Origin of the sequence: Tanticharoenia sakaeratensis NBRC 103193 (assembly GCF_000963885.1) — a bacterium.
GTDB classification, from domain to species: Bacteria; Pseudomonadota; Alphaproteobacteria; order Acetobacterales; family Acetobacteraceae; genus Tanticharoenia; species Tanticharoenia sakaeratensis.
This window is the reverse complement of record NZ_BALE01000048.1, coordinates 57,672-170,068: the sequence shown is the minus strand read 5'-3', so window position 1 is coordinate 170,068 and position 112,397 is coordinate 57,672. Positions and strand designations below refer to the sequence as shown.

At 64.6% G+C, this 112,397-nt stretch carries 115 protein-coding genes and 3 tRNA genes (2 of these 118 cut by a window edge); 64 read left to right on the top strand and 54 right to left on the bottom strand.

The annotated features are described in order from the left end of the window. Window positions 1-654 carry the final stretch of a DNA mismatch repair endonuclease MutL gene (gene mutL, locus B8446_RS14345; protein WP_048850734.1) on the top strand. Its footprint begins 1,155 nt before the window's first position, so 654 of the gene's 1,809 nt are visible here — the last part of the coding sequence; the start codon falls outside the window, past its left edge; it ends in the stop codon at window positions 652-654. 434 nt (window positions 655-1,088) lie between these two features. On the opposite strand, the gene B8446_RS14340 is transcribed toward mutL, so the two are convergent. Next, window positions 1,089-1,544, bottom strand: a complete 456-nt coding sequence (locus tag B8446_RS14340; protein ID WP_241767801.1) for a MarR family winged helix-turn-helix transcriptional regulator — start codon at window positions 1,542-1,544, stop codon at window positions 1,089-1,091. 76 nt (window positions 1,545-1,620) lie between these two features. On the opposite strand from B8446_RS14340, the gene B8446_RS14335 reads away from it, so the two are divergent. Next, entirely contained in the window at window positions 1,621-2,562 is a 942-nt protein-coding gene (locus tag B8446_RS14335) for a quinone oxidoreductase family protein (protein ID WP_048850730.1), read from the top strand. A 284-nt stretch (window positions 2,563-2,846) separates the two neighbouring features. On the opposite strand, the gene cysK is transcribed toward B8446_RS14335, so the two are convergent. Further along, the gene (gene cysK, locus B8446_RS14330; protein WP_048850727.1) at window positions 2,847-3,848 is read right to left on the bottom strand and encodes a cysteine synthase A; all 1,002 of its coding nucleotides are present in this window, start codon (window positions 3,846-3,848) and stop codon (window positions 2,847-2,849) included. A 153-nt stretch (window positions 3,849-4,001) separates the two neighbouring features. On the opposite strand from cysK, the gene B8446_RS14325 reads away from it, so the two are divergent. Beyond that, on the top strand, window positions 4,002-4,451 hold the full coding sequence (locus tag B8446_RS14325) for an RrF2 family transcriptional regulator (protein ID WP_048850725.1): 450 nt from the start codon (window positions 4,002-4,004) through the stop codon (window positions 4,449-4,451). A 40-nt stretch (window positions 4,452-4,491) separates the two neighbouring features. Here the strand turns inward: B8446_RS14325 and B8446_RS14320 are convergent, their stop codons facing one another. Further along, the gene (locus tag B8446_RS14320; protein WP_048850863.1) at window positions 4,492-5,073 is read right to left on the bottom strand and encodes a hypothetical protein; all 582 of its coding nucleotides are present in this window, start codon (window positions 5,071-5,073) and stop codon (window positions 4,492-4,494) included. A gap of 322 nt (window positions 5,074-5,395) precedes the next feature. On the opposite strand from B8446_RS14320, the gene B8446_RS14315 reads away from it, so the two are divergent. The 3 genes from B8446_RS14315 to B8446_RS14305 all read left to right on the top strand — a co-directional run bounded on the left by B8446_RS14315 (window position 5,396) and on the right by B8446_RS14305 (window position 8,939). Further along, window positions 5,396-5,935, top strand: coding sequence for a hypothetical protein (locus B8446_RS14315; RefSeq protein ID WP_048850723.1), 540 nt, complete (start codon window positions 5,396-5,398; stop codon window positions 5,933-5,935). A 62-nt stretch (window positions 5,936-5,997) separates the two neighbouring features. Then, window positions 5,998-8,046 (top strand): DNA gyrase/topoisomerase IV subunit B, encoded by a 2,049-nt coding sequence (locus B8446_RS14310; RefSeq protein ID WP_048850721.1) that lies wholly within the window; start codon window positions 5,998-6,000, stop codon window positions 8,044-8,046. Further along, the gene (locus B8446_RS14305; protein ID WP_241767800.1) at window positions 8,046-8,939 is read left to right on the top strand and encodes an EamA family transporter; all 894 of its coding nucleotides are present in this window, start codon (window positions 8,046-8,048) and stop codon (window positions 8,937-8,939) included. The genes B8446_RS14310 and B8446_RS14305 overlap by 1 nt, the downstream gene beginning before the upstream one ends. A gap of 406 nt (window positions 8,940-9,345) precedes the next feature. On the opposite strand, the gene B8446_RS14300 is transcribed toward B8446_RS14305, so the two are convergent. Continuing rightward, a complete protein-coding gene (locus B8446_RS14300) occupies window positions 9,346-10,488 on the bottom strand; it encodes an OmpA family protein (protein WP_048850861.1) in 1,143 nt (380 codons plus the stop codon). 290 nt (window positions 10,489-10,778) lie between these two features. Between B8446_RS14300 and B8446_RS16345 the strand changes: the two genes are divergently transcribed. Together B8446_RS16345 and B8446_RS14290 are read left to right on the top strand one after the other, a co-directional pair. Next, on the top strand, window positions 10,779-10,946 hold the full coding sequence (locus B8446_RS16345) for a hypothetical protein (RefSeq protein WP_158507602.1): 168 nt from the start codon (window positions 10,779-10,781) through the stop codon (window positions 10,944-10,946). A 341-nt stretch (window positions 10,947-11,287) separates the two neighbouring features. Next, on the top strand, window positions 11,288-13,219 hold the full coding sequence (locus B8446_RS14290; RefSeq protein WP_048850719.1) for a methyl-accepting chemotaxis protein: 1,932 nt from the start codon (window positions 11,288-11,290) through the stop codon (window positions 13,217-13,219). Between the two features lie 121 nt (window positions 13,220-13,340). On the opposite strand, the gene B8446_RS14285 is transcribed toward B8446_RS14290, so the two are convergent. The 3 genes from B8446_RS14285 to B8446_RS14275 form a co-directional block, all read right to left on the bottom strand. Beyond that, window positions 13,341-15,785 (bottom strand): membrane-bound PQQ-dependent dehydrogenase, glucose/quinate/shikimate family, encoded by a 2,445-nt coding sequence (locus B8446_RS14285; RefSeq protein ID WP_048850717.1) that lies wholly within the window; start codon window positions 15,783-15,785, stop codon window positions 13,341-13,343. A 543-nt stretch (window positions 15,786-16,328) separates the two neighbouring features. Then, on the bottom strand, window positions 16,329-17,177 hold the full coding sequence (gene mazG, locus B8446_RS14280; RefSeq protein ID WP_048850716.1) for a nucleoside triphosphate pyrophosphohydrolase: 849 nt from the start codon (window positions 17,175-17,177) through the stop codon (window positions 16,329-16,331). Between the two features lie 14 nt (window positions 17,178-17,191). Further along, window positions 17,192-18,559 (bottom strand): amino acid permease, encoded by a 1,368-nt coding sequence (locus B8446_RS14275; protein ID WP_048850859.1) that lies wholly within the window; start codon window positions 18,557-18,559, stop codon window positions 17,192-17,194. A 1,112-nt stretch (window positions 18,560-19,671) separates the two neighbouring features. On the opposite strand from B8446_RS14275, the gene B8446_RS14265 reads away from it, so the two are divergent. From B8446_RS14265 to B8446_RS14225, 9 genes are all read left to right on the top strand, one after another. Continuing rightward, window positions 19,672-20,766, top strand: coding sequence for an AI-2E family transporter (locus B8446_RS14265; protein ID WP_048850712.1), 1,095 nt, complete (start codon window positions 19,672-19,674; stop codon window positions 20,764-20,766). Window positions 20,767-21,111: 345 nt separating this feature from the next. Continuing rightward, window positions 21,112-22,029 (top strand): N-acetyl-gamma-glutamyl-phosphate reductase, encoded by a 918-nt coding sequence (gene argC, locus B8446_RS14260; protein WP_048850857.1) that lies wholly within the window; start codon window positions 21,112-21,114, stop codon window positions 22,027-22,029. Further along, a complete protein-coding gene (locus tag B8446_RS14255) occupies window positions 22,026-23,219 on the top strand; it encodes an MFS transporter (RefSeq protein WP_048850710.1) in 1,194 nt (397 codons plus the stop codon). Before argC ends, B8446_RS14255 begins: the two co-directional genes overlap by 4 nt. A 45-nt stretch (window positions 23,220-23,264) precedes the next feature. Then, a tRNA-Leu gene (locus B8446_RS14250) sits at window positions 23,265-23,348 on the top strand. An 84-nt stretch (window positions 23,349-23,432) separates the two neighbouring features. After that, window positions 23,433-24,632 carry a phosphoserine transaminase gene (locus tag B8446_RS14245; protein WP_048850708.1) on the top strand — a complete coding sequence of 400 codons (1,200 nt, stop codon included), beginning with the start codon at window positions 23,433-23,435 and terminating at the stop codon, window positions 24,630-24,632. Continuing rightward, on the top strand, window positions 24,629-25,816 hold the full coding sequence (locus B8446_RS14240) for an ATP phosphoribosyltransferase regulatory subunit (protein ID WP_048850706.1): 1,188 nt from the start codon (window positions 24,629-24,631) through the stop codon (window positions 25,814-25,816). Before B8446_RS14245 ends, B8446_RS14240 begins: the two co-directional genes overlap by 4 nt. A 36-nt stretch (window positions 25,817-25,852) precedes the next feature. Then, window positions 25,853-27,142 (top strand): adenylosuccinate synthase, encoded by a 1,290-nt coding sequence (locus B8446_RS14235; protein WP_048850704.1) that lies wholly within the window; start codon window positions 25,853-25,855, stop codon window positions 27,140-27,142. 291 nt (window positions 27,143-27,433) lie between these two features. Beyond that, window positions 27,434-29,419 (top strand): hypothetical protein, encoded by a 1,986-nt coding sequence (locus tag B8446_RS14230; RefSeq protein ID WP_048850702.1) that lies wholly within the window; start codon window positions 27,434-27,436, stop codon window positions 29,417-29,419. After that, window positions 29,416-29,886: a hypothetical protein gene (locus B8446_RS14225; protein ID WP_048850700.1), complete on the top strand. Its 471-nt coding sequence runs from the start codon at window positions 29,416-29,418 to the stop codon at window positions 29,884-29,886. The genes B8446_RS14230 and B8446_RS14225 overlap by 4 nt, the downstream gene beginning before the upstream one ends. A 41-nt stretch (window positions 29,887-29,927) precedes the next feature. Here the strand turns inward: B8446_RS14225 and rpoH are convergent, their stop codons facing one another. Further along, complete coding sequence (gene rpoH / locus B8446_RS14220; protein WP_048850698.1) at window positions 29,928-30,818, bottom strand: RNA polymerase sigma factor RpoH; 891 nt, start codon at window positions 30,816-30,818, stop codon at window positions 29,928-29,930. Between the two features lie 232 nt (window positions 30,819-31,050). Then, a complete protein-coding gene (locus B8446_RS14215; RefSeq protein ID WP_084712373.1) occupies window positions 31,051-32,082 on the bottom strand; it encodes an RluA family pseudouridine synthase in 1,032 nt (343 codons plus the stop codon). 48 nt (window positions 32,083-32,130) lie between these two features. Here B8446_RS14215 and B8446_RS14210 point away from each other — a divergent pair, with 48 nt between their 5' ends. Next, window positions 32,131-32,502, top strand: coding sequence for a hypothetical protein (locus B8446_RS14210; RefSeq protein ID WP_048850697.1), 372 nt, complete (start codon window positions 32,131-32,133; stop codon window positions 32,500-32,502). Between the two features lie 40 nt (window positions 32,503-32,542). Beyond that, entirely contained in the window at window positions 32,543-33,034 is a 492-nt protein-coding gene (locus B8446_RS14205) for a TspO/MBR family protein (protein WP_048850695.1), read from the top strand. Here B8446_RS14205 and B8446_RS14200 read toward each other — a convergent pair. Next, window positions 33,015-33,320 (bottom strand): ArsR/SmtB family transcription factor, encoded by a 306-nt coding sequence (locus B8446_RS14200; protein ID WP_048850694.1) that lies wholly within the window; start codon window positions 33,318-33,320, stop codon window positions 33,015-33,017. The genes B8446_RS14205 and B8446_RS14200 overlap by 20 nt on opposite strands. Window positions 33,321-33,466: 146 nt before the next feature. Here B8446_RS14200 and B8446_RS14195 point away from each other — a divergent pair, with 146 nt between their 5' ends. The 3 genes from B8446_RS14195 to B8446_RS14185 all read left to right on the top strand — a co-directional run bounded on the left by B8446_RS14195 (window position 33,467) and on the right by B8446_RS14185 (window position 36,273). Beyond that, window positions 33,467-34,540, top strand: a complete 1,074-nt coding sequence (locus B8446_RS14195; protein ID WP_048850693.1) for an alkene reductase — start codon at window positions 33,467-33,469, stop codon at window positions 34,538-34,540. Between the two features lie 118 nt (window positions 34,541-34,658). Then, window positions 34,659-35,507, top strand: coding sequence for an ABC transporter permease (locus B8446_RS14190; RefSeq protein WP_048850691.1), 849 nt, complete (start codon window positions 34,659-34,661; stop codon window positions 35,505-35,507). Between the two features lie 4 nt (window positions 35,508-35,511). Then, complete coding sequence (locus B8446_RS14185; protein ID WP_048850689.1) at window positions 35,512-36,273, top strand: ABC transporter ATP-binding protein; 762 nt, start codon at window positions 35,512-35,514, stop codon at window positions 36,271-36,273. On the opposite strand, the gene B8446_RS14180 is transcribed toward B8446_RS14185, so the two are convergent. The 4 genes from B8446_RS14180 to B8446_RS14165 form a co-directional block, all read right to left on the bottom strand. Then, a complete protein-coding gene (locus tag B8446_RS14180; RefSeq protein WP_048850687.1) occupies window positions 36,270-36,500 on the bottom strand; it encodes a helix-turn-helix transcriptional regulator in 231 nt (76 codons plus the stop codon). The genes B8446_RS14185 and B8446_RS14180 overlap by 4 nt on opposite strands. Further along, the gene (locus B8446_RS14175) at window positions 36,497-36,877 is read right to left on the bottom strand and encodes a hypothetical protein (RefSeq protein ID WP_048850685.1); all 381 of its coding nucleotides are present in this window, start codon (window positions 36,875-36,877) and stop codon (window positions 36,497-36,499) included. Before B8446_RS14175 ends, B8446_RS14180 begins: the two co-directional genes overlap by 4 nt. A gap of 171 nt (window positions 36,878-37,048) precedes the next feature. Beyond that, a tRNA-Asp gene (locus B8446_RS14170) sits at window positions 37,049-37,125 on the bottom strand. A gap of 121 nt (window positions 37,126-37,246) precedes the next feature. Beyond that, a complete protein-coding gene (locus tag B8446_RS14165; RefSeq protein WP_048850683.1) occupies window positions 37,247-37,969 on the bottom strand; it encodes a TetR/AcrR family transcriptional regulator in 723 nt (240 codons plus the stop codon). A gap of 310 nt (window positions 37,970-38,279) precedes the next feature. Here B8446_RS14165 and B8446_RS14160 point away from each other — a divergent pair, with 310 nt between their 5' ends. After that, complete coding sequence (locus B8446_RS14160) at window positions 38,280-39,230, top strand: MIP/aquaporin family protein (protein ID WP_241767799.1); 951 nt, start codon at window positions 38,280-38,282, stop codon at window positions 39,228-39,230. A gap of 3 nt (window positions 39,231-39,233) precedes the next feature. On the opposite strand, the gene B8446_RS14155 is transcribed toward B8446_RS14160, so the two are convergent. Further along, window positions 39,234-40,157, bottom strand: coding sequence for a sugar phosphate isomerase/epimerase family protein (locus tag B8446_RS14155; RefSeq protein ID WP_048850681.1), 924 nt, complete (start codon window positions 40,155-40,157; stop codon window positions 39,234-39,236). Then, a complete protein-coding gene (locus B8446_RS14150) occupies window positions 40,157-41,818 on the bottom strand; it encodes a GMC oxidoreductase (protein ID WP_241767798.1) in 1,662 nt (553 codons plus the stop codon). Before B8446_RS14150 ends, B8446_RS14155 begins: the two co-directional genes overlap by 1 nt. Before the next feature lie 143 nt (window positions 41,819-41,961). Here B8446_RS14150 and B8446_RS14145 point away from each other — a divergent pair, with 143 nt between their 5' ends. The 3 genes from B8446_RS14145 to B8446_RS14135 all read left to right on the top strand — a co-directional run bounded on the left by B8446_RS14145 (window position 41,962) and on the right by B8446_RS14135 (window position 46,507). Further along, entirely contained in the window at window positions 41,962-43,005 is a 1,044-nt protein-coding gene (locus B8446_RS14145) for a LacI family DNA-binding transcriptional regulator (RefSeq protein ID WP_048850679.1), read from the top strand. A 389-nt stretch (window positions 43,006-43,394) separates the two neighbouring features. Then, window positions 43,395-45,434: a TonB-dependent receptor gene (locus tag B8446_RS14140; RefSeq protein ID WP_048850677.1), complete on the top strand. Its 2,040-nt coding sequence runs from the start codon at window positions 43,395-43,397 to the stop codon at window positions 45,432-45,434. Further along, window positions 45,434-46,507 carry a nucleoside hydrolase gene (locus tag B8446_RS14135; RefSeq protein WP_053053896.1) on the top strand — a complete coding sequence of 358 codons (1,074 nt, stop codon included), beginning with the start codon at window positions 45,434-45,436 and terminating at the stop codon, window positions 46,505-46,507. The genes B8446_RS14140 and B8446_RS14135 overlap by 1 nt, the downstream gene beginning before the upstream one ends. On the opposite strand, the gene B8446_RS14130 is transcribed toward B8446_RS14135, so the two are convergent. From B8446_RS14130 to B8446_RS14120, 3 genes are all read right to left on the bottom strand, one after another. Beyond that, window positions 46,468-47,847: an MFS transporter gene (locus B8446_RS14130; RefSeq protein ID WP_084712358.1), complete on the bottom strand. Its 1,380-nt coding sequence runs from the start codon at window positions 47,845-47,847 to the stop codon at window positions 46,468-46,470. The genes B8446_RS14135 and B8446_RS14130 overlap by 40 nt on opposite strands. An 83-nt stretch (window positions 47,848-47,930) precedes the next feature. Further along, complete coding sequence (locus tag B8446_RS14125; RefSeq protein ID WP_048850674.1) at window positions 47,931-48,836, bottom strand: bifunctional 5,10-methylenetetrahydrofolate dehydrogenase/5,10-methenyltetrahydrofolate cyclohydrolase; 906 nt, start codon at window positions 48,834-48,836, stop codon at window positions 47,931-47,933. A 16-nt stretch (window positions 48,837-48,852) separates the two neighbouring features. Then, on the bottom strand, window positions 48,853-49,647 hold the full coding sequence (locus B8446_RS14120) for an IclR family transcriptional regulator (protein WP_048850672.1): 795 nt from the start codon (window positions 49,645-49,647) through the stop codon (window positions 48,853-48,855). Window positions 49,648-49,702: 55 nt separating this feature from the next. Between B8446_RS14120 and B8446_RS14115 the strand changes: the two genes are divergently transcribed. From B8446_RS14115 to B8446_RS14095, 5 genes are all read left to right on the top strand, one after another. After that, window positions 49,703-50,326 carry an NAD(P)H-dependent oxidoreductase gene (locus B8446_RS14115; protein WP_241767797.1) on the top strand — a complete coding sequence of 208 codons (624 nt, stop codon included), beginning with the start codon at window positions 49,703-49,705 and terminating at the stop codon, window positions 50,324-50,326. Between the two features lie 24 nt (window positions 50,327-50,350). Beyond that, window positions 50,351-51,205, top strand: coding sequence for a bifunctional 5,10-methylenetetrahydrofolate dehydrogenase/5,10-methenyltetrahydrofolate cyclohydrolase (locus tag B8446_RS14110; RefSeq protein WP_048850671.1), 855 nt, complete (start codon window positions 50,351-50,353; stop codon window positions 51,203-51,205). Beyond that, window positions 51,202-52,134, top strand: a complete 933-nt coding sequence (locus B8446_RS14105; protein WP_199484127.1) for a methylenetetrahydrofolate reductase — start codon at window positions 51,202-51,204, stop codon at window positions 52,132-52,134. Before B8446_RS14110 ends, B8446_RS14105 begins: the two co-directional genes overlap by 4 nt. Window positions 52,135-52,138: 4 nt before the next feature. Beyond that, entirely contained in the window at window positions 52,139-53,452 is a 1,314-nt protein-coding gene (locus B8446_RS14100) for an alpha/beta hydrolase (protein WP_048850669.1), read from the top strand. Between the two features lie 66 nt (window positions 53,453-53,518). Further along, complete coding sequence (locus B8446_RS14095; protein ID WP_048850667.1) at window positions 53,519-54,721, top strand: MFS transporter; 1,203 nt, start codon at window positions 53,519-53,521, stop codon at window positions 54,719-54,721. A 313-nt stretch (window positions 54,722-55,034) separates the two neighbouring features. On the opposite strand, the gene B8446_RS14090 is transcribed toward B8446_RS14095, so the two are convergent. Further along, the gene (locus B8446_RS14090; protein ID WP_148506023.1) at window positions 55,035-56,381 is read right to left on the bottom strand and encodes an amidase; all 1,347 of its coding nucleotides are present in this window, start codon (window positions 56,379-56,381) and stop codon (window positions 55,035-55,037) included. Between the two features lie 113 nt (window positions 56,382-56,494). Between B8446_RS14090 and ggt the strand changes: the two genes are divergently transcribed. Both ggt and B8446_RS14080 read left to right on the top strand, forming a co-directional pair. Next, window positions 56,495-58,087 (top strand): gamma-glutamyltransferase, encoded by a 1,593-nt coding sequence (gene ggt, locus B8446_RS14085; RefSeq protein ID WP_199484126.1) that lies wholly within the window; start codon window positions 56,495-56,497, stop codon window positions 58,085-58,087. Continuing rightward, a complete protein-coding gene (locus tag B8446_RS14080; protein WP_241767796.1) occupies window positions 58,087-59,085 on the top strand; it encodes a 2-hydroxyacid dehydrogenase in 999 nt (332 codons plus the stop codon). The genes ggt and B8446_RS14080 overlap by 1 nt, the downstream gene beginning before the upstream one ends. 66 nt (window positions 59,086-59,151) lie before the next feature. Here the strand turns inward: B8446_RS14080 and B8446_RS14075 are convergent, their stop codons facing one another. The 4 genes from B8446_RS14075 to B8446_RS14055 all read right to left on the bottom strand — a co-directional run bounded on the left by B8446_RS14075 (window position 59,152) and on the right by B8446_RS14055 (window position 64,157). After that, the gene (locus tag B8446_RS14075; protein WP_048850662.1) at window positions 59,152-59,610 is read right to left on the bottom strand and encodes a DUF4126 family protein; all 459 of its coding nucleotides are present in this window, start codon (window positions 59,608-59,610) and stop codon (window positions 59,152-59,154) included. 590 nt (window positions 59,611-60,200) lie between these two features. Further along, entirely contained in the window at window positions 60,201-60,704 is a 504-nt protein-coding gene (locus tag B8446_RS14065) for a YciE/YciF ferroxidase family protein (protein ID WP_048850660.1), read from the bottom strand. Between the two features lie 772 nt (window positions 60,705-61,476). Beyond that, window positions 61,477-63,012, bottom strand: a complete 1,536-nt coding sequence (locus B8446_RS14060) for a GMC family oxidoreductase (RefSeq protein ID WP_048850658.1) — start codon at window positions 63,010-63,012, stop codon at window positions 61,477-61,479. Continuing rightward, a complete protein-coding gene (locus B8446_RS14055) occupies window positions 63,009-64,157 on the bottom strand; it encodes a gluconate 2-dehydrogenase subunit 3 family protein (RefSeq protein WP_048850656.1) in 1,149 nt (382 codons plus the stop codon). Before B8446_RS14055 ends, B8446_RS14060 begins: the two co-directional genes overlap by 4 nt. A gap of 179 nt (window positions 64,158-64,336) precedes the next feature. Here B8446_RS14055 and B8446_RS14050 point away from each other — a divergent pair, with 179 nt between their 5' ends. Beyond that, complete coding sequence (locus tag B8446_RS14050) at window positions 64,337-65,314, top strand: hypothetical protein (protein ID WP_048850654.1); 978 nt, start codon at window positions 64,337-64,339, stop codon at window positions 65,312-65,314. Window positions 65,315-65,352: 38 nt separating this feature from the next. Here the strand turns inward: B8446_RS14050 and B8446_RS14045 are convergent, their stop codons facing one another. Beyond that, window positions 65,353-66,255 (bottom strand): SPFH domain-containing protein, encoded by a 903-nt coding sequence (locus B8446_RS14045; protein ID WP_084712357.1) that lies wholly within the window; start codon window positions 66,253-66,255, stop codon window positions 65,353-65,355. 433 nt (window positions 66,256-66,688) lie between these two features. On the opposite strand from B8446_RS14045, the gene hisG reads away from it, so the two are divergent. The 7 genes from hisG (at window position 66,689) to B8446_RS14010 (ending at window position 71,145) form a co-directional block, all read left to right on the top strand. Further along, on the top strand, window positions 66,689-67,447 hold the full coding sequence (gene hisG, locus B8446_RS14040; protein ID WP_084712356.1) for an ATP phosphoribosyltransferase: 759 nt from the start codon (window positions 66,689-66,691) through the stop codon (window positions 67,445-67,447). Then, window positions 67,444-68,751 (top strand): histidinol dehydrogenase, encoded by a 1,308-nt coding sequence (hisD, locus tag B8446_RS14035; protein ID WP_048850652.1) that lies wholly within the window; start codon window positions 67,444-67,446, stop codon window positions 68,749-68,751. Before hisG ends, hisD begins: the two co-directional genes overlap by 4 nt. A gap of 182 nt (window positions 68,752-68,933) precedes the next feature. After that, window positions 68,934-69,152, top strand: coding sequence for a translation initiation factor IF-1 (gene infA / locus B8446_RS14030; RefSeq protein WP_023979930.1), 219 nt, complete (start codon window positions 68,934-68,936; stop codon window positions 69,150-69,152). Window positions 69,153-69,165: 13 nt separating this feature from the next. Continuing rightward, window positions 69,166-69,765, top strand: a complete 600-nt coding sequence (locus B8446_RS14025) for a Maf family protein (RefSeq protein WP_241767795.1) — start codon at window positions 69,166-69,168, stop codon at window positions 69,763-69,765. Then, window positions 69,765-70,841 (top strand): ribonuclease E/G, encoded by a 1,077-nt coding sequence (locus tag B8446_RS14020; RefSeq protein ID WP_048850647.1) that lies wholly within the window; start codon window positions 69,765-69,767, stop codon window positions 70,839-70,841. The genes B8446_RS14025 and B8446_RS14020 overlap by 1 nt, the downstream gene beginning before the upstream one ends. After that, the gene (locus B8446_RS14015; RefSeq protein ID WP_048850646.1) at window positions 70,838-71,041 is read left to right on the top strand and encodes a DNA gyrase inhibitor YacG; all 204 of its coding nucleotides are present in this window, start codon (window positions 70,838-70,840) and stop codon (window positions 71,039-71,041) included. The genes B8446_RS14020 and B8446_RS14015 overlap by 4 nt, the downstream gene beginning before the upstream one ends. Before the next feature lie 28 nt (window positions 71,042-71,069). Continuing rightward, window positions 71,070-71,145, top strand: a tRNA-Phe gene (locus B8446_RS14010). A gap of 188 nt (window positions 71,146-71,333) precedes the next feature. Here the strand turns inward: B8446_RS14010 and B8446_RS16135 are convergent. From B8446_RS16135 to B8446_RS13965, 10 genes are all read right to left on the bottom strand, one after another. Further along, entirely contained in the window at window positions 71,334-71,600 is a 267-nt protein-coding gene (locus B8446_RS16135; RefSeq protein WP_148506022.1) for a hypothetical protein, read from the bottom strand. Continuing rightward, window positions 71,597-72,487, bottom strand: coding sequence for a hypothetical protein (locus tag B8446_RS14005; protein WP_148506021.1), 891 nt, complete (start codon window positions 72,485-72,487; stop codon window positions 71,597-71,599). The genes B8446_RS16135 and B8446_RS14005 overlap by 4 nt, the downstream gene beginning before the upstream one ends. A gap of 38 nt (window positions 72,488-72,525) precedes the next feature. Beyond that, window positions 72,526-72,927 carry a hypothetical protein gene (locus B8446_RS14000; protein WP_148506020.1) on the bottom strand — a complete coding sequence of 134 codons (402 nt, stop codon included), beginning with the start codon at window positions 72,925-72,927 and terminating at the stop codon, window positions 72,526-72,528. Next, window positions 72,924-73,667 carry a hypothetical protein gene (locus B8446_RS13995; RefSeq protein WP_048850639.1) on the bottom strand — a complete coding sequence of 248 codons (744 nt, stop codon included), beginning with the start codon at window positions 73,665-73,667 and terminating at the stop codon, window positions 72,924-72,926. Before B8446_RS13995 ends, B8446_RS14000 begins: the two co-directional genes overlap by 4 nt. A gap of 15 nt (window positions 73,668-73,682) precedes the next feature. Next, on the bottom strand, window positions 73,683-74,456 hold the full coding sequence (locus B8446_RS13990) for a terminase large subunit domain-containing protein (RefSeq protein WP_048850638.1): 774 nt from the start codon (window positions 74,454-74,456) through the stop codon (window positions 73,683-73,685). Beyond that, window positions 74,449-74,946, bottom strand: a complete 498-nt coding sequence (locus B8446_RS13985) for a hypothetical protein (protein ID WP_148506019.1) — start codon at window positions 74,944-74,946, stop codon at window positions 74,449-74,451. Before B8446_RS13985 ends, B8446_RS13990 begins: the two co-directional genes overlap by 8 nt. A 70-nt stretch (window positions 74,947-75,016) precedes the next feature. After that, the gene (locus tag B8446_RS13980; RefSeq protein ID WP_048850633.1) at window positions 75,017-75,514 is read right to left on the bottom strand and encodes a hypothetical protein; all 498 of its coding nucleotides are present in this window, start codon (window positions 75,512-75,514) and stop codon (window positions 75,017-75,019) included. Beyond that, a complete protein-coding gene (locus B8446_RS13975; RefSeq protein WP_048850631.1) occupies window positions 75,511-75,795 on the bottom strand; it encodes a hypothetical protein in 285 nt (94 codons plus the stop codon). Before B8446_RS13975 ends, B8446_RS13980 begins: the two co-directional genes overlap by 4 nt. Further along, window positions 75,792-76,013: a helix-turn-helix transcriptional regulator gene (locus B8446_RS13970; RefSeq protein ID WP_048850628.1), complete on the bottom strand. Its 222-nt coding sequence runs from the start codon at window positions 76,011-76,013 to the stop codon at window positions 75,792-75,794. Before B8446_RS13970 ends, B8446_RS13975 begins: the two co-directional genes overlap by 4 nt. Before the next feature lie 138 nt (window positions 76,014-76,151). Then, entirely contained in the window at window positions 76,152-76,709 is a 558-nt protein-coding gene (locus B8446_RS13965) for a recombinase family protein (protein WP_048850626.1), read from the bottom strand. Between the two features lie 665 nt (window positions 76,710-77,374). On the opposite strand from B8446_RS13965, the gene B8446_RS13960 reads away from it, so the two are divergent. Then, entirely contained in the window at window positions 77,375-77,962 is a 588-nt protein-coding gene (locus B8446_RS13960) for a hypothetical protein (RefSeq protein WP_148506018.1), read from the top strand. A gap of 23 nt (window positions 77,963-77,985) precedes the next feature. Here the strand turns inward: B8446_RS13960 and B8446_RS13955 are convergent, their stop codons facing one another. The 12 genes from B8446_RS13955 to B8446_RS13900 form a co-directional block, all read right to left on the bottom strand. Then, on the bottom strand, window positions 77,986-80,061 hold the full coding sequence (locus B8446_RS13955) for a VapE domain-containing protein (protein WP_199484125.1): 2,076 nt from the start codon (window positions 80,059-80,061) through the stop codon (window positions 77,986-77,988). Next, window positions 80,058-80,315, bottom strand: a complete 258-nt coding sequence (locus B8446_RS13950; protein ID WP_048850621.1) for a hypothetical protein — start codon at window positions 80,313-80,315, stop codon at window positions 80,058-80,060. The genes B8446_RS13955 and B8446_RS13950 overlap by 4 nt, the downstream gene beginning before the upstream one ends. Continuing rightward, a complete protein-coding gene (locus tag B8446_RS13945; protein WP_048850619.1) occupies window positions 80,312-80,533 on the bottom strand; it encodes a hypothetical protein in 222 nt (73 codons plus the stop codon). Before B8446_RS13945 ends, B8446_RS13950 begins: the two co-directional genes overlap by 4 nt. Beyond that, entirely contained in the window at window positions 80,530-80,964 is a 435-nt protein-coding gene (locus tag B8446_RS13940) for a hypothetical protein (protein WP_048850617.1), read from the bottom strand. Before B8446_RS13940 ends, B8446_RS13945 begins: the two co-directional genes overlap by 4 nt. Then, on the bottom strand, window positions 80,961-81,173 hold the full coding sequence (locus B8446_RS13935) for a DNA-binding protein (protein WP_148506017.1): 213 nt from the start codon (window positions 81,171-81,173) through the stop codon (window positions 80,961-80,963). Before B8446_RS13935 ends, B8446_RS13940 begins: the two co-directional genes overlap by 4 nt. A gap of 177 nt (window positions 81,174-81,350) precedes the next feature. After that, on the bottom strand, window positions 81,351-81,605 hold the full coding sequence (locus B8446_RS13930) for a helix-turn-helix transcriptional regulator (RefSeq protein WP_148506016.1): 255 nt from the start codon (window positions 81,603-81,605) through the stop codon (window positions 81,351-81,353). A 67-nt stretch (window positions 81,606-81,672) separates the two neighbouring features. After that, window positions 81,673-82,386, bottom strand: a complete 714-nt coding sequence (locus tag B8446_RS13925) for a hypothetical protein (RefSeq protein ID WP_048850612.1) — start codon at window positions 82,384-82,386, stop codon at window positions 81,673-81,675. Window positions 82,387-82,467: 81 nt separating this feature from the next. Next, window positions 82,468-82,656, bottom strand: coding sequence for a hypothetical protein (locus tag B8446_RS13920; RefSeq protein ID WP_048850610.1), 189 nt, complete (start codon window positions 82,654-82,656; stop codon window positions 82,468-82,470). Further along, window positions 82,653-82,820: a hypothetical protein gene (locus B8446_RS16340; RefSeq protein ID WP_158507601.1), complete on the bottom strand. Its 168-nt coding sequence runs from the start codon at window positions 82,818-82,820 to the stop codon at window positions 82,653-82,655. Before B8446_RS16340 ends, B8446_RS13920 begins: the two co-directional genes overlap by 4 nt. Beyond that, window positions 82,817-83,029, bottom strand: coding sequence for a hypothetical protein (locus B8446_RS13915; protein WP_148506015.1), 213 nt, complete (start codon window positions 83,027-83,029; stop codon window positions 82,817-82,819). Before B8446_RS13915 ends, B8446_RS16340 begins: the two co-directional genes overlap by 4 nt. Beyond that, the gene (locus tag B8446_RS13910; protein WP_048850607.1) at window positions 83,026-83,271 is read right to left on the bottom strand and encodes a hypothetical protein; all 246 of its coding nucleotides are present in this window, start codon (window positions 83,269-83,271) and stop codon (window positions 83,026-83,028) included. The genes B8446_RS13915 and B8446_RS13910 overlap by 4 nt, the downstream gene beginning before the upstream one ends. 307 nt (window positions 83,272-83,578) lie before the next feature. Continuing rightward, window positions 83,579-83,776 carry a hypothetical protein gene (locus B8446_RS13900; protein ID WP_048850603.1) on the bottom strand — a complete coding sequence of 66 codons (198 nt, stop codon included), beginning with the start codon at window positions 83,774-83,776 and terminating at the stop codon, window positions 83,579-83,581. Between the two features lie 130 nt (window positions 83,777-83,906). Here B8446_RS13900 and B8446_RS13895 point away from each other — a divergent pair, with 130 nt between their 5' ends. After that, window positions 83,907-84,155 (top strand): helix-turn-helix domain-containing protein, encoded by a 249-nt coding sequence (locus tag B8446_RS13895; protein ID WP_048850602.1) that lies wholly within the window; start codon window positions 83,907-83,909, stop codon window positions 84,153-84,155. Between the two features lie 82 nt (window positions 84,156-84,237). Beyond that, window positions 84,238-84,840, top strand: coding sequence for a hypothetical protein (locus B8446_RS16130; RefSeq protein ID WP_148506014.1), 603 nt, complete (start codon window positions 84,238-84,240; stop codon window positions 84,838-84,840). Between the two features lie 10 nt (window positions 84,841-84,850). On the opposite strand, the gene B8446_RS13890 is transcribed toward B8446_RS16130, so the two are convergent. The 3 genes from B8446_RS13890 to B8446_RS13880 form a co-directional block, all read right to left on the bottom strand. Next, complete coding sequence (locus B8446_RS13890) at window positions 84,851-86,047, bottom strand: tyrosine-type recombinase/integrase (protein ID WP_048850600.1); 1,197 nt, start codon at window positions 86,045-86,047, stop codon at window positions 84,851-84,853. 466 nt (window positions 86,048-86,513) lie between these two features. Beyond that, window positions 86,514-86,684, bottom strand: coding sequence for a hypothetical protein (locus tag B8446_RS16335; RefSeq protein WP_158507600.1), 171 nt, complete (start codon window positions 86,682-86,684; stop codon window positions 86,514-86,516). 161 nt (window positions 86,685-86,845) lie between these two features. After that, window positions 86,846-87,172, bottom strand: a complete 327-nt coding sequence (locus B8446_RS13880) for a YnfA family protein (RefSeq protein ID WP_048850838.1) — start codon at window positions 87,170-87,172, stop codon at window positions 86,846-86,848. A gap of 222 nt (window positions 87,173-87,394) precedes the next feature. Between B8446_RS13880 and B8446_RS13875 the strand changes: the two genes are divergently transcribed. The 5 genes from B8446_RS13875 to B8446_RS16330 all read left to right on the top strand — a co-directional run bounded on the left by B8446_RS13875 (window position 87,395) and on the right by B8446_RS16330 (window position 89,593). Beyond that, window positions 87,395-87,658, top strand: coding sequence for a DksA/TraR family C4-type zinc finger protein (locus B8446_RS13875; RefSeq protein WP_084712355.1), 264 nt, complete (start codon window positions 87,395-87,397; stop codon window positions 87,656-87,658). A 61-nt stretch (window positions 87,659-87,719) separates the two neighbouring features. Then, window positions 87,720-87,902, top strand: a complete 183-nt coding sequence (locus B8446_RS13870; RefSeq protein WP_048850595.1) for a hypothetical protein — start codon at window positions 87,720-87,722, stop codon at window positions 87,900-87,902. 255 nt (window positions 87,903-88,157) lie between these two features. Then, entirely contained in the window at window positions 88,158-88,400 is a 243-nt protein-coding gene (locus B8446_RS13865; protein ID WP_148506013.1) for a hypothetical protein, read from the top strand. Between the two features lie 616 nt (window positions 88,401-89,016). Next, window positions 89,017-89,307 (top strand): hypothetical protein, encoded by a 291-nt coding sequence (locus B8446_RS13860; RefSeq protein WP_148506012.1) that lies wholly within the window; start codon window positions 89,017-89,019, stop codon window positions 89,305-89,307. 109 nt (window positions 89,308-89,416) lie between these two features. Then, on the top strand, window positions 89,417-89,593 hold the full coding sequence (locus tag B8446_RS16330) for a hypothetical protein (RefSeq protein ID WP_158507599.1): 177 nt from the start codon (window positions 89,417-89,419) through the stop codon (window positions 89,591-89,593). Between the two features lie 160 nt (window positions 89,594-89,753). On the opposite strand, the gene B8446_RS13850 is transcribed toward B8446_RS16330, so the two are convergent. After that, window positions 89,754-93,554, bottom strand: coding sequence for a glycoside hydrolase family 99-like domain-containing protein (locus B8446_RS13850; RefSeq protein ID WP_048850588.1), 3,801 nt, complete (start codon window positions 93,552-93,554; stop codon window positions 89,754-89,756). A 323-nt stretch (window positions 93,555-93,877) separates the two neighbouring features. Between B8446_RS13850 and metX the strand changes: the two genes are divergently transcribed. Both metX and metW read left to right on the top strand, forming a co-directional pair. After that, complete coding sequence (metX, locus tag B8446_RS13845) at window positions 93,878-95,017, top strand: homoserine O-acetyltransferase MetX (RefSeq protein ID WP_048850587.1); 1,140 nt, start codon at window positions 93,878-93,880, stop codon at window positions 95,015-95,017. A gap of 3 nt (window positions 95,018-95,020) precedes the next feature. Then, window positions 95,021-95,620: a methionine biosynthesis protein MetW gene (metW, locus tag B8446_RS13840; protein ID WP_048850585.1), complete on the top strand. Its 600-nt coding sequence runs from the start codon at window positions 95,021-95,023 to the stop codon at window positions 95,618-95,620. Window positions 95,621-95,727: 107 nt separating this feature from the next. Here the strand turns inward: metW and nhaA are convergent, their stop codons facing one another. Together nhaA and B8446_RS13830 are read right to left on the bottom strand one after the other, a co-directional pair. After that, window positions 95,728-96,918: a Na+/H+ antiporter NhaA gene (gene nhaA, locus B8446_RS13835; protein ID WP_048850583.1), complete on the bottom strand. Its 1,191-nt coding sequence runs from the start codon at window positions 96,916-96,918 to the stop codon at window positions 95,728-95,730. A 244-nt stretch (window positions 96,919-97,162) separates the two neighbouring features. Beyond that, window positions 97,163-98,035 (bottom strand): diacylglycerol/lipid kinase family protein, encoded by an 873-nt coding sequence (locus B8446_RS13830; protein WP_048850836.1) that lies wholly within the window; start codon window positions 98,033-98,035, stop codon window positions 97,163-97,165. Window positions 98,036-98,219: 184 nt separating this feature from the next. Between B8446_RS13830 and B8446_RS13825 the strand changes: the two genes are divergently transcribed. The 4 genes from B8446_RS13825 to B8446_RS13810 all read left to right on the top strand — a co-directional run bounded on the left by B8446_RS13825 (window position 98,220) and on the right by B8446_RS13810 (window position 102,718). Then, window positions 98,220-99,140 (top strand): UDP-2,3-diacylglucosamine diphosphatase, encoded by a 921-nt coding sequence (locus tag B8446_RS13825; protein ID WP_084712354.1) that lies wholly within the window; start codon window positions 98,220-98,222, stop codon window positions 99,138-99,140. 6 nt (window positions 99,141-99,146) lie between these two features. Further along, window positions 99,147-100,172, top strand: coding sequence for a glycosyltransferase family 4 protein (locus B8446_RS13820; protein ID WP_084712353.1), 1,026 nt, complete (start codon window positions 99,147-99,149; stop codon window positions 100,170-100,172). 154 nt (window positions 100,173-100,326) lie between these two features. After that, window positions 100,327-100,932 carry a nitroreductase family protein gene (locus tag B8446_RS13815; protein WP_048850581.1) on the top strand — a complete coding sequence of 202 codons (606 nt, stop codon included), beginning with the start codon at window positions 100,327-100,329 and terminating at the stop codon, window positions 100,930-100,932. A gap of 478 nt (window positions 100,933-101,410) precedes the next feature. After that, window positions 101,411-102,718 carry a DEAD/DEAH box helicase gene (locus B8446_RS13810; RefSeq protein WP_048850579.1) on the top strand — a complete coding sequence of 436 codons (1,308 nt, stop codon included), beginning with the start codon at window positions 101,411-101,413 and terminating at the stop codon, window positions 102,716-102,718. A gap of 220 nt (window positions 102,719-102,938) precedes the next feature. On the opposite strand, the gene B8446_RS13805 is transcribed toward B8446_RS13810, so the two are convergent. Further along, complete coding sequence (locus tag B8446_RS13805) at window positions 102,939-103,871, bottom strand: glycosyltransferase family 2 protein (RefSeq protein WP_148506011.1); 933 nt, start codon at window positions 103,869-103,871, stop codon at window positions 102,939-102,941. Window positions 103,872-103,943: 72 nt separating this feature from the next. On the opposite strand from B8446_RS13805, the gene B8446_RS13800 reads away from it, so the two are divergent. From B8446_RS13800 to B8446_RS13760, 9 genes are all read left to right on the top strand, one after another. After that, complete coding sequence (locus B8446_RS13800) at window positions 103,944-104,702, top strand: AIM24 family protein (RefSeq protein ID WP_048850577.1); 759 nt, start codon at window positions 103,944-103,946, stop codon at window positions 104,700-104,702. A 181-nt stretch (window positions 104,703-104,883) separates the two neighbouring features. Beyond that, window positions 104,884-106,317 (top strand): sugar porter family MFS transporter, encoded by a 1,434-nt coding sequence (locus B8446_RS13795; protein ID WP_048850575.1) that lies wholly within the window; start codon window positions 104,884-104,886, stop codon window positions 106,315-106,317. Window positions 106,318-106,380: 63 nt separating this feature from the next. Then, complete coding sequence (locus B8446_RS13790) at window positions 106,381-107,016, top strand: SIS domain-containing protein (protein ID WP_048850573.1); 636 nt, start codon at window positions 106,381-106,383, stop codon at window positions 107,014-107,016. Next, window positions 107,013-108,347, top strand: a complete 1,335-nt coding sequence (gluP, locus tag B8446_RS13785) for a glucose/galactose MFS transporter (protein ID WP_373277151.1) — start codon at window positions 107,013-107,015, stop codon at window positions 108,345-108,347. Before B8446_RS13790 ends, gluP begins: the two co-directional genes overlap by 4 nt. Before the next feature lie 130 nt (window positions 108,348-108,477). Then, window positions 108,478-109,053, top strand: coding sequence for a hydrolase (locus B8446_RS13780; RefSeq protein WP_048850568.1), 576 nt, complete (start codon window positions 108,478-108,480; stop codon window positions 109,051-109,053). Between the two features lie 134 nt (window positions 109,054-109,187). After that, window positions 109,188-109,787: a TetR/AcrR family transcriptional regulator gene (locus B8446_RS13775; protein WP_048850566.1), complete on the top strand. Its 600-nt coding sequence runs from the start codon at window positions 109,188-109,190 to the stop codon at window positions 109,785-109,787. 140 nt (window positions 109,788-109,927) lie between these two features. Continuing rightward, entirely contained in the window at window positions 109,928-110,821 is an 894-nt protein-coding gene (locus B8446_RS13770; protein ID WP_048850828.1) for an ion channel, read from the top strand. A 125-nt stretch (window positions 110,822-110,946) separates the two neighbouring features. Further along, the gene (locus B8446_RS13765; RefSeq protein WP_048850564.1) at window positions 110,947-111,861 is read left to right on the top strand and encodes an SMP-30/gluconolactonase/LRE family protein; all 915 of its coding nucleotides are present in this window, start codon (window positions 110,947-110,949) and stop codon (window positions 111,859-111,861) included. 224 nt (window positions 111,862-112,085) lie between these two features. After that, window positions 112,086-112,397: the start of an MFS transporter gene (locus B8446_RS13760; protein WP_084712352.1), read on the top strand. It continues 852 nt past the right edge of the window; the window shows 312 of its 1,164 coding nt (coding positions 1-312); the start codon lies at window positions 112,086-112,088; its stop codon lies beyond the right edge, outside the window.

Here is a 112,397-nt window from a genome sequence, read left to right as displayed (position 1 = left end):
ACGCATGAGGCCGCCGCACCGGCTGCTCCGGTTGCGGATGCACCTGCACCGTCCGCCCATCCGCTCGGCGCGCCAGTGGCGCAGGTGCTTGATACCTATCTGATCGCGGTCGCGGCTGACGGCGATCTCGTACTCGTGGACCAGCATGCGGCGCACGAGCGCCTGACGCACGAGAAGCTGCGAGCCGAACATCTGTCCGGTCAGATCCGGGCCCAGCGCCTGCTGTTGCCCGAAGTCGTCGAACTGGGGCGCGCCGCCGACACCATCCTGGCGCAGGCGCCCCTGCTGGCACAGCTCGGCGTCGAGATCGAGGCATTCGGCGGCGGTGCCATCCTGGTGCGCACACTGCCTGCGCTGCTGCGCGACGGCAACGCAGGGGCCCTTCTGCGCGACCTGGCTGACGAATTGTCGGCCGATCCCGATCTCGGTGCGGATCAGGCGGCAAGCCTCGAGCGCCGCCTCGATGCCGCCATCGCCCGCATGGCCTGCCACGGCAGCATCCGCGCGGGACGACGGCTCAACGTCGAGGAAATGTCGGCCCTGCTGCGCCAGATGGAACAGACGCCCCGCGCCAATACCTGTTCCCACGGTCGCCCGACGTGGCTGAAACTCAGCCGGACCGAACTGGAACGCCTGTTTGGACGGAGCACGTAGGCCGCGTACGCATGGCGCCGGGGTTTCCGGCATCATTTCGTGGCGCGCAAATCGCACCTGCAACCGTGACTCCGGTGCCGCTCGTCGCCGACTGAAGGACATGACTTCAGCATGCGTCTGTTTCGCGGCAGGAATCGGCCTTTGGTGCCAAGACGTGTTCCGGGGCTCGTGAACATCCTGGCTATTGCACAGGGCATGTACGCTCGGCCTTCGACAGAAGTGCCCCAGGCAATAGTCCCCAGACGGACCGGATCACGATTCTGGAACCGCAGCCTGCACCTTTCAGCCAATGTGGTGATGGCTGTCTTGACCGCGAGAACAGACTGTCTCCTTCGGAACCGGATGCTGACAGTCTGTCATCGGGCGACCTCGCGCTTCGTCGCATGCCCACGGCCTGCCTGATGGAATGCTTTCCATGCCGTCAGTCGGGAGCTTCACGGCGCGGCAAGAGCGTCAGCGAAGCGGCGTAGTGATTTCGCAAGGTTGGCGATTTCGTCCTCGGACCATCCCGACAGAGCGCGACGGGCAAGCCGCTCGCGTGCGTCGTCTATCAGCCGGGCCATCGCATGACCCCGCACTGTCGCGCGGAGCTCCCGCTGACGACGATCCGACGGACTCGGCTGCCGTTCGACCAGACCAAGTTGCACAAGTTTGGCGATCTGACGGCTGACGGTGCTGTGGTCGCGTCCCACGCGCCCGGAGAGTTCAACCACGCCAATCGGCCCCAATCGCTCCGTCAGGACCAGGAGCGGAAACAGGGCCCGATCAAGCTTTATTCCGGCTTCCCGGATGAGCAGCTCATCTCGATCGGGGCGGTTGATGACGGCCACGATATCAAGGACGGCATCGTGAAGCTGCCTGAGCATTTCCCTGCTCGGTGTATTATGCACGGATATTGACCTCCGGCTAAACGAAGCTTATCGTGTGCATTATACACGGAAACCGTGAAATCGGAAGGTCGGGAATATGAAGGCAGCCATTGTTCAGCAACCCGGCTCCATGCCGGTCTATGGCGATTTTGCGGAACCGGTCGCGCATGCGGGCGAGGTCGCGGTACAGGTGACAGCGTCCGCGCTGAGCCAGCTCGCCCGTGGCCGCGCCTCCGGAACTCACTACAGCGCGAAGAACAACTTTCCATTTGTTGCCGGCGTCGATGGCGTCGGTCGGCTGGATGACGGAACGCGGGTCTACTTTCTTTTGCCCCGCTCGCCGTTTGGCGCCATGGCTGATCGCACGGTGGTTTCCAACGGGCATTGGTTGCCGTTACCCGACAGTCTTGATGACGTGGCGGCTGCGGTCATCGCCAATCCGGGTATGTCGTCCTGGGCGGCGCTCACCGAACGGGCCAGACTGGTCAAAGGTGAGACAGTTCTCATCAACGGCGCGACAGGTGCGGCGGGAAAGTTGGCGGTCCGGATCGCGCGGCATCTGGGCGCGGCCCGAGTGATCGCGACGGGCCGCAACGCGACGGTACTTCGCACCATCGGTGCGGACCTGGTGGTGCCGCTTGGCGAAGACGAGGAGGCGTTCGAGGCGGCTCTGCGTGAGCACTTCGGCAGCGGAATTGACGTCGTGCTCGATTATCTGTGGGGCGCCAGCGCACGCTCGATCCTTATCGCGGGCGCGAAAGCCTCCCCTGCGGGCATTCCGGTACGCTTCGTCCAGATCGGCGCGGCAGCAGGGGGCGAGATCGCATTGCCTGCTGCAGTGTTGCGCTCGTCTGCCATCAAGATCATGGGGAGCGGCCTGGGCAGCGTCGGCCTGCAAAGCCTCATCACCGCCATAGACGGCGTTTTCCAGGCCGCTGCTAAAGCGAAACTCACGCTGGATTACCATGCCGTCCCGCTCGCCGAAGTCGCGGCTACCTGGGGCGATCAGGGGCAGCGCATCGTTTACCTGCCGAACTGACAAACATCCGGAAAAGGAAACGCTTATGAACGTCGTGGACCACGCCGACCGGCCAGACCGGCCGGCACAGACTGACTGAGGCGGCCGTACCTGTCCGGTGATCGTTCGGAACGCCCCGAAAATCGCGAACGAGATTGGCGAGCGCGTCGATTTTGTTGGAGGCTCCGCCCGATCCCTGAAAAATGTCGGCAAGGTGCTGTGTGGACTTCACGCGCCTTGGCTACCGAACAATCCACCGGATCATCCTGCCGGAAAGCGTCTCGTATTGTCCTGTCCGGCTGCGCTCAGGCGAGCCCGTTGAACAGACTGGTGGACAGATAACGTTCGGCGAAGGACGGCACGATCGCCACGATCGTCTTGCCTTCATGCTCCGGCTGGGCCGCCAGCGTCAGTGCCGCATGCAGCGCCGCACCGGAGGAAATCCCGATCGGAATTCCTTCAACGCGCGCGCAGCGGCGGGATGCCGCAATCGCCTCCCGCTCGGATACGGCCAGCACGCCGGCCAGCGCCGATCGGTCCAGCGTCGCAGGACAGAATCCCGGCCCGATTCCCTGAATTCCGTGCGGTCCCGGCTCATCGCCGTTCAGGATCGCGCTTTCCAGCGGCTCGACGCCCCAGACCGCGAAACCTTCCTTGCGCGGACATAGGCGGTGCGCAATGCCGCTGGCGGTGCCGCCCGTGCCGAGCCCTGCGACCACAAGATCGACAGCCCCGGCCGTATCGGTCCAGATTTCCTCGGCCGTCGTCTCGGCATGGATCAGAGGGTTGGACGGATTGTCGAACTGCGCCGGCATCCAGGCGTCGGGCAGGCTGTCGAGCAGATCCTGCGCCCGCCGGATCGCGCCGGCCATGCCGAGCTTCGCAGGCGTCAGTTCGATCTGCACATCCATCAGGCGCAGCATCTTGCGACGCTCGATCGAGGCATTCTCGGGCATCGTCACGACGAGGCGATAGCCCAGTGCCGCCGCTGCGAAAGCCAGCGCGATGCCGGTATTGCCGGAGGTCGGCTCCACGAGAACCGTCCGGCCCCGCGTGATCCGGCCCTCGTCCTCGGCTCGCGCCAGCATCGCGACGCCGATCCGGTCCTTCACCGAGCCGAGCGGATTGAAGAATTCGAGCTTCAGCAGGACGGTCGCCCTGATGTCGTCCAGCATGGTCAGTCGGGGCAGGGCAACCAGCGGCGTGCCGCCGACCGTCTCGACGATCGACCGATAGACCCGGCCGCGCGGCGCCGCGAGATCGATCGCATGCGGCACGGCAAGGGTCGCCGTACCGGCGTCAGGCATGGTCTTTGTCGCGCCTCTGGGGCGCTTGGGGGATCTGCTCATCTGCCTCGGCCTGGGTGAAAACTGCGCTTAGCGGGAAAAACACGAAACCTGTGCGTGGATCAAGTCGTCCCGCGCTGATATACTGTGGTCATGACGAAGGAAATTCGCCCCATGCTGATCCGCCGGGACCGCGCGATGGTCGCGGTCGTGATCATGCTCGACATCGCATTTCATGCCGGTCGCGTCGGCACGGTCAGTGCCGCCGATATCGCCGAACGCGCGGGCCTCGCCCGGCGCGGCATCGAACCGCTCCTTCAGGCCCTGTCACGCTCGTCACTGCTGGAGAGCGTGCGTGGACCACGCGGCGGCTATCGGCTCGGTCGTCCGCGGCGTGACATCACGCTCGCCGACATCGTGACGATTGCGACGGCCGACGATGTGTCGGGAGATGAAGGGCCCTCGGGCGGCCTGTTCGCGAAAGTGGTCGAGCCGACCTGGAACAGGCTGGACGGCGAATTGCGCACGCAGCTCGAGGCCATCTCGCTCGACGACCTCGTGCGCGATGCCGAGGCCCGCGGCCTCCGGCGCCCGCTGTCCGAGCCGATCTCGTTCTCGATCTGACCGCAGCGTCCCGCTACAAGGCGGGACGCTGCGGCGCGGTTCAATGCGCTGCGGTCGTGTGACGGCGCCGCGTGCGCGACTTCGTCGTGCTCTTGGCCGAGCTCTTCGCTGCAGGCGCCGGTGCGGCGACTGCCGAAGGGGGCGGCAGGACGACACCCGTCGCATCGACCGTCGCTGCAACATGCAGGCGCAGGCGCGGCTTGCCTTCACCCTCGATCAGGATCGCCGTGAAGGCGTCCGGTCCGGCATAGGCCATCCTGGGCGTATAGGTGACGTAGGTGTGGCCGTCGTAATTGTAAAGGAACGCCTTGCCATGATCGGGCGCGGGATCGACGCCGAACGTCGTGTAATTGCCGCCGCCCGGCTGCTGGACGGCCAGGGCGCAGGTGCCGTTGTCGCTGCGCACGGTCATGGCGACCTGCATGATGCCCTGCGCACCGGTTGTGACCGGGCTCGTATGGCACACGGCGGAAACCTTGGTGTTGCCGAACGGGTTGGGCGGGGCCACATGCCGGATGATCGGCTTCTGCATACACCCGGCGAGCAGGCTTGCAGCGAAGACGCCCGTCAATGCGCGCGTGGTGCCGCGGGAGAGGATCAAGGCAGGGGCTTGCAGTCGCACCGTCAACTCCGCTTCTGGTCTCATGCGCGCCGCGGACCATCGTCTGATGCCGGCTTGGCGCGCCGTCGAGCCTCTTAGAACAAGAGACGTGCGCGCGATAGGGTTGTGCGGCGCCTGACAGGGGCGTTGTTTCGGAAAGGCGGCCCATAGACGGAAATTTCTCCGTCAAAAGTCACCTCGGACATTTTCCGGCCATGATTTCTGTTGCAGAATAGCGCCTTGTCGCACGTCCTTGGCATATCGGTTGATGTCGGAGGTGTGATCGCCCGTTTCGTTTCACCTTCGCCGCGCCGTGCGGCTCTCGCCTAACCGGAGTCCCCCGATGCCGTTCCCGCTTCGTCGCGGTCTGGCCGTGCTTGCCGCGTCCTGCCTTGGTCTTTCGGCCGCCCCGGCCGCTTTTGCTGCCGGATGCGGCAGTAACTCGGCCCATGAGGCATTCGACGTACAGGGCCTCAAGAGCGAATTGATGGTCACCGCGCTCTCCTGCAGCGCCCAGGACCGTTACAATGCGTTCGTCGAGAAGTTCCGCCCGAAGCTTCTGAGCGAGGATGCCGAGCTGAACGGTTATTTCCGCTCCGCCTATGGCCGCAACGCCCAGCGCGAGCACGATGACTACATCACCCAGCTTGCCAACGTGCAGTCTGAAGGCGGCCTGCGCGCCGGCACGATCTTCTGCATGCAGCGCGTCGCCATGTTCGACGAGGTGAATGCGCTGGAGGACGGCGCGGACCTCTCGCACTACGCCGAAGCCAAGGACATCGTTCAGCCCGCCTCGTTCGAGACCTGCGCCGCGCCGGTTGCGGAAAGCCGCCAGGGTGTCGTGCGTCGTCGCGTGATCGCCCATCATCGCACACGGGCCTGATCGCGTCTCACGTCCGACGGACGGCGCTTGACGCGGCGTGATCCGGTCGGCGAGAACGTCGTATGAACGATCTCTTCGGACCGAAATCCAGCCCGAAATCGGCGCCGAAGCCTGCATCCAGGCGGGCCGGCAAACCCAGCCTCGCATCCGGCGCCGAACCCGGCCCGGATGCCTATGGCGCGCATGACATCGAGGTCCTTGAAGGTCTCGAGCCCGTGCGTCGCAGGCCCGGCATGTACATCGGCGGCACCGATGAGGGTGCCTATCACCATCTCGCCGCCGAAATCCTCGACAATGCAATGGATGAGGCGGTCGCGGGCCACGCGAGCACGATCGAGATGCGTCTGGAAGACGCGCACACGCTGATGGTGCGCGACAACGGACGCGGTATCCCAATCGACCCGCATCCGAAATTCCCGGACCGCTCCGCGCTCGAGGTCATCCTCACCACGCTTCATGCCGGCGGCAAGTTCTCCGGCAAGGCCTATGATACGTCGGGCGGACTGCATGGCGTCGGCTCGTCGGTGGTCAACGCGCTTTCCTCGAAGCTCGAAGTCGAGATCGCGCGCGATCGCGTGTTGTGGCGTCAGGACTATGCGCGCGGCATCCCCCTCGGGCCGCTGACGCAGCTCGGCAATGCGCCGAACCGTCGCGGCACGATGATCCGCTTCTCGCCCGATCCCGAGATCTTCGGGCCGCTCGCGTTCTCGCCCGCGCGCCTCTATCGCCTGTGCTGCTCCAAGGCCGCGCTGTTCCGCGGCGTTCAGATCCGCTGGAGCGTCGAGCCGAGCCTGCTGAAGGCCGGCGACGAAACGCCCCCCGAGACGCTGATTCATTTCCCGAACGGGCTCGCCGACAGCCTCAATGCCGAACTGCCTGCAGATGCATCCCTGCTGGCGCCCGTCTGGTCCGGCGATGCCGACCTGCCGCAGGCCGCCGATGGCCGTACGGGCGGACGCGTGGAGTGGGCGCTGGCCTTTCGCGAAACAGGCCAGGCTTCGCTGGAATCCTTCTGCAACACTATCCCGACCCCGCAGGGCGGCACGCACGAGACCGGGTTCCGCGCCGCTCTGGTGAAGGGTTTTCGCGCATGGGGCGACCATCGCAAGAACAAGCGCGCGGCGGCGATCACGGCCGAGGATATTCTGGGTGCCACCAGCGCCAAGCTCTCGGTCTTCGTCCGCGACCCGCAGTTCCAGGGGCAGACCAAGGAGAAGCTGACCTCGCAGGAGGCAGCGCGTCTGGTCGAGGGCGCCCTGCGCGACCGCGTCGATCACTGGCTGGGCGGCAATCCGGTGCAGGCGGACAATCTGCTCGCCTTCTTCATCGAGCGGGCGGAAGAGCGGCTGCGTCGTCGCGATCAGCGCGACGCGCCGCGCAAGAGTGCCACCAATAAGCGCTGCCTGCCCGGCAAGCTCACGGACTGCACCCGCTCGAACGTTGCGGAGACCGAGATCTTCCTGGTGGAGGGCGACTCGGCAGGCGGTTCGGCCCGTCAGGCCCGCGACCGGGAAACGCAGGCCGTCCTGCCGCTCAAGGGCAAGATCCTCAACGTCGCATCGGCCTCGGTCGACAAGATGCGCGCCAATCAGGAACTGCGGGACCTGATCGAGGCGCTGGGCTGTGGCGTCGGGCGCGACGCGGACATGTCCCGCCTGCGCTACGGCCGCGTCATCATCATGACCGACGCCGACGTGGACGGCGCCCATATCGCGACCCTGCTCATGACGTTCTTCTATCGGGAGCTGCCCGAACTGATCACGCGCGGGCATCTCTATCTGGCGCGGCCGCCGCTCTACCGGATCGTTCAAGGCAGCAAGACGGTCTATGCCATGGACGATCGCGACCGCGATCGCGCGATCAAGCGCGAGTTCAAGGCAGGTGCCAAGGTCGAGGTCTCCCGCTTCAAGGGCCTCGGCGAGATGCCCGTGTCCGACCTGAAGCGCACGACCATGGACCCTGCGCGCCGGACTCTGTTGAAGGTCATCTCGCTGCCCGAAGATCGACTCGCCACCAGTGATCGTGTCGAGAGCCTGATGGGACGCAAGCCCGAACTCCGGTTCCAGTTCATCCAGGATCACGCGCGCTCGGTCGAACTGCTCGACGTCTGATGATGGCGGGTCAGGCGCGCGCACCCGATGCGGGGCGCGAGAGGCTGGGTGCGGTCGCATGTCTGGTCGGGGGCATCTCCTCGTTCCAGATCGGAGCAGCACTGGCAAAGGGCCTGTTCGGCCTGTTCGGGCCCAGCGGAATGGTCGGCTTGCGCGTGGGTCTCGCTGCCCTGATCCTGCTCATGATCTGGCGACCGAGTGCCGCGCGGCTGCGCGGCGGCGTCTGGCGCGTGCTGTTGCCCTATGGCGCCTCGATCGCGGTGATGAACACCGCGTTCTACATCGCACTGACCCGCCTGCCGCTCGGGATCGTCGTGGCACTCGAGTTTCTGGGGCCGCTGACGCTGGCGCTGGTCGGATCGCGCCGCCTGCTCGATCTGGCCTGGGCACTCCTGGTGATCGCCGGAATCGTCCTGCTTCTGCGTCCCGAGCATGGAGCAGTGGGCCATCTAGATCCGCTGGGCGTCTGCGTGGCGCTTCTCAGCGGCTGCGGCTGGATCGTGTATATCCTGACCGGAACACGCATCGCACCACGACTCGATGCTGGCTATGCCACGGCCTATGGCATGGCGACGGCCGGGATTCTGCTGTTGCCCTGCCTTATCCCGGCTCTGATGCCGGCGATCACGCATCCGTATTATGGCGCGATGGCGCTGAGTGTCGCGATCATGTCTTCGGCCGTGCCTTACGTGCTCGACATGCTGGCCATGCGCCGCCTGACCCCGCGCGATCTGGGCATCATGTTGTCCATGGAGCCGATGCTCGGCGCGATGTCGGGGCTGGTCTTCCTCGGCGAGTCCCTGTCCGCCCTGCGCTGGACCGGCGTTGCGTGCATCGTGATTGCGTCGGTCGGCAATGTGCTGAGCACGAAGAAGGTAAGCGCGCCGTCCTGAGGGTCTGATGTCTGGACCTTGAACGGCACGTGCCAGACAACGGCCTGGCCTTGCCGATGCCCGGGTTATAAAAAGGCAGCATTGGAGCCCGTCGTCAGCGTTGACCGTTCACAGGCAACGGATGGCGGCGACTGCCCCCTGATCGATCATCGCCCGAAACGAGACGTCGATACTGCCGCAACGCCGGATTTTCGAGAAAATCAGGAAAATTGTGTCAGCCCGGCGATGCGTCATGTTGCGCATTTTACGCAGCACTCGTGGAGCGCGCGCCAGCGGCGTAACTCCAGCAGGAAAGCCGCATCACTCAGCCGACAGATATGGCCCTGGGGTCATATGGTCGATGGCAGCGATATAACGGACCGACGACCGGCCGCTCTTGGCGGCCAGTCGGTCTGGACGCGTCTGGTCAGCGAAGGATGATCTCGACGCGGCGATTCTGGGGCTCGCGCGTGTCGGCTGCTGTCGGCACCAGAGGATGCGTCTCGCCGAAGCCACGCGTATCGATCACGCCTCCGGGGACGCCATCGCGGACCAGCTCGGCCTTCACGGCCGCTGCGCGCCGGTTGGACAGGTCCATGTTATAGGCAGCCCCGCGCGGTCCGGGATGAGCGGCACTGTTGTCGGTGTAGCCGTTCACCTCGATGCGCGTCACGCGCACATGGGACGAGGCGCGTGCTGCTTCCGCAACGATCGCGCGGGCGCGCTCGGTCAGTGCCGCCCTGTCCCAGTCGAAGAATACGAGATAGGTGCGGGCGGGCGCCGGGGCCGGGGCTGTTTCCACGACTGGCGCCGGCGGGGGCGGTGGAGGTGCCGGATTGAACTCATAGCGCAGGCCGAGCATCAGCGAATGATTGTAGTCGGTGCGGTCGTCGCGGTTGCCCACGGCGAACTGGGCCGGGCGGCTGACGTCATAGCCGCCGATCGTCCCGTAGGAGGTCGCACGGTGGCTCTGCGGTCCGAGCATCGACCAGAACCGGTATTCCGCCGTCGCGGAAAGCCCGACGACCCAGGGAACGGGGAAGGCAAGCCCGAAGATGCCCTGCCACGACATGGCGCCATAGGTGCCGCCGGACTGCTGGCTGAACACCCCGTTGGGCGCGACGATGTTGGCTGTGCTGTGCTGCCAGGCATAGCCGATGCCGCCGCCGAAATAGGGGTACAGCCAGCTCTTGCCGATATCCATGTCAAACAGGCCGTTGACCATGGTGCCGTAGCTCTGCTGGCGTCCGCCCGCGCTGCTGGGGAAGTGCGAGTTGCTGAATTCGCCGAGCTGGTTGTTGCGATAGTTGCCTTCGATTTCAACGCGGAAACCGTTGCCGAAGCCCCAGCCCATCGCGCCGATCCCGGTGACGCCGGTCTTGTATTCGTCCTGCCCGCTCGGAAAGATCGGCGAAAGGCGAACTTCCTGTTCCTGGTTGAAGCTCGCGCCGCCTTCGCCCGAGATATAAAGGCCCCTCACGGGCTGTGCGAGTGCGGTCGACGCGCACAGCAGCATCGCTGTCCCGGCGCCGAACGCCAGAATGCCGGCCAACCGGGAACTTAGCGTCATCGTCACAATCTCCATGCGTCTGCCACGACGCGTACCTGCCTGCCGCGCGACAGACGGGCCGATACCGGCGAAAGAATATGGCTGCCGGATGCCAGGTCGGCACGGCAGCGAGCCTGTCTTCATCACCGAAACAGGCCGCGAGCGCAACGCGCTGGTCACGCCGGGGTGGCCTGCGTCCGTCGGCGTGCGGCACGATCACACTGCAAGTGTGGACCACATGCAACACCTGTGCCGGATGATGGGACGGGCCTTCCGCTGGAGACGCAGGAGCCGGATAGGCTCAGGCTGTCATGGACAGCGACGTGATCGAGCCGCTTCTGGACCCGCTGGACGTCCCGCCGCTGCTCGTGGAGCCTTGTCCGGCCGTGGTGACCTGCGAGACGACATCGCCTTGCGCGTCGGTCACTGTCGTGGTGATCGATCCATCCGCATTGGTCGTCATGGTGGTCGTATCCTGACTGCTGCTGGTGCCTGACGAAGACGACGACGTGGACGATTGTGAACCCGCTGCCGAACCGGCTTGGGACGTTGCCGAAGCCGCACTCAATGAGGACAACGCCGCCGTTCCGGTCGAAAGACCGGAGAGAGAAACAGACATCTGATCACCTGTCCTGCTTGATACGGAAGCACTCAGGTTAGTCGTGCAGCGTTAACGAATTCTGAATACCACGGTGATGCGATGTAACGATTGGTGACATCACACATCAACGCGGCCTGTTGTTTTCGAAGGCGCGTTAGGAGCGTCTTTACCATTGCATGAGACCATCGGCCCACATTCGGCCTTAAGGTATCTTCAGCAATGCTTCAACATTTGCGCTTCAAGACGAAGATCGCGCTCGTGGTCATCGCGCTGTCCTTCGTGGCGCTCGCGGGTAATGCGTTCCTGGCCTACAGCGAAACGGCGACCGGCGCGCGCTACATGTCATTCATCAACGTGGACGATCAGGGCACGATCCTGCTCGCGCGTGCGGCCGACAAGATGAACGCGCTCCTGTATGCGACGCACCGTATCGCCGACGAGACGAATACACCTTCTCTCAGCGAGACAGTGAGTCGTTACCGGCGGGATGCCGCCGGACTGCGGGCCCTCTTCGCCGAGGCGTCGAGAGTCGACCCTCGTCTGACCGGTCGGCTTTCGGAGCTGACAGCGCGTTTCGACGTCGTTCAGTCCGCGATGGATCAGCTGGTGATCGCAGCGCAGCGCAATGACGTGGCGCAGGTCACTGTGTTCAAGCAGCGTGTGGACGAGAGTGGCCTGCGGCTCGCCATTGATCTCGGCGCACTCGGAGGCACGCGTGTAGCCGAAGTGCAGGCCCAGGCAGGCGCCATCGCTCATGGTGTGACCGCGGCCATTCTGTGGTGCTTTCTCGTCGTCGTTGCACTGATCGGCGTTGTCCTGGTCGCGGCCCTTGTCATGAGCAGTCGCAGCATCGTCAACCCGTTGCTCGTCGTGCGCGACCGGATGCTTTCGGTCGCCAATGGCGAGCTTGATATCCATGTGCCGTTCGCGGAGCGCGGCGATGAGGCCGGCGCCATGGCCAAGGCCTTGCGTACGATTCAGACCAGCATGCAGCGCGGCCGTGCGCTCGAGGCGACACAGGAAGAGGCGCGGGTCCAGGCCGAACATGATCGAGCGCGCGCCGAGGAGCATGCTGCGCGGGACGCGGCCGAGGAACGCGTTGCGATCGAGGCGATCCGCCGGGGCCTCGCAGCCGCAGCCAACGGCAATCTGGCCTATCGTATCGAAGCCGCGTTCCCGGAACGTCTGCAGGTCATGCAGATCGATTTCAACGAATCGTTCGCCAAGCTGCGACAGACGTTCTCGGCGGTTCAGCATGCGGTCATGGCAATCGGATCCGGCGCCAGCGAAATTTCGACCGCGTCCGCCGACATGTCGCGCCGCACGGAACAGCAGGCTGCAAGCATCGAACAGTCATCGGTCGCCCTTGGCCGCGTGGCCGGGATGCTGCGCGATTCAGCCGAAAGCGCCGGCAAGGCAGCTGGCGTGACCGACGCGGCACGAGACGGCGCGGAAAAATCGGGCACCATCGTGCATGCAGCGGTGAATGCCATGAGTCATATCGAGAGCAGCTTCTCGCAGATCAGTCAGGTGATCGGCCTGATCGACGACATCGCGTTTCAGACCAATCTGCTGGCCCTGAACGCTGGAATCGAAGCGGCCCGTGCCGGCGACGCAGGTCGCGGATTTGCCGTCGTCGCAACGGAAGTGCGAACGCTTGCGCAACGGTCCGCGGAGGGCGCCCGTCAGGTCAAGGATCTGGTGTCGAACTCGGGTCATTTCGTGACCGACGGTGTTCGGCTGGTCCGTGATGCCGGGGCAGCGCTCGAGGTCATCCTTGGGCAGGTTGCGGAAATCAACAAGCTCGTTGCCGATATCGCGCATGCGTCGGCGGGACAGTCCGCGGCTGTCGAGGAAATCAATATCGCGGTCGGCGAAATGACCAAGGCGACACAGCAGAATGCCGCCATGGTTGAACAGAGCACCGCCGCCATTGCATCGCTTGACGGGGAGGCATCGGCCTTGCGCGAGCGCGTCGCGTTCTTCCGCCTGGGCGATGACGGTGCGACCGGGCACGCTCCCAACGAAAAGACGTCTCCGGCGAAGGGTGCCCTGTCATTTTCGCGGGCTGCAACGGCGCCGCGCCATCTGGCCCTCGCAGGGGCTGACTCATCCATGCCGGACGATGCAGGCTGGGCCGATTTCATGTGACAGGCGCGCCGTAACGACGCCGTACAAAGCAAAAGCGCCAGCAGCCTGGGCTGCCGGCGCTCTTCTGAAACTGGAAAGTCCTGAAGGCCCCGTCCCGAAGGAGCATTCAGGACCGACGCCCTTACTGACCCTGCTTCGGCAGGGCGAAGGCAACCACTTCATCGCCGTTGCGCGTCTTGAGACCGCCGTGGCCACCAACGGCGATCACGACGTACTGGCGCCCATCCTTGCCAGTGTAGGTCATCGGCGTTGCATTGCCGCCTGCATCAAGCTCGGTCTCGTAGAGCACAGACCCATTGCGCGCATCCAGAACACGAAACGCCTGATCGGCTGTTGCGCCCATGAACAGCAGGTTGGTGCTCGTGATCAGGCTGCCACCCATGCTGAAGATGCCCGTCGGCAGGCCGAGCGGCATCCGCAACGCGCCCGGGCCCACGTTCTTCGTGGTACCGAGTGCGCGCTGCCAGATCACCTTGCGGGTCTGCAGGTCGATTGCCTGGGTCAGACCCCACGGCGGCGCAAGGCAGGGCGCCCCGAAGATCCCGAGCCATGGCTTGACCACGATGCCGTACGGCAGGCCATGCTGCGGATTGTTCGTGAACACTGGCTCCGGATACGGGTGACCCCAGCCGGCCCATGGCTTGTAGAGCCCTTCACTCAGGCCCTGTTTCTGCGTGACCATGTTCATCAGGAACGGGATGTACGTCGTGTTCACGTAGAGGACACGGCGTGTCGGATCGATCGTCGCGCCATACCAGTCGGCCACACCGTCGAATGCAGGATTGCCGATCGTGCCATTCAGGCTCGGCGGTGTGTAGAGGCCCTGGAAGCGCTCGCGGTGATAGACGATCCGGCAGGCCAGCTGATCGAACGGGGTCGCGCCCCACATGTCGTCTTCCGTCGGATTCGGGCGACGCAGGTTCGGCATATCGACCGACAGCGGCTGCGTCGGCGAATAATGTTCGCCGGGGATGTCGCCTTTCGGCACCGGCACTTCATCGACACGATAGAACGGCTTGCCGGTCCGGCGGTCGAGAACGAACAGTTCGCCCTGCTTGTTGGTCTGGACGAGCGCCGGAACCATGTTGCCCTGTGCATCCGGCAGGTCGACCAGAGACGGCCCGATCGGCAGGTCGAAATCCCACAAATCATGATGGGTCGTCTGGAAATGCCAGCGCTCCAGGCCGGTTTCGATGTCCAGCGCCACGACCGAGCTGTCGTATTTCTCATCCGTGGGCCGACGCTGGCCGCCGAAATAGTCCGGTGTTGGCGTGCCGAGCGGGATGTAGACCATGTTGAGTTTGGGATCCGCCGTGTAGACGCCCCAGCCGTTCGGCGTGCCGCGCGTGAACGTCTCGCCCGGATCGAGCGGCTTGTTCGTCGGCATGCGGTCCATGTCCCATGCCCAAGCCAGCTGGCCCGTGGTCGCATCGAACCCACGGATCACGCCCGAAGGCTCACCCACGCTCTGGTTGTCGTAGACCCAGCCGCTGGTCATGATCCGGTTGTGGATCACCATCGGCGGCGAGGTGATGAAGTGGAAGCCCGGCGGCACGTCGCCCATGCCGTCACGCAGGTCCACCACGCCGTTATGACCGAAGCTCTGGCAGAGCTGGCCGGTGTCCGCATCCAGCTCGAACAGCGTCGGCGGCGAGCCGGAATCGGTCGAGACGATCCGATGCGCACAGGGCGCGCCTTCAGGCGCTTCGAAATAGGAGACACCGCGGCAGGCCTGATAGATGTTCGCGCCATATTCGCCGCGCGGAGAATAGCGCCAGACCTGCTTGCCGGTCGTCGCATCGAGCGCGATCACGTCACGATGCGGCGTGCAGAAATATAGCCGGTCGCCGACCTTGATCGGGGTCGCCTCGAAGCTGAATTCCCGGCCACGGGAGTTCTCGCCGGGACGCGGCAGGTCGCCGGTGTGAAATGTCCAGGCTCGCGTCAGATGGCCGACATTGGCGGCCGTGATCTGGCTCGGCGTCGCATAGCGATCACCTGCCGGCGTGCCGCCATAGTAGCGCCATTCATTGGAGCCGGGTGTTGCGTTGCCGTTGGCTTCGACGCCGGGAACCGCGCCGGTCGCCGCACGATCGGGGAATGGGCTCGGATGGATGAAACGCGACGAGGTGATCGTCCAGCCGCACACGAACATGAACACGAACAGCGCAGCGCACGCGCCCATCCCACCGAGACTCACGCCGTTGAAGCGGCTCCGGCCCGCGCTGTCGTGCATCTTGCCGGCGATCCACGGACTGAAAATCCATATTCCGAACACGGCTGGCGCTGCGAGCGGCGGGATCATGCGCCATCCATCGAAGCCAACACTTGCGATGACCCAGACCACCGATCCGATCAGATAGAGCGCATAGAGCCAGATTCCGGCACGCCGATCGGTCGCAAGCAACGCGCCTGCGGCGACGAGCGCGACACCTGCAATGGCATAGTAAGCCGAGCCGCCCAGCGTAAGCAGCCAGATGCCTGGCAACAGCAGGCCGAGGCCCAGGAGCACGGTCAGAACACCGGTCAATGTTATGAGTATCGGTCTGGATCGAGCGTGGACCATTCAACGCGCTCCTTGGGCGACGGGTAAGCCGACATGTCGACGATGTGCCTACAAAGGTTGCGAACTATTGCCGGGTTGCCTGCAAGCGGCGCGTTTTCGTGAATCATGTGGCGCGGGAGGTACAGTCGGCGTGATTCTGGCAGCAGGCCAGGAACCGCACGTCATCTGGCTCAACCGATCGGTGTCCCGGCCCGATCAGAAGAGCAGGATGTACGGAGCAGGCCATCCGGCGTCTCCATCAGAACGCCACTGCATCGTCGCGAAGGGGCGTTCGTTACTGCACAGTGACAGACCGATCAGGATAGCGTCAGGCAGGAAATACAGGCGTCACAGCCTGCAGAGCGTCTCGTCAGCCTGTCAGGCAGACCGTGCCGCATCCATTCCGGACGTCACCAAAGCCGCATGCCGGACTAGAACGCCTCGTGCGGAGCAGCCTGACGGAACGGAACCGATTGACGGTTCAACGCCACAGGAGGAGGCCCTTCGGCGGGATTCGGCGAAGTGCCTTGAACCGCATGCGGTCCCGACGTCCTGAACGTGCTTTTACGATCCATCCGTCTGATCGGCGGTGCCCGGCGCCTGACCTGCGAGATCCCGTTTTGCCGCGGCCCACAGTGCCTCCTGTGCTGCCAGATCATATTCGGACAATATCCGTCCTTCGCGGGCGGCGGCGCGTTCCATCCACTCGAAGCGCCGCGTGAACTTGGCATTCGACCGGCGCAGGCAGGCTTCGGGATCCAGATCGAGCTTGCGGGCCAGGCTCGCGACCGTGAACAGCACGTCGCCCAGCTCGTCTTCCATCTTGTCACGGTCCATGGCCACCAGCTCGACACGAAGCTCGGCGATCTCCTCCGACACCTTGTCCAGCACCTCGACCGGCTTCGCCCAGTCGAACCCCACGCGTGCGGCACGCGCGCAGAGCTTGCGGGCGCGAAGGAGTGCGGGCAGGTCGCGCGCGATCCCCGCGAGCGCGCCATGCTCGGCCCGGCTCGCGCGCTCGGCCGCCTTGCTGCGTTCCCACAGATCGTCGTCCATGGCGGCATCGCCGAATACGTGCGGATGACGGCGGATCATCTTGTCGGCGATCGTGCGTGCGACGGTTGCAAAATCGAACCGTCCGGCCTCGTCGGCCATCTGCGCCTGATAGACGACCTGAAGCAGCAGGTCGCCCAGCTCGTCTGGAAACGCGTCCCAGTCTTCGCGCGCAATCGCGTCCATCACCTCGTAGGCTTCCTCGATCGCAAAGGGTGCGATCGAGGCGAAATCCTGCACGCGGTCCCACGGGCAGCCGGTCTCGGGATCGCGCAGACGCTTCATGACCCACAGCAGTCGCGCAATCTCGCGCTCGGCGGCCGGTGCGGCGGGAACAGTCGGGTCGGTCGGCTCGGACATGGAAACGGGGGCCTTCAGCTCGGATCGGGAAGGGGGCGGGCGCGGCTAGCGCGCCTGACGACGTAGGCTGCGAGAAATACGACGACGCTCAGGCTGCTGGCCAGCACGGTCCCGCGTCCGTCAGGGGACGCCAGCATGGCGATGAGCACGAGTGCGATACCGCCCAGCGTTGCGCTGTTCAGCCAGCGCGGGAGCGTGAAACGCCCCGAGGCGCGCGCGGAACCGGCGCGCCGCAGGGCGCCATGCGCGCTGACGATCAACCCATAGACCACGAGAATCACGGCGCCTGACGCACCCAGCAGGAACGCGAAGATCAGCCCCGGCGACAGGATCGAACAGGCCGCAACGAGAAGCCCGAACAGGCTGCACGCGGCAACCGCCCGTTGCGGCACATGATGCCCGGACAGATGCGCGAAAGCCGCAGGGGCATCCCCTCGCCGGGCCATGCCCCACAGCGTCCGCGACGTGATGTAGATCGAGGAGTTCAGGCACGAGATGATGGCACTCAGGACGACGATCCGCATGATGAGGGACGCCCCCGGCACGCCGATGGCCTCCATCACGCTCACGAACGGGGAATGACCGGGACGGATCGTGGTCCAGGGCACGATGCACAGGATCAGCGCGACCGACAGCAGATAGAACACCATGATCCGCAGCCCGGTATTGCGGGTCACGCGGGCGAGGTTCGTGCCCGCATCTTCGGACTCGGCGGCGGCGACGGTCGCGGCCTCGGAACCGATCATCGAGAACAGCACGGTGGGGATCGTCCCGATCACGACGGCAAGTCCATGCGGCACCGGACCGCCGCCTGCGTCGAGATTGGCCAGAATGGCTGGCGGCGGCCCCACGAGATGGGTCACGCACAGGAGCCCCAGCCCGCAGAACCCGACGATGCAGGCGACCTTGGCAAGCGACAGCCAGAATTCGCATTCGCCGAACAGGTTGACCGAAATCAGGTTCAGCAGGTTCACGGCCAGGATCAGTCCGATCGCCAGTACCCAGACGGGCAGGGAAATCCAGTCATGCAGGGATATGGCGCCCGCGATCGCCTCCGATCCGATCGCGATCGCCCAGAAGAACCAGTAGAGCCAGCCCGCGAGAAACGCGGGTCCGCCGCCATGGGCCAGCCGGATGCAGTCGACGAACGAGCCGATGCCCGGATGCGCGAGGAGCATCTCGCCGAGCATGCGCATGACGACCACGACCAGCGCGCCGGTCGCGACATAGGCCAGCAGAACGGCCGGTCCGGCCTGTTCGATGGCAGCCGAGCTGCCGACGAACAGCCCCGCCCCGATGACGCCGCCAAGCGCGATCATCACGATATGTCGGCTGCGCAGCGTGCCGGTTCGGGGCGTGGCCGCGTCGGTCTGATCGGTCATGTCGTCCGGCATCCATCGGTGTTGGTCTCGCAACGATGTGACATGCGCGTGTCGATCGGTTCAAGCGCGGGGTCTGTCCCGGATGTCGGGATCGCGGGCACTCCCGGTCCAGACGCGTGTTTCCTGCGGACTTCACCCTCCAGCCGTGCGAGGAAGACGGTTGCCTGCCTGAAGGTGAGTGTGCCTTCCGCGAAAAAATCCGACGAGATGGTGGCATTATTGCCGGCCTATCGGGCCTGCATGAGACGGAGCCGCGCAAACGATCGGAACGGTCGGGGCGCGACATCTTCTCTTGCTGGCTTCAGAGGCAACAGCCAGGCAACAAGACAGCGAAGAACGCTCCGGATCAGCTTGTTCCGGTCCAGATGGCGGCATCGACGCGGTGGGAATGCCGGCAGGACCTGCGATATATGTGTCCCTCGCCCCGGCTCCAGCCTGCCTGCAGCGAGGCTTTACCCGTTTTCCTGCCGTTTCCACCTGCGCGATCGTATCGCAAATGTCGGCGACGATGGCGGCGGATGCCCGGCGCTGATCGCGCCTGCACCGTTGGCATCTCCCCAGGATCGAGCCGGGCGGAATACCCGGGAGATCCGATCGGAAAACCGACAGGCACTGTCACGGGCGCCATATCGCAGCCTGAATCGTCATCGTCCATCGCCGCACGCAGGAATTTGCCGCCCAGTCCGGGTCTGCGAACATGCCTGCATCCGTCGCCCCGGACCGCAAACCAGATCGCCTTCTTCGGAGATGCGCGCGGGACTGCATATGATCGGCGGGCGCCACATCGGCATCATTCGCCATCAGTGACATTTTTACGTCCTCGATACGACACGTCGATGCGCGGACGAGCAGCAGCCTGAAGCTGCGCCTTCCGGGAGGTGAGAAGCCGTCAGATCCTCTTCTTTGCATCGAATTCTTTCTACCTGCGTCGTCTCGAAGGCGACCGGGCCGCTTTCGGCCCCAACCGCCATGCACCGTCGAGCAGATGTTGGCTGCAAACGCCCGGATGGCCGTTCTCGTGTATGGAGGATCGGTACGGCGACGACGCGGCAGCGCCATGAACAAGAAAATCTCCGGGGAGCCTGTCTGGGGTTCCGGGAGCGAGGACAGGAATGAGCACTTCCCCTTATCGGACTACCCATGCGGTTATGGCGGCCCTCGTTGCCGCATCCATGGTGGTGTGTTCGCTCTGGGTCGTCCGTCCGTTTCTTCCTGCCACGATCTGGGCAATTACGATTGTCGTGACCACGTGGCCTCTTCTGCTGCGTATCCAGGCACTGCTGTGGAAAAGCCGCGCCCTGGCCGTCACGGTGACGACATTGATCGCGCTGCTAGTGTTCGTCATGCCGTTCTGGCTGGCGACAACCACGGTCATCGCGCATGGGGACGACCTGAAATATCTCATACGGGCTGCACTGGCTTTCCGCGTTCCGCCGGAGCCGCAATGGCTCCCTCATTTTCCCCTCATCGGGTCGAGAATTACGGAGGTCTGGCAACAGGTCGAAAATCTCAGCCTGTCGCAGCTCGCACCGCGTCTGACGCCGTATGCAGGGCGGCTCATCGGTTGGTCCATCGGCTATCTCGGCAGCTTCGGCATGCTTGCCCTCCAGTTTTTCCTGACATTGATCATGACGGCGATCATTCACACGAAGGGTGAAGCCGCCTCGCGTCTGGCCATGAAATTCGGCGACAGCCTCGCGGGTGACGAGGGCAGGCAGATGGTCAGTCTGGCGGGGCGCGCCATTCGTGCCGTGGCTGTCGGCGTGATGGTGACCGCACTGGTCGAAGCCATCGTGGGCGGTATCGGCATAAAGCTTTCCGGTGCGCCATGGCCGGCAGTGCTGACCGCGATGACATTCATCGTCTGCCTGGCTCAGGCCGGTCCGGGCATCATACTCATCCCGGCCATCGTCTGGGTGTATGTCTTTCGGGACATGGGCCATGCCGTGATGCTGCTGGTGTTCACAGTGGCCGCGATTCTCATCGACTGCCTGCTGCGGCCTTATCTGATCCGGCGACAGGCCGACGTGCCGATGCTGTTGATCATGGTCGGCGTCATCGGTGGGCTGTCGATGTTCGGCCTCATCGGCATTTTCGTGGGACCGGTCATTCTTGCCGTAACCTATACCCTCATAAAATCCTGGATGGGTGAGGACTCTGTCCCGGCCGGCGACACTCAAAAAGGAACCCCTGTTGTCTCGAAATAGTCTGTCCCCTCAGGGCGCGTTTCGAAAACCTCGCAGGTGGCATTTGAGGTTGTCCCAATCTCACGTTCGCTCTGGGTTGCCTGATTGATGATCCGGCGCCCCGAACGATTGAACGATTGCGGGCGAGGCGGCCTGATTCTTCGTATTCGGCCGCACCTCTTCCCGCATTTGGCGCATCCGGCTCACGCGCCGCTGCGACGTTTGTGAAAAATCATGCTCGCCCTGCCGGCGGCGCAATCGTCCCGGAGAACGCGCGATCTACCCATGACGGCCCCGATCTGGCATGGTGCCGCCCCGTCGGCGAGCGGCGCCTGTGCGGGACATGAACCTGAGCGGGAGGGAGTGATGCCACGCATCTTTATCGACGGCGAAGCGGGGACGACGGGGCTCGGCATTCGCGAGCGCCTGGCGCCATTGCGCGAGCGCGGTGCGATCGAGTTGCTGTCGATCGCCCATGAACACCGCAAGGATCCGGCTGCGCGGCGCGACATGATGGCGCAGGCCGATCTGGCGGTCCTGTGCCTGCCGGACGATGCGGCCCGGACAGCCACACGGATCGCCGACGAACTGGGCGAAAGCGGACCGCGTCTGCTGGATGCCAGCACAGCCCATCGTGTTGCCGAAGGCTGGACCTACGGCTTCCCCGAAATGACCGCAGGACAGGCGCAGGCAATCCGTCACAGCCGCCGCGTCTCCAATCCCGGCTGCTATCCGACGGGTGCCGTGGCCCTGCTGCGGCCGCTGGTCGAGGCCGGGCTGCTGTCGCCCGATGCCTGCATCTCGATCAATGCCGTCAGCGGCTATACCGGCGGCGGCCGCGCCGACATCGAGGCCCATGAACGCACCGGCGGCCCCGCTTTCGAGCTGTACGGCCTGGCGCTTGCCCACAAGCACGTGCCGGAGATCCAGCGCTATGCGGCTCTGGATCGCCGTCCCCTGTTCGTCCCCTCGGTCGGCCATTTCCCGCAAGGCATGATTGTCTCGATCCCGGTTCACCTCGCCCAGCTGTCATGGGGTGCGACGAGTGCCCGTCTGCACGAGGCTCTGTCGGATGCCTATGCGGGCAGCGACGTGATCTCGGTCTGCGAGGCGGAGGCGCGGCTGGATGCAGCGGCACTTGCCGGATCGGACCGGATGGAATTGCGTGTGCACAGAGAAGAATCGCTGGGTCATGCGCTGCTGACGGCGCGTCTCGACAATCTCGGCAAGGGTGCATCCGGCGCGGCGCTGCAGAATATCGGTCTGATGCTCGACCTCGCATGACGCCAGCCGCGCCGCTTTCCAATGCGGCGGCGACGAAGCTGCTGCTCGGCTTCGCAAGCGTCGTCTTTCTCGGCTATCTCGCCGTGGGCGTGCCGTTCGGTGTCCTGCCGGGTTTCGTGCATGCAACGCTCGGTTTCGGCCCTTTCGTCGTCGGGCTGACGATCGGGCTGCAGTCGCTCAGCACGTTGTCGATCCGCGGGCTTGCGGGTCACACCGCCGATCATCGGGGCGGCCGCTTCGCGACGCTCATCGGGGCATTGGGCTGCGCGGGATCGGCGCTCGCCTATCTCGCGGCGTCCCGGTGCATCGGCGCCCCTGGTCTCGCGCTGGCCTGCGTGCTTGCCGGACGGATCGCATCCGGCATCGGGGAAGGCTTCCTGATTACCGGCGCGCTCGGCTGGTGTCTGGCGCGTGTCGGCCCAAGCCACGCGGGCCGCGCCATGGTCTGGGTCGGGATCGCGATGTTTGGTGCGGTCGGGATCGGTGCGCCGATCGGAACCTGGCTTTCGGGCCAGGGCGGACTTTCCGCCGTTTCCGTCCTGTTGTTCGCAGCCCCCCTGCTGGGTGCGGTGCTCGCGGCCATGCTGCCCGGCGTGCCGGTGGCAGGCGGAACGCGGCTTTCGTTCTTCCGGGTGGTCGGGCTGGTGTGGCGTCTGGGCGGGTCGCTGTCGCTCTGCACCATGGGGTTCGGCACACTGTCGGCGTTCGTCGGGCTCTATTTCGCACAAGGCCACTGGCATGGCGCATCGTTCGCGCTCAGCGTATTTGCCGTCGGCTTCGTGCTCTCGCGCCTGTTCTTCGGCCATCTGCCGGACCGGATCGGCGGGCGTCGCGTGGCCCTTGTCACGATCCCGACCCAGGCGCTCGGCACGCTTCTGCTCGGTCTGGCCCCGGGCCCGCTGGTAGCCTTTGCGGGCGCGGCCCTGGTGGGCTTCGGGTACTCCATGACGTTCCCGGCACTCGGCGTCGAGGTCGTGCGTCGCGTGCCGCCACAGAACCGGGGTGCCGCGATGGGGGCCTATGTGGCGTTCGTCGATATCGGTCTGGGATTGACCGGGCCCGTGCAGGGCGTGGTCGCCGGCCTGTTCGGATATGCGGCACCATTTCTCGTGGCGACACTGGGCGCGGGTGTCGCATGGCTGAGCGTGCGGGCCATGGCGCGCAATCTGGCTTCCGCCTCCGATCTCTGATAAGGACACCCGCCGGGTCAGTCCCGGCGCCTTTTCACAGGCCGTGCGAGAGTGACGGAACGGTAGACGTAGTCGGCTCAAAATCGACCGCCGCAAGGCATAGGGGTTCGAGTCCCCTCTCTCGCACCATGTCGCGTCCGTTTCCTGGCGCGGCCTCCTGGCCCACCCGGCCGACCAATGCCCGGATTTCCATCGCCCGGACCGCAGGACGCCATGTCTGACCAGCTTGCCCTTTCGCCTGATGCGCACGCCCTTCCCGCCAAGCCGGAAGCCAGACCCGCGCGTCCGTTCTTCTCGTCGGGGCCGTGCGCCAAGCGGCCGGGCTGGAGCCTGTCCGCGCTTGAGGGCGCGCTGCTGGGTCGCTCGCACCGTTCGGCGGAGGGGCGCGAGAAAATCCGCGATGTGATCGATCGCTCCCATGCGCTGCTCGGCATTCCGGCCGACTGGCGCGTGGCCGTGGTGCCGGCATCCGATACCGGTGCCGTCGAGATGGTGCTGTGGGCGATCGCAGGCGCACGCGGGATCGACGTGCTGTCGTTCGAGAGCTTTTCCGCGACCTGGGCGCATGACCTGAGATCTGTCCTCGCGCTGGACGACGTGCGCGTGCTCGAAGCACCCTATGGCGCGTTGCCGGATCTCGAGGCGGTCGACTGGTCGCGCGACGTCGTGCTGACCTGGAACGGCACGACCGCAGGCGTATGCGTGCCCGCTGACATCGCGATCCCGGCCGATCGCGCAGGCCTTGTGATCTGCGATGCGACTTCTGCGGCGTTCGCCATGGATCTGCCCTGGGACCGGCTCGATGTCGTGACCTGGTCCTGGCAGAAGGCGCTGGGCGGAGAGGCGGCTCACGGCATGCTGGCGCTCAGCCCGAGTGCGGTCGCGCGTCTCGAGGCGGCCGCGCTGCGACCCCTGCCGAAGGTGTTCCGCCTGACGTCCAAGGGCAAGCTGAACGAGGCGATCTTCCGCGGAGATACCATCAACACGCCGTCGATGCTCTGCGTCGAGGATGCGCTCGACAGTCTCGCCTGGGCTGAACGGGTCGGTGGATTGCCTGGTCTGATCGACCGTGTCCGGGCCAATTTCGCGGTCCTGAGCAACTGGGTCGAGCGCGCGGACTGGATCGATTTCCTTGCAGCCGATCCGCGTACGCGCTCCACGACATCGGTGTGCCTGAAGATCGTGGCGCCATGGTTTGCGGCACTCGATCAGGCGACGCAGACGAAGGCCGCCAAGCGGATCGCAACGCTGGTCGCCGACGAGGGCGCGGGCTTCGATCTGGGCGCGCATCGCGATGCCCCTGCGGGGCTGCGCGTCTGGGCCGGCGCCACGGTCGAGACGGCGGACATCGAAGCGCTGCTGCCGTGGCTGGACTGGGCCCATGAGGTGGCGCGGGCGGAGTTCGCGGCATGAGCCCGCCTGTCGATATCTCGGCCCTCCTGTCCGGCCTGAATGACGAAGCCAGCAGCCCGGCCCTGCTGCCGTCCGGCTTCGTGGATCTCCTGCCGGGCGAGGCCGAGGCCGAGGCACAGGGGATCGAGGCGCTGATGGGCGTCTTCGGGGCGCACGGATACGAACGTGTCCGTCCGCCTCTGCTCGAGTTCGAAACGAGTCTCCTGAGTGGGGCCGGCAATGCCCTGGCCGAGCAGACCTTCCGTCTGATGGACCCGCATTCGCGGCGCATGCTGGGCCTGCGCCCGGATATGACGACGCAGATCGCACGGATCGCCTCCACCCGTCTGTCCCGCGCGCCGCGTCCCCTGCGTCTTTCCTACGCCGGTGCGTGCGTCGTGATCGGAACGCCGGGCCGTGAGACGGAACGCCAGATCAGCCAGGCCGGGATCGAGCTCATCGGGCCGGATTCCGCGCAGGCCGATGCGGAAGTCGTCCTGGTCGCAGCCGAAGCAATGGCACAACTTGGCATTGCACGTCCGAGCTTCGACCTGACCGTCCCGCAATTGGCACGAACGCTGCTGGCCGAATCCGGCCTTGGAGCGGAAGCCTGCGGCCGTCTGGCGCATGCGCTCGACCGCAAGGATGCGGCGGCCCTGGCGAAGGGCGGTGGCGCGCTGTCCGATCTGCTGATCGCGCTTCTGCAGGCAGCCGGGCCCGCCGATACGGCGCTTTCGGCTCTCGCCGCACTCGATCTTCCGGTGTCCCTGCGCCCGATCGTGGAACGCCTGCGCACCGTCGTGTCCGTCATCCGCGCCCATCATCCGGATCTGGCGCTGACCATCGATCCGGTCGAGTTCCGGGGCTGGCACTATCACGTCGGCGTCTGCGTGACCGTGTTCGCGCCCGGCCAGCGCGAGGAGCTGGGGCGAGGCGGCCGTTATCTCGTGGGCGACGGCGAGCCCGCCTGCGGCCTGACTTTGCGCCCCGAGGCGCTGCTGCGCGCGGCCCGGCTTCCGGCGCGGCGCCCGCGTGTCTATCTCGCGCCCGACGCCGACCGCACCGTCGCGGCCCGCCTGCGCGAAGAGGGTTGCGCGACGGTTGCGGCCCTCGACGCGGTGTCGGGCGAAGCCGCTCTTGCGGAGCAGGCCCGTGCGCTGGACTGCGCCCGCGTTCTGCTTGGCGATCGTATCATTCCGGTCTGAGACCGCTGTCATTTCGAAGTTTGGGGAATCCTTCTGATGTCCAACGTCACCGTGATCGGCGCCCAGTGGGGCGACGAGGGCAAGGGCAAGATCGTCGACTGGCTGGCGAGCCGCGCGGATATCGTCGTGCGCTTTCAGGGCGGCCACAACGCGGGTCACACGCTCGTCGTCGGGGATCAGGTCTACAAGCTCTCGCTGCTGCCGTCGGGCCTCGTGCGCGGCAAGATCGGCGTGATCGGCAATGGCGTCGTGGTCGATCCGGAGGCCCTGCTGGCCGAGATCGGGCGCGTGAGTGCACAGGGTCTCAATGTCACGCCCGAGACGTTGTGGATCGCCGAGAATGCGCCGCTGATCCTGCCCCTGCACGTGGCGACCGACCGCGCGCGTGAGGCGGCACGCGGCGATCGCAAGATCGGCACCACCGGTCGTGGTATCGGCCCGGCCTATGAAGACAAGGTTGCCCGCCGCGCGATCCGCCTGTGCGATCTGGCCGAGCCCGAGACGCTGGACTGGAAGCTCGACGAGCTGCTGCTGCATCACAACACGCTGCTGGCAGGCCTTGGTGCCGCGACCTTCGAAAAGGCCGATATCCGCGCTCATCTGGATGCGCTGGCGCCCAAGGTGCTGCCGTTCATGTGCGCCGTATGGGACCGCCTCGACGCCGCCAAGCGCGACGGCCGCCGCATCCTGTTCGAGGGCGCCCAGGCCGTGATGCTGGATGTCGATCATGGCACCTATCCCTTCGTGACCAGCTCGAACACCATCGCCGGCACGGCTGCGACCGGCAGTGGCGTGGGGCCCGGCGCGGTCGGTTTCGTGCTCGGTATCGCCAAGGCCTACTGCACGCGCGTGGGCGAGGGGCCGTTCCCGACCGAACTGAACGACGAGACGGGCCGCCTCATCGGCGAACGCGGGCACGAGTTCGGAACCGTCACCGGTCGTGCGCGCCGCTGCGGCTGGTTCGATGCCACGATGGTGCGTCAGGCGACGGTGGTCGGCGGCGTGAACGGCCTGGCGCTGACCAAGCTGGACGTGCTCGACGGCCTGGATGAAATCCGCATCTGCACCGGCTACGAACTGGACGGGCAGACGGTCAACGTCTTCCCGGCGGCTCCCGGCGCGCAGGCGCGCGTGACGCCCATCTACGAGACGATCCCCGGCTGGCGCGAGACGACCCGTGGCGCGCGGTCCTGGGCGGATCTGCCGGCGCAGGCGATCAAGTATGTCCGCCGGATCGAGGAACTCGTGGGTGTTCCGGTGACGCTGCTGTCCACGAGCCCGGAGCGTGACGACACGATCCTGATGCGCGATCCCTTCCAGGACTGACAGTCATCCAGACTGAAAGCCGTCTCCGCTCGAATTGCGGGCGGCAGGGCGCGCTCGGCGATCGGGCCTTCGGGAATACGCGACCTGAAGGCCCGATCGTGGAGACGGCCCGGGCGATTTAAGCGGCGGGATGGACGCTCCGGCGTCTTCCCCGCGACGAATTCGCTGAATGCAGCTCGATATTAGGAGAGCGTTAACCGGCGGCTGCCATCCTGCATCGCGGACGGGCGACCGGCTACGACCCGGTATCAGCCCGTCCGCCTTGAGATCTGCAGGAAGGCGCACGGTGGAATGTCGGGTTCGACGGCCGACAACACGAGACTGACGATCGGGGGCCATTACCTGATCGATCTGCGCACATCCCAGCCGATGCTGTCGGGCTGTCCGGCCTATCGCGCCGCCGATACGCTGGCCCCGGGCGCTGCCCTTCTGGGTCTCGCGCCGGTCATGCCCCCGCCGGACTTTCAGGATTTCGCGGCGCTGCGTCATCCGGCCCTGATGCCGATCATCGTTCAGGACATTCAGGGTGGTGCGCTATGGGCCATCTGCAATGGACCGCCGGGGCCGGCGGCCCTTGCCGAAGGATTTTCGCCATGGCGCGAGAATCACGTCATCGAAGGGGTCGTCAGGCCCTTCGCGGGCCTGCTGCAGCTTCTCGAGCGAACCGGGCTCACCGCGCGCGCCATCCGGCCGGACAACGTGTTCTGCGTTCCCGGCTCTCATCAGCTCATTCTCGGTCCCCTGGGCCTGACGCCGCCGGCGCTGCATCAGCCGGTCCTGTTCGAGCCGTTGTCCTCGGCTGTCTGTCAGCCGATCGGACGCGGTGCGGGGACCATTGCCTGCGACATGTTCTCGCTTGGCGTGCTGATCCTGTCTCTCGTGCTGGGACGACAGCCTCTTGCGGGGCTGTCGGACGACGAGATCCTGCAAAGGCGTTTCGAGACGGGCAGTTTTCTCGCCTATACCGACGGGCACCCGTTGCCGAGCGCGCTGTCGACGCTGATTGCAGCCCTCCTGTCCGACGATCCGGACCTGCGGCCTTCGCCCAACGATCTGGTCAATGTCTCGCAGCGCACGGTCTTCTCGACACCGCCGGATATCCACGCGCGCCTGCCGCTTTCCGTGGGACCGGCGAAGGTGCGGACGGTCCGTGCCCTTGCCTGGCATGCAGCACGGGAGCCTACGGCATTTTCGGCCCTGATGCAGCGCAGGGTGATTGCACGCTGGCTCCAGCGGGAGCTGGAAATGGGCGGTCTCGTGCATGCGATCGAGCACGTGGTGTCGGACATGACGCTGTCGAGTGCTGCGGGCCTGACCAAGTCGAGCGACAGTGCGACCCCCATGCTCTCGCGTATCATCAACGTGCTCGACCCGGCGGCCCCGCTCTTCCTCGGCGGTCGCTGGTTCTGGCCCGAAGCCCTGCCCACGATGCTGGCCTATGCGCAGCTTTCCCATGCACTGGCGGGCCGGACGGATCCGAATACGGAGGAGCATCAGCTCACGTCGATCCTGTCCTATCTCGTGACGAACGGGGACTCGTTCCAGCGCGGAACGCCGCCTGCCATCGCGCGGCAGATCATGGCGCTCGTCCATCTGGCACGACGTTCGGTTGCGCGCGGGCGTGACCGGGTCTTGCGTCTGCCGTTCGACGAAAATCCGTTTCTGCCGTGTCTCTCGCCCCGATGTGCGAAGGCGCGGATCGCGCAGCCGCAGGCGCTGCTCGTCTGGCTGGATGGGTCCAAGTTGCCGACATCCGAGCAGGTCGGGCAATCCGGCCTGCTCGATGCCGCGATGCGCATCTTCTTCGACAGCAATATCCAGCGGCGCGCCATTCCCGTCCTGTCTCACGCCCAGCGCGCGGCATTGCCGACATGGCTTGCGGATCTCAGTCTCCTGGCCGGCATGCAGACCCGTTTCGGCACGGGGCCACTGCCCGCCATTGCGGCACGTCTGCTGCCCGATGCGTTGTCCCGGCTGACCGTCTGGCGCAGCCTGTCCACGCAGAAGACGCGCCGCGGGCAGGTGCAGCAGGCCGCAGCCCGTGGCGATTTGGAGCGCATGATCGGACTGATCGAAGACCCGGATGCGCTGGCGCGCGATGCGGCCGGGGCGACAGGTGCGATCGACGCGATCGCGCGAATCAACGATGCCCTGGAATCTCTGGAGACGCAGGCGCCAAGTGCCGAGGCGCGATTTCGGGAAACCGGCAATTTCCTGGCGCTGACGAGCGGCATCGTCGCAGCACTCGTCGGCTGCTGGCTTGAATTCATCCGATGACCGGCGCGACCGTAACCTCTAAGGCCCTGGCAACCGTCAAATGGTGGCAGGTGATCGGTCTTGCCATCGTGCTGGTGGTATTTCCGGCATACAGCCTCGTGTCGCTGGCCTATCTCGCGCCTGTGCTGGTGATTTATGCGCTGCGACCCGATGTAGGCGAGTCGGCGGCCATGCCGGCGCTGTTCTTCGTGCTGGCGGTCGCGTTGCACCCTCTTCATGCCTTGTGGCTTGAGGGCGGAGACTGGGCGACGGGGCGCGCCATGCTGACTGACGTCAGATCGCTCTGCGCGGTCTATCTCGCGGGTGCTTCGGCTTGGGTGATCGTGGATCTGGCAACCATGGCGCTTCGCCTCGTGCACCTGCGTGCACGCAAGGCTCAGGCCGCGCGACTGATGGAAGAGGCCCGCATGTTACGGGCGGAGTGGCAGATACCCGAGCCGGAGGCCGCTCCGGCCGAACCGACATAAACTCATCCATAAATGCCGCAGGCGACCTGCGGCATCCCGTATCAGGATGCCGCCGAGGCCGCGCGGCGCTGAGCGACCGAAGCCGCCATCGCCTTCTGCAGCTTCTCGAAGGCCCGCGCCTCGATCTGACGCACGCGCTCGCGCGATACACCGTAATGGTGCGACAAATCCTCGAGCGTCGACGGTTCGTCCTTCAGACGACGCTCCGTCAGGATGTTGCGCTCGCGCGGGTTCAGCGTCTCGAGCGCTTCGGTCAGCAGCGCTTTGCGGCCCGAGAATTCCTCGGATTCGGCAAAAGCCTCTTCCTGATTCTCGTGCTCGTCGACCAGCCAGTCCTGCCATTCGCCCTCGCCATCCACGCGCAGAGGCGCGTTCAGGCTATGATCGGGCGCCGCAAGCCGGCGATTCATGGACACGACGTCGCTCTCATTGACGCCAAGCGTGGTCGCAATCTTATCGACCTGCTCGGGCTTGAGATCGCCATCGTCGATCGCCTGCATCTGGCCCTTCAGGCGGCGCAGATTGAAGAAGAGCTTCTTCTGTGCGGCGGTCGTGCCCATCTTCACCAGCGACCAGCTGTGCAGGATGTATTCCTGCATCGCAGCACGGATCCACCACATCGCATAGGTCGCAAGACGGAAACCGCGATCGGGATCGAACCGGCGCACGGCCTGCATCATGCCGATATTGCCTTCGCTGATCAGTTCGCTGACCGGCAGGCCATATCCGCGATAGCCCATGGCGATCTTGGCCACGAGACGGAGATGGGAGGTGACGAGCTTGTGCGCGGCAGCGGTGTCCTCGCGGTCGCGCCACGCGCGGGACAGATCGAGTTCCTCCTGCGGCGACAGCAGCGGGAACTTGCGGATCTCTTGCAGATAGCGGGTCAGGTTGCTCTCGGGACCCACCGAAATAGCGGCAGAAGAGGCCATGGATCAGACTCCTTTCGGCCAGAACGCCTTGCGTTGCGGTCGCTTGGACCCAACATACGATGCAATCCCGCCAAGGGTTCCGCATCAGGCCGTTCCGGATGACGCAATAGGAAGGACTTTACGTCCCCGCCGCGCGTCCCTATCTGTCAGGCAACACAAGGCGGTACGTCCATTCCGGCGGCGCGTCAGCTCGTCGGATAGGCCTTCAATACACCATAAAGCCGCATCCGTGTCAACAATCCGTACCAATGCCGTCTGAAATGGCGGATTCAAGGGTTCGGAAATCGGCGGGCGGCGCTGTCTCGAACAGAAGCGGCTTGCCCGTGCGCGGATGGACGAAACCCAGTCGCGCGGCATGCAGGGCCTGTCGGGGAAAGTCGAGGGCTGCGGCCCGTGCGGGCTCTGGCAATGCGCGAGCCGCTGCGGGAATGCGTCTCAGATAGACAGGATCGCCCAGGAGAGGATGGCCTGCCTGCGAGAGATGCACGCGGATCTGATGGGTGCGTCCTGTCGCAAGTCTGCACTCGATCAGCGATGTCGCGGCATGCGAGATCCGCAGGACACGGTAGCGCGTAAGAGCGGTCTTGCCGCCGCTTTTGACGACCGTCATCCGCTTGCGATCGCGTGGGTCCCGGCCGATCGGACCGTCGAACTCGCCGGAGGTCGGTGTGATCGCGCCCCAGGCGAGCGCCAGATAGGCACGATCGATATCCCGCGCGGCGAAGGCATCCGACAGTGCCTGATGGGCGAGCGGCGTCTTGGCCACCACCATCAGGCCGCTCGTGTCCTTGTCGAGCCGGTGCACGATGCCCGGACGGCGCTCGCCACCAATCCCTTCCAGACTGTCGCCGCAATGCGCGATCAGCGCGTTCACCAGCGTGCCGGTCTCGTTGCCGGGTGCCGGATGCGCGACGAGCCCGGCCGGCTTGTCCAGCACGATCAGGTCCCGGTCCTCGTAGAGAATGGGGAGTGGAATCTCCTCGCCTGCGGGACGGGCCGGTGCGGACGGCGGCTCGATCAGGTCCACGATGCTGCCGGCACGCAGGGTCTGCGCCGGTTCGCGCAGCGGCGTGCCGTCCAGTAGGACGCAGCCGGCTTCCATCAGCGCCTTGACACGCGAGCGCGACATCGTGCCGATGACGTCCGCCAGAAATCGGTCGGCCCGGGACGCTCCGCCTTCGGGAACCGCATGGCGGTGATGCACGCCGGGCCCCTGCGAGTGGTCGGGCGCGTCTCGACCGGGTTCGGGCGCATCGTCAGTCATCATTCGTCCGCATCTAGCGCGGGCGAGGCGTAAAGGGAACGTGCCCCCATGTCCGAAACCGCTCCCTCCGCCTTCGCCACGGTTCCGCGCGCGTTGATCGCCGCCGTCATCGGCATGGGGGTCGCGATCGTGCTTGGCGTCGCCGCGCTGGCCGGCATCCTGATCCATCGCATGTCGTCACCTCCGGCAGCCATCTCGGCGGCCACGACCACCGCCGTGTCCGGACCGGCTGCTTCGTCCGGCATGCCGCTCGAGACGACACTGCCAGTGCCTTCGGGCGCACGGATCGCATCCGTCACGGCACGGCAGGACGGGACACTGGCAATCCTGATCGAAGCCGTCGGGCGTGAGCAGCTCGTGATCTGGAACCCGGATGCCAGGCGGATCGTGGCGACGCTTATGCTGCAACCCGCGCCCTGAGCATCCGTTCCTTATTCCAAGGACAACTGGGGGCTTTGGAATGAGACAGACTCTGGCCGCGTTTACGGCCGTCTCCGCCGTGCTGGGCGCGCAATATCTGGGAGCGCGCGGAGCACCGCACCCGGATCGGCCGAAAACCCTGCGCTGGTATCGCTCCCTGGAGAAGCCATCCTTTTCTCCCCCGCCGCCGGTTTATGGAATCGTATGGACGGCGATCGACTCATTGGTCGGCTATGCCGGATATCGGCTCCTGCAGGCGCCGTGTTCCCAGGCACGGGAGCGCGCCCTGATCGCCTGGTCCCTGAGTGTCGCCGGGATCGGCGGATACCCGTGGGTGATGTTTCGCGAAAAAAGTGTGGTCGGGGCACTGGGTGTGGCGGTCGGCCTGATCGTCACCACGACGGGCGCGATGTGGAGCGCGGCTAAGGTCGATCGTCGCGCGGCCCTTGCGATGCTGCCGATGTTGGCGTGGCTCCTGTTCGCGACCCTGCTTCAGGAAGAGATCGTGCGTCTCAATCCGCGCGAGCGATAAGAATCGCGTCCATCAGGCCCGGAAACCGGGTGTCGAGCACGTCACGGCGCACTGTGTTGTAGTGCGTGACGCCCTCGATCCGGGTGTGGATGACGCCGGCATCGCGCAGGACCTGAAAGTGATGCGACATGCTGGATTTCGGACGTTCTCCGATCAGGGCCGCGCAGGTCTGCGCGCCTTCACGGTCGAGCCGCCGCACGATCGCAAGACGCAACGGATCGGAGAGCGCGCGCAGCACTTCCGTCATGGCCAGGGTCTCGGGAGCAGGATGGTCATATTGGCGCACGCGCGCTCGTCCTCGATGATGGCGGGAGCAATCGAGGGCACCGAAGGCCCTTGATATCGGCAGACAGAATATCCAAACATATTGTTCGAAACCAATCGAACAATATCGGCGCCCTTCAGACGGGGCCGACCAGTCAGGAGCATCTTATGACGACCCTGTTCGACCCGATCAAGCTTGGCGCAATCGCCGCTCCCAACCGGATCATCATGGCACCGCTGACGCGCGGTCGTTCGAGTCGTGGCCATGTTCCCAGCGCCCTGATGGCGGAATATTACGCGCAGCGGGCCAGTGCCGGTCTCATCATCACCGAAGCGACCGGCATTTCGCAGGAAGGCCTTGGCTGGCCCTATGCACCGGGCATCTGGTCGGATGAGCAGGTGGAGGCCTGGAAGCCCATCGTGCGCGCGGTTCATGACAAGGGCGGCCGGATCGTCATGCAGCTCTGGCACATGGGCCGGATGGTGCATTCGAATGTGACCGGCCTGCAGCCTGTCTCGGCGTCGCCGACGACCGCGCCGGGCGAAGCGCACACCTATGATGGCAAGAAGCCCTACGAGCAGGCGCGTGCGCTCGACATTTCGGAAATCCCGCGGCTTCTGGCGGATTACGAGAACGCGACCCGCAACGCGCTGGCGGCGGGCTTCGACGGTGTCCAGATCCATGCAGCCAACGGCTACCTGATCGACGAATTCCTGCGCGACAGCACCAACAAGCGGACCGATGCCTACGGCGGCGAACCGGAAAACCGCATCCGTCTGCTGCGCGAAGTGACGGAGCGGGTGATCTCGGTCGCCGGTGCCGATCGCACGGCTGTTCGTCTCAGCCCGAACGGCGAGACGCAGGGCACGATCGACAGCAATCCGATCTCGGTCTTCGTGCCGGCAGCGAAGATGCTGTACGATCTCGGCCTCGCCTGGCTCGAACTTCGCGAGCCCGGCCCGAACGGCACGTTCGGCCGGACCGACCAGCCAAAGCTGTCGCCGCAGATCCGGCAGGTCTTCAAGGCGCCGCTGGTCCTGAACTCGGACTACACGCTCGAGGAAGCCGAGACGGCGGTGCTGGAAGATCGGGCCGATGCGATCAGCTTCGGACGCAAGTTTCTGGCCAATCCGGACCTGCCGCACCGCTTCAAGTCCGGTCTGCCGCTTAACAGGGACGAGATGAAGACGTGGTATTCCCAGGGGCCGCAGGGCTACGTCGATTATCCTGCCGCCTCCTGATTTCACTCTTCCGCTTCGATGCTTTAAGGACCGACACGCCGGCGGAAACGCCGGCGTGTCGTGTTTATGACGCCCTGTTTTCGCAGCAGGGCGCAAAGGCGAAACTGGATCGGAGCTGATGGCGGTATCCGGAGCGGGCGCGCCCGCCGAGCCCGTGATGGATCTGGCACCGCAGCGCGGTCCGGGACGGATCACGGCGGCGCTGCGGGATATCGGCGCGGGGCTTGCGCTCTGGCGCCTCGGTCTGGCGCTGGGCTGGCTCGACATCAAGCTGCGTTATCGCGGCTCGATCCTGGGGCCCCTGTGGCTGACGATTTCAACGGCCGTCATGGTCGGCGCCATGGGCGTGCTCTATGCCACGCTCTTCCACATGGACCTGCACAAGTTCCTGCCGTTCCTGTCGCTGTCACTGGTCCTGTGGGGGTTCATCGGCGGTGTCGTCAACGATGCGCCGACCGTCTTCACGCAGGCAGCGCCTCTGGTCATGTCGATCCGGATGCCGCTTTTCGTGCATGTCCTGCGCATGGTCGTGCGGAACGTGCTGGTCCTGCTGCACAATGTGATCGTGATTGTGGTCGTGTTCGCGCTCTACGGCACGCGACCGCACGAGACGCTCACGATTGCGCCGGTCCTGGCCCTGTGGCTTCTGGATGCGGGCGCGATCGCCCTCCTGTTCGGCACGTTGGGCGCGCGGTTTCGCGATATCGGCCCGATCGTGGCCTCTCTCATGCAGATCTTCTTCTTCGTGACGCCGATCATCTGGCCGCCGGAAATGATTTTCGTCGGGCGGCAATACATGCTGCTCAACCCGTTCTTTCCGGTGCTGGAAATCCTGCGCGGGCCGTTGCTCGGCGAGAGCGTGCGGGCATCGATCTGGCTTGCGGCCGGGGTCCACAGCGTCGTGCTGTGGGCGCTGGCGCTCGGGTTGTTCTGTCGGATGCGCGCGCGCATCGCATACTGGATCTGATGCCGTGGCGCTGATTTCGGTCGAAGGCCTCGACATCACGTTCCCGCTCTATCACGGCAACAGCCGCAGTCTGAAGCGCACGCTGGCTGCCGCCGTCCAGCCGGCGCGCAATGCGCCATCGGCCCATCTGCAGCAGGACGCGCGCGATCGGGTCGTGGTTCAGGTCCTGCACGACATCAGCTTTCGCCTGAATCCCGGCGACAGGCTCGGCCTGATCGGCAGCAACGGGGCAGGCAAGACGACCCTGCTGCGCGCGCTGGCCGGAATCTACGAGCCGGTTGCGGGACGCGTGAGGGTATCAGGCACTGTAGGCGCCCTGCTCAACACCAATCTGGGTATGAACGTCGATCTGTCGGGGCGGGAGAACATCCGGCTACGCGGCCTGTTCCATGGGCTGACGCGCACGCGCATTGCCGCAGTCGAACAGGATGTGCAGGATTTTGCCGAGCTCGGCACGTTCATGGACATGCCGGTCAAGACCTACAGCTCGGGCATGCTGGTGCGGCTGGCCTTCGGGCTTGCGACCGCCATTACTCCGCAGATCCTGCTGATGGACGAGTGGTTCCTCGCGGGCGATGCGGCCTTCATGACGAAGGCGCGCCATCGTCTCGAAGCCCTCGTGGACCGGGCCGAGATCCTCGTCGTCTCGACGCATCAGCCTGAGGTGATGCAGGCGTGGTGTACACGGGTACTCTGGCTGGATGGCGGAGCGATCCGCATGGATGGTCCGCCGGACATGGTCCTGCCGGCCTATCTCGCGCGCTAGGCGTTTTTTGTCCGGCACGGTCGGTCCTGCCCCTGGGCGCAGGGCTGAAAAATCTCTTCGATCGTCAGGGAGAACAGGGCGGCGATGGCAAAGGCGAGCGGCAGGCTGGGATCATAACGGCCGTTCTCGATCGCGTTCACTGTCTGGCGTGAGACCTGCAGCGCGTCGGCCAGGGTGCTCTGGCTCCATTCGCGGGTCAACCGCAGTTCGCGGATGCGGTTTTTCATCGGTAGCGCAGACGCGCGACCAGCAGGCCGAGGATCCACAGCGTGCCCATGATCGGCCAGACAAACCCAGCCCGCAGGATCGGTAGTCCCGCATTTTCCCCGAACGTCCAGCCAAGCGTTAGCAGGGCCGTGCCCATGAACGCAATCGCGATCGCATCGAACTGCACGCGGCGTTGCAACTCGTCCATCCGCCAGAGTGCGCGCAGGATGGCCCATGCGCCGAAGGCCGCCCCGAGCGTGGGCGAAAGCGATACGCCCAGAGCTGCGACCCCGGTCAGGGGAAAGCGGTGCATCAGTGTGGATGAGGCGAGCACCAGCACGGCATAGAGTGCGATCGCGCCGCCCAGTTCATACGCGTAGCGGTCTGCCTTGAACATAGGATTCTCCTGCGGATGTAAAAGAAACCTTACAAAGGCAGGCATGGGTATGTCAAGGAGGCTTTACATTCGGTGGCGTCAGGAGATCAGGGCGCGGAACTGTCAGTTCAGACGTCATGAGACGGGGTGCCCCGACACGCGAAAACCTGAACCATCAAATTTTTCGAGAAGTGGCGCGAGTGACGGGGCTCGAACCCGCGACCTCCGGCGTGACAGGCCGGCGCTCTAACCAACTGAGCTACACCCGCATGAACCGCCTGGGCGGTTCGTGGACCGCTTGTCTTCGAGGTCCGAAACCCCTCCAACCGTGCGGTGCGAGCGAGTTATCAGCCTGCGATGCGGATGGCAACCGGGCAGGCATAAAAAATTTCACGGCAGGGCGAGCCGTTGCCCGATCCCGTCGAGAACGCAGTCCAGACCGCGCTCGAAAATCTCCGCCATGCCGGGCAGGGACGCGCCCGCGACGATGCGGGCGATGTTGGGATACTGGCCGGTTGCAATCATCCGCTGGATGTATGGCGCGGCCATGGCCTGCCATGCAGCCGTATCGAGCCCGCTTTCGGCCTCCGCCCGGCGTTCGCTCACCTCCGTTCGAAGGGCGCCGATGACATAAGCCTGGACGGTGCGCACCGCGTCCATCGCGGTCTCGATCGGAATGGGTCCGAGTGTCGCGAAGACCGCCTCCGTCTGGGCCAGTGCATGAGGTCCAAGATTGGGGCGCGCGCCGAGCAGGCTGACCAGCCATGGGTGGGCCAGCACGGCCTGTCTGAGCCTGTGTGCGGACCCGGCAAGCCCCGCGCGCCAGCCAGGGCCGAGGACTGCCGTGTCCATCTCGCCATAGACCGCATCCACCATGGTCTCGAGGAGTTCGGCCTTGGTCGCGATATAGGAATAAAGCCGCATGGCGCCCGTATCGAGGCTGGCCGCCACCTTCCGCAACGACACGGCATTCAGTCCTTCCCGGTCGGCCAGCACGATGGCCGCGCGCGTGATGGCATCGCGGCAGATCGGCGGAGGATTGGGGCGCGGGATCGGTTCGGGACGCTCCCAGACGGCGCGGGCCGCGCGACGTTGGGCACCAGCATTGGTCATGGAAGCATTTTTGATGGGTCGCGGAGTCGTTGACAATATCGGACCGCGTTCAACTCGGGCGACAAGACACGTTGCGTCGTACAACATGACGTCATGTCCGTCCGGATCCGGCTCCGCGTGATCGGAATGGCCGGATCTTCCATGCATAGGGACAGCGCCCGCTCCGGATGATGGACTGTATCGGCCGCATGCCGACTGGCTGTAACCCCATGCCATGATCAGGCAGACGCCAGTTCCTTTGGGTGATCGCGTGCTCGCATGGGCGTCATGCCACGGGCCAGCCTTTCAGCCGGGCGACGTTGCCGCCAGTATGGGGACCATGCGGCCCAAGACACTCGAACAGGGGATCACATCCCTCGTCAACGATATCCCGGACACGGTCGATCTGCGGGCTTATTACCCGCATCCCGACGACCGTCCGCTGTTGGGTCTGCCATCCGCCGGGCGCCCGCTGCACCCGCGCCTCTACGTGTGCGAGTTTTGTGCGACCGTGATCCTGCTGGTGCTTGGCATTTCGAGCAACGTGGCCATCGGCTCGCCTCTCAGCCCTGCGGGGCGGTTCATGGCGCATTATCCGGCGCTGCTGTCGGCCTGCGAGGGCTTCCTGTTCGGCTTCAGTTCCACGATCGCCGCGTTCTCTCCATTCGGCCGGGTCAGCGGCGCGCATGTCAGCCCGTCCGTCAGCCTCGCCTTCGCGCTCGGACGACGGCTCGCGGTAACCGACATGGTCTTCTATATGCTGGTGCAGATCGCAGGCGCCCTGACAGGCACGGCACTGGTCGCGCTGGCCGGCTGGATCTGGCCGATCTGGGGGACCTGGTGCCATGCCGACCTGTTTGCCGCGACCACGCCCGATCCGCTGTCTCCCACCTGGTGGGCGGCGGTGGGAGAAGCCGGCACGACCGCGATCCTGGTCGGACTTCTGCTGTTCTGCGGCGCCAAGGAACGGCTGCGCCCGCTGACTGCATGGCTCGCGGGACCGCTGTTCTTCCTGCTCAACCCGTTCGAGTCATGGTTGTCGGGAGACAGCACCAATCTGGCCCGCAGCTTCGGACCTGCGGCGTTCGCCGGAAGCTGGGGCGGATTTTGGGTCTATGTCGTGGGACCCTGGTGCGGGGTCGCGATCATCGTGGCACTGGTCCGGCTGGAAGTGTTCGGCAAGGTGCATCTGCACGAAGCGCGTCGCGCCTATTTCGGACATGGCGGCCGCGCACCGTATTTCCTGCACTGGCCGGGCCGTCATCGCGCCCGGACATCGTAAGCGTCACGCAGAAATCATCGATTGCGCGAACGCCCGCCCGTCACGAATGGCGGCAACGGGATCGGCGGCCGCATCCAGTTCCAGCACGGACCACGCATCCGTCACGGCACCCATGAGCGTGGCCCAGGCAGGCCAGTCGACCCGACCGTCGCCCATCGGACAGAAATAGGGCTTGTGGCGGTCGTAGATGCCATGGTCGATCACGACCTCGCGCGGCATGGGACCGGTTGCGTCCTTCCAGTGCGCGATGACGATCCGCTCGGTATGACGGCGTGCGACGACCAGCGGATCGCCGCCTTCCAGAATGATATGCGCCGGGTCAGGACAGAAGAAGACATAGCGCGGATCGGTCAGCAGCATCAGCAGGTCGACGTCGCGGGGCGCGCAGAACACGCTGTGCGCCTCCGTATGCAATGCGCAGCGCACACCGATGCGTGCCGTGGCAGCGCCCATCCGATTCAGCAGATCCGCAAGAGGCCCCATGGACGCCAGATCGACGAAGCGCGGGGGCTGTTCATTGAACGTCTGGCGGCAGGGCAGGCCGATCACGAGTACATCGCCGCCGCACGCCTTCACGAAGCGCGCATAGGCTTCCGTCTCGGCCACGATGTGCGCCTGGGCAGCGGAACCTGCCAGATCCGGCGCGCGGTCGAGATCGACGACGAAGCCGCTCGCCACGACGAGCCCGCGCGCCGACAGGGCTGCGGCGACCCCGTCCACGGATCCGAATGCGGCAACCGCCGAGCGCCAGTCGAACGGCGGGAAGGTCAGCTCGATGCCCGTTACCCCGGCATCTGCCACGGAATCGAGGAGCTTCGTCCAGAACGCGCGGGGATCGGCGGCCGCGATCGCCGCGACCGCCTCGTAGGATTCAACGCCCCAGAAACCCGGATGATAGAATGTGACCAGATCGACAGCGAATTTCATCACAGGGTCCCCGCTTCAAGCTGATCGGCCAGATGGCCGCAGGCGCGCACCGTCAGCGCCATGACGGTCAATGTCGTCCCGACGCTGCCGCCGGTCGGAAACGCGCTGGCGTCGGTGACGAACAGGTTCGGCACGTCCCAACAGCGGTTCCACCGATCAAGAACGGAATTCGCCGGGTCGTCACCCATCCGCGCACCGCCGCTCTCATGAATGGCTGCGCCCATGCACATGGTTTTGCGAAACCACTTTCGGAAGACGAGCCGCGTCAGCCAGTTCGCGTCGGGAAATGCGCCGCGCCCCATTTCCCGCAGGCCTTCCGGCGATCCGATGAACTCGATCTCACCGCCCGCTTCATGCACCATGTCCACAAGCGTCTTTTCCTGCGCGGCCAGAAGTTTCTTCTCGTTGTCATGCAGGACGCACCGGATGCGCGGGACGGGCACGTTCCATGCATCGCGCCGATGACGGTCGAGCGTGATCCGGTTGTCGGCGTAGGGCTGCATTTCCCCGAACCCGAACAGAGACAGCCGGGCCGGCTGGTCATCGGGAATCTCCGACCGGCCGATTGCCCCCTGGAATGTAAAGCCGCCTACATGGGATTGTCCGTCCCGATCCGAAAAGCGCGGGATATAGACACCACCTGACGGATTGTAGAACGGGTCGGCGGGCGCTGAATCGTCGTGCGTCCACCCATGTGTCGGAGGATAGGCACCAAAGGCCAGCGACGGGCATTGATCCATGAAATACCGGCCCAGCATGCCTGAACTGTTGCCGAGGCCGTTCGGATGCCGCGCCGTCGCGGAATTGAGCAGCAGACGCACGCTTTCGATGGTCGACGCGCACAGGACCACGCTCTTCGCACGTGCCATGAAGGTTTTTCGTGTCAGGCGATCCGTGAAGACCGCTCCGGTGGCGCGTCCCGTCTGCGGATCGGTCGCGATGCGGCGCACGATCGCGTTGTGGCGGACCGTCAGGCGGCCCGTCGCCAGCGCGTCGCGGAGCGGGCGCGGAATACGCGTGGGATCCGGCGGAATGTAGCGCCACGACACGACATGGCGGTCGGGATGGCGCGCCTGGATGCGATCACGGAAATCCTCTTCCGCCGCCGTCAGTTTTGCAGGCGCTGCATAGATGCCGTCCGGCAGGGTCGGCGCGTGGTCGTCATTGCCGTACAGGCCGAGATGTTCCTCGATCTGGCGGTAGAATGGTTCGAGATCCGCGTAGCTGATCGGCCAGTCGATGCCAGAGCCCGTTCTGCTGTGCCGCTTGAAGTCATAATCCGTCCAGCGAAGCAGAACGCGGCCGAAGCTGTGCAGTCGCCCGCCGCTCTGGCGCCCCCGGATCCAGAGAAACGGTGCGTTCCGCGGCGTGGTGTAGGGGTTCTTGCCGTCATGCACGAAGAACTTCGCGAATTTCTGTGTAAAGAAGGCAGCGCGCGCCTGAACAGGCTGCCCTTTCAGGGTCGCTCGCACGCGCTCCCAGATATTGATGTCCTTGCGCGCCGCCGTCTTCGGTGCGCCCTCGAAATCCTTTCTGCCGATGTCCGGGCCAGCCTCGAGCATCAGGACCGAAAGGCCCCGGGCTGTCAGCTCGCGGGCTGCAAATCCCCCGGCGGCACCGGAACCGACAACGATCGCATCAAACAGGCGGGTATCCGGCACAGTTATCTCCAGGTGTGGCAAGCGCTTGCCATTATGCTATCGCATCGTCTTCCCGCGTGAAAGGGCCGGGCAGGCGTTTTGACGCAACAAGCCGGGCATGGAACATGACCGCGCGCCAGGAGGGAGGAAACCCGGCAGTGGGAATGGGACCTGAAGAGACGGGAAGTATCGCGCGCGGACGCGTGACCCTGGCCGATATCGCGCGACTGACGGGGCTCAATCTCTCGACCGTCAGCCGCGCGCTGTCCCGGCCGGGGCGCGTCAATGCCGAGACCCGCCAGCGTGTCCAGGACGCAGCGAGCCAACTGGGATATGCGACCAACCTTGCGGCTCGCAGCCTCAGTCGCGGCCGTGCGGAAACGCTGATGGTCATGCTCTCCGGTCTTGCAGGGCAGGCGATCTCGCAGGTGCTGACGGAAGTTCTGCGCGGCGTATCCGCCGAGGCAACGGCGCAGGGATACGGCGTGTTCATGCAGAGCCTGCCGGATGACGAGGTGCGCCTGGCCGATGTCGCGCATTTGGTGCGCAACGGCATGGTCGATGGTGCGCTTCTGCTGATCCCTGTCGAGGATCATCCCGCGCCCGGGGATCTGCTGTCCGTCTCCGGCCTGCCGGTCGTCGCGACCCTCCACGATCAGACGCGCCTGGGGTTCCCGTCCGTGATCGCGCAGGAGGCCGAGGGATTTCGGATGCTGGTCGATCATCTGCTGATCCGTGGCCATCGCCGCTTCGGTTTTCTGGGCGGCCCGGAAGGGGTCGATCACGACGTCATTCGCTTCGACGCCGTGCGCGCGCATCTGGCCGCGCGCGGGCTGGCCGGATCGTGTGTCCGGCTCGAGGGTGGGCCATTCGATATGGCAGCCGGTCGTCGTGCAGCGCAACGATTTACGGGACTGGCAGGGCGACCTACCGCGGTTCTTGCGTGCAGCGACACATTGGCGCTCGGATTCATGCGCGGCGTGATGGAAGCGGGCCTGCGCGTGCCGCAGGACGTTGCCGTTACCGGATATGATGGTCTGGACTATGGGGAATTCTCGACGCCGAGCCTGACGACGCTTCGGCAACCCTCGGCAGAAATCGGGCGTATGGGCACACGCCTCCTGATCGAACGCTGCATGGGACGTGGTTCCGCGGATCCGCAACACATCGCGCTGCCAACGGAACTTGTCCTGCGCGAGTCGACCTGAGCGAGGCGGAGGCACGCGTTCGTAATCAAGAATGGCCTTGCTTTTTACAGTCCGACAACGCAACGTTGCGAGATCAGAAGGTAAAATTTGCAACAAGCTTTATTGCGCAGGTCTCCCCGCTAATGTCCGGATATATCGCGTCCCGTTCTCTGGTTCTCTGCCTGACGGTTTCCGTCATCGCAGCCTGTCCGGCCTGGTCCCAGACCGTCCCGATGAAAAATAATCCTGCGCACGGCCCGGTTTCCAGCAAGGCTCAAATCCCTGGCCAGCCCCGGAGCCGCTCGGCCGGATCGAAACCCGTACCGCGGGCCGTCTCGCCGTCGCGCCCGACTGCGGAAGCTCTGACCGTCACCGCTCGCCGTCGCTCCGAAAAAGCAACGGACGTTCCCATGGCGGTCTATGCGATCAAATCGTCCGAGATATCGGCCCTGACTGTCGCGGGCGACGACATCCGCGCACTGGCGGCCCGCACGCCGAGCCTGAACATCGAATCCTCGTTCGGCCGGACGTTCCCCCGTATCTACATACGCGGCCTCGGCAATCCCAATTATGACACGAACTCCGCCCAGCCAGTCGCGATGTATTATGACGACGTGGTTCTGGATAATCCCGTCCTGCGCTCGTTTCCGCTGTTCGATCTTGCCGATACGGAGGTTCTGTCCGGCCCGCAGGGCACCCTGTTCGGCCGCAATACCCCGGCCGGGGTGATCACGATCCATTCGAACGCGCCGGCCGACAAGAATACGGGATATCTCAGCCAGAGTTACGGCACGTTCGATTCGGCCGTAACCCAGGCGGCCGTCAATCTTTCGCTCATACCGCACCGGTTCGCGATCAGGCTCTCGGTGATCAACCAGCGCCGCGACAACTGGGTCCAGAACACCTATGACGGGTTTCGCTGGCGCAAGGGTCTCGAGGGTTATGAAGATATAGCCGGTCGCCTGCAGGGGCTTTACACCTTCGACGATAGCGCGAATATCCTGTTCGAAATCAATGCGCGTCATCTCGAAGGGACCGCGACCCTTTTCCGCGCCAATTTGTATCAGCACGGCAGCCCGGACATCCGGTCCGGATACGATATCAACGACGTGTCCCAGAATGGCGATAACGCGCAGAACCTCACCACCGCAGGCGGTCATATCAAGGCCACCAAGAATTTCGACCATGTCGGTCTGCAGTTCATCAGTTCATGGGACGAGGGATCGCTGGGATCGATCGGATCGATCGATGGCGGCAGTCCCGGCACCGTGCCGTTCAGCGTGGAGACAGGCACGGCCGCGCCGAAAATCAGCCAGGTGACGGAAGAGCTCCGGGCCTACACCATCAACACCGGGAAATTCTTCAATCAGGGCGGAATCTATTACTTCAACGAATTTCTGGACGACTATGACGCGGATTATTCCACGACGACGATGAAGACCACCGAGCTTGCCAATCAGCGCCAGAACGAGAATTCGGTCGGCGTCTTCGACTCGCTGACCTACAATATTCTCAAAAGCCTGAGCGTGACAGGCGGCATTCGCTACACATACGATTTCAAGAGGTTCGGAGCGACCCGGATTTTCGGCGGGGATGGCCCACTTTCGCTCGGCAACAGCACGGAATCGAACAACGTCAGCTGGGACGGTAGCGTCAATTATCACATCACGCCCAACATGAGCGCCTATTTCCGGGCCGCAACCGGCTTCCTGGCGCCCAGCTTCCAGGGCCGCCTGACGAGCCAGAACTACATTTCGGAAGCCGCCGCCGAGCGAAACACGTCCTTCGAGCTCGGCTACAAGGCGAATCTTGCCCATGGGCGCGTCCAGCTTTCAGGCGATGCGTTCATGTGGAACACCAAGAATTTGCAGCTGACCGCCGCCGGCGGCACGTCCAACCAGATCCAGTTGCTGAATGCGCGGCATGCGATCGGCCGTGGCTTCGAGTTCAATATCGAAACGTACCCGATCGAAAATCTGATGATCGCCGGTAACATGAGCTACAATTTCACGGAGATCCAGTCGCCGGGTCTGGAAACCAGCTATTGCGGCATTGGCTGCACATTGCGCAATCCGGTCGATTCCAAGACAGGCCTTGCCGAGATCAACGGCAATCCGCTGCCTTATGCTCCGCGCTTCGTTGCGAACCTGAACGCCAGCTATCGCATCCCGCTGAACCAGACCCAGCGGCTCATCCTCGCGACAGACTGGTCATGGCGCAGCACGGATTATTTCACGCTTTACAAGTCGGTTGAGTTTCAGGGCAAGGCCCTTCTTCTGGGGGGCGCCAGCCTGACGTTCGACGACACGAAGCGGCATTATCAGGCCTCCGTCTTCGTCCGCAACATCACCAACAAGGTCGTGGGGATCGGCGCGCTCGATTTCGACAACTACACCGGATATATCAACGACCCCCGAATCATCGGCGGCTCCCTGAAGTATAATTTCTGATGCGAAAATTTCTGGTTTGTGTTGCCCTGTTCGGCATGGCGTGGGCGATGCCCGCGCATGCGCGGGAATTGGTCTTTCTGGACAACGATTTTTCGGGGCCGGGCGAGACGAACATCCAGTCGCTCTATCCCGCATTCGGCGATCCGGACGTCACGATCGTCGGGATCGGTGCGGTCACGGGAGATGCATGGCGCGACGAGGGCGCGGCCCATCTCCTGCGCTTTCTGGAACTGAGCGGGCATGGCGCGGTTGCGGTTTATCCGGGCGCGGATCACCCGCTTTTGCGAACGCGATCCGAGATGACGGCGTGGGAGGCACAATACGGCACCCTTCTGTGGAAAGGGGCCTGGCAGCCGTCATCGCCGAAGCGTTTCGCGCATCCGGACGACCCGCGTCTTGTGCCGACGCTGGTCGAGGGCGCGCCGTCGATCCGGATGCGTCCCGAATCCGCTGCACGCGCCATGATCGAGGCGGTGCATCGCTATCCCCATCAGGTCACGATCGTGGCGGGCGGGCCTCTGACGGATCTGGCGCTGGCGACTACGCTCGATCCATCCTTTCCGGGGCTTGCGAAACAGCTCGTGTTCATGGGCGGCCTGATCGATATCGATCAGGCGCAGATTGCCGTGGAGCTGCGTCACGCGATCGACTTCTATACCGACTTCAACATGATTTTCGATCCGGAGGCCGCGCATATCGTGCTGTCGGCGCCCTGGAGCCGGATCACCAATGTCGGCGACATTACGTTGTCCGTCCTGTTGACGCCGGAGCTTGTCAGCCGCGCGGCACAGGGGCGAAGCGGGCAATCAGCCTATTTTCATCGGTATGCCGTGACCGGTGGTCCCATGTGGGATGAGTTGACGATGGCGATCGCCATCCACCCGGAGATCGTGACATCATCCGTCCAGGCGACAATGGACGTCGAGACGGCGCGCGGCATGTTCTACGGCCGTGCTCATGCGCGCGCCCCGTCGCTGACACCCGGGACACGGCCTCCGGTTCGGATCGTGACCGGTGTCGATGTCGCCCGGTTCTATGACGTCTTCGGCGCGGCCCTGAATGAGGCGCGATGACCGGCGATGACGCCGTGCAGCCGTGCATCGGACGGGCAGAGCAGCACGAGGGGGATCGACAGGGCCGAGGAAATGGCAGGCAGGATCACGAAGCCCGCTGAAATCCAGGTGCCGACCGAAGCCGGCTGGAAGGTCCGGGCCGGATCGTAGCCTCCGGCGGCCAGACATTCCGCCAGCAGGGCTCCTGCAATCGCGAAGGCGACCTTGCTGATGAGGCTGTTGAACGCATAGGCGAAGCCGGCGCAGCGCACGCCGGTCAGGGCCGTGCCGTAGTCGATTGAATCGGAAATCAGCGAGTAGAACAGCGACGATCGCATGCCGCCGGCCGTGCCGATCACAACGAAGGCCGGCAGGAAGATGGCCAGTTGTCCCGTGGTACATGCGATGACGATCAGGCCCGCGATTTCCGCGATCAACGACCCGATCAGGACCGCGCGCCGGTCATAGCGCCGGGCGAGGGCGATGGTCAGGAGCGAGCCTGCCATGCCGGTCACTGTCGTGATGGTCAGAAGGACGCTGCCGAATCCCGTGCTGCGATGCAGGACGACATGGGCGTAATACAGTGCGAACCCGCCATAGGCGCAGATATTCACGAACAGAAAAACGGTCGCGACATTGCAGACGACCCAGGGGCGGTTCCGCATCAGGGCGCGCAGCAGATCACGCAGCGAATGCGTGCTGTGTTCCGGCGCGTGACGGACGTGGCAGAAGCGATACGTGATCCACCACAGGGCGGCGCCTGCCACGCCCAGAAGCGCCATCGCGCGCGGAAAGCCGGCCCGCTGGGCCGAAAGATCGGTTCCGTGGCCGAACCAGTGCACCAGAGGCAGGGTCAGGCCCGCGATGGCCAGCTGCCCGCACAGGCAGCCGACCATGCGAAAGGCGGCCTGTGCCACGCGGTCCGTGCGGTTGCGTGCAATCATGTTGCCGAGCACGCCATAGGGTGTGTTGACCCCTGCATAGACGGTGCCGAACGCAATGTAGGTCAGATAGGCCCACGCCAGTTTGAGGGCGTCGCTGCCCTGCAGCGGCAGGAAGGCCAGAAACCCGACGACGCCGAACGGGATCGCGAGGTACTTGATGAGCGGCCGTACCAGTCGCCCTTGCGATCGGTCGATGGCATAGCCGATCAAGGGGTCGATCAGCGCGTCGAAAATACGCACGACCAGCAGCAGGGTCGCAACCTGGAGCGCGGGAAGCCGCGCGACGTCGGTATAGAAATACATCAGGAACGCGCCGGATGCGCCCCAGAGCAGGTTCGACGACAGATCGCCGCAGCCATAAGCCAGATTTTCGCCCAGCGTGGGCGACATGTCGGTAACGGAGAGGGAGCGATCCATGCATGATCCCGCGCGGCTGGTGCGGTCATGTTTGGGGCGGATCGTTCCGGATGGCAAGCGTTTGCCGTGGTGGAAGGCAGCCGCTATAGGGAAACCGTGCCGGACAGGGCGCGATGGATCGCGCCGATATCAGGATAGGTGAAGCGGCAGCCGTTCCGGAGACACGCGGCATGGGCCGTGTTAGCGATCAGGAAGGCCGTCGTCAGCGGTCCCACGCCGTTCGGAACGGCTGTGATGGCACGTGCATGGCCGACGGCTTCATCAAGGCGGACGTCGCCGACCAGAGCGCCGGTATCCGGATCGCGATTGACGCCGATATCGATGATGACAGCCCCGGCCCGGATCCAGTCGCGGCGCACCAGATTTGCGGAACCGGCAGCGGCGAACAGCACGTCGGCCGTTCGGCAGACCGATGCAATGTCCCGCGTATCGAGATGGGTCACGCTGACCGTAGCGCCCCGATCCAGCAGGCGCATTGAAAGCGGTCGTCCGACCACGGCAGACGCCCCCACGATCACGCAGTGCAGGCCGCGCAGATCGCCCGCAAGGCAGGCCGCGACCGACACAGCCGCCATCGCGGTGCAAGGCTGATACACTGGGTCCCCGGCCATGATGCACCCGAGATGCACCGGGTGAAGGCAGTCCACATCCCGCTCCGGCGGCAGATGGTCTGTAATCATGCGGCGATCGACGCCCCGGGGCGTCGGAAACTGGACCAGCACGCCGTCGACGTCGTCCCGTGCCGCGAGCCGCGCAAGCTGCGCCTGAAACGCTTGCGCATCGGCACCGACAGGCACGTCCTCCAGCACGCACCGGACGCCGCCAAGCGCTGCCATGGCCACGATGCGGCGCGTGTAGGCAGCGGCTCCGGCATTGTCGGCCGCCTGCAGGACCGCAAGGCCCGGCTGCAGGCCTGCAGCTTTCATCTGCGCGGCAATGTCCGTCAGCATCCGTTCGGCAAGCGGAGTCGCGTCGAAAACCATTGTCATGGTCTGAATGTTCCGTTTACAGCGCGGTTGCGATGTAGCGCGCGCAGCGTTGCAGGACGGGCAGGAGCACCCTGGTGATCCGCTCGGGATCGACCCGATCCGGCGTCAGGACGATGCTGAGCGCGCCTGCGATCACCTCCGCCGTGGTGAAGGCCGGCACGGCCAGTGCGACCAGCCCGTCCGATCCTGCAATCGGCCGTTGTGCAAAGCCGAGTTCCCGGACGGTCGCGAGATCGGTTTCGAGTTGCGTGCGTGCTGCGTCGCCAAGGGCCGATATGGCCGTCATCCTGTTGCGCTGATCGACGGGAATGTGCGCAAGGATTGCATGGCCGATGGCGGTCGAGACCAGCGGCAGGCTGCTCCCGACCGTATAGCCCGCGGTTCCCGCCCGTGTGTCGATCGGCACATGCACCGCATAGACCGCTTCCTCCCCGTCGAGACAGGCCAGCGAAATGGGCTCGTCCGTCAGTGCCGATTCCGCCTGCAGCACGGGCGCGATCAGGTGGCCGACCGAACGGCTCTGGAGGAAACCGGCGCTCAGCCGCAATGCGCGCGCCGTAAGCCGGTAGCGCTGACGATCGGCTGCGACATAGCCGAGCATCTCGAGCGTGCGCACGAGCCTGCGGGTCGCGGCGCGGGTGAAACCGAGCCGGCGGGCCAGATCGGCCATGCTGAGATCGTCGCGCACGCCTTCGAAAGCCCGCAGGACGGCCAGCCCCTTGGCGAACGTGAGCGAGATCTCGGTCTCGTCGATCGGCGTCTCGGCTTCCTCGTCGGATTGTTCCGGCAGAGGCACAAATCCTTGCGCCATGATGGCCCTTATGACTAAAATCATTAAACGAACAAGAGTTCGATTTCCGAACAAATTGAGCCAGGACGCGGTCCGGATCAAGGGGAATGCGCCGGTCATGAAGGTCCATGTCATCTACGCTCATCCGCTGGAGGACAGCTTCAATGCGGCGCTGCACACACTGTGCGTCTCGACATTGCAGGCAGCCGGGCATGAGGTGGACGACCTCGATCTCTACCGTGAAGGATTCGATCCGGTCCTGAGCGCGCAGGATCGGATCGAGTATCACGACACGGCCATCAACCAGCGCCGCGTGGCAGGATATGTGCGCCGCCTTCAATCCGCTGACGCGCTCGTGCTGTGTCATCCGGTGTGGAATTTTGGATGGCCCGCGATCCTGAAGGGCTATCTCGACCGCGTGTTCCTGCCGGACGTGTCATTCAGGCTGGTGGACGGCAAATTGTCGCCGGGTTTCACGAACATCCGCAAGGTCATGACCGTGACGACCTATGGCTCGCCGCGCCACCGGGCCTTCATTCTGGGGGATCCGCCCCGCAAGAACGGCACGCGGTTCCTGCGGGCCGTAATGAACAGACGTGTCGGCGTGGACTATCTGGCACTTTACAACATGAACAACACGACCCCAGCTTCACGGGAGGCCTTCAAGACCCGCGTCGCGAAAGCCCTGCGCCGTCTCTGATCGATCCCGAGCTCCGAAAATCCCATGACCGCACGCCTGTTCGACATCGACCATGAAGCCCGCGCCCTGATGGACGATGCCGCCATCAAGGCACGGGATGTCGGGGCGCGTGGTCGGGCGCCTGCTCTGGTGCTTGTCATGGTGGGGGCGGACGCCGCGACACGGACATATGTCGCGCGCAAGGAAGCGGATTGTGCTCGCGCGGGCATTGCGATGCGCATTGTGTCGCTGCCACCGGGGACGACACAGGACACGCTGCTTGCCGCGGTGCGCGCCGCCTGCACCGATACGGCCGTCGATGGCGTCATGGTGCAACTGCCGTTGCCGGCGCACCTCCACGCGGAGGCCGTCATCGCGGCCATCACGCCCGAAAAGGACGTGGACGGCCTGACGCCCCGTAACACGCTGGCACTGACCAGCCGTGCACCTGCCATCGTGCCCTGCACCGTGCGCGCGATCGCGTGGCTGCTGGCCCGTGCGGAGATTGCGACGGCCGGTGCGCGCATGGCGATCGTCGGGCGTGGTCGTCTGGTCGGAAGACCGGCGTCGCTTCTGTTTTCCGGATTTGTGGCCAATGCGGAGGTGACGCTGCTGCATCGTGGCACACGGGATCTCGGCGGCGCGCTGCGTCGGGCCGACATCGTGATCGCGGCGGCCGGCAGCGCGGGTCTCATCATGGCGTCGGACCTCAAGCCGGGCAGCGCGGTGCTGGATATCGGCATGTCCTGGCCGAACGGTGTGCTGGCGGGAGACGTCGCCCCTGACGCAGCGGACGTCGCGGGCTGGATCACGCCGCCCGGGGCGAGCTTCGGCCCGATGACGCGCGCGATGCTGCTGCAGAACCTGCTCGACTGTGCGCAGGCCCGGAGCGGATCATGATTCTGTCACCTCAGGCCGCCGACCTGCGTGCCCGCTGGATCGGAGCCAGCTCGCTCGAGACGACGCCGGGGACGATCCTGTCGCCGAAGGACGCACTGGCCGGGCTGGAGCCGGGTGCGGCCGTGTTCGTGACTGCCTTGAGGGACGCGAACCCTGCGGAGACGATCGCTGCCAGCGTGCATCTTGCGCGTCGCGGCTTCGTGCCAGTCCCGCATCTTGCGGCCCGTGGTCTGCGCGATGCGGCGCAACTGCGCGATCTGTGCAGGGCGCTCGTCTCGGAGGCCGGCGTTTCGCATGTCCTGCTTGTCGCAGGCGGACTGCCGCATCCGGCGGGTGACTTCGCCGACACGCATGACGTCCTGCGAACGGAGATCCTGTCGGAGACGGGCATCCGGCACGTGTTCGTGGCCGGTCATCCCGAAGGACATCCCGAGGCGCCTGCCGGGCCGCCGCATGCCTCGCTTCTGCACAAGCAGGCCGTGGCCAGGGCGCAGGGGCTGACGATGGAAATCGTCACGCAGTTCGCATTCGAGGCCGCGCCGATCATTGCGTGGGAGCGGTCGCTGCGTGCAGCGGGCGTGCATCTGCCGGTGCGCGTCGGGCTGCATGGGCTCGTCTCGCCGCGCATTTTGGTGCGCTATGGTCTGGTGTGCGGCATCGGCCCCTCGCTGCGATTCATGCAGGCGCAGAAGCGGCGTCTGCACCGATGGTTCCTGCCGAGCGATCCGGCCATCCTGATCGACCCGCTTGCCGCTCACGCCGCAGCCGATCCGTCCACATTGTTGTCGGGTCTGCACTTTTTCCCGTTCGGCGCCGTGGCGCGGACGCTGGTTTGGCGTCGCGCCGAAGGCGCGCGAACGCACGATGCCGAAGGCGCGCGAACGGGCGATCATCAAGAAACTTCCGGTTCATCACAGAGAGCGAGCTGAGCGCATGTCGGTGTCACGATTCCTGTCGGTGCTGGCTCTTCTGGGGGTGTCCGCCTGTGCATCCTCGCCTGCGTCTCACGTGCCGCCGGTCCATGCACGGCAGGCATCACCCCGTGTCGCGCAGCTGTATGGGGATGGCGGTGTCAGTGATTTCTACCGGGCCGGCATCGTTATGCCGAAACCCGGCGTGCTGATCCGGCAGGAGGATATGGCGCTTGCGAAACTGCCGCCGAACACGGCGCGCGGCATTCGCATTCTCTACAGCTCGACCAGCGGCGTCGGCACCGGCACGCCGGTCGCGGTCTCGGGGCAGGTGCTCATACCCGACGGTCCGACGCCGAAAGGCGGTTGGCCAGTGGTGGCGTGGGAACATGGGACCACCGGGATCGCCGATGTCTGCGCGCCGTCCTGGCGTGGCTATGCCTCGCGCGACCGCGCCTATCTCGGGCGCTGGCTGAAGGAGGGGTTTGCGGTCGTCGCGACCGACTACCAGGGCCTCGGCACGCCGGGTCCGCATCCGTATCTGCTGTATCGTCCGGAAGCCTATAGTGCGCTCGATGCGGTGCGGGCGTCGCTTGCTGCCTTCGGGCCCCTGCTGCGCAACCGGATCGTGCTGGTCGGCCAGTCGCAGGGATCAGGGGCGGCTCTCGGCGCGGCCTGGGTCGCGCCGCATTATGCGCCGGAGCTTCATGTCCGTGCGGTCGTCGCAACCGGGCTTGTGGCGGAATTCGCGATCCCGGCCCATCCGGCCCATGTGCCGCTCCCCAATGTCTATACCGATCCCGGGCAGATGGATGCGGCGTTTGCGATGTTGCGCGTCGAGGGGACGGACCAGAGTCTGCATCCTGAAACGGATGACCGCGTCGCGCTGACGGCGAACGGCATTGCCATGTCACAGGTCGCCCGCACGGCCTGTCTGCACGACCTGTTCGACTACGCCGACCGCAACCATGTCGATGCGAAAACACTGTTCGGTCCCGGACTGAAATCGTACGAAGAGACGCGCACGACCGCCTTTCTCATCCCGGACGGACATATCGGCATGCCCGTCTTCGCCGGGACGGGGCTGGCAGACGGCGAAGCGGGCGTGAACGGGCAGTATAATGCGGTGGCCGCCATGTGCGATGCCGGAACGAATGTTGTCTGGAAGCGCTATCCCGGGCTCACGCATAACGGCACCGTGAATGCCTCGCTCGCAGACTCGGTGCCGTTCGTCCGGGCCGTTCTTGCGGGGCACCATCCGGAAAACACGTGCCGCGCCATCAGCCGCCCGGGGCCGGTCGAAGCCGCAACACCCGGCATTCCCTGGAACCGCTGACCGACCCTGCGATCGCGGCACCGGGCCGCGTCCCGCGTCGATACGAATGAATGAGGAACTGACCACATGACGCGCGCTGCCGACACGATCTGGTTTCAGGTCGGTCTGATTCTCGTGATCTATCTTTATGCCGCCGCGTCGATGTCGATCCTCGGTATCGTCGTGCCGCTGATCGGGCCGATCGCGGCCTCGGAACATGTCTCGCCCGGCGCGATCGGCTCCGGACTATCGTTCTTCGCCGTGCCGGCGGCCATGGCCTCGTTCCTGTTCGGCATGGTAGTGGACCGGATCGGCGTCCGGCGCGCCTTTGTCCTGTCGATCGCCATTACGATTGCGGGCGATGCGGTTGCCGTGGGCATGCCGGGTGTCTGGCCGTTCCGGCTCGGGCTGATGTTGTGCGGCGCGGGATTCGCGTTCGCGACGTCGAGCCCGCCGGTCCTGTTCATGACATATCTGCCCGAGGAACGCCGCGCGAAGGCACTGGCATTCTGGTCCACGTTTTCACCGGCCGGCTATTCGGGGGGATTGCTGCTGGCGATACCGTTCCTGCATGGCGGAAACTGGGGCGAGGCGTTCCTCACGCATATCGCGCTGATGTTCGTCGTGCTGGCTGTCGGCATGGCGATGCTGCGCGAACTCGCGCCGGTCGCGCAGTCGCAGCTCCGGCCCGGCCTGCACGGTCGGCCCTCGGCACTTCTGGTGGCCGCACTCGGCATCGCCGTGGCGCTGCCGAACGGCATCGCCTACGGCACGAGCCTGATCGCGCCCGGCTACCTTGCCCGCGTGCATCATGTAAGCCTCGCTGCGTCATCCGCGGATGTCGCACTCATCAAGATTATCGTCATGCTGATCGGCGGGTTCATCGTCAGTCTGTGCGCCGGCACGCCGCGCCGGTCGCGCATCATGTTCATCGCTATGGCGATCGTCGGCATCGCGGCCCAGATCGTCCTGCTGCAGCCGACGAGCACCATCGTGACGGCATCGCTCGGACTGTTCCTGTGGACGTTCGCCTATAGCGGGCTGAGTGGTGCGGGGATGTCGCTGTTGCCCGTCGTGGCGGGCGAGGACCGGAACCGCGGCGCTGTCGCCGGCATGGTCGGTCAGTTCATCTCGGTCTCGTCAGTGCTGGTGCCATACGTCTATTTTTCAACGACGCTCTGGACGAGCTATCTGCTGTTTGCGGCCCTTGCCCTGACGGGGGGCAGCATCGCGGTCATGGTGGTGCGGCGTAACGGCCGCTCTGTTCACCCCCGGGAAGCCACGATCTGACATGTCCTGAGGGGAGCGCGTCCCGCCGCAGGGCGAGACGCGCGGAATTCAGCTATTTCGATTTAGGTCGTCTGGGACGAACCTCCTGCGTTTCAACGACTTCGGACGGTCTGGGACCGGCATGCCGTCCGGAAAGAGTCACATAATGTGCGGCGCCGTACGTCGGGGGCTTATGTCGGGCCGGGGTGTGCTTGTGGGCATGACCTTTATGCGACATGGCAATTCTCCCTTGGTTGATTGCCACTTTTGCACGTGGGCGCGCCAAGGCAGGGCACAAGACCTGTCATAAAAAGACATGATATCGAAAAATGTCTCAGCGAAGAGCCGTCTCGATGGCGCCCGCAACGGCGAACAGGTCTTCGTCTCCGCCCTTCGCGCCGATCACGCTGAGGCCGACCGGCGCCGTGCCCGCCAGGTGGCAGGGCAGGGAGATCGCGCACAGATCGAGGATGTTCACGACCGTCGGATTGCGCAGCAGCAGAAGGTTCGTGGCGACATAGCGATCTTCGTCGGCTTCCAGCGCGGCAATCGTGGGCGCCACGATCGGAACCGTCGGCATCAGCAGGGCGTCGAACCCTGCCATGCGGGCAACGGCGGTCGCCATCAGCCGGGCACGGCCAGCCAGCAGGTCGATATAATCGACGGCCGACTGCTCCCCTCCGCGCAGGATGCGCTTCAGCACGAACGGATCGTATCGTTCCGGCATCCGCTCTACCAATGCGCGGTGCCACGTGAGTGATTCAGGTGCCGGAAAACCACCGCGTGCATTGAGCTGCGGCAGAGTGTTCAGTTCCGGAAAGGGGCAGGGGCGCAGATCGGCGCCACGGGCCGACAGGCGGGACAGCGTCCGCTCCCACGCCGCGGACACGTCCGCATCCATGCCGCCCAGCACATAATCCGTCAGCACGCCGAGCCGCAGACGATGGAGATCGGCTACCGGCGGATCGGCAAGGTCGATGTCCTGTCCGGCCATGGCCCTAGTTCCGAGGCGGGCGCAGGCGACGCTTGCGGCAAAGGCCCCGACCGTGTCCAGCGTCGTCGAAAGCGGTACCGTGCTCGTGCGCGGGATGAGCGCCTGCGTCGGCTTGACCCCGACCACACCGCACAGGGCCGCTGGTATCCGGCACGATCCCCCGGTATCGCTGCCGACCCCGAGCAGCGCCATGCCGTCCGAAACCGATACGGCAGCACCTGAAGAGGACCCACCCGGAATGCGCCGTTCGGCACGCGCGTACGGATTGGCGGGCGTGCCGTAATGCGGATTGATGCCGACGCCCGAAAACGCGAATTCCGTCATCACGGTGCGCCCGAGCGCGATCGCGCCCGCATCCGTCAGGCGTGCAATGGCCGGCGCATCGGCAGTCGCGGCCGGCGCATCCTCCAGCACGCGTGATCCGGCCTTCGTGACATGGCCTGCCTGGTCGAACAGGTCCTTCACCGAGACCGGAATGCCTGCAAGCGAGAGTTCGGCGCGGCCGGAATTTCGGCATGCATCCACCCGGTCCGCCTGCGCACGGGCACGACCGGTATCGACGCTCATGAACGTGCGCGCGCCTTCGCCCTGCGGATCGGCGATCCGGGCGAGACTGTCCTCGATCAGGTCGCGGGCGCGCAGGGATCCGTCGGCCAGCGCACGTGCGGTATGCAGCAGAGTCTTCATGCCGACCTTCCTGCCACGGGACATGCTTCCTGTCGCGTGGCGTCTGTGTTCGTGGCTATGCTCGCGCGATGCGAATCCCATGCGAGAAATCCCCGGTCACGGCCCGTCGCGGCATGCTCGTCGCCAATCAACCGCGTGCAGCGGCCGCCGGCGCGGACATCCTGGCATCCGGCGGCAACGCGGCCGACGCGGCAGTGGCGACATTGTTCGCGCTGTGCGTGGTGGAACCGATGATGGTGGGCATCGCGGGCGGCGGCCTGACCCATGTGCGCGCACCCAACGGCACGCATGTCGTCTTCGACGCGCTGTCCTGCGCGGGGGCTGCCATGCGCCCCGATCTTTACGAGCCCGAAGGGCCGGACTCGATGGACGTGCGCGGTGCCCTGAACCGGCTCGGTCCGTCCTCCGTCGCGGTCCCGGGAAATCTGGCGGGATGGTGCGCGGTGCATGCCCGCTTCGGGCGACTGCCGTTTGAAGATGTGGTCGCACCTGCGATCGCCCTGGCCGAGCGCGGATTTGCCGCGACCCCCTATCTTTCGGGCGCAGTGCTGGACGCGCAGGCCGATCTGGCGCGGGATCCGGTCCTGGCGCGCCTGTTCCTGCCGGATGGCACGCCCATTGCGGCCGGTGCACGCGTCGTGCAGGCCGAAGCGGCCGACAGCCTGCGCCTGATTGCGTCCGAAGGAGCGCACGCCCTGTATGGTGGTGCGCTTGGGACGGCGCTGATCGACGTGCTGGCAAAAAGCGACGCGCCGGGCAGGCTGATGCTGGACGATCTGCAACGCTACCGCGTGATAGAGCGTGCGCCCGTGATCGGCACTTATCGCGGATACGAGATCGTGGGTCCGCCGCCGCCTGCGTCATCGGGCGTGCATATCGTGCAGATGCTCAACATGCTCAGCTTCATGGACCCCGCACCGTTCGGCAGCCCCGAACAGGCGGTCCGTCTGGTCGAGGTCATGCGCGCGGCCTTTGCCGACCGGCGCCGCTACAGTGGCGACCCGGCGTTCGTGGACGTGCCGGTCGAGCGGCTGGTCTCGCTCGATCATGCCCGCGCCTGCATGGCAAGACCGCCCGATCGCCCCATGCCTTACGAGAGCGCGGATACGACCCATGTCACGGTGGCCGACGCGGACGGCATGGTCGTCTGTGCGACGCACACGATCAATGGACTGTTCGGCGCGCGTTTCGCCGTGCCGGGGACGGGAATCATCCCCAACAACTACATGTGCAATTTCGATCCCAATCCCGGCCGTGCCCTGTCGATTCAGCCCGGCAAGCGCGTGCCGACCTCGATGGCGCCCATGATGGTGCGACAGGACGGGCGCATGGCTTGGGCGCTCGGCCTGCCGGGTGGCACGCGCATTTTTCCGTCCGCCCTGCAGGCGATCGTCAACCTGATCGATCACGGCATGGATCTGCAGGAAGCGATCGAGGCGCCGCGCCTGTGGACCGACGGCGGTCCGGTCGAACTGGAGCGGGGGCTGGCGACGCTGGCGGATGGATTGGCCGCTTCCGGCAATGTGCCGCGCGTCGTGCCGCATATCGGCGGCGGCATGAACGCAATCGGATTCGGGGCCGATGGGTCGTTGACCGGGGCCGCCTGCTGGCGCGCGGACGGCGCGGCAATCGGTATCGGTGGCGGCCCTGCGCGGCCCGGTGTGCGGTTCTGGCCCGGTCAGGTGCCCGTGGAAGGACAGAAATAGTGACCGAATACTCTATCGTCATTCTGGATCCCCTGCCCGAGGCGTCGCTGGCGCGTTTTCGCGCGCAACTGCCCGACGGCTGGACGGCCAGTGCCGCGAAAAGTCGGTCGCCGGACGATCAGAGGGACGCAATCGCATCCGCGCCGTTCGCGATCACGGGCGATGCGCCCGTGACGGCCGCGCTGTTCGAGCACGGCGCACAGGCCGGGCTCCGCGCGGTGCACAAATGGGGCGTGGGGTATGATGCGATCGATCTTGAAGCCGCCCGGCGCTGCGGCGTGCACGTCCTGCGTACGACGGGCAGCAACGCCGTTCCGGTTGCGGAGACGACCGTCGGCCTGATGCTTGCACTCGGGCGCAATCTGGTCGCAGGCCACATGGGCCTGCAGGAGGGACACTGGCTGAAACCACAGCTTGCACCGCGATGCGGACTGTTGTCAGGCAAGACGGTGGGACTGATCGGTTTCGGTGCGATCGGGCAGTCGGTCGCACGGATGCTGTCCGGGTTCGGCTGCACGATCCTCTACACCAAGCGGACGCCGGTTCCGTCCGATGTCGAGACGGCCTTGAACGCGCGGTTCGTGGATCGCGAGACACTGATCGCGACGTCCGACATCATTTCGCTGCATTGCGCGTTGACGCCGGACACGAGCTGGATGATCGACGGCGCGGCACTCGCCCGCATGAAGCCCGGCGCCCTGCTGGTCAACACCGCGCGCGGTGGCCTCGTGGACGAGGCTGCAGTGGCCGAGGCGGTATCATCCGGCCATCTCGGCGGAGCGGCCTTCGATGTCTTTGCCGAGGAACCGGTCCCTCAGGATAATCCCTTGTGCCACGCAGACAGGATCGTGACGACGCCGCATATCGGCGGCACGGCGGCTGAAACCTATGCGGTCACGGTCCGCCGCATGATTGCCAACCTCGCGGCGATTGCTGACGAGCGCGCGCCGGATGCCGGGGACGTGCTGGTATTGTGCGGCGCGCACCGTCTTCGGTGATGGCGCCCGAGGCATCGTCCGACCCGATGATGCCGCCTGACCGGGGCGTGCTTTTTTGCAGGTATGTTATTCGCCCGATCTCTCGACCATTGTGATGACGCCGGCGGCGCTCAGGATTACGAGCATGTCCTCGACCAGCCCGCTCGGTGTCTGACCGTATTTCGGGATGAAGGCCATGCGGGCGCGCCAACCGGGATAGGACGCCACCACGGCCGTCACTCCGCCGACGCCGGCACCAAGCCAGCGTTGCCGACGCGGCGCCAGCACCGCGCCTGCGATCGCCGACGTGACGAAGCGGGCCGCAAGGCCGATGGGGACGATCCGATCGGGTGCCGTCTTCTGCTTGTCGCCAGCCAGTTCGGCGATCGCCAGAAGCGTTGCACCGACTGCGACCAACGGATGGGCCATGAATCCGGGCGTATCGTCTTCCGGCAGTTTGCCGCGTGCGGCCGCGATTGAAACCGCAGCCAGCGGTGTCATCGCGCGCTGGCCGCCGACGAGGCCCATCAAAAACGACGCAAGCATATCTTTCCTCCATCAGATGGTAGGAAGAGCGACATGCCGTCTTGCAAGTTCCCGAGCGGCATACGGCGAACAATGCAATCAGGGAGGCAAGACAGAGCATTCCGGCCTTGCCTTCGAAGCGCGGGCGGTTTCCGGAGCCATGATCGCGCTCTGGCTGGACGCCGTAGGCAGTCGGGCGGCGCGCCGGGAAAGTGACGATCGACAGGCAGGCGCGCTCAGATACGGCTCCGGGCGAGTGTCACAGGCAACCACTGGATGTCCGAAATTGATCGGGATGAACGCCCGGCGTTGACGCATGGCATGTTTCTGCGTGACCGCGCCGGGCTGTCTCGCCGTGCGGCGTTTATTGCGACGCGGACAGGCGTGACCGGCGAGCTGATGGTGCCAGCCATATCCGGGACGGCTCTCGTTGTGACAGAAGCCGAACCGGCTTCCGCCGTCTCAGGCTTTTCCCTCGATCCGCACATGCATGTTTCGGATGCATCCGGAACTTCCAGCATTGCAACCTGACAATCCCCGGTCGGATTGCGTCACCTGCATGATCGATCGGAGGATGGTCCGCCTCGGCTGGCGAGGCGGACCTTGAAACGTCATGCCGCGAGCGGATTGATGCTCTGTTCGGCCATCTGGGTCAGCCGTTGATCGGCTGCCTTCTCCTCCTCGAGGGTCTCGCGCAACAGGCTTGCGCAATCCGGACGCCCGAGCTGGGTCGCCCATGCCACCAGCGTTCCGTATCGCGCGATTTCATAGTGTTCGACGGCCTGTGCCGAGGAAATGATGGCGGCATCCAGGACGCTGTTGTCCGCGACCTCTCCCGATACTTCATCTGCTTCGTCGATGATCCCGTCGATCGCAGGACATTTTACCGTTTCGACCTGCGCGTTATACATCTGGAACACCTTTTCCAGACGTTCGACATGGTGTCCCGACTCATCGAGATGGTGTTGCAGCCCGTTCTTGAGCTCCGGCGATGACGCCTTGTCGATCATGTTCGGCAAGGCCTTGATAATACGCCTTTCCGCATAGAGGACGTCTTGCAGTTGATGAACGAACAGATCGTTCATCGACTCGATGTCTTTGGAAAAGAGGCCCATGATTGCGCTCCTGTGCAATGCTCAGGGTTGCAGTGTCCTCACACTGGGCATGCGATATGCCGCTACGAACCATCGTCATGCAGGACCGCCGTTTAAAGGGTTGCCGCTGCATGAGCGAAAAATTTCCTGAACGCACGCTTCCGGATATTCTCCGCGAAGATCGCGATGACGCGCCGATATGGCGCATCCACATGCCAGGGATATGGTCTGCCGTAAGGCGCCTGAGACGGGTCCACGCGCGATGGCAACCTTCCGATGCGGGAAAAGTGGCATGACAGGAAGAAGTCGCAGGATAGTTTCCATGCGCCATAGGCCACAGAGGTGGGGCGGCCCTTGCGCGTTCGTCTGTCTGGAGCAAGTTTAGCGCTTCGACGAATGCGCGTGGCCTTCAGGATGTCGGATATGAGCCTGCGAATCTTGTAAGAGAAAGCCGAAAAGCATCGAATTTCGGTCGGACAAGAATGTCGGCCATAGACGCCTGTCATTCGAATATCAGACAGGCAGAGAACTGCGTAAATTCCTGTCTGTGACGGGAAAATGAGCACCACCAGATGAATCGTGGTGGCGACCGCACATGGCGCCCATGGCAGAGGCGCCGTCGATTTTTTTCACGCTGAAATGCGGCAGAGGGCGCGAAAATCGTGGCGCAACCTGACCTGCGCGGATTTGGGAGACCTCGCCCCGGGCAGGCGTTGAGAACGCGGTGCATTCTGCGTTCCAGTCATCGCCAGTGCCTGTCCGGAGAGCTTTCCGAAGCCCGCGTGCCCTTCGCCTATGACTGCTGTATCGCCTGCGCCGTGCGCAGGCTGAGCGCCATGATGGTCAGGGCCGGATTGGCCGCGGCCGCCGACGGGAAGATCGAATGATCGCAGATCCAGAGATTGTCGATATCGTGACTGCGACCATGCGGATCGACGACGGACGTCGAGGCGTCGGTGCCCATGCGGCACGTACCGATCATGTGTGCCGCGCGATCCGCCGCCCAGATATCGCGCGCGCCCGCCGCTTCCCAGATCCGCGTCATGACACGGGTCGCATGGTTGTGCATTGCGATTTCGTTGGGACCATAGCTGTGGTCGATACGCGGCTTGGGAAGACCCATTGCATCCCGCTCCGCCGACAGCGTCACGCGGTTTTCCGGACGCGGCAGGCACTCACCGTTGATGCCCAGGCCCGCCACGTGATTGTAATGCCGCAGATAACGCGTCAGCCCCGGGCCCCAGAGGCCCCGCGCACGGGCGACGAGACTGCCCCATGTGGCCGGCATCATGCCGAGAGACTGCATCAGATAGCCGCCGACGAAATCCGCGTCCGCAGGCCGCATCATGTCTTCCGTGATGAGCGCCGACGGATAGCCGTGATTGGGGCGCGTTTCCTCGTCGAACGTGCCCCATACCTGCGTCGAGACATGCGTCATGTAATTGCGGCCGACCTGATCGGACGAATTAGCAAGCCCCGTGTGCAACAGCAGACGCGCGGTCTCGACGGCACCGGCCGCCAGAACGAGCGCGCGGCAGGCCTGACGCTTCTCGACGCCGCCTTCCACATAGATCACGGCTTCGACACGGCCGCGCCCGTCGAGCACGATCCCCGTCGCCATGCAGCCCGGGCGGATGTCCGCGCCATGCGCGCGTGCGACCGGAAGATACGTGTTGTGTACACCGGATTTCGCGTCGTTCCGGCAGCCCTGATGGCACGCGCCGCAGTTGACGCACGCATGACGCACGCCGAATTCCGGCTGGTCCCGCTCGGCCGTGATAACGGCAGCCGGCGCGTCCTTGCAGGTGATCCCAAGGGTTTCACACCCGCGTGCCATGATCTGCGCAGGCGCGTTGCGGGTTGGCGGCGCATAGGCATAGGTGCGCGGAACGCCCCAGGGGTAGGGTGTCGGGCCCGAGACGCCGATCTCCGCTTCCACACGCGCGATCCACGGCATGAGCTCGTCGGCCCCGAACGGCCAGTCCACGCCCTTGCCGGTTTCGCTGTGCAGCGTGAAGTCGCGTGGGTCCATGCGCGGCATGAACGCGCCATAATGCAGCAGCGATCCGCCGACACCCGTGCCGCTGTTGTTGCCGCCGAAGGCCTGCGGGGTCTCGCCGCCTGAAAGACGCTCATGCAGCCAGTAGATTTCGCTCGCTGTCGGCTCGTCCGGCGTGAAGCGCTTCGGCTCGAAAGACGGGCCGGCTTCGAGAGCTACGACGCTGCGTCCGGCCTGTGCCAGTTCGGCAATTAGCGGCGCACCGCCGGCGCCGGTCCCGATGACGACGACATCGACGGCCTCGCGGTTGTCAAATCCCGCCGCGCTCATGCGACGTCTCCGCCGAGAGAGGCGCGTCCGGTCGGTTCCCAGTCCGCACGCTGGCCAAGCCCGATTTCGGCAAAGCCCTGATGCACGGGATCTCCACCATTGGCGATGCTGTCGATACCGAGGCGGCCCATCGTCGCGGGATGCGTGATGAAAGTCTGCACGCAGTCCGCCCGCAGGTCAGTGAACCAGAGCTGCATCTGCGCTGCCGACAGCCCTTCGGCTTCAAGGGTGCCGTCCGAGGCACGGGTCAGGAGATCGTCCTGTGCTGCCGCATCGACGACCACGAAGGGGCCGCCGTTGCGGGCCATCGCGGCCCGGTCGAGCGTGTGCAGCGCCTGCTCGTAGGCCTGCGCATCAGGCGGCAATTCGGCAAAGCGCCAGCCGTCGCCGGTCGTGGCCAGACGGGTGTCGATACGGGCGGCAAGGTCGATCGGATCGGTGTCGAACACGCCCTCCTGCGGCAGAACGCGCAGTGTGGCCGCACGCAGGATCGCAAGCGCTTCCGGCGTCAGCGCCTTTGGGGCATATGCCTGGAAATCGGGCTTCGCGCGCTGTTCCATCACTTCACGCGTGCGCTGCGAGACGTGGTCGGAGGCAAGCAGGGCCGCGAAGGCCGGGTCGATTGCAGGCCCGGTCTCGATCGGTCCGGTATCGGTCATCAGGATCTCCGAAAATGCTGCGCCGATGGCCTTTCCATGACGCAGGATCAGGGTGTCGTCAGGCCCGTCATGGGCCAGCAGCCGCCCGTATGGCAGGTGAGGCATGAGCCGCGCGCGCAGCGTCTCGGGGCTGCTCGGTGTCTCGCCGTGAACGGCGACGACGAGCGTCGGCAGTCCGACCATGTCGGGCCGCGCGGCACCCTGGGCCATGACAGGCGCCAGAAGCAGAAGGGCACGCGGTGCGATACCGGCCTCGATCAGTTTATCCGTCAGGATCATGGCGGCCGCCGCATCCGCGCCGGCAGCCGCCAACGCGAACGCATCACCATTGGCGGCCGCTGCCCGCGCGGCCTCCACGGTTTCCGCCAGATGCAGCATCGGATTCGGGGAGATGTGGGCGGCGAGCGTGCCCCAGTCCGGACCGCGCCGGCCGGCTGGCTGAAGGCAGATCAAGGTGAGCGGCAGGGCAGGTTCGGAGGCGGCCATCTAGTCGTCCCTACTGGAGCATGCCCCGGCTAACAAGAATCGCAGGGCGCGGGTTCCCGCCGGATGTCCCGTGATGTCGATCGGCAGGCGTCATCTCCCTGAAGGGGCACGTGACAGAACGTTGTCTTTCCGATTTGTGTGGGGCTGGTGTGAATGCAGTCTTGCTCCGGAGAAGAACAGTGCGCCGTATCGCCATCTTGTTGACCGGGACATGCCTGTTCCTCTTGCCGGCAGCGGCTGCGACATCGGACGAAACCCTCGTTCCGACCGACTACGAGGCCGGGCATTTCATCGCTGTTCCCAAGACATCCCGTGGTGTGCCGCTGCGCCTGATGGTCGATACGGGCGGCGGGGGTGGCAATGGCATGTTCCTGCTCACGGCGGACGCGGTGCGCCGCGCAGGACTGGTGCCTCGCTCCTGTGCCGATGGCGCGCCTGCCGTATCGGTCGTGCCTGCGTCGATGTTCGATGTGACATCCGGTCTCCCGGTCAGCATGCATGCAGGAGCGTGTCATGCCCCGGCGATGGTGCTTTCGGACAAACTCGGTCTCGCCGGAGACGGCCTGCTCGGCGCTGGGTATCTGAGCACGTTCGAGGCCTGGCATTTCGATTATCCCGCACACCGCCTGTCGGTCGAGCCGCCGCAGTGGATGCCGCCCGAGGTGCCATTCATCCCTCTTGGATTTCCGCGAGACGCGGCGGGGAAACGCAATGCGCCCTATCCGAGCGTCAGCATGACGGTCGACGCGCAGCAGATCGCCATGCTGCTGGACACGGGTGCGACGGCCATGCCGACACTGGCGGGCGAGGGCGTGGCGCATACACCTCAGGTCCATGGCGAAGGCACGACATCCTACATCACGACCAGCATCATGAATGAATGGCACCGCCGCCATCCCGACTGGCGGATCGTGCCGGATGGCGATGGTCTGTTTCATACACGGCTGATCGAGGTGCCAAAGGTGACGTTCGGACCCTATACGGTCGGTCCGGTCTGGTTCACCGAACGGCCGGACAGGAATTTCGGCACGTCCGGCATGGGAGAGTGGATGGATCGCGAGATCCATGGCGCGATCGGGGCCAATATCCTGAGCCATTTCGACATGGTGGTCGATTACGGGCGGTCGCGGCTGGTTCTGTTGCACGGGCCGGTCTGACAGACCGGCCACATGCCGCTTGCGGCCGGCGATCGCGCTCAGGCCCCGCTCTTGTCCGCTGCCGCCTGCATGGCCACCGACGTCGCCGCAAGATTGGCCATGCTGTCAGCCATGCTTGTCGGCAGCAGGATCGTCGTGCCGCGGTCCTTGTTCATCTCGTAGATCCGGTTGATCTGCAGCAACTGCAGCGCGGTCGGCGAGGCATCGTAGGTCTTGGCGGCCTCGGCGAGTTCGAGGGCCACGGCCCGCTCGGCGGCTGCCAGCGTCACTCGTGCCGCCCGTTCGCGCTCGGCCTGCGCCTGACGGCTCATTGCGTCCTGCAGATTGGCCGGCAGGGTCACGTCGCGGATCTCGACCGACTGGACCGTGATGCCCCAGGCAGCGATCTTTTCGGCAATCAGCGCGCGCAGTTCGTCATCAATGCGCCGCCGGTCCTCCAGCAGGCTGGCCAGGTTCATGCTGCCGACCACTTCGCGCAGCGTGGTCAGCGCGACCAGCTCGACGGCGTCGGCATAATCGTCGAGCTGGGTCACGGCATGCATCGGGTCATGCACGATCCAGAACACCACGGCATCGACGTCGATCGGGGTCGTATCGCGGGTCAGGGTCCGTTCCGTATGGACCGGGATCGTGCGGATCCGGCCATCCACGATGCTGGCGATCTGATCCACGAAAGGCACGATCAGGAACAGGCCGGGTCCATAGACGCCCCTGATCCTGCCCAGACGCAGGACGACCGCCCGCTCCCAGGTGCGGCACATGCGGATGCCCAGAACAGCCGCGATCGCGATCAGGCCCCATGGAACGGCAACCCAGGGCGCACGGGCCGGTCCTGCGAATGCAAGCGATGCCCACGCCGCAAGCCCGCAGAGAACCACGATCCCGCCGGATGCGGGATTGAAGAGGCCCGATGAATCGGACCGGCTACGACGTGACGCCATCGGTAAATCTCCTGGGCGACATGATCTGACGCTCTCGTGCGACAGCACCGGGGGATCGAGTGCACCCGCGCGCACGGACATGAAGCGGGCTTGCAAACCGGCAGGCGACGGTGGATTTCGACCGCGCCGGCAACCCGGGCCCGGATCTTTGACGAAGCGGGCCGGCTGGATCGTGCGGTCTGCGGATGACAACGCAGACAGCCCTCGTTTGGTGCACGGGCAACGACGGGCCCGTCGGCATGCAGGACACGACAGAGTGCGGCCCTGTACGGCACCGCACATCGTGGTGCCGGACGCGCGATGACCTGTGATTGTCCCCCTGTCCGAGATGCCGCGGGCCGCCATGCATGACTGTCAGGGCCGCATCGGGCCGGTGCCGCCTGTTCGGAGGCGGGGTTTGCATGGTATGGCGTCGGCCGCCCGAGGAAGAACGATGACCGATATCCTGACGCACAGTGCGACCCGACCGAGCCCGACGGACGAAAACGTGAGCGACGCGCCGCTGGTGCTGGCGCTGCCGAAAGGCCGCATTCTCAAGGCGCTGGCGCCTGTCCTGAAGCATACCGGACTGTCGCCGAGCGCGGATTGTCTGGACGAGAGCAGCCGCAAGCTGCGCTTTCCGACGGCGCATCCGGGTATCGACGTCGTGCGTGTGCGCTCCTTCGATGTGGCGACGTTCGTGGCCTATGGCGGTGCGCAGATCGGTGTCTGTGGCGCGGACGTGCTGATGGAATTCGATTATCCGGACATCTATGCGCCGCTGGATCTGGGCATCGGCGGCTGCCGCGTCTCGGTCGCGCGTCCGCACGGCATCTCGGACGCGGAGGAGGATGACATGACCGCGCGCGCCTCGCGCATCCGCGTTGCGACCAAGTATCCCAACATCGCGCGCCGTCATTTCGCCTCGCGCGGGATCAACGCCGACATCGTGCATCTCAATGGCGCGATGGAACTGGCCCCCAATCTGGATCTGGCGCAGGTGATCGTCGATCTGGTCGATACCGGATCGACGCTGAAGGCCAACGGCCTGCGCGAGACCGAAGTCATCGCGCAGGTGACGTCGCGCCTGATCGTCAACCGGGTCGCGCTCAAGACCCGGCCGGAAGAGATCGGCGCCCTGATCGCCCGGTTCCGCGATGCGGTAAGCGCGGGCTCCCGTGACGCGGTGCGCGCCGAGGGGGGGCTGTCATGAGGCGGCTCGACGCCCGCGCCGCGGATTTCGAGGCGGGCTTCGCCGCCCTGCTCGACGCCCGCGCACCGGATGAGACCGGGGTCGGGGCGCCTGTCCGCGAGATTCTCGCGGCTGTCCGCGCGGAAGGCGATACGGCCTTGTGCCGCTATACCGAGCGGTTCGACCGCCTGGCACTCACGCCCGACGCCCTGCGTGTGACGCCCGATGAGATCACGCAGGCCTATGAAAGCACGACGCCCGAGCTGCTGGATGCGCTGAAGCTCGCGGCCGCGCGGATCGAGGCGTTTCACCGCGCGCAGCTGCCGTCCGACCTGAAATACACCGACGAGGCCGGTCTGACGCTCGGCATGCGCTGGACCGCCCTGGACTCGGTCGGCCTGTATGTGCCGGGCGGCAAGGCGGCCTACCCCTCGTCCGTGCTGATGAACGCGCTTCCGGCGAAGGTCGCAGGCGTTGCGCGGATCGCCATGTGCGTGCCGACGCCGGGCGGCGTGCTGAACCCGCTGGTTCTGGCTGCGGCAAGGGTGGCAGGCGTCGACGAAATCTATCGGGTCGGCGGCGCGCAGGCCGTGGGCGCCCTGGCCTACGGAACGGCGACGATCGCGGGCGTGGACCGGATCGTGGGGCCGGGGAACGCCTATGTCGCCGAGGCCAAGCGTCAGGTCTTCGGCCATGTCGGCATCGACAGTATCGCGGGACCCTCGGAAGTCGTGGTGGTCGCGGACGGCAGCAACGATCCGTATTTCACGGCGCTCGACCTGCTGGCCCAGGCCGAGCATGACGAACTGGCGCAGGCCGTTCTCATCACGGACGATGCGGCGTTCGGTGACGCGGTGGCCGCCGCCGTGGACGACGTGCTCAAGACCCTGCCACGCGCGGCCATCGCCGGGCGGTCCTGGGCGGATCATGGCGCGGTCGTGATCGTGTCGGACTGGGGGCAGGCGGCCTCGATCGTCGATCGTCTGGCGCCGGAGCATCTTCAGGTCATGACGGCCGATCCGGAAGGCTTCGCGGCAACCGTGCATCATGCCGGCGCGATCTTCATGGGGCGGTTCTGCCCCGAAGCGGTCGGCGATTATGTCGGCGGTCCGAACCATGTCCTGCCGACCAGCCGGACGGCGCGGTTCGCCTCCGGGCTTTCGGTGTTCGACTTCCTCAAGCGCACGACGACGATCGCCGCCAGCGAGGATGCGCTGCTGCGCGTCGGTCCCGCCGGTGTCGCGCTAGCGCGGGCGGAGGGGCTGGATGCCCATGCGCTCAGCCTGTCGGCCCGGCTCGATGCGCTCGGCTGGAACGGCGGCTGATCGCGACGATACGAAGGGAACTCGCGCGGCTTTCTGCGGTAAAGCTTGACGAACTGCCGCGCAGTCCGCACATAACCGCCCTCTCGCTTTCAGATTATCCGCGCGTCCGGCCCCGGGGCAGGCAGTCCGCGCATGCGCTTCACTTTCCGCGCCCGAACTCATAGCCCCACACGAAGGACACAATGTCTAAAGAAGACATGATCGAATTCAGCGGCACCGTCACGGAACTGCTGCCCAACGCGATGTTTCGCGTGACCCTCGACAACGAGCACACGATCCTGGCCCACACCAGCGGCAAGATGCGCAAGAACCGCATCCGCGTGCTGGCCGGCGACCGCGTCAACGTCGAGATGACGCCTTATGACCTGTCGAAGGGTCGCATCACCTTCCGCTTCAAGTAAGGTCGCAGAGTCGATGCGCCGCCCGGCGCTGATCCTCGCCTCCGCATCGCCCCGGCGTTCCGAACTGCTCGCCCAGATCGGTCTGGTGCCGGACAGGATCGCCCACCCCGATATCGATGAACGTGCACGCCCCGGCGAGCTGGCGCGCCCCTGCGCCCTGCGTCTGGCGACGGAGAAGGCACGCGCGGTCGCCGAGCGGACCGACGAGCCGGCCCTCGTGCTGGCCGCCGATACGATCGTGACCGTCGGGCGCCGGATGCTGCCCAAGGCGACCGACGCCGACAGCGCGCGGGCCTGCCTGTCCCTGATGTCGGGGCGGCGGCATACCGTCGTCACGGCTATCGCGCTGTGCCCGAGTGCGGCCTTTCCCGAAGGCCGCAAGGCGAGCCGCGTCGTGGAAAGTGCCGTGACGTTCCATCGCCTGACGGATGCGCAGATCGCAGCCCTGATCGAAAACGGCGACTGGTCGGGCAAGGCTGGCGGCTATGCCATCCAGGGCGCCGCAGCCGCCCATATACGCTATCTCGGCGGCAGCCACTCGGCTGTCATGGGCCTGCCCCTGTTCGAAACGGCGCAGCTGCTGCGCGGCCAGCCGGGCCAGTTCCTGGTCTGATGCGGATCCTCGCCGCGTGCAGCCCCGGCGAGGTGCGCATCGCAGTCGAACGTGATGCGGCGCTTGCGGACTACGTCATCTGGCGCCCGGGCGCGCCGGACGGGATCGGCGACGTGTTTTCCGGCGTCGTGCAGACCTGCGCGCCCGCGATGGGCGGCGCGTTCGTCACGCTTCCGGGCGAGCGATCCGGTTTCCTGCCAACCAGGGAAATGCTGACCGAGGGCATGCGCGTGGTCGTGCGTGTGAGCCGCGCGGCACAGGGCGGCAAGGGCGTGCGTCTGATGCGCCTGGACGAGCCGCCGGGCGACGCATTGGCGTTGTTGCGGCGTGGCCCGTCGCCGCTGGAACGACTTGCCGAACAGTATCCGGATGCGGAGATCGTCGTCGACGCTGCCGCCGTGATCGCGACCCTGCCGCGTGTCTTGCGGCCTCGCATCGTGCGCAGTGCCGCGGCGTTCGATGCCGCGACCGATGCCGAGGTCGAGGCGCTCGGCGCACCGGACGTCATGCTCCCGGGCGGCGTGCGCGCGACGATCGAGCCGACGAAGGCGCTGGTCGCGATCGATCTCGACTGGTCGGACGATACCGGCCGGGGCGGCGCGCAGGCCCAGTTCGCGGCCAATGCGGCAGCGCTGCCCGTGCTTGCGGCCCAGATCCGCCTGCGCAACCTCTCGGGCGCAATCCTGATCGATCCGGCGGGGCTTGGCACGCGCAAGCGGCAGGCGCTGGCAACGCCGATGCGCGCGGCCCTTGCGGACGATCCACTGTCCCCGGAATGCCTCGGTGCGACCGCGCTCGGCCTGCTGGAAATCGTGCGCCCGCGCGTGCGGCCGCCGTTGCATGAGATGCTACACAGCCCACATGGTATCGGTCTGGATGCCCTGCGCCGCATACTGCGCGAGCACACTGCCAGAAACGGCACGGGAGCGCCCACATTCCGGGCAGCGCCATCGGTGGTCCGGGCACTCGAGGCCGATCCCGATACGCTCGCGGCCTTCGCCACGGAGTATGGCGCACCCTTGCGTCTGCTGCCCGATCCAGATTGTTCGATGTCCCGATGGAGTTTCGCGCCATGAGCCAGGCACGCTGCCCGATCTGCAAGCGCCCCACCGATCCTGCATTCCGTCCCTTCTGCTCCCAGCGCTGCGCCGATGTCGATCTGGGCCGCTGGTTCGGCGGTTCCTACCGCGTGCCGGCGACCCGTCCGGACGATATTGCCGAGGCGATGCAAAAATCCGCACCTGCCCGGCTTGATCCCGACAACGACGTGGGCTAATCCCACCCAGCGCCGCACAGCGCCCGGTGCCCAAGTAGCTCAGTTGGTAGAGCATGCGACTGAAAATCGCAGTGTCGGTGGTTCGATTCCGCCCTTGGGCACCATTTTTCTCAAAAAATCAGTGTAATAACAGAGACTTAGCGCTCTGGCGGCAAAGTCCGCCCGCCACTGCGCCCCTCTTGACGACCGATCTAGCCGGGGCCGTAGGGACGCTGTAAGAGACACTTACTAGCTTTTCAGAGCCTCTGTATGCGGCGTGCTATTCGGCAGCTCGGCAGGCAAATCCATTATCTCAGGGTTGAGGATCGCAGGGGGGCGTTTCGGGCGGGGCACGATAGACCGCATAAAACGCTGTTGCTGATTTGGACATCACGTCGAGGAACCGCTCGATGTCAGCCGGATATGCCCCGATCCCCTGAAGGCGAGCGCGGTTGAAGGACACCAGACCTTCAAGGTCCGCCTGCATCTGGCCGCTCTCCAGGTGGGCAAAGTCCCTTCCGATCTGCTCGCCCCATTCGGTGGGGTCAGTGTAAATCCTACGGTCTGCAGGTCCGATCATGAATGCACCAGCGGGTCGGTCTGCGTGCCCCCTCCTGCCGTCGTTGCATTACGGTTCGCCCGGTTGACGAGAGCGCCGGCATCGGCCGCCGCTGACTGGATCTGCGCGTTCTGCGCCATGGCCAGTAAACTAGCCGCCGAACCGTCGAACTGGATGTTCTCGAGGTTCTGGCCCGTTGCCTGGATTGCCGTCGTCAGGCTGTCACCGGCCGCGCTCAGGTTGTCTTGCAAGGTTGCGAGCCCAGCCGGAGCGGAGCCGAGGTCTGTGCCTGCCGTCGTGACGGCTTGCGCCTGTTCCAGGGCATTCTGAGCTTTCGCCACGACTGATCCCGCTCCGACCAGGTTAGCAATCGGCGTCACCTGCCCGATGACCGTCTGCGCCTGCCCGGTGAAGTCGCTTGCCGTCTGCGAGATATTGCCCACCGCTCCGGCGAGCGAGGTGAGGGCAGTCCCGATGTCGTTGCCGACTGATTGTGACTGCTCCTTCGTTGTGGCTGGCACCTTGTTGCGTGCCGTTTCCTGCCGTTCGAGTGTCAACCGGTACGGGATCACCGCGCCCTTGGACTGGTAGGTATACTGGTAGGCCGCGACGAACACGCGCCACGACAGCCCGGCGACCGAGAACGTAACAGGAAGGCCCTGCTTGCGGATGCCTTCCAATTCCTGGGCGCGGGCGTAGGCATAGGGGCCGACGAAATAGCCATGCAGTTCCAGCCGATCAGGGTCGTTGCCTGCGACATCGATCAGTTCCTCGCCACCCGGGAGCCTGTGGATAACAAGCTTCTGCTGGCCGCCGACCGTCAGTTCCGAAGGCACCTCCATGCCCGTCAGAGACACGGTGCCAACGATGACGGGATCACTTGCGCTGATATTGGCAATCGCGCCCACGGCCGCCGAGAAGTTTAGAGTTCCGGACATGCTGCCTCTCAGTGAACGATCTGCCAGCGCGCGCCGACACGCGGGGTCGTGGAATTGCGGGGGATGAACGGATATCCGGCATCGTTGACGGCCGGGTTCTCGGCCATGGCCTGCAAGGCCGGGTCATCTCGCAGGTCAAGCGGCGCATAGGGGGGATTATCACCCTCGGTGACAGGGTGGGCGAACTGCACACAGCGGCTTGCGGCACCGGTGAAGTCGAGCGGGCCGGCGTTGCCCGCGCCGTGCCGCATCATCATGCGCATGCAGTGGGCGTCGGTCGTACCAGGCATGCGACCGCTCCACGCGACGCAACCGGAGAGGGACAGCAGGGCGAGGCAGAGGGCAGCAGGCTTGCGCATGGCGCGACGGTAGTACGGGGTTGACCAGGGTACAAGACAGATCATCGTCATCGTCCCATGAACCCGGCATATGCAGTGGTGTAGCGTGCAGGCTGCGGTCGGTTGTCAGCGCCCCAGATAGCGAGTGCCGTTGCGAGCACCAGATCGTCGTGCAGACCTTCGCGCCACGCTTCCATGGTCTCGTTTCCGTGGACCGTCTTCTTCACGCGGAAGCCCTGCAACTCGGCCCGAAGGGCGTTTGATGCGTCAGCCTGACTGGTCAACTCCAGACGATCCTCAGCCAACGCAATGTCGAGCGCGGACGCCAGCACCGACTTCGGCACGTTCACATCCTGGCCTGAGATACGGTTTACGCGGCTCCCGCCCGTGATGCTGACCCCGGTCAGCCGCAGCCCAGCCTCCCGCATGGCATCGACCACGGGCGCGCCCACGCCGGTCTTGTCGACGAACAGGGCCGCGTCATCTTCCTGCGTCGGCAACTGGTGGATGACTTTCTGCACCGATCGTCCGATTTCGGGATAAGGCGTGCCCCGTGGGTAACGATGCACGTTCACGACGCGGTAGCGGTGCGTTGGAATACGCCGCGTGACCTGCGCCAGAGCCTCGAACTTCGCCCGCTGCCAGCGAAGACGTTCACATGCCCAGATCTCGGCAACGCACAGTGCCGTGAAATCCTGGCTTTTGCCGAGGTCGAGGCCGACGACATACCCGGTCAGGCGTCCGGCTGTGATTTCCGAGCGATCCTCGGCCCATTCCGAACCTTGAGCATGTGTCGTGTTCCAAAAGCCCATGATGAGGGGGCGTCCTCAAAAAGCGAGTTGCAGGAGCGGAACATCGCGGGAAAACGCCCGCTCGATTGCCGCATCGGAGAAAAACTGATCGTCGGCCTCGACAAATTTGCAGTAGAATTCCTGCCGGAATTTCCACGGTCCGTATTCCGACCGCATCTCGTCGATGTAGTCGGCGCTGATCCGGCTGACCTGATCTGCGGTGACGCTCTCGCGCTGCCATTTTGACGAAAGTCCAGCCCAGGCATGATAGAAGTGACCACGCTTGCCGTTCGGCGTGCTCATCAGGACCAGACGCCCGTTGCTGGTGGCCAGCATCGGCAAAAATGCTTCGTACAGCTCGTCACTGACGAAGGCTGCCTCGTCCTCGACAATCAGGCTGGGAGCGGAATAGCCTCGGATGCTGTCGCCGTCGCCCGGCAGGGACACGATGCGCGAGCCGTTCAGCAACTTCAACTCGGTGGCTGCCTCTTTCACAAGGTTTGGAGGCTGCTGCATCGTGTTGATGTGCCCGTGGATCTTCGCCAGAAGCTCGGAACTCTGCCGCTGCGCCTTCGAGAACAGGAGAATGAGGGCGCGCGGCTGATAAATGGCCGTGTGCAGTGCCAGAACGGCTGTCGTGCTCGTCTTGCCCGCCTGCCGGGTGCAGTTCAGCAGAATGCGCCGACTGGGCGAGCGCAGGACATCGGCTTGCCAGGCGTCCGGGACAAACCCCAACCGCTCGACCGAGAACGCCACGGGGTCCAGTGCATGCCGCAGTTCCCGTGCGATGTCCCCGGGTGCGTCAGTCACTGGTGACGCCTTCCAGCGCCTTCACGACAGCCTGCCGCGCATCCGGAAAAGGCATGAGCGCTGCCATGATGTTCGTCTGCACGGACACCCAGGCGGGCGCATTGAAGACGTTGATGACCGTTCCCGGTCTGCTGCCCTCGCCTGACAGGCGCGCGAGACTGTCCAGCACGCCTCGGGCCTCGCGGATCGCCGCGATGGCAGTGCGCAGGTCGCCGCTGTCTTCTGCCTTGTCGAGCAATTCCATGGCACGCTCGCGCAGCTCGTCCATCTGTCCGACCAGGCCGACCGCCTCCCCGACTTCCTCGCGGGTCAAGCCCTCGGCTTTCTGGATGCGTGGCATCAGATGGTTGTTGCGATGGCGCTCGAGGCTCTTTTCACCGACGCCGGGAATGGCCTGTGCGACCTCCCGCATGCTCAGGGTCGGATTGACCAGCAGACGGTCGATGTCGCGGCGCCGGGGATGCGTGCAGATGGAGCAGACGCGACCCATTTCAGGCGCTCCCGATAACGTCGAATTTGAGCGCCCGGACGATTGGATAAAGGGGGGAAACGTCCATTTTTCAGCCGACCGTCCAGACGTCGTTGCGCTGCCGCCAGATGGTCGCGATCTCGACCCGGAGCGTGGTCAGTTGCGCCTTGTCAGCGTCGGTGAGCAGGCGCGCCGGGCAGACACTGATCCGGTCCTTGTGGCCGACCTCGATCCGGATACCCCGCGCATGCAGCCCATCGAACAGGACGCGAGCCGTCTGATCGGCGGATGCGGGCTCCTGTGTAGGGGTCATGGCTGTGTGCGCAGCGGCTGCCATCCGATCGGCAGGCATGTCGCGCCAGCGCCTGAACTCTGCCAAAGCGTCCTCAAGCCACTGCTGCTCGCGTGCAGCGGCATCGCGATCTTCCGCACTGTTGACGGGGCATTGCCGCTGCCGAGACTGGCCGATCCGGTGCCGGGTAACGTTCCAGCGGCTGTCGAGGATTTGCCAGGGCGCATTCTCACGGGCGCGGGCGGCCTGATAGGCGGCTTGGACCTGCTGCTGTAGCGCGTGTGTCTCGGCACTCACCGATGGATACTCCGGTATTTGGCTTCCAGCTTCTCCATGTGCGCTGCCTCGACCCGTTTCAGGCCGTTGCTATAGGCGCCGTCGAGAAACTGCTTCCGGGCCGCTGCATATTGCTCGCGAGACATGCCGTTCAGGGGACGGGCGAATGCGCCCGGATAGCGTGTGACCAGGTCGGTCAGGGCGTCTTTTGGGGACAGCCCCGGCTTGGCCAGTTTCAGAAGATCCATGTCGCGCAGACCAAAGTGCTGGGCCTGCTGCTCGAGGGCTGTGGTGTGACTCATGATGCGGTATCCGATGCGACCGGCGCCGTCGAACGCTGGTCGAGCCATTCTGCAAGGTGATCGGCACGGATCAGACGGCGCCTGCCGATCTGCACGGAGCGGGGTCCGGTGCCACGCGCAATCACGCGGCACAGCGTGGCGGCGCTGATCCCAACGCGGCGTGCTGCCTCGCGCATGGACATGCATTCGGGCGTCTGTGCGTTATGTGCGGACGGCATGGGCTCGCTCGTGCTTCATCGTGCAACAATAACAAGCAGGTCAGCCGATCCCGAGCACTTCTTCTGGCAATTCGTTTTATTGTCGGACTGATAAAAGCGGTCCGATATGTCTGGCGATTACCCGATACAGACAGAGAGTTACGCTTCTAACGCCCGATAGACAGACGCACGGGAGATCTCGAGGCGCTTGGCGATCTCAGCCGGCCTGAGCCCTTCGGCTTTGAGTGCCCGCACCTGGTCCGCCTTGAGCAGCGCACTGCGCGGCCGGCCCTTGTAACGGCCCTCGGCCTGCGCCTTGGCAATGCCCTCGCGCTGCCGCTCCAGCATCAGGTCGCGCTCGAACTCGGCCACGGCCGCCAGCATGGTCAACATCAGCTTGGAGGTGGGGTTGCCGGTATCGAGCATCTGGCCACCCATGGACAGGATGACCAGCGATGCGCCTTTGGCCTGCACGGCCTTCACGAAGGCCAGCAGATCGGCCGTCGAGCGGGCCATACGGTCGGGCTTGGTGATGACCAGCGTGTCACCGTCACGCAGATGGTCGAGCGCTGCCTGGAGCTGCGGACGGTCGGTCTTCGTGCCACTGACCTTCTCGCGGAAGATCTTCTCGCACCCTGCCGCGTCCAGCTCACGCACCTGGCCATTAAGGCCGGCGTCCTGTTCGATGGTGCTGGTGCGGGCGTATCCGATGCGCATGGCGGGCCTCATGTCTCAAAACGTCTTAGACTATGATCGGCGTCCGTCTCAAAAGTCAACAGACAACCTTTTGAACGCGCTTTTCCGGACGCAATGAGACGTCTCAGTAGAGCAAGGTTTATTGAGACGCTGAGAAGCATCAGCGAGTCGCTGGATACACTGTGAATGGATCGCGCGCAGGCGAAAGCCCAGCAGCCCGGCTGGCGCAAGCGCATTTTCCGTATTGACTCGCGGAATCTTAATAAACGGCTATTTTCCGCCGTTTCTCCGCGCGAATGTCTGTCACGACACTGCCACATTACCCACAGTTCACGTGGAGAACTCGCCTCATAACTCTGTGGATAACAGTCGGCGCTCGTTGCCCCCGATGGGGATTCAACGGGTTTCCGGGTTTGTTCCTCGGCGCTGTGGGGTCTGCGTTCCTGCCCAGGAGAAAAGCGCACGCGGGCTCGCGTTTCTCATTTCGATAACCGTCGAAACGTTCTCGCGCGGGTCAGTGGCGATTTTTGAAAGGGGAAGGGTGTCTCTGCGTTCCCAGACAGTGACGCACATGACGCAGGTGACGCACTTCCCTATAGAGCGGTATAGCGTAAGACTTCGACAGACCCCCACTATAAGAAAGTGCGTCACTATGCGTCACTGCGTCACCTAGCGTTGGCAATTTGATGATCGCTCCACACCCACTGGCAGAAGCAGCATGCGCGGCCGCGCCGGGCGCTGTGACTTTTTTCGGGATCAAAGCTGAATCACTTCTGAACGCGTTCGTCGCGTTTATGGTCGGCGGCGGCACGTTGTTTATTGCTGATCAACAACGACGTATTGCTAAGCGGCAGAAAACAATAGCTGAAGAAAAAATAGTAACAGACTTGTTTGATAGACGCTTTGAAGTCTACGAGGCGTTTCATGCTGCCATCGCCCATGCGGTCTTCTCCGATAAGTTAGACGCAGAATTTCCGGTCAAGATTGAACGAATGAGGGCGTCTAGTGAACAAGCGCGCTTTATTTTCGAGCGCGAGTGCGCGAATAAGATACTGGAAATAAGACACAAAGTTATAAAATCATTTGCACTTTCTAGATCACTCCGAGCTTACGAACCGGCAATCCTGAGCCACCAGGCGGCGATCGATCAGTCCAAGCTTGCAAAAGAAGCATCCGAACTGGATTTCGAACTTTTAGATATTCTCGATAAAAAGCTTTCGGTTTTATTCGAGCCGGCACTGAGGTTGCGCGATTTCCGCGATGAGCGATTCTGAGAGATTTATAATAAGTAGATGTCTTATCTCACCCGCAACCATGGGACTCCGCTGTTCGTCTTGACTCCCCTCTGCCACCCCATCCGCTCCAGGATGGCTGAGATCCGACGCTGATCGTGTGTTCCCAGCTTAGGCGTGTCGATGAACAGTCCATCTCTTGCGACCTCAAGCAGCATCACCCTACGCTTCCCCGCAAGATATCCAGACACGGCCTCCTCCCAGGCATCCGCCTCGTATCGCGCCTCCTGCTGGGGGGCGATGTGGTCTGCCTCAAATCCCGAGTCCGGCCACCACTTCTCGCGAGCCTGAAACGCGGCGACCGCCTCCGCGAACAACTGGGCCCGGTCCCGGCTGAGCGCATCCGTATCGATGCGGTTGACCTTCACGGGCCAGAACCGTCGACCTCCGGTCTCGTCACGCAGATAGGCTTCCTTGTTCGTTGTGCCGATGAACACGCACTGGCGGGGCTGGATGATTTCCTTTCGCCCGAAGCTGGGACGATACCGCTCAACCGCTCGGGTGATGAACGCTTTGAGCGCAGCCGCCTCGGACTTGTCGAGCGCCGACATCTCGGCGACCTCGATCAGCCATTTGCCGTTGATATGCTGCGGCACATCTTTGCCAGCCGACCGGATGTCCGGAAGGTTGTCGCTGAACCACTCGCCACCGAGGATCGCGCAGGCGGTCGATTTCCGCAGGCCCTGTTTGCCTTCCAGGATCATCATATAATCTGCCTTGCAGCCCGGCTGCATGACGCGCGCTACCATGGCGATCATGAACATGCGTCCGATGCCCCGTGCATAGGGCGTGTCCTCGGCGCCGAGATAGGTGCTCAGCCAGCCTGCAAGCCGCTCCGTGCCGTCCCATCGCAAGGATTGGAGCCAGCCGCGCACTGGATGGAAGCCGCGTTCTGTCGCCCGCAGGTCAACCGCTTGGTGCGTCGTATCCTTGGAGATCTTGCCGACGCCGTTGAGTTGCAACCATTCCTGCACTGCGGAAACGTCGGCATCTCGCACCGGGCGTGGCGCGAAGTCCTGCTCATTGTGCTGAACAACCCCACTCGGCACCGGCGCTTGCAAGATCGGCGCACCGAGCATTTCGTCATAAGCGAACAGCCGTGCCAACTCCGGCGCCTCGCGCAGTGCGATCATGCCATTCGCGAGGTTCCCGCGGGGCTCGGAGTTGGTGTCGAGTTCGAGCTTGCCCAGCCAGTCGTGCCGTGGACGCTGTCGCTTGGGGCTATCCGCCACCATCTGGGCGGCGCGCTCCCATGTCCGCAGCAATTCCCGATCGCCGTTCACGTGCCCTTTCTCGGCCTTCCACGAGGCTGTGTTCGGGTCTGCATCCAAGCCGCTCACGAAATCCTCAAAGTCCCCACCGGCGCGCACCGTCTGAGCCGCAACCTTGAAGGCCATGGCGCTGCGGCTGCCGTCGCCGGCTGGCTGCGACACGAGCGATTTGAGCGTGTAGGACTGCTTCTGTGCCGAAAGGGCTGGCCCGATCTGCTGCACCAGGGTTGCGATCGTCGCCACGCTGACAGGGCGGATTTCCGGCGTGCTGCCGTGTAGCAGGTCTCCTGTCACCGCGAAGTAGCGACCGCCGATATAGATTTCGAGCCCTTCCGGGTGGTTGCCCGTCGAACTCACCTTGAACTGACGACCGGTGTCCCTGCCGCCCATCGCCTGCCGGATCGCCGAAAGATCGCCCGGGTCGAAGGCAAAGAAGATCTTGGCTCCTGTTCCGGACGGCGAAACCTCGCAATAGGAATCGAACAGATCAATCACTTGCCGAGCCCAGGCAGAGATTTCACCGGTTTCGGGATTGCGGCAGGTGTCGAGATCTACGCCGCCGATCGCTATGCCGTCCTCGTGCGCGCCCAGCTCGATGCCCAGGCCACCGAGGGTGTGCGGGCGCGGCAACTTGCCTAGCTGGATCTCGGCTGCATCCCGCGTGCCCCAGGTGCGCGGCTTGTCAGCATGCGCGCGACCACCGAGTGGCGAATAGGGCACTTTCGTGACCCGGCCGTGCGCGTCTTCGTTCTGCCAGGCAACCCAGCGGTGCGCAGATGCCAGGCTGTCAATGGTGAAGGGGGTGTTCAATGCTCACTCCCTTCATCAATCATGCGCCTGATAAACGCTGCGATCTCCCGCGCTGCGTGTGCCTTGCAGCAATGGATGTGAGCATGGTCAGCGAAAGACAGCGACCACGACCCGTCGCCGCCGAGCACCCGAAAATCCGGATTGCTGACGGATGACTTCTGAAAATCGAGTGAGACCGCGAAATTCTCGCTCTCAAACTGATCGCAGATCTCGGCGGCGCGCTGCAGACCTGCTGTTTCCGGACCGGCGCTCATGCCGCACCTCGCGTCGCGCGTCCATGCTCGATCAGAGAGTCGATTTCGCGTGAAAATCCCTCTGCTTCGGCCACGGCAAGAACGAAGGCAGTCTGAGACAAAATCACCGACAGGGTGACTTCGCGTAACGGAAGGTTCGGCTCTTTCGAGCGCACGTAGCGAGCCAAGGTCGCAAAACCTGTCTCGAGCAGATCCAGCTTGGTCGGGTCCGGAGTCATTCCTCATCCTCCAGGCCAAGATGATTGCGCCCCATCTGGATGACGGCCCGCATGCGCTCTGCCGGGCTCAAGCCCTCGTGCAGCACATTCGCGGCTTCACAACCGGCGAGGCAAAAAGCCGTGTCGAATTCATCATTATCCGGAAGGAATCCGGTCTTCTTGAATGCGCCGATCGTGCCCTGTGCCACAAAGTGCGGGGCGATCAGGCACTTGCCGGCGTCGGTGTTGACGGTGCGCACGGCATCCTGAAACGGGCCAGAGCGCGTCGCGTCGATGAACACGCGTTGAGCGTCCAACGGCAGGCCGGCAGCGCTGACCAGATCGGCGACCGAATGCCACGGCAATGCCACGACACCGTTAGGCGCACGGAAGAACCGCACAGCGCGGCCGTTCACCTGGCCAGTGTAGATTGGATTGTGCAGGGGGATCATCGTGCGGCCTCCTGCGCGCTCTGCCATTGCAGAAGGGCAGGCATCGACAGGCAGACCGTACGGGCGTCACGGCAGACGGGCAGACCGTGCCGGTCCTCCAGGTAACGCACCCGACGCTCGCCCAGGCGCCAGCCGGAGCCATCGACAGGCAAGCCAAGGGCCGCCGCGATCGCCTTTCGGCCGCGCAGTGTGCGGGTATCATCCATCATGCGGACGCAGCTCGGGCGCCCGCGCTTTTTCAAGCTCGGCATGGCACTTTTCCTATGTGCCAGCTACGATTTCTGTGGACTTCCGACCCGGAACCGCATACCAAGAACGTGCTGATGCTCTTGGTGGTTGGTTATTGGGTCGCTGGTCCGCTTATCGCGGGCTGGCGATTTTCTTTTTCAGGCTGCCTTCGCAGGCAACCGCGGCAGGCTTGCAAAATACGCCTCGACCGAGGCGGTCACGATCCGCGTGTTGCGCCCGACTTTGATTGCTTCAAACGCGCCCCGTTCGATCAGTCGATAGATCGTCGGACGGCTCAAACTGGTGTGGCGCTGCACGTCGGCGATCGACGCGTAGGCACCCAGGGGCTCCTGTCTCGTCATGAAATCCTCCAAGAGGTAAAACTGGCCACCGAGACGCTCGGTGTTGCTCATGTTGTAAGGCGTTGAATCGAAAGAAAAAATCACAACAATTAAGATGATAATTAATTTCTCTAATTAATTAGACATCATCAATTGTTCTTCTCGGTTTTCTGCCAGCTTTGACCATTCCTTCGTATCCTGGCTTTTTTGCAATTTCCGCCCAGATCGAATTAAAATCGGAATTTGTGATGGCGGTGGTCATCTGGACGCGGGCGAAATGCTGCGGCTTGGGGGTGTTGCGCCCATCTGGCGTTTCCAGCGCGCGCATCAGCAACTCCATGACGTGCCTTCTGGTATCGGCAGACATTTTCGGCGCGCTGCTGTCCTCGACTGCTTCTTCCGCACCGCCGCCTTCAAGCCACTTCTGGAAAGTATCTGTGTTGATAAAGACATGGATATAGTCGTCTTTCCGGTCGACAAACTGAAGGCGCCATGCCCCGGCATCTGTTCGCCAATATTTCTGTGGGATTTCATGAAGGTCCCCATCTGCCAGCATGCCAACGGCTGGCATTTCATTTTCTGCCAGAGCCAAGCGAAGATCGTTGCGCGCATGCCCCAGGTTGGTGAAGCAGTAGACCTGCTCCATCAGAGAGACATTGTGCATCGCTTTGCTGCTGGGTGCGTCACAGAAAGGATCGTAGCCACGCGCAGTGCGATGAGGATCAAAGGCAGTCATCAACTGGGCATCGAGATAGAGCAGGTAGTCCGAGAATGGCAGATCCGGCCTGCGCCGCTGGGCGAGAGACACGACGCACGTTTTCAGTGGCGTGAACCCGCGAGGCACGTAGATCATGGGCCGCGCTCTCTTTGATTCCCTGTGATTTCCCAGTGACTCGGTCATCTTGTTGGCTTTCCATGCAGTCAAATTCGACGATCATCGTAGCGCATCCAGGATCGCCACGTGACACCGCTCCAGATGCCCGGCCAGCCATTCCAGCTCGTCGGGCAGAGCCTTTCCGCCCGTTCCAATCGCCGCGACGATGTTGCCGATGATTCCGACCTCCTCGGCGGCCGCTTCGATCGCAATGATGCGATCAGGCGTGCAGGGACGGGTGCGGGTCATGCTCTGCCCTCACGTGCGATGGCCAGCACCCACGGCGCGACGGCGGACATCCACCAGTTGCAGAACCGAAGGATGCCGTTCGTGACGGGCAGCAGAACCAGCAGCGCCACGCCACGGACCACAGGATGCCGGCGCAGGAACGGCGGACAGGTGCGCCGGGTCATGGCGTGCTGTCCTCTAGCTGGTCGAGGCGGTCGCACAGCCGGTTCGCAAGCCAGAACACGGACGGGGCTTCCTGAATGTCCCGATCGCTGCGCGCCAGCTCGCACAGCAGGGCCGCCATGTGCTTGCAGTCATGCAGCGCAGTCGTGGGCGACCGGCGGTCATGGATCGCTTCTTTTTCGTCGGCGGTCAGGGTTCCGGGATCTATCACGGCTTCCACTCCCCGACGTTCGACGTGGCTTTGTTGATAATCGCGCAGCGACGTTCGATCTCGCCGCCCGCCCATTGCAGCGCGCAGCCGAGACGCGACAGGCCCGGTCCTTCCAGTTCGATGTCGGCTATGGTTACGGCGTGTCCGGTCCATTCCAGCAACGCGCCAAGGTGCGATAGCTCAAGCGCGGCCTGGTCGATCGCGTCGATCCGCGCGGGCGTGTACGTCAGGTGGGCACTCATTATGCATCCCTCCCGGCCTCATCGGCTGCCGCACGGGCCTCCTCTGATATCCCTGCGATCTTGACGGCGCGCTGGGCCTCATTTCGTTCGATCCCGAGTTCCCGAACGGCGGCCCGAACGCCGCCGGTATTTCCTCGTCCTTCCTTGGCTCGAGAAACTGGCTCATTATGAGCCAGTTTATTTTCGGTAATTCTCACCCATTCCGCGATGTGGTCTGCCCGCTCTTGCAGACAGATGAGCAGGTGCCATGCCCCGTCGATCCGGCGGCAGGCGGCGCGGGCCTGATCGGGCAGCGTGAGAGGGGCGCTCATCGGCTCGCCTCCATCACGCACTCAACCGCGTGGCTGATGGGGTGATCCGGATGCAGGAACGTCAGGAGTGTGATCACTGCCAGCGCGCCGACGCCCAGCGCCTCGAGCGTGCCAGCCACGCAGGCGAGGGCAATTCTGCCAGGAGTAACGTGCCGCACGTTCGCGGCCGTCGTGGTATAGCCGTTTTCAGCCATAGCCGAGGATCCTCTCGGTTGGGGTTAGGCCGGGCGCGGGAGCTGCAACCTTCCCGTCCGGCCGTGTTGGCTTTTGTCGCCGAAGTCAGATATAAAGACTGACATGGGTATATGTCAATCGTGAGAGCCAATGTCAGATATAAAAGCTGAGCAGTGCCTGGGCGCGCGAGCCATGCTGCGCATGAAGCGAGACGAGCTGGCCAAGGCTGCCCAGGTCGCGGTGGCTACTCTTGCCGATTTTGAAGCTGGGAAGCGGGCGCCTCATCCCCGCACCCTCGCCGCCATCCGCTCTGCCTTAGAGGCCGCCGGGGTAGAGTTCGTGCCGGAAAACGGGGGTGGGGCTGGGGTGCGGTTGAAGACGGCGGAAGTTAAAGAGTAAGCCGACGCCTGACAAAATCCCGCTTGAAGATTGCAGACTGTCGCCATTAAAATCGCAAGCACTGAGAATGTAGGACGCTGATATGTCTCCTTGGAGATCTCTCCATCTACCAAAACAAATCGATGTCGTGTCTCCAAGCGGAGAACTGAGATGTACGGTTGATGGATACGGAGGGAATGATTTAATAATAATAGATGATGTTAAAAACGCGGATGTACGTGTGGGTGACGAAATAAGGCTCCCATTGCCAAATGGACGGGAAGACGTATTTACAGTTGTTGATCCCAAATTTTTCGAAACGAAAAGTGGATTCCCAGCGCATTATCAAGTTCGTCTACGCCGAAAAGATTCATTTCCTCGGCACCAAGGTGGGCATTACGACATAAAGGTAAGCGGTGATGGGGCTAGAGTAAATATTTCATCTTCGGACTCTTCTACTAATATTGTTGGTGACAATGTAAGTTTTGATAGACTAAGAGATTCTTTATCATCGTCAGGTTTGGAGCATGGAGAATTAATTTCTCTGATACGATACATTGACGATATAAAGCATTCAGAAACAAAACAGGCGCGCGCCACCGCGTTTCAAAAGCTGATTGCGGCGTCAAGTTCATGCATGCCAATCATTACGCCTTTTTTGCCGTTTCTAACGCGTTTCGTCGATGGAGGAGCATCCAGCTTCTAGAGGAGTAATCCTAGCGGAGGAATAGGTCCCACGCCCCCATCATCTCCCGTCGCTTCTCGAACAGATCCCCACGCCGATAGGCCGCCTCAACCCGATCTCCAATAGCATGTGCCAGGGCCATCTCGGCCACCTCCCGGGGATAGTCCGTCTCCTCGGCCACCCAATCGCGGAACGTGGACCGCAGGCCGTGCACGGTGACGCCCTTGGTCCCGGCCGCCAGATGCAGGGCCTTGGACAGCGCCACGTCCGAGAGTGGCTTGCCCGGCCTGCCACCGGGGAACACCAGATCTCCGCGCTTCGGATCGCGTAGCGGCAGGACAGCACCGAGGATGGTCATGGTGCCATCCGATAGCGGCACGCGATGCTCACGGCCGCCCTTCATGCGATGCGCCGGGATAGTCCAGATCCGCGCGCCCAGGTCGATCTCGCCCCAGGTCGCACCGCGTGCCTCGCCGGACCGCGTCGCGGTCAGGCAGAGGAACCGCACCGCCAGCGCGCCCATGGAGTTGGCTGACGCCAAGGCGGTCATGACGCGGGCAATGTCCTTCCGCTCCACAGCAGCGTGATGCTTGACCTTCGCGACCGTGGAGGGCTTCGGGAGGATGTGCGCCAGATGTCCCCGCCATCGAGCTGGGTTCTCGCCCTCCCGCCAGCCGTGCGTACGCGCATAATCGAGGATGCGCTCGATGCGTCCCCGCAGCTTGTCGGCTGTCTCGTTCGTCGTCGCCCAGATGGGCCGCAGGATGGCGAGAACGTCGTCCGTGTGGATATGCGTGACGGCCTTGTCGCCGATGTGCTCGTAGGCGTGGATCTCCAGCGACCGACGCCAGTTATGCGGCCGCCGTGGGTCGCGCCAGCCCGGGGCCTGGTCGTCGATGTAGCGATCGGCCACGTCGCGGAAGCGTTGGCCGGCCTCTCGCTTCCGCTGAGCCTTGAGCTGATCCCGGCGCGTGATAGGGTCGAAGCCTTCACGTATCGCCTGACGAGCATCGGTCGCGAGCCGGCGCGCTTCCGCGAGCGGGACATCGAAGACCGGGCCAAGACCCATCTCGCGGCGCTTGCCGGTGATGGGGCTGGTGTAGCGGAACATCCATGTCTTCGACGTGCCGCGAGCAACGGCCCAGAGGTTGCCGCCATCACACAGCGCGCCCTCTTTCAGGGCCGCCACCTGCCGCGCGGTCAGCCTGTTTGGCAGAACCAGACTCACAACCAGACTTGCCCGCCAGCTCGCCCCTCTTGAGGCATGCGCTTACCCGATTCGGGGGGATACAACGAGAGAATCAGCATGGAGAAAATATAGCAGAAGACTGAGGGTTTCAGAACAGTCAGAGCCACCGGGAATCACCGGTTTCCGGCCGCCCTTGGGCACCACTTGATGTGCAAATCCGACAATTTGTAAGAATGGTCCCGGCGTAACCCGATGTACTTGCAGTTTGCAGGTTATCGTTGGTCTCGCGTCTATTCGGCCACTTTCATCTACTTCTTCTGACTGTGTGCCGCAGGATCAGCAAACCATGTTGCACAGGTTTGCCTGACTGACGCCGCCTGATCCGTCAGCAGTGCCGCATACTCAAGTGTTGAGCGACTGCGGGCGGGTACGGGCCTCACGGAAATCGCGAACGGCGAACATGCGCCTGTCTCGTCCTGAAGCACCCTGATCACAGCGCGTGGAACTACTCTTTCTCGATGTCCTGCATCGTGTGCTCGAACTCGGCATCGGCTTCGGGGTCCGGCTTCGCCTCGTTTTCGTCGAGTTTGTTTTCGACGCGATCATCGAGCCAGAAAAACAATCCGACGAGCACGGCGAGAACGACACCTGTGCCAACGGCCCCGATTGTGAACACGCATTCGCTCCCCGGCTCCCGGCCGCACATTCCGGCCCTCCGCCGTTCATCTGTACGCCTTGGTCACCGGTTCGACCACCCGGGAAATGCGCGGTGTGCGAATGGCTTCGATGGAAAACGCCGGGACAAGCCTTCCGGCGGCCCGTGTATTCAGAGGCCAATCAGGAGCCGCGCGGGCCGAGAAGGATGATGCCAGCGCCTGCCAGGCAGATCGCGGCGCCCAGCGTGTCCCAGCGATCCGGGCGAACGCCATCGACGCCCCATGACCAGATCAGGCTCGCGACGATATAGACGCCGCCATAGATGGCATAAGCCCGCCCGGCGTTATCCGCGGGGCTGAGCGTCAGAAGCCATGCAAAGGCGGCGAGCGACAGGGCGCCCGGCACGAGCCAGAGCGGCGTCCTGCCCATCCGCAGCCAGGCCCAGAACGAGAAGCATCCGGCGATCTCGGCCAGGGCCGCGGGAATATAGATGGCGGCGGTCAGCATCGGCATGGCTTAGCCGATATGCGGCCTACAGCAGAAGCCTCAAGCTTTGGTTTCAGGCTTTCCCGGGCGTCGGCAAGGCGGCTGCCGTATCGGAAGCTGGGCGGCAGTCCCGCATCCCGCACGCAAGGCCGGCCTGTTTCCGCGATGGCACGCACCGATTGAAACCACGTCCGGAAGACCCACGTATCACGTCCCGGTGACGCGCGAGGGGAGGGTTCTTCAATGGCAAGCGGATGGGCTCCCGATGGAGCCGTTCAGGATCAGATCGACGATACGGTGGCCGACGCCGTGACAGCGGCGCGTGCCCGGATGCCCAGGGGCGAGAGCGAGACCCACTGCCAGGAATGTGGCGATGAGATACCCGAGCGGCGTCGTCAGGCCGTGCCGGGCGTGAAGCTTTGCGTCGCCTGCCAGTCGGAGCGGGATGGTCGGCCCGTGGCCGGCGGGATCAATCGTCGCGGTAACAAAGATAGTCAGCTTCGCTAGACGCCTTGAAACGGGCGTGCCGAACACCCTGCTGAGTCTGTGCCAGTAACGGAGCAGATACATGCTGGACATATTCGGAAACTTCGAGACCGACGACATTCCGGGCACGCCACCCTCGCCTCCCGGTGGCCCGCCGGTCCCGCCGACGCCGCTGCCGGAGGGCGATCCGCCCGGTCCGATCACACCGCCGCCTCCGTCAGACCCGCCGCCGATGCGCGAACCGACGCCGGGCACAGTCTTCTGAGACGGCAGGCAACGTTTGGGTGCTGCGACCCGCATTATGCAGGCAGGCGAGTGTAAAGCTCTCTGTAATCATTCACCGGCCGTCTCTTGGAAAACAGTTCCGCAGATCACGGGGAAAGGCGGCCCCGGGGGTCTTGCACGGCAGCCAGCCGGCGCCTGCCACGCAGGTTTCAGACTGTTACCGGGGTGGCGCATTGTAGCCACCTTGTGATGGTGGGTTCGACTTTGGGAAACTCACACAAGGACCCCTGACACGATGAAACGTTCGATCCTGCTTGCTGTGGGTATGATCAGTACCCTGTCTCTCGGTGCCTGTGGCCCATGGTGGGGCCCGCATGGCGGTCAGGGCGGACAAGGAGGGGGCCGTGGCGGCTACGGGCAGGGTGGCGGCAATGCTGGCCCTGGTGGTGGTCAGGGCTTTGGAAACGGTCCTGGTGGTCAGGGCGGCGGCAATGGCGGCGGCCGGGGTGGCCCCGGCGGCGGACAGGGCGGCTACTGATACGCTCTGACGGCCTTCTGCCGGCAAATATTTCTGGCGCATGGGCCCAGCCCATGCGCCAGTTTGCGTTCAGGGCCCGGCGTTGGCGCGCGTTTGCTCAAGCCGGGCCTGCCTTCGACATTCCGATCCTGTTAGTGGCACCGCTGGCTTCTGGATGGATCAACAGGTTGGGGAGCGCTGTCCCGGTTTGGCCGCGTAATGGCTTTCGCAAGCCGAGGCTGGTCATGTCCGTTCGGCGCGAGCGGCGCCGTGTGCGGGCATCGGCAGACCGGCTTTTCTGAGGCTCACCGCGCAGTGCCGCGCACGAATCGGGCATCCTCAGCATTGAAGCCATGCCAGCGACCCACCTGATCGATCTGCTATTACGCTGGCGACATTCGGTTACACCTTGGGTTGACCAGTGGTCTGTCTGCAAGCCCTGGGCGCATGCTCTAACGAGGGGATCCCGGGCACGGATTTCCAAAAGACGCTGCCATGAACCAGGCTGGCGGGTCTTCGGTACGAGCCACTATCTGCATTTCCGGGCATCGTTCGAAAGCGTGCGCAGGATGGCAATAGAACCGGTGCAGCCGGGATGGTTATGGACAACGCGGTGAAAGGCGGACGATCCGAGGGCATGAAGTATCCAATCCTGTTCCTGGGAGCGGCCCTGGCGCTTGGCGCCTGCTCCCATCCGGCCCGGAAACCGGTCGATGAACGCGCAGCCCTCCTGCATGCAAAATATACGGACGCCGATTTGTCCTCACGCCCGGATACCGCAGGCGACAGGAAGCCGCATGGACGGGTTTCGGTGGGTTCCGGATTTGGATCGGGCCGTGGCTATGGTTCTACTCCGGCAGGAAGCATGGGCGTCACCGGCCTTGGCGGTACAGGGCTTGGCGTCGGAGCCTCTTCCGCTGGAATGTGAGACGAAGGCGCCATCGCTGCGGTAACGCTCAGGGCCCACGGGCGCATACGGCACTGGACCTGCATCGATGGATGTTACCCGGCCGGGCAAACTGTGGTCAGATGCCGGCATGAAGAACAACATCGGGGCCGGCAGACGCGCGCTGCTGATATCGTCCATCCTCGTCGAGTGCGGCAGCGTCGTTGCCCTGGAGACGGGCGCTGCGCCGCATTATGCGCTGGCGATGACGCTGGGCCTGATCGGTCTGGCGCTGCTCATCCTTGGTACCTACCAGCGGCGCACCTGAACAACCCGCTCACAGGCGCGCCGGGCTGCGGCGGGCATGGAGGTTCGTCCGACTGGTCTGCGTGCCTGTCGCCTCAACGAACGGGCGGGATCGGATCAGGACAACGGGTAAAACGCAGGACAAGGGCCTCATCTGTGCCCGGGTATGAACAGATCCGATCTTAGGAACCGTCCGCACGCGCCCGCTTCCGCGAGCGCCGCACCGGAGGCGGCGTTACGCCCAGCTGCCGCGCGATTTCGGTGCGGTAGCTCTCCTGTCGAAGGCGGCGCTGGATATCGGGCGTGAGGCGGCGGTCCAGCAGGGCATGAATCGCTGCGACATCCGCGCAATGGTCACGCGCATTCAGGCTGTGGGTTGCGGACACGTGGTGGCGGCGATGAATGTTGCAGGCACGCGAAACGTAGGCGACGCGCGCGCCCGGCTGATCGAGCAGCTCGATATAGATGCGCCAGTCTCCGGCGATCCTGAAATGCGCGAGATCTGCGGCACACCGGTCGAGTGCTGCAAGCAGCGCTGCGCGATCGAACAGGGCGCTGCTCGCATTCAGGATCAGGTTCCGCTCGCTCAGCGCCTGCGCGACGAAGGTAGGACCGTCATGCACGCCGTCATGGTCGAGCAGGGTATCGGCCGCGATGGCATAGTAGGGCTTGTAGCTTTCGCCCAGACGCGCGCCATCGCCGTCGATCGTACGGCTGTCGCAGAACGCCATCACCGCGTCGGGTGCGTTCGACAGGGCCGCGCAGAGGGTCGGCAACTGGTCGGGTTCGGACAGGTCGTCGGCTTCCGCGATCCAGATCCAGTCGCCGCGCGCGATCTCGGCGGCATGACGCCATTGCGCGAAGACCGAGCCGGAATTGCGCGCGCACCGCACGATCTCGATCGTGCGGCCCCAGTCCTCCGCGGTCTGTTCGGCGACCGCCACGCTGTCGTCGGCCGACGCATCGTCGAGCACCACGATCTCGAGCACCGGCAGCCCTTGGGCGAACAGGGATGCAAGACGCGCGGCCATGAAGCGTGCGTAGTTATAGGAGAGCACGACGATCGACACCCGGGGCAGCTCGGGCTGCGCGATCGCAAGGAGCTGCTCGGTATAATGCCCGAACGCGAAGCGCGCGCGGGCCGCATCGGAGATCCGGGCGCGCATTTCATTCGGGATCAGGCGCGCGGCGCGCACGGCTGTCGTGAGCGCGCGGTTCATGCGGGCCAGATCGCCCATCGGAACCACGGCATGCGGCATGTCGAACGTAGCGGTTTCGGCGCGCAGCAGATCCGGAATGCCGCCGCTGTGGTCGAAGGCGACGCAGGACAATCCGCTCGCGAGCGCTTCCAGCACGACCGAGGGGTAGGGATCCTCCCGCGACGTGAGCGCGAAGGCGTCGGCGGCACTCAGATAGGACGCGACATCGTCCACCAGCCCGGTCAGATGCAGTGTGCCCGTGCTGACCGCGTATTCGATATCCGGCGCCAATCCCTCGTAAAGCGCACCGTCGATGGCGCCGAGCCAGACGAAATGCGTGCGGGCGACCCCTTTCTGCCGCACGCTGAACGCCCGCCGCCAGGCCTGCAGGAACAGGTCGAAGCCCTTGCGCATGTCGCCGTAGCCTGCGCCGAGAACCAGCCGGTCCTGCGCATCGAGGCGGAATTCCGAGCGGATGCGGGCACGCGCTTCGGGCGAGAACCGCACGTCCTGATACAGCCCCTGCGGGATCACGAGCGGGACCTGCTCGGGCGCCAGCACGTCGAAACCGTCCAGCCGGTCCGCGATCGCACGCGCGGGCACGACGATCGCGCGCGCCCGTTCGCAGGCGATGCGCAGGGTATCCATCAGGCCTCGCCGCTGCAGCAGGCCCGGGAGTTCATGGATCAGCAGCGTGTAGTCGATGCCGGCCGCGGTCAGCGCGCCCGCGACCGGGCTGCTGGCGGCGCTGTTGACCAGGGCGGTTGCAAACCCTTCCGCGCGGAGGGCGTCCAGACGGTATGTGAGCGCCGGGTCGTTCGCATCCACGATCTCGGTGGGCGCCACGGCGCGATAGCGCTCGAGCATGGCGCCCGCATCGAGCAGCAGGAACGCGATGTCGACACCGTGTCGGGCCTTCAGGGTGCGTCCGATATGCAGGAGCAGGCGCTGGGCTCCGGCCTCGAAGGCGTCATGGCCGATCAGCAGCATCCGGCCGCGTGCAAGGCCGCGGGCGAACCCGGCACTCGCACGCCCGGTCGCGTTCAGATAGGCGCTGCCGAAATGCTGGTCCGGTTCGAGATAGGCTCCTTCCGCCCATTCGTTCCATGCGTTGATGCACACGATCGGCTCGCCGAAGAACGGTCGCGCGCGAGCCTGTTCGATCAGGCCTGCGAGCCAGCGCTCGTACAGCGCCGGCGTGGAGCCATGCATCACCAGCCCCTTGCCCTGGCGGCGGGCATCGTTGTCCCACGAGGGGGCCGCGGTGCGGATCAGGGGGAAGGGCGGAGACGACGCGGACAGGGACGCATTCACGATGTCGGCGTAGTCATAGACCTGGGCCGAGAAATCGTCGTCGAGAATATCCAGCGTCGAATTGATCGTGGGGCAGGCGTTCGCGATCTTGTGCGGCGGAAACTCGATGGCGCCATCCATGCCCATGGGGCGTGGATCGTCGCAGCCGAATGCCTGGCCCATGATGAAGATGGGATCGATGCGGTGGCCCGCCTTGAACAGTGCCCGCCAGCGCGCGATGGCGCGCGGTGCGTCGGGAATCGCGTCGGCGCGATAGATCATCAGAAGTGGGCGGCCGTCGACGCGGATATAGCGCGGATCGTCGAAGTGCCGGACCAGCGTCTCCACCAGCGCGATCTCGTCCTCGAGCCTGTAGTCCTGCGTGATCAGGACATCCTCTTCCGATCCGTCCCAGCGCCGGCTCCAGCTCTCGTTGGCCCACATCAGGCAGAACGGCAGGTCGATCTCCGGATGCGCCAGCAGCATCTCGAGCGGAGAATCCAGCAGGCGTCGGCCGTTGAACCAGTAGAAATAGAAGATGAAGCCTTCGATCCCGGCGTCGCGCGCCATCTCCGCCTGACGGCGCAGCAGGCCGGGCTCGTTCAGCGTGTAGTGGCCGAGATCGCGCGGGGTCCGGGGCTGGTAATGATCGGCGAAGCGGGGCAGGCCGCGCGCGACATTCACCCATTCGGTAAAGCCCGTCCCCCACCATGCGTCGTTCTCGGGGATCGAATGGAACTGCGGCAGGTAATAGGCCAGGACGCGGGCGCGGCGCATGGCGCTCGGCGGCAGGGGACGCCGTTCCTCGAAGAAGGGGCCGGGACGCGAGCGGCGCGCGACCTCACGCGGGATGGTGGTCTCTTCTTCGGGGAGTGCCGGATGCATGCCGGGGCGGCCGCGATGTTGCAGGAAATGCAAAAGCGGGTTGGCGTCGGGGTCGTGGCGCAGGTAGCGCGTGCGGTAGAACAGCGGATCGAAGCCCGCGAAGGGGCGTCGCACCTCGCGGAAGCCTTGGATCATGTAGTGTTCCAGGGGATCGAGGCCCGATGCCGCGACATCGGGATATTCCTTCAGATAGAAGGACGGATCGAATTCCGGGATCGGGCGGACGTGCTGGCGATGCCGGTTGCGCAGGAAGTGGGTGAGCGCAAGCATGCCTTCCGGCACGACATGAGCCTGCGCATACCAGACGGGATCGAACCACGCGATCGGACGGCGGCCCTGACGCTCGCCGATCTCGACATAGTGCAGCAGCGGATCGGTCGTGACGTCGCGATTGACGGAGAGGTACCAGGACGGGTCGAAATAGGCATTGGGCTTGCGGCCCTCGCGCCATCCGTGATGGTGGTAATGCCCCAGGACCCCGGGGCCGAGCGATGCCAGATCGGGATTCCGCTGCACGTAATAGCTCGCATCGAAGAGCCCGGAATGGCCCAGAACCTGGATCGGGCCAGGATTCGACGCGGGAAGGCCGTACGGCTTCTGGCTCATGAGGGTCGGATCGAATTTCCGTCTGGAATGTCGGGGTGACTGAAAAGCGGGAAGTTAAAAATTCACTCGATGCACAGAAATGTCACCATTCGTTAATCCAACGTAAAGAAAATTGCAATACGTTAAAGTTTGATTAATCGAGGCGAACGCATGTCACGGCATGGCCGCCTCCCGGCCCGGCCGATTGCGGCCTGACGCATGCGATGCCATACCGTGCGCCACGCCGTTTCCACCCGTTCTCCGGATAAGCCCGCGCCATCTTGAGCACGTCCCCGCACACCGCCGCCGTCACCCGAACGTCCCCTTCTCCAGCGGGCGGTTTCGTGGTGTCCGAACATGACAGCGTCGTCTTCGATCAGGGCCTCGACCTTGAATGCGGTGTCCATCTGTCGCCCCTGCGCGTGGCCTATCGGGCCTACGGCACGCTCGCGCCCGATGCCTCCAACGCGATTCTGGTCTGTCATCCGCTGACGGCGGACCAATATGTGGCCGAGCCGCATCCGCTGACCGGCAAGCCCGGATGGTGGGCGCGCATGGTCGGGCCGGGCCGGCCGATCGACACCGATCGCTTCTTCGTCATCTGCGTCAACGTGCTGGGCGGCTGCATGGGCAGTTCGGGGCCCTGTACGGCGCGCAGCCATGATGACGCGACCCTGTGGGGCACGGAATTCCCGCCCGTGACGATCCGCGACATGGTCCAGGCACAGGCGATGCTGGTCGAACATCTGGGGATCACGCGCCTGTTTGCCGTCATCGGCGGGTCGATGGGCGGCATGCAGGTGCTGCAATGGGCTGCGGATTTCCCCGAGCGTGTCTTCGCCGCCATGCCGATCGCCACCGCATCCTTCCATTCCGCGCAGAACATCGCGTTCAACGAAGTCAGCCGACAGGCGATCTTCGCGGATCCGGACTGGCACAACGGTCATTATCGGGAGCAGGGTGCCGTGCCGGCCCGCGGACTCGCGGTCGCGCGGATGATGGCGCACATCACCTACCTGTCCGAAGAGGCGCTGACACGGAAGTTCGGCCGCCGTATCCGGCACGAACCTTCGGGCGGGATCGCGCGCGGATCGCTGTTCGGCGAGATGTTCGAGGTCGAAAGCTACCTGCGCCATCAGGGATCGAGCTTCGTGCGCCGCTTCGACGCCAACTCGTATCTCACCATCACCCGCGCGATGGATTATTTCGACCTCGGCGCCGATCACAACGGCGACCTGTCGAGCGCTTTCGCCCGCACGCCGATCCGGTTCTGCGTGGTCTCGTTCACCTCCGACTGGCTGTTTCCGACTTCCCAGTCCCGCACGCTCGCGCGCGCGCTCAATCGCGCCGGGGCCAACGTCTCGTTCGTCGAGATCGACAGCGATCGCGGGCATGACGCATTCCTGCTCGACGAACCCGATCTCGATCGCACCATACGCGGCTTCATCGGCGGCGCCGCCGAGCATGCCGGCCTAGGGATCTGACGGATGCGCCTCGACCAGCGCCTGATCGCGCAGATGATCGCGCCGAAGACCCGCGTTCTGGACGTCGGCAGCGGCGACGGCGCGCTGATCGATCACCTGTTCCGCACGCGCGGATGCGATGCGCGCGGCATCGAGATCGACATGGGCGAAGTGACGCGCTCGATCGCGCATGGCCTGCCGGTCATGCATGGCGATGCCGACCATGACCTTGCGCATTACCCGGACGATTCCTTCGATTATGTCGTTTTGCAGCGCACGCTGCAGGCCGTCGAGCGCCCGGCGGAGGTGCTGCGCCAGATGCTGCGCATCGGCCGCCACGCCGTGGTATCGTTCCCCAATTTCGGCCACTGGCGGCTGCGCCTGCAGCTCCTCACGTCGGGCCGCATGCCCATGACGGCTGTCTGGCACACGCCCTGGTACGAGACGCCCAACATCCATCCCTGCACGATCCGCGACTTCCTGGCGCTGTGCAAACAGGAAGGATACGTCGTCGACCGCTGGCTCGCCGTGGATGAGGACGGCGAGCGCGCGCCCTGGAAGCGCTCGATCCGGCTCGCCAACCTGTTTGGCGAACAGGCGGTCTTTCTGCTGCGCAGGCGATAGGCGGCACGTCGTCGAGGGCAAGGGCAGGCCTCGACATCGTCGCATCCGTTATTCCTGGCCGGATGTAACGCTCGAGAACGGCGCCCGATCCCTTGCGACCCTGGATATCAGGCTTTTTTGGCAGGTACGAAACGCAGCCACAGCCATCCTGCCAGCGCCGAAAGAACGGACCCCGAAAATATTCCGATCTTTGCAGGCATGATGAGGGCCGAACCATCGAACGCCAGTCCTGCGATAAACAGGCTGATGGTGAAGCCGATGCCGCAGAGTAACGAGAGCCCGAACAGCGTCGAGAAGGATGTCGTGGCAGGCAGCACGGCAATCTTCAGGCGGGCCGCGAGAAGCGTCGTCCCGAGGACGCCGACCGGTTTGCCGACAAGCAGTCCCAGCATGATTCCGAGCGGAACCGGCGTCAGCACCATCCCGAACGTGGTCCCGGCGAGGGACACGCCCACGCTGATGAAACCGAACAGGGGCAGAACTACCCATGTCACAATGGGCGTCAAGGCGGATGCCGTTGCCTCGAGAGGCGTCGGCCCGGCACCCGTCCCGGACGGGACCGCGGGCAGGCACAGCCCGGTGATGACGCCTGCAAGCGTCGGATGCAGCCCCGATCCCAGAAGGGCCGCCCAGAGAAGCATGCCGCCGACGGCATAGTAGCCGAGCGCTCTGATCCCCGCCCTGTTTGCCAGGATCAACGCCGCCGTGATCACGACCGCTGCCGTCAACGCGGGCCAGTCCAGAGGCGCGCCGTAAAACAGGGCGATCACGCCGATGCCCAGCACATCGTCGAAAATGGCCAGGGCCATCAGCCATGTTCTTGCCCCGGCTGAAACCCGCCGGCCAAGGGCGAGAATGACCGGAAGGGTGAAGGCGGCATCGGTGGCGACAGGAATAGCCCAGCCTCGCGCAGCCTCTGCATGCCCGTGGGTGACCAGACTATACGTCAAGGCCGGGACGACCATGCCGCCCAGCGCTCCGATGAGCGGAAGCGAGACCTTGCGCCAGGACGAGAGATGACCCGAGACGATCTCTTTCTTGATTTCGAGAACGACGACCAGAAAGAAGAAGGTCATCAGTCCGTCGGACACCCATGCGGCGACGGTATCCGGTCCGCGCGGACCCAGAAACGAGATCCTCATCGGGCGGGATGTCAGGGCCACATAGTCGCCGGACCATGGCGAGTTCATCAGGGCGAAGCCCGCAAGGGACGCCAGCAGCAGCGCGATTGCGCCTCCTGCCGGAGAGACAAGGCAGGCGCGAACATACTTCCAGAGCCTGGCGCGGGACACGATCATTCAGTCGCATTGAAGGAGCGGCGAGTCAGAGGCAAGAGCGTGGGACCGGCAGCAAGGCGTTTCCGCTACACGTTCACTTCAGATTGGCCGGAAAGAACGGGGAGCAGCCGTGTCGTGCCGGAGGCTGGCGACCGACATTCCCTTTTCGGGGATATCGACCACGGAAGCGTCCGGGTCTGCCTGACTGGTTCGTTGCCGACTGCTCGATGCTCCATGTCTGCAAGCCGTCCCTGATCCCGGAAACCTACCGGCCCACGGCGAGCAATACGGGCTCGGACGCATCATGGACCGAGAGCGGCAGTAATCCGGCTGGGTCGCCGTCCGCCTGGACCGGCAGGCCCGCAGGCGCCGTGATGTCGAGCCGTGAGGCCTGCAGCAGGGTAACACCCGGCAGCCGGCCGAGCCGTCCTCGCGGCAGGGCGGCCCCTGCGCGCAGGGCTGCCAGCGGGCCCCCGTCCCTGAACAGGGTGACGGCGAAACCGCGCTCGCCGGGTCGTGCGATCGGCGCCAGCATGTAGGGCCCGCCATAGAGCCTGCCCTTGCTGACGATGACGCTGGCGGCTTCGTGTTCCACGCCGTCCACCGTCACCACGATCTGCGGATAGTGATAGCGGCGCAGTTCGCGCAGTGTCTGATACACATATGCGCTGCGCCCGAGCTGCCGCTTCAGCCGCAGGTCGATCGTGTGAACGACATGCGCGTCGAATCCGGCCCCGACCATCTGGATGAACGGTTTCGATCCGGCGTTCGTCGTCAGCATGCCGGGCCAGAGCGGCGTATCGTGCCGCCCGTGCAGGATCGCCGCCAGGGCCGCTGCATTCTCAGGCAGGCCGAATTCATGCGCCAGCACGTTGGCGGTACCGAGCGGGATCACCCCGAGCCGCGCGCCCGTTCCGACAAGACCCGCAACCGTTTCGGCGATCGTGCCGTCACCGCCGGCTGCGACCACCATGTCTGCGCCCGAGGCGGCCGCTTCCCGCGCAAGGAGGGTGGCATGCCCGCCATACCGCGTTTCCATCAGTGTCACCGGTGCGCCCAGACGCTTGAGCGCCTCGATCACGGCGATGAGCCTGCGCGTGTTGCGCCGCCCGGCAGTCGGGTTGTGAATTACGAACATGCGACACCTTCTGCCTGCCGCCGTCCGGCGACCGGCTTCGATATGGCTGTCCAGATGCCCGATCCGTCCGGACCGCAACAGTTGTGAAAACGGCAAATCATCAAACTGTCATGCGCAACGCAGGACCGATCGTCTAGAGGACAAGGGCGTTTCAGGACCTGCGGCAAGACGAAAGCGGTGCGCGATGAGCTTCGACAGTCCTGCGTCGGATCGAACGATTTACCGGTCGATCTTCATGTCGGATATCCATCTCGGCACGCGCGGAAGCCGGGCAGTCCTTGCCGCCGATTTCCTGAAATCCGTCACATGCGAGAAGCTTTATCTCGTAGGCGACATCATCGACGGATGGCGTCTGCGCCGGTCGTGGTTCTGGGACGAGGCCCATGACGAGCTGTTGCGGCTGATCCTCAATCTCGCGCGGCGCGGCACCGAGGTCATTTACATTCCCGGCAACCACGACGAAATCTTTCGCCGCTGGTTGCCGATGGAACTGAAGATCGCGTCCGTCCGGCTTTGTGCGCGGGCCGAACATGTCGCGGCAGACGGGCGCAAATACCTGGTCATGCATGGCGACGAATTCGACAGCGTTGTGCGATGCGCACCGATCCTCGCCATCCTGGGCGATCACGCCTATACGTTTGCCCTGTTCCTCAATCGCTGGATCAACGTCGTCCGTCGCAAACTCGGATTGCCATATCGATCCTTTTCGAAATGGGCCAAGAAGCGGGTGAAGGGCGCGGTCAAGGCGATCGACCGGTTCGAACATGCGCTCGCCCGCGAAGCGCGGCAGCACGGCGCCGATGGCGTCATCTGCGGGCATATCCACCATGCCGAAATCCGGGAAATCGACGGCATGACCTACATGAATTCCGGAGACTGGGTGGAAAGCTGTACCGCCCTCGTCGAGGACGCGCAGGGTCATTTTTCGCTGGTGGAATGGACCTCGCTCATGCGGAGCTCCTGGAGCGAGGGCGGACGCTGGTTCCATCAGGCTCCGTCGCCGTCCGATCCGGCTCAGGTGCCGGCACTGGTCATGGCGACGGCCTCACCGGACGAGACGCGCGAAACCCCGATTCCGGCCTGGCCCCTGCTTTCAAAAAGGTAAGACAGCGTGCGGATTCTGATAGCGACAGACGCCTGGCTACCGCAGGTGAACGGCGTCGTGCGCACCATGTCGACAGTCGTCGACGGGCTGCGCGCGCGGGGGCACGAGGTCGAGGTCGTGGGCCCCGACCGGTTTCACACCGTTCCATGCCCGACCTATCCGGAAATCCGTCTGGCAACATGGCCGGGCCCGACTTTCGCACGGATCGTAAAGGCATTCCGCCCGCAGGTCCTGCATATCGTGACGGAAGCCCCGATCGGCTGGGCGGCCTGGCGCTGGGCGCGCAGACGCGGGCTGCCGTTCACCACGTCCTATCACACGCGCTTTCCCGAATATGTGCAGGCACGCCTGAAATTCGGGATCGGCCCGTGTCATGAAATCCTGAAGCGCTTCCATAATGCCGGAGAGGCCACGCTGGTCGCGACGGCCAGCCTGCGCGACGATCTCGCGGCCCGGGGCTTCACGAAGCTCACGCCCTGGACCCGCGGCGTCGATCTGGAGCGGTTCTCCCCCACGCATCGGCACGACTGGACGAAGGCATTCAATGTGCCGGGACCAGTGTTCATCAATGTCGGACGTGTCGCCGTCGAGAAGAACATCGAGGCCTTCCTGTCGCTCGATCTGCCGGGGACGAAAATCGTCGTCGGCGACGGTCCGCAGCGCGCGGCACTTCAGCGACGCTTTCCCGATACGATCTTCACCGGCCGCCTGCAGGATCGGGACCTCGCATCCGCATTCGCGGGCGGCGACGTGTTCGTGTTTCCCAGCCTGACCGACACGTTCGGCCTCGTCCTGCTGGAATCGCTCGCCTGCGGCACGCCGGTCGCGGGTTTCGACGTTACGGGACCACGCGATATCGTTGGAAAGGGTGGCGCCCGGATCGGCGCGGTTGGCTCGGACCTGCGCGCAGCCTGTCTTGCGGCCCTGAAGGCGGATCGCGCGGCATGTCGGCCCTACGCGGAGCAATACACCTGGGCTGCGTGTATCGACATGTTTGAAAACGTGCTCAGGCCCTTTCCGGCCCCGCACTGATATTCGCCCCTCTGCAGGCATGTCTGCCGGATGTTTCGCTGCGGTTCATGACGGGGAACGACGGGCTGCGGATTGCGACGGCCCGGTTTACAACCATGATCCCACGTGATCGAATTGCCGCATTCTCCACGCTTCCAAGGCAGGACGAAATCTCATGACTGACATTCTGGACACCATGCGCGCGCGGCGTGCGACCAAGCGTTTCGACGCGTCGCACCAGATCCCGGAGGAGACGCTGAACGCGATCCTTCATGCCGCGCGTTACGCGCCGACCGCCTTCAACATCCAGAACTGGCGCTTTCTCGTCGTGCGCGATCCGGCGGTGCGCGCCGAGATCAAGGCGGCCTCCTGGAACCAGCCGCAGATCGAGGAGTCCTCGGCGCTCGTCCTGATCTGTGCGGACATGCATGCCTACGCCAAGGATCCGGCACGCTACTGGAAGGATGCGCCGGAGGGCATGCGCGAGAAATATGTCGGCATGATTACCCAGTATTATGAAAACAACCCGAGCATGCAGCGGGACGAAGCGTTCCGGTCCGCCGGCATGGGTGCCTATGCGCTGATGATGGCCGCAAGTGCCTATGGCTACGACACCTGCCCGATGGACGGTTTCGATTTCGAGCGCGTGGCCGAGATCGTCCGCCTGCCGAAGGATCATGTGCTGGTGATGTTCGTGGCCATCGGCAAGGGCACGGGCGAGCTTCCGCCGCATGGCGGCCGCATCCCGGACAGCGACGTCGTGATTCACGACCGCTTCTGATCCCGGCGCGACGGTTTCCCGGGGTCGGCACGCGCGGCCGGACCTCGGGGGGCGTATTCTGGAAGGGCAGGAACACCCTGCCGGCCCGTTGCCAGCATCAAGGGTGATCGAAACGATTGCCCCCCGGCGGAAACGCAGGCGTCAGGGCGCGTGCAATATCGTCGCAGCCACGCGCGACTGCGCTGACGGCGCGACCTTTCCCATGCGCGCGAGCATTATACTTGTATGATGCGGCCCGTACCGCTATATCAGCCCCGGGCGCGGCGTCATTTCTGCCGCGTGTCGGGCGCAGGCCGGGCTCCTCCGGGGGCCTGCGACCAATGTCACGACGGGCGCTGACGCGCCGCCTGTGCCGCTTCTGTGGCCGGGTCCGATGTCTCCACTCACTCCAGAATTCGGATCGATCCGGCTCCACCCCCGGCATGGTAATGGCCGGGCAGGTTGTCATTGGATCGTCCTGCGCCAGGAGGCGCACCCCATGACGACGTTCGCCCAACTGCACCTCGCCGAACCGATCCAGCGCGCGCTGGCCGACGAAGGCTATGTCACCCCCACTCCCATTCAGGCCGGCGCGATCCCGCACCTGCTCGAAGGCCGCGACCTGCTCGGCCTCGCACAGACCGGCACCGGCAAGACGGCCGCCTTCGCGCTCCCCATTCTTCATCGCCTGCTGACCGATCGGAAGCCTGCGCCCGCCAAGGGTGCGCGCGCCCTCGTGCTGGCACCGACGCGTGAACTCGCCGCCCAGATCGACGACAGCTTCAAGGCCTATGCCAAGCATATGCGCCTGAGCCATGCCGTGATCTTCGGTGGCGTCGGCCAGGGCCGTCAGGTCGAGGCCATGCGTCGCGGCGTCGATGTGCTGGTGGCGGCTCCGGGCCGCCTGCTGGACCTGATGGGCCAGGGCCATATCGATCTGTCGCAGCTTGAAGTGCTCGTGCTGGACGAGGCCGACCGCATGCTCGACATGGGCTTCGTGCGCGACATCCGCCGGATCGTGGCCCAGCTGCCGCGCGAGCGTCAGACGCTGCTGTTCTCGGCAACGATGCCGAAGTCGATCGAGGAACTTGCACACAGCCTGCTGCGCGACCCGGCCACCGTCGAGGTCACGCCGCCGTCCTCCACCGTCGACCGGATCCGCCAGGCGGTGATGTTCGTCGAAGCGGAGAACAAGAAGGCAGCGACACTGCTGCTGGTCGACAATCCCAAGGTCGTACGCGCCGTCGTCTTCACGCTGATGAAGCATGAGGCGAACAAGGTTGCCGAATTCCTGAACAAGAACGGCATTCCGTCGGAAGCCATCCACGGCAACAAGAGCCAGGGCGCGCGCGAGCGGGCGATGAACGGCTTCCGCGCCGGATCGGTGAAGGTTCTGGTGGCGACCGACATCGCGGCCCGCGGCATCGACGTGGACGACGTGAGCCACGTGTTCAACTACGACCTGCCGAACGTGCCGGAAAGCTATGTCCACCGCATCGGCCGCACCGCCCGTGCCGGCCGTGAGGGCTGGGCTGTCAGCCTGTGCGATCCCGAGCAGCGCGCCTGGCTGCGTGACATCGAAAAGACGATCGGCAAGTCGGTCGCGGTGGTGACGGACCATCCGTATCATTCGGAAGCGGCCCAGAACTCCACCATGCGTCCGCCGGTTCTCGGTGGCGGCGGCGGCCGTGGTCGTGGCGGCCCGCCGCGTAACGGTGGTGGTGGTGGCCCGCGCGGTCCGCGCCCCGGCGGCGGCCATTCGGGCGGCCGCGGCCGTCAGGGTGGCGGTCCGCGTCGCGCGGCCTGAAGCAGGCCCGCACCACGTTCAGGCGTGGTCGCTTCAGAACGGACTGACCGGAGGGGGTAACCCTCCGCAGTATGAACAAACGGCTCCCGAGCGCCTCGAATCAAGGTGCCCGGGGGCCGAAATGCGTTTGGCCAGTCCAAAAAATATCGGCAGGTTGGGCCAGAGACGCTGGAACAGCGCGCGAGTGCCGTAATCCCTGCTCGCCTGACCTTGGGATGGCCTAGAGCGTGAGCGGCCGGCCTTCCAGAAAACCGTAGCGCACGTAGTGGTGCAGCGCGGTCAGGGCATAACCCCGGACATCGGGGTTCGCGTCCCGATAGGCGTCATTGTCCCAGGCATGCAGACCGTCCTGCGGACGCTGCAGCATGGTAAACGTCCCGCCGTCCCCATGATGGATCAGCAGGTCAGCATCGTACTGTCCGAGATAGGCCTTGCGGCTCATCGTCCACGCCCGCATCAGATGGGCGCCTTCCGCACGAGGCTGCGCTTCATAGGCGCGGATGGCCTCGGGATCGTCGGGGTCGACGCCTGCCGGGAACTTGCGCCGCAGCTTCTTGCGCCAGGCGGCGTAGGCGCTGTTGTGGTTGTGAAGGTATGTGAAGCGCGTGGTCTCGAAACCGGGTGCCGCGCGTGAGATCGGCTCGTGGTGGCCGTTGTCGATGATCTCGATCGTGCGACTTGCCAGGAAGCCCTTGTGGAAGTGGCGCACCGGCGCGAACCAGCCCGGCCGCTCCGGCACGTTGAACAGCGACATGTCGATCCGCAGACTCGTCTTCATGCCGAGCAGCCGGTCGAACTCAGCGTGGATCGCCTCGTGTTCCGTGCTCAGCCCCTCGTCGGTAAAGACCGCGAGGATCTCGTCGCAGTCGACGGGCAGGGCGAAATCGTAGGCGTATTCCGCATCCCAGTGGATGACGATGTTGCCGAAATGGCCGCCCTTGTTGTGGAAGTCGTGCGGGGTATCGAAGCCCCAGTAGATCTTCGCACCCCCCAGTTCCGCCTCGCGCAGGAGCGCGAGCGTGAACGGATCGGTGCTGCCATTGTCCATGATCGACAGGTTGGGCAGGCCGAACAGGCCGCCATAATGCGCAATCCAGCGCGCAAGGGTATCGCCCTCGTCGCGCTGCATCATGATGACCCTGACCTCGGCCATGAACCGGACCTCTTCTAACGTACGTATCGTTTGTGCCACGATGGCGCGGACAATCTATGGCCGGGTGTTCCCATGCAGAGCAAGATCGACGGAACCACGCTTCCCGTTCTGAGCATCCGTCTCGAGCCGGGAGAGAAACTGTTCGCCGAGACGGGCGAGCTGTCCTGGAAGACGCCCAACGTGATGCTGCGCACCACGACGTCGGGCGCGGGTGCCAGCGGCTTCCTCGGCGTCATGTCCCGCGCACTCGCGGGCGGCGGCATATTCATGACCGAGTTCTCGGCCGAGGGCGGCCCCGGCATGGTGTCATTCGCCGCCAAGATCCCCGGGCATATCGTCGAACACACGGTCGATGGCGGCGGGTCGTACATGATCCATCGTCATGGCTACATCGCGGGTACGGATGGCGTGCGCCTGGAACTCGGCTTCCAGCGGCGGCTGGGCGCCGGCATCTTCGGCGGCGACGGCTTCCGCCTGCAGCGCGTCTCGGGTTACGGCCGTTTCTGGACGACGCTCGGCGGCGAAATCGTCAGCTACGACCTGGCGCCCGGCGAACAGCTCGACGTGCATCCGGGCCATGTCGGCATGTTCGAGGAGCGGGTGAACTTCGACATCACCATGCTGCCGGGCATCCGCAACAAGCTGTTCGGCGGGGACGGGTTCTTCATGGCGCGTCTGACGGGTCCGGGGCGGATCTGGCTGCAGACGCTGACGATGCCGAATCTCGCGCATGCGCTTGCACCCTATCTGGGCTCGGAAGCCGTGACCGACGTGGCGGAAGCCGGCGGTATCGGGGCGGCGGCCTCGCTGATCGGCCGGATTTTCGAGTAGGGGGCGCTCGCGGCCTCGGCTTCGGGCACCGCATAACGCCCGAAAAACACACGAAATCCTTTCATACATCACGCGTAATTGTGCAGATCGACGCACTCGTGAGCGAGCGGCGCCGGGATTTGGCTGTTACAGCAGCCATGATCAACCCGATGCCCCAAGCGTAAGAGGAGCCGGCTGCCTTATGTACGTTGCGCAGCAAACATCCGAGACATCCGGACCCAAGCCCCACAGCCCGATGCTGACGAACGTGATCGCGGCCGTCGCGGCGACCGGCGGGCTGCTCTTCGGATACGATACCGGAATCATCTCGGCGGCCCTGCTGCAGCTCACCCGGGATTTCCATCTCTCCACGATGTCGGCCCAGGTCGTGACGTCCGCGATCATCCTGGGCGCGCTGTTCGGCTGTCTGGGGGCCGCGCCGATCTCGGACCGCGCGGGCCGCAGGCGCACGGTCATGGTAGCTGCGGCCCTGTTCCTCCTCGGCACCGCGATGGTTGCGAGCGCGCATGCCGTCTGGATGCTGATCGTGTCGCGTCTGGTGCTGGGCCTGGCCATCGGCGCTGCGTCCCAGATCGTGCCGGTCTATATCGCCGAGGTCTCGCCTCCGCATCGCCGCGGGCAGCTCGTCGTGGGCTTTCAGCTCGCGGTCGTGCTGGGTGTCACGATTTCGTTCATCACGGGCTACCTGCTGCGACATGACAGCTGGCGGTGGATGTTCGGCATGGGCATGCTGCCCGCGCTGATCCTGTTCATGGGCATGATCTTCCTGCCGAACTCGCCGCGCTGGCTTGCCATGCGGGGCGACATGGAAGGTGCCCGGGCCGTACTCGTCCGGCTGCGCGGCAGTCAGGAAGCCGCTGACAAGGAACTGGCGGACATCGAGGCCGCGCACGACGTGCGGGCACCATGGTCGGAAGTGCTGAGCGACTGGGTGAGGCCTGCGCTGGTCGCGTCCGTCGGTATCGCGCTGCTGTGTCAGCTCACGGGCATCAACGCCGTCCTGTACTATGCGCCGACGATCTTCGCGGGTGCCGGGATCGGAGAGCAGTCCGCGCTCCTGACGTCGATCGCCATCGGCGTTGCCATGACGGTCGCCACCATGTTCGGCGGCTGGGCGGTGGATGCCTGGGGGCGTCGCGCGCTGCTGCTGCGCCTGCTGCCGGGCGCCGTGATTTCCCTGATCGTGCTGGGCGCTGCCTTCGTCTTCGGTGCGAATGGCGGAATCGGCATCTGGATCAAGGTCGTCGCGATCGTCGCCTATACCGTGTTCAATACCGGGAGCCTGTCGGTTGCGATCTGGCTGGTCGGCGCCGAGGTGTATCCGCTCTCGTGCCGCGGCAAGGGAACGAGCCTGGTTGCCGCCAGCCACTGGGGCGCTGACTTCGTCATCTCGCTGACCACGCTGTCGCTGGTGCAGATGCTGGGCGCGGGCGGCACGTTCCTCCTGTTCGCGGCCGTAAATGCGTTCGCCTTCTTCTTCGTGCTGCGATACGTGCCCGAAACGCGCGGCCATTCGCTCGAGGAACTGGAAGCGCGTCTGCGCAACGGCACGTTCGCGCCCGTCGACCGCCAGCATGCTCCCCAGCATGCGGCAGCCACGCTGACCCATGGCTGAACCTGAATAGACCCTCTCCCGGCGCCGTCTGTGCGGCGCGCAGGGCTGTGCTAGAAGGGCAGGATGAACGATCTCGCGCCGCAGTCGACCATCCTGTCGCCGAACGAAACCGACGAACGGTTCGTCTCCGATTTCCTGCGCCAGTCGGCCGAGGGCATGGCGCATTTCGCGCAGGATACGGCGGCGATCGCGGTCATGCACGAACTGGCCGGGCGGATTACGCAGTCCCTGGCCGCGGGCGGCAAGCTGCTGGTCGCAGGCAACGGGGGCAGTGCCGCCGATGCGCAGCATATCGCGGGCGAGTTCACGGCGCGCCTGATGTACGACCGGCGCCCGCTCGCCGCGATCGCCCTGACCACCGATTCGTCGAGCATGACCGCGATCGGCAACGACTATGGGTTTTCCGAGCTGTTCGCGCGCCAGGTCGCGGCTCTCGGACGGCCCGGGGACGTCTTTCTCGGCATCACGACGTCGGGTCGGTCGCCCAACGTCCTGCGCGCGCTCGAAACCGCGCGCGAGATGGGCGTCCTTGCCGTGGCATTCACCTGCGCCAACCCGGCGCCGGAGCTGGAGGCTGACATCATGTTGAAAGCCACTTCGGACTGGACGCCGATCGTCCAGCAACTTCACATCACGGCGGCGCATGTCGTCTGTGGTCTGGTGGAGCGCGCACTTTGCCCACGCGCCGGCGTGCCATGACGCGGGCCGCCACATCGGGGCGCCCGATCGCCCCGCCCGCGAGGTCCGGCATGGGCCCGGCAGGCGCCTACGGATGGGTGCCGCTGGCGCTCATGGCCGGGCTTTTTTTTGTCATCGGCTTCGTGACGTGGCTGAACGGGCCGTTGATCTCCTTCGTCCGGGTGGCGTTCCACCTGACGGACCTGAACGCTTTCCTCGTGCCGATGGTGTTCTATCTCTCCTATCTTCTGTTCTCGCTTCCGGCGTCCGCCGTTGCGCGCCGGACCGGTCTCAAGCGCGGACTGGCACTCGCGCTGGTCGTAATGGCGGCAGGCGTTGCGATCTTCGCGCAGTTCATTGCTTGGCAGAGCTATTCCGGCGCGCTGGCCGGATTGCTGGTTCTGGGCGCCGGGCTTGCGCTCCTCCAGGTCGCCATCAACCCCTATGTCAGCCTGCTGGGGCCGCCGGAGCGCGCGGCGCAGCGCATCGCGATCATGGGCGTGTGCAACAAGTTCGCGGGCATGGTGGCGCCCATCGTGCTGGGTCTGCTCGTCATGCGCGATGTCGGCGGAGTGGCGGCCCGTCTGGCCGCGGCACCTGACCCCGAGACCCACCGGGCGATCCTCGGCGGATTCACCCGCGCGCTGCATGCGCCCTATCTCGGGATGGCGATCCTGCTCGTGATCGCGGCTGTGGTGGTCCTGCGATCCTCGCTGCCCGATCTCGAGGTCGAGACGGTGAACGCGCGTCTGTCCGGCGCCGCGATCCCGGCGAGGCTCTGGCCGGGTATTGCGGTCATGTTCCTCTATGTCGGCGTCGAGGTCATGGCGGGGGATGCGATCGGGACCTACGGGCAGGGCTTCGGCCTGCCGCTGGACCAGACCAAGTTCTTCACGGCCCTCACGCTCGGCGCCATGCTGGCGGGCTATCTGCTGGGCCTCGTCGTAACTCCGCGTCTTCTGTCGCAGGAGCGCTACATGGAGGTCTGCTGCGGGCTGGGCGCCGTGCTTTCGGTGCTGGCCTGGGCGGCTTCGGGCTACGTGGCGGTCCTGCTCGTGGCGCTGCTGGGCTTCGCGAATGCGATGATCATCCCGGCGCTGTTTCCGATGGCGATCCGGGGCGCGGGCGACCGTACGGCGCTGGCATCGTCGCTGCTTGTCATGGCCTTCTGTGGCGGGGCCGTCATGCCGCAATTGTTCGTTGCCCTGACACCGCTTTGCGGATTCCAGGCTGCGTTTACCCTGCTTGTCCTGCCCAGCTATCTGGCCATCATGATCTATGGCCTTGTCCTGCGTCGTCAGGGCGACACGCAGGTTCCGGTTGCCGATACGGCCGCTCAGGCCATGCTCTGAGCGCATGGAGAACCGTTTCCTGGGGGTGCGCCCAGCGCGCCCTCGGATTCACTGGCGCGTCCCTCTTGAGTTTTGAGAGGAAATCCTCAACTATCTCTCGTATCCGACCCTGGATACCGGAGACAACGCAATGCCAGCCTTCAACCCGCGCGAAACAGCGCTTGTCCTGATCGACCTGCAGAAAGGCATCGTCGGGATGGACCACCTCTCGCCCCGTACCGGGCCTGAGGTCGTGCAGACCGGCCAGGCGCTGGCCGAGAAGTTCCGCGCGGCCGGTGCGCCCGTGGTTCTGGTCCATGTCGGCTTCGCGCCGGATTTCGCCGATGCGCCGCCGCAGAACGTCGATGCCCCTCTGTCGGGCCCGCCGGGCGGCCTGCCTGCCGACTGGAGCGATCTCGTCGACAACCTCCAGGCACCTGGCGACCTCGTCGTTTTCAAACGGCAATGGGGCGCGTTCACCGGCACGCCGCTGGACCAGCAGCTTCGCAGGCGGGGCATCCGCACGATCGTTCTGGCGGGGATCGCGACCAATTTCGGTGTCGAGTCCACAGCCCGCCATGCGTGGGAGCTGGATTACGACGTGGTCGTCGTCGAGGATGGCTGCACGACGATGAGCGCCGAACTGCACGAGATGGCCTTCAAGGCGATCCTGCCGCGCATTTCGCGCATTACCGACGCCGCATCGGTCACGTTGGCGGACAACTGAACGAAAGGCCGCCGGGCGGCCAGACCCGCAATTGGGGCGCTTTGCGGCGGTGCACTCCGGAACTGGCTCCGCACGGATACCGATGATATGCGACGATCCGTTGTTCTTTCTCCGAAAGCCGCGGATCGCCCTGCATGTCCCTGCCATCCCTTGCCCCGAAGCGGCAGCGCGGACGCCTGCGTGTTCAGGCGATCAGCGAGGCTGCGATTGCCCTTTTTGCCGAGCGCGGCTTCGACGGGACGACCATGACCGAGATTGCCGCCCGGTCGGGCACGGCGATCGGGTCGCTGTACCGCTTCTTCCCGACCAAGGAGAGCCTCGCCGACAGCCTGCTGCAACGCTATGCCGAAGGTATGGCCGAGGTGCTGGCGCAGGTCGCCGAGGAGGCGCCGGGCCTGACGCTGGACGATCTGGCGTGGCGGCTCGTCGCGGTCACGGCCCGTTCCGGCATCGATCAGGCAGCCATGGCGACCCTCGCCGATGCGCGGCGCGAGGGGCCGTATAGCCGGACCATCCTGCGCCAATCGTTCTACGACGGTCTGGCGCGTGTCCTGCGCGCAGCCGCCCCTGCGCTCGATGGTGCACGGCTGGACAGCGCGACCCGTGTCCTGCGGCAGTTAATGAAAGGCGCGCTTGCGATCCGGACCGAGGAAGCGGAGGAGGCAGGCCGCGATCTGCTACGGGACTGGTGTCCGCTCGTGCGCGACCACCTGATGCGCGTGTGTCACGACTGATCGCCCGCGCATGGCTCCCGTGCGCCGGGCGACACGGCGGCCCCTGACATAGTGTGTTACATCCTCCGGTCGAATCGGAACGGAGATCTGGGTTGCGCAAGAACCGCCAATTTGCCTGGCGCAAACGAGGCACGCGCACCATGCCCGGTGCCGTCGATCGCGTGCGCGCGCACGTTCTTGAGGAAAACGGCCGCGATGACGTGGTGCGGGTCGGACTGAACCATGGCGTGTTCACGGATCTCTATCATACCGCACTGACGGCAAGCTGGTGGCGTTTCTTCTGGGGCTCGCTGCTGCTGTACATCGTCGTCAACCTGTTCTTCGGCGAACTGTATTTCCGGATGCCCGGCGGCATTGCCAACACGCGGCCGGGCATGTTCAGCGACTGTTTCTTTTTCAGCGTCCAGACGCTCTCGACTGTCGGCTATGGTCTGATGGCGCCTGTGGGACCGGTCGCCAACACCATCGTATCGGTCGAGGTGCTGGTGGGCATGATGTTCAATGCCTTGGGCACCGGCCTCGTGTTCGCGCGGTTTTCCCGGCCGCGTGCGCGGATCCTGTTCAGCAGGCGCGCGGTTCTGGGGCGCGAGGAAGGCGTGCCGATCCTCGAGGTCCGGATCGCCAATTGCCGCCGGAGCCTGATTCTGGCGATGGATATCGAAGTCACGCTGGCACTTCTCGCGCGCGACGAAGCCGGTCGTCTCATGCGCCAGTTCATCCCGCTGAAGCTGGTGCAGTCCCATGCCCCGATCCTGAGATTCGTGTTCCATGCCGCGCATGTGATCGACGAGAACAGCCCCTTGCATGGTCGTGCCCTGACCCAGCTGGAAGAGGGAGACGCCGAGATCATCGTGACGGTCGCGGGAACGGACGAAATCACGGCGCAGGGCGTATTTGCCCGCACTGCCTACAGTTTCGAGCACATCGCCCATCACCACAGGTTTGCCGGCATGGTGAGCCATCGCGAGGATGGCCATGTCGTCGTCGACTACGCGCGCTTCCATGATGTGGAACCGCTGGAATCCATCGTCTGACGACGATCCGCGCAATCGGAAATTCCGATCGGGGCTTTCGTAAACGATATTGGATGTCCAAAAGTTAATCTTTTAAGCCTCGCGGACTGGTCCGAACCGGACCCCAACCGAGGTCATCTGCCATCATGCGGGATAGTCCTTACGAAGTTCTGGACGAGCGCTTTCGCCGTCTGTTCAATCCGACCGCCCATGTCGAGACGCTGGCCACCGGATGTCGATGGGCGGAAGGGCCCGCCTATTTTCCGGCCGGGCGCTATCTCGTCTGGTCGGACATCCCGAATGACCGAATGATGCGCTACGACGAATGCAGCGGGACCGCCGCCGTATTCCGGCAGCCGTCGAATAACTCCAACGGAAACACGCTCGACAGGGCCGGACGCCTCGTGACGTGCGAACATCGCGCGCGCCGGGTTACACGGACCGAATTCGACGGGAGCATCACGGTACTTGCGGATCGCTATGACGGACGGCGTCTGAACAGTCCCAATGATGTCGTGGTCAGATCGGACGGCTCGATCTGGTTTACAGATCCTACGTACGGGATCGACAGTGATTACGAAGGCGGTCGCGCGGAAAGCGAGATCGGCCGGTCGCACGTCTATCGGATCGACCCGCAGACGGGCGAACTTTCCATCGTGGCGGACGATTTCATCAAGCCGAACGGGCTGGCCTTCTCGCCTGATGAAACCAGGCTCTATGTGAGCGACACAGGCCGCACGCATGACGATCGCCATCCCGCCCATATCCGGGTTTTCGATGTCCGGAACGAAAAAAGTCTGTCCGGAGGCGAGGTGTTCGCCGATTGCACGGCCGGTCTGTTCGACGGTTTCAGGATCGACGAGGGGGCGCGCATCTGGAGCAGTGCGGAGGATGGCGTTCACTGCATCGCAACCGACGGAACGCTGATCGGAAAGATCCGTGTCCCGGAGACGGTCGCCAATGTCTGTTTCGGCGGTCCCCTGCGCAATCGTCTGTACATCTGCGGCACGACATCGCTTTACAGCGTCTATCTTTTTGACAATGGCACCCGGACGTTCTGACCCTTTCTCAAATCGACAGGATGATACGCCATGGCGAAATTTTCGCACGCGTCTCCGATGCCTGGCTCCGTGCCGCAGTCTGGCGGCGCCTTGGTCGGGACGCCGGTGAAACAGGATCGTTATATCGTCTATCTGGTCGTCATGGCGCTCGCGGGGTGGGCGCTTGCGTCCTATGACGTCAATCTGCTGGTGCTGGCGCTGCCGGACATCGCGACGAGCCTGCTATTTCGCAGACCGGCCTCGGCACGCTCGGCTTCTTCGTTTACGGGGCGCAGTTCTGCATCACGATCTTTGCCGGTTATGGCATGGACACGTTCGGTCGGCGCAAGGTCTGGATGATCTGCCTGACGGGCAGCGCCGTTTTCACCGGGCTTACCTATTTCGTGCAGGATTTCTGGCAGCTCGTGATCGTGCGCGCGCTGGCGTCGGGACTGGCCTACGCCGAACTCGCTGTCTCGATCACGATTGTGAACGAGCAGGTTCCAGCAGCGCGCCGGGGTTTTCTTTATTCCATCGTGCAGGGCGGCTGGCCGATC

Bases quoted from the DNA above. Each gene is read 5' to 3' on its own strand.
- B8446_RS14335 (WP_048850730.1), top strand. From the start codon at position 1,621: ATGAAGGCAGCCATTGTTCAGCAACCCGGCTCCATGCCGGTCTATGGC.
- cysK (WP_048850727.1), bottom strand. From the start codon at position 3,848: ATGCCTGACGCCGGTACGGCGACCCTTGCCGTGCCGCATGCGATCGAT.
- B8446_RS14325 (WP_048850725.1), top strand. From the start codon at position 4,002: ATGCTGATCCGCCGGGACCGCGCGATGGTCGCGGTCGTGATCATGCTC.
- B8446_RS14315 (WP_048850723.1), top strand. From the start codon at position 5,396: ATGCCGTTCCCGCTTCGTCGCGGTCTGGCCGTGCTTGCCGCGTCCTGC.
- B8446_RS14310 (WP_048850721.1), top strand. From the start codon at position 5,998: ATGAACGATCTCTTCGGACCGAAATCCAGCCCGAAATCGGCGCCGAAG.
- B8446_RS14305 (WP_241767800.1), top strand. From the start codon at position 8,046: ATGATGGCGGGTCAGGCGCGCGCACCCGATGCGGGGCGCGAGAGGCTG.
- B8446_RS14300 (WP_048850861.1), bottom strand. From the start codon at position 10,488: ATGACGCTAAGTTCCCGGTTGGCCGGCATTCTGGCGTTCGGCGCCGGG.
- B8446_RS16345 (WP_158507602.1), top strand. From the start codon at position 10,779: ATGGACAGCGACGTGATCGAGCCGCTTCTGGACCCGCTGGACGTCCCG.
- B8446_RS14290 (WP_048850719.1), top strand. From the start codon at position 11,288: ATGCTTCAACATTTGCGCTTCAAGACGAAGATCGCGCTCGTGGTCATC.
- B8446_RS14285 (WP_048850717.1), bottom strand. From the start codon at position 15,785: ATGGTCCACGCTCGATCCAGACCGATACTCATAACATTGACCGGTGTT.
- mazG (WP_048850716.1), bottom strand. From the start codon at position 17,177: ATGTCCGAGCCGACCGACCCGACTGTTCCCGCCGCACCGGCCGCCGAG.
- B8446_RS14275 (WP_048850859.1), bottom strand. From the start codon at position 18,559: ATGACCGATCAGACCGACGCGGCCACGCCCCGAACCGGCACGCTGCGC.
- B8446_RS14265 (WP_048850712.1), top strand. From the start codon at position 19,672: ATGAGCACTTCCCCTTATCGGACTACCCATGCGGTTATGGCGGCCCTC.
- argC (WP_048850857.1), top strand. From the start codon at position 21,112: ATGCCACGCATCTTTATCGACGGCGAAGCGGGGACGACGGGGCTCGGC.
- B8446_RS14255 (WP_048850710.1), top strand. From the start codon at position 22,026: ATGACGCCAGCCGCGCCGCTTTCCAATGCGGCGGCGACGAAGCTGCTG.
- B8446_RS14245 (WP_048850708.1), top strand. From the start codon at position 23,433: ATGTCTGACCAGCTTGCCCTTTCGCCTGATGCGCACGCCCTTCCCGCC.
- B8446_RS14240 (WP_048850706.1), top strand. From the start codon at position 24,629: ATGAGCCCGCCTGTCGATATCTCGGCCCTCCTGTCCGGCCTGAATGAC.
- B8446_RS14235 (WP_048850704.1), top strand. From the start codon at position 25,853: ATGTCCAACGTCACCGTGATCGGCGCCCAGTGGGGCGACGAGGGCAAG.
- B8446_RS14230 (WP_048850702.1), top strand. From the start codon at position 27,434: ATGTCGGGTTCGACGGCCGACAACACGAGACTGACGATCGGGGGCCAT.
- B8446_RS14225 (WP_048850700.1), top strand. From the start codon at position 29,416: ATGACCGGCGCGACCGTAACCTCTAAGGCCCTGGCAACCGTCAAATGG.
- rpoH (WP_048850698.1), bottom strand. From the start codon at position 30,818: ATGGCCTCTTCTGCCGCTATTTCGGTGGGTCCCGAGAGCAACCTGACC.
- B8446_RS14215 (WP_084712373.1), bottom strand. From the start codon at position 32,082: ATGACTGACGATGCGCCCGAACCCGGTCGAGACGCGCCCGACCACTCG.
- B8446_RS14210 (WP_048850697.1), top strand. From the start codon at position 32,131: ATGTCCGAAACCGCTCCCTCCGCCTTCGCCACGGTTCCGCGCGCGTTG.
- B8446_RS14205 (WP_048850695.1), top strand. From the start codon at position 32,543: ATGAGACAGACTCTGGCCGCGTTTACGGCCGTCTCCGCCGTGCTGGGC.
- B8446_RS14195 (WP_048850693.1), top strand. From the start codon at position 33,467: ATGACGACCCTGTTCGACCCGATCAAGCTTGGCGCAATCGCCGCTCCC.
- B8446_RS14190 (WP_048850691.1), top strand. From the start codon at position 34,659: ATGGCGGTATCCGGAGCGGGCGCGCCCGCCGAGCCCGTGATGGATCTG.
- B8446_RS14180 (WP_048850687.1), bottom strand. From the start codon at position 36,500: ATGAAAAACCGCATCCGCGAACTGCGGTTGACCCGCGAATGGAGCCAG.
- B8446_RS14175 (WP_048850685.1), bottom strand. From the start codon at position 36,877: ATGTTCAAGGCAGACCGCTACGCGTATGAACTGGGCGGCGCGATCGCA.
- B8446_RS14165 (WP_048850683.1), bottom strand. From the start codon at position 37,969: ATGACCAATGCTGGTGCCCAACGTCGCGCGGCCCGCGCCGTCTGGGAG.
- B8446_RS14160 (WP_241767799.1), top strand. From the start codon at position 38,280: ATGGGGACCATGCGGCCCAAGACACTCGAACAGGGGATCACATCCCTC.
- B8446_RS14155 (WP_048850681.1), bottom strand. From the start codon at position 40,157: ATGAAATTCGCTGTCGATCTGGTCACATTCTATCATCCGGGTTTCTGG.
- B8446_RS14145 (WP_048850679.1), top strand. From the start codon at position 41,962: ATGGGACCTGAAGAGACGGGAAGTATCGCGCGCGGACGCGTGACCCTG.
- B8446_RS14140 (WP_048850677.1), top strand. From the start codon at position 43,395: ATGGCGGTCTATGCGATCAAATCGTCCGAGATATCGGCCCTGACTGTC.
- B8446_RS14135 (WP_053053896.1), top strand. From the start codon at position 45,434: ATGCGAAAATTTCTGGTTTGTGTTGCCCTGTTCGGCATGGCGTGGGCG.
- B8446_RS14130 (WP_084712358.1), bottom strand. From the start codon at position 47,847: ATGGATCGCTCCCTCTCCGTTACCGACATGTCGCCCACGCTGGGCGAA.
- B8446_RS14125 (WP_048850674.1), bottom strand. From the start codon at position 48,836: ATGACAATGGTTTTCGACGCGACTCCGCTTGCCGAACGGATGCTGACG.
- B8446_RS14120 (WP_048850672.1), bottom strand. From the start codon at position 49,647: ATGGCGCAAGGATTTGTGCCTCTGCCGGAACAATCCGACGAGGAAGCC.
- B8446_RS14110 (WP_048850671.1), top strand. From the start codon at position 50,351: ATGACCGCACGCCTGTTCGACATCGACCATGAAGCCCGCGCCCTGATG.
- B8446_RS14105 (WP_199484127.1), top strand. From the start codon at position 51,202: ATGATTCTGTCACCTCAGGCCGCCGACCTGCGTGCCCGCTGGATCGGA.
- B8446_RS14100 (WP_048850669.1), top strand. From the start codon at position 52,139: ATGTCGGTGTCACGATTCCTGTCGGTGCTGGCTCTTCTGGGGGTGTCC.
- B8446_RS14095 (WP_048850667.1), top strand. From the start codon at position 53,519: ATGACGCGCGCTGCCGACACGATCTGGTTTCAGGTCGGTCTGATTCTC.
- B8446_RS14090 (WP_148506023.1), bottom strand. From the start codon at position 56,381: ATGAAGACTCTGCTGCATACCGCACGTGCGCTGGCCGACGGATCCCTG.
- ggt (WP_199484126.1), top strand. From the start codon at position 56,495: ATGCTCGTCGCCAATCAACCGCGTGCAGCGGCCGCCGGCGCGGACATC.
- B8446_RS14075 (WP_048850662.1), bottom strand. From the start codon at position 59,610: ATGCTTGCGTCGTTTTTGATGGGCCTCGTCGGCGGCCAGCGCGCGATG.
- B8446_RS14065 (WP_048850660.1), bottom strand. From the start codon at position 60,704: ATGGGCCTCTTTTCCAAAGACATCGAGTCGATGAACGATCTGTTCGTT.
- B8446_RS14060 (WP_048850658.1), bottom strand. From the start codon at position 63,012: ATGAGCGCGGCGGGATTTGACAACCGCGAGGCCGTCGATGTCGTCGTC.
- B8446_RS14055 (WP_048850656.1), bottom strand. From the start codon at position 64,157: ATGGCCGCCTCCGAACCTGCCCTGCCGCTCACCTTGATCTGCCTTCAG.
- B8446_RS14045 (WP_084712357.1), bottom strand. From the start codon at position 66,255: ATGGCGTCACGTCGTAGCCGGTCCGATTCATCGGGCCTCTTCAATCCC.
- hisG (WP_084712356.1), top strand. From the start codon at position 66,689: ATGACCGATATCCTGACGCACAGTGCGACCCGACCGAGCCCGACGGAC.
- hisD (WP_048850652.1), top strand. From the start codon at position 67,444: ATGAGGCGGCTCGACGCCCGCGCCGCGGATTTCGAGGCGGGCTTCGCC.
- infA (WP_023979930.1), top strand. From the start codon at position 68,934: ATGTCTAAAGAAGACATGATCGAATTCAGCGGCACCGTCACGGAACTG.
- B8446_RS14025 (WP_241767795.1), top strand. From the start codon at position 69,166: ATGCGCCGCCCGGCGCTGATCCTCGCCTCCGCATCGCCCCGGCGTTCC.
- B8446_RS14020 (WP_048850647.1), top strand. From the start codon at position 69,765: ATGCGGATCCTCGCCGCGTGCAGCCCCGGCGAGGTGCGCATCGCAGTC.
- B8446_RS14015 (WP_048850646.1), top strand. From the start codon at position 70,838: ATGAGCCAGGCACGCTGCCCGATCTGCAAGCGCCCCACCGATCCTGCA.
- B8446_RS16135 (WP_148506022.1), bottom strand. From the start codon at position 71,600: ATGATCGGACCTGCAGACCGTAGGATTTACACTGACCCCACCGAATGG.
- B8446_RS14000 (WP_148506020.1), bottom strand. From the start codon at position 72,927: ATGACGATGATCTGTCTTGTACCCTGGTCAACCCCGTACTACCGTCGC.
- B8446_RS13995 (WP_048850639.1), bottom strand. From the start codon at position 73,667: ATGGGCTTTTGGAACACGACACATGCTCAAGGTTCGGAATGGGCCGAG.
- B8446_RS13985 (WP_148506019.1), bottom strand. From the start codon at position 74,946: ATGGGTCGCGTCTGCTCCATCTGCACGCATCCCCGGCGCCGCGACATC.
- B8446_RS13975 (WP_048850631.1), bottom strand. From the start codon at position 75,795: ATGAGTCACACCACAGCCCTCGAGCAGCAGGCCCAGCACTTTGGTCTG.
- B8446_RS13970 (WP_048850628.1), bottom strand. From the start codon at position 76,013: ATGCCGTCCGCACATAACGCACAGACGCCCGAATGCATGTCCATGCGC.
- B8446_RS13965 (WP_048850626.1), bottom strand. From the start codon at position 76,709: ATGCGCATCGGATACGCCCGCACCAGCACCATCGAACAGGACGCCGGC.
- B8446_RS13960 (WP_148506018.1), top strand. From the start codon at position 77,375: ATGATCGCTCCACACCCACTGGCAGAAGCAGCATGCGCGGCCGCGCCG.
- B8446_RS13950 (WP_048850621.1), bottom strand. From the start codon at position 80,315: ATGAGCGCCGGTCCGGAAACAGCAGGTCTGCAGCGCGCCGCCGAGATC.
- B8446_RS13945 (WP_048850619.1), bottom strand. From the start codon at position 80,533: ATGACTCCGGACCCGACCAAGCTGGATCTGCTCGAGACAGGTTTTGCG.
- B8446_RS13940 (WP_048850617.1), bottom strand. From the start codon at position 80,964: ATGATCCCCCTGCACAATCCAATCTACACTGGCCAGGTGAACGGCCGC.
- B8446_RS13935 (WP_148506017.1), bottom strand. From the start codon at position 81,173: ATGATGGATGATACCCGCACACTGCGCGGCCGAAAGGCGATCGCGGCG.
- B8446_RS13930 (WP_148506016.1), bottom strand. From the start codon at position 81,605: ATGAGCAACACCGAGCGTCTCGGTGGCCAGTTTTACCTCTTGGAGGAT.
- B8446_RS13925 (WP_048850612.1), bottom strand. From the start codon at position 82,386: ATGATCTACGTGCCTCGCGGGTTCACGCCACTGAAAACGTGCGTCGTG.
- B8446_RS13920 (WP_048850610.1), bottom strand. From the start codon at position 82,656: ATGACCCGCACCCGTCCCTGCACGCCTGATCGCATCATTGCGATCGAA.
- B8446_RS16340 (WP_158507601.1), bottom strand. From the start codon at position 82,820: ATGACCCGGCGCACCTGTCCGCCGTTCCTGCGCCGGCATCCTGTGGTC.
- B8446_RS13910 (WP_048850607.1), bottom strand. From the start codon at position 83,271: ATGAGTGCCCACCTGACGTACACGCCCGCGCGGATCGACGCGATCGAC.
- B8446_RS13900 (WP_048850603.1), bottom strand. From the start codon at position 83,776: ATGGCTGAAAACGGCTATACCACGACGGCCGCGAACGTGCGGCACGTT.
- B8446_RS13895 (WP_048850602.1), top strand. From the start codon at position 83,907: ATGTCAGATATAAAAGCTGAGCAGTGCCTGGGCGCGCGAGCCATGCTG.
- B8446_RS16130 (WP_148506014.1), top strand. From the start codon at position 84,238: ATGTCTCCTTGGAGATCTCTCCATCTACCAAAACAAATCGATGTCGTG.
- B8446_RS13880 (WP_048850838.1), bottom strand. From the start codon at position 87,172: ATGCTGACCGCCGCCATCTATATTCCCGCGGCCCTGGCCGAGATCGCC.
- B8446_RS13875 (WP_084712355.1), top strand. From the start codon at position 87,395: ATGGCAAGCGGATGGGCTCCCGATGGAGCCGTTCAGGATCAGATCGAC.
- B8446_RS13870 (WP_048850595.1), top strand. From the start codon at position 87,720: ATGCTGGACATATTCGGAAACTTCGAGACCGACGACATTCCGGGCACG.
- B8446_RS13865 (WP_148506013.1), top strand. From the start codon at position 88,158: ATGAAACGTTCGATCCTGCTTGCTGTGGGTATGATCAGTACCCTGTCT.
- B8446_RS13860 (WP_148506012.1), top strand. From the start codon at position 89,017: ATGAAGTATCCAATCCTGTTCCTGGGAGCGGCCCTGGCGCTTGGCGCC.
- B8446_RS16330 (WP_158507599.1), top strand. From the start codon at position 89,417: ATGAAGAACAACATCGGGGCCGGCAGACGCGCGCTGCTGATATCGTCC.
- B8446_RS13850 (WP_048850588.1), bottom strand. From the start codon at position 93,554: ATGAGCCAGAAGCCGTACGGCCTTCCCGCGTCGAATCCTGGCCCGATC.
- metW (WP_048850585.1), top strand. From the start codon at position 95,021: ATGCGCCTCGACCAGCGCCTGATCGCGCAGATGATCGCGCCGAAGACC.
- nhaA (WP_048850583.1), bottom strand. From the start codon at position 96,918: ATGATCGTGTCCCGCGCCAGGCTCTGGAAGTATGTTCGCGCCTGCCTT.
- B8446_RS13830 (WP_048850836.1), bottom strand. From the start codon at position 98,035: ATGTTCGTAATTCACAACCCGACTGCCGGGCGGCGCAACACGCGCAGG.
- B8446_RS13825 (WP_084712354.1), top strand. From the start codon at position 98,220: ATGAGCTTCGACAGTCCTGCGTCGGATCGAACGATTTACCGGTCGATC.
- B8446_RS13815 (WP_048850581.1), top strand. From the start codon at position 100,327: ATGACTGACATTCTGGACACCATGCGCGCGCGGCGTGCGACCAAGCGT.
- B8446_RS13810 (WP_048850579.1), top strand. From the start codon at position 101,411: ATGACGACGTTCGCCCAACTGCACCTCGCCGAACCGATCCAGCGCGCG.
- B8446_RS13805 (WP_148506011.1), bottom strand. From the start codon at position 103,871: ATGGCCGAGGTCAGGGTCATCATGATGCAGCGCGACGAGGGCGATACC.
- B8446_RS13800 (WP_048850577.1), top strand. From the start codon at position 103,944: ATGCAGAGCAAGATCGACGGAACCACGCTTCCCGTTCTGAGCATCCGT.
- B8446_RS13795 (WP_048850575.1), top strand. From the start codon at position 104,884: ATGTACGTTGCGCAGCAAACATCCGAGACATCCGGACCCAAGCCCCAC.
- B8446_RS13790 (WP_048850573.1), top strand. From the start codon at position 106,381: ATGAACGATCTCGCGCCGCAGTCGACCATCCTGTCGCCGAACGAAACC.
- gluP (WP_373277151.1), top strand. From the start codon at position 107,013: ATGACGCGGGCCGCCACATCGGGGCGCCCGATCGCCCCGCCCGCGAGG.
- B8446_RS13780 (WP_048850568.1), top strand. From the start codon at position 108,478: ATGCCAGCCTTCAACCCGCGCGAAACAGCGCTTGTCCTGATCGACCTG.
- B8446_RS13775 (WP_048850566.1), top strand. From the start codon at position 109,188: ATGTCCCTGCCATCCCTTGCCCCGAAGCGGCAGCGCGGACGCCTGCGT.
- B8446_RS13770 (WP_048850828.1), top strand. From the start codon at position 109,928: ATGCCCGGTGCCGTCGATCGCGTGCGCGCGCACGTTCTTGAGGAAAAC.
- B8446_RS13765 (WP_048850564.1), top strand. From the start codon at position 110,947: ATGCGGGATAGTCCTTACGAAGTTCTGGACGAGCGCTTTCGCCGTCTG.